This window comes from Bacillus sp. 2D03, assembly GCF_003946765.1.
GTDB lineage: Bacteria > Bacillota > Bacilli > Bacillales > Bacillaceae_G > Bacillus_A > Bacillus_A cereus.
Genome location: NZ_RPSJ01000002.1, coordinates 173,015 through 288,357 on the forward strand (window position 1 = coordinate 173,015; position 115,343 = coordinate 288,357).

Consider the following 115,343-nt stretch of genomic DNA (forward strand, 5'->3'; position numbering starts at 1 on the left):
GCTAAATTTGTACTTTATAATTACAAAACGCCGTTATTAAGAGCGGGGCAAGAACTTGCCTCTGATCCGAGCACGAATCCTTCTACAGTTCAACAACTTTATGGTTTAGCTGTTGTCCCTTTAAAGGCATATCAACAAATTTTAGATGAAGGTATAAAAAGTGGTGAGTTTTATATGAAAAATGTTGAGGGTTCATGCCTTTTATTAGGTTCATGGCTAGGTGGATTATGTCAATTCATTCATTCAATTGAAATGGAGAAATTAGAAGTTTTATTTGAAGAAGCTATTAAAATTTTTTTACTCTCTATTTCAAACAAATATATGTAGCGTGACACGCGAATTAGAACGATTGTTCAAATCCTTACACTCGTCCGTTTTCATTATTTGTATAAACAACAGGAGGTTATTTATATGGATGAGCAAAGAGTCGCAATTATAACTGGCGGCGCTTCTGGTATTGGTAAAGCTTTAGCCATTCAATTAGCAAATAAAGATATATTTGTAATTATCGCTGATATTAATGAAGCCTGTGGCCAAAACCTTGTGAATAATATAAAAAATAATAATCAACTAGCTAGGTTCGAATATTTAGATGTTACTAACGCTGGATCCGTAGAAGAACTTATTATAAAAATAGTTAATGAGTTTGGTAGAATAGATTATATGTTTAATAATGCAGGAATTGCTATGTATGGAGAAGTATACGATATGTCTTTGGATGATTGGAAACATATTATTGAAATAAATTTATTAGGAGTAATTTACGGAACACAATTGGCTTACCAATTCATGAAAAAACAAGGATTTGGTCATATCATTAATACTGCTTCTGCAACTGGTTTAGGACCAGCTCCCCTTTGTACCGCGTATGCAACAACCAAACATGCTATCGTAGGTTTAACAACTTCATTACATTATGAGGCGGAAGAATACGGTGTAAATGTAAGTGTGCTTTGTCCAACTTTTGTAGATACACCCATATTTAAAAAATCAATTGCAATTAATATGAATAAGAATCACATTATAAAACAACTAAAAACAAATAAGCCAATTTCAGCTGACAAGTTTGCTGAAATTGCACTGAAAGCTATTCATAAAAATAAATTAGTAATTTGTCCAATGCCATTAAAAAAAACGATGGACGTATTCTTTACTTTATTTCCTTATCTTCATAAAAAGCTAATGCGTTTCGTATGTCGAATTGGTCGTAAAGCAAAAATGACGGAAATATAAATATCTGATTATTTTTTATTTACAGTTAAAAATAATTGTGATAATATGGGAAAAATCAAATGCAGTGAAGAGAAGAGTAAATAAAATGAATTTTTCACAGAGAGCTCCATTTAGCTGAAAAGGAGTAAAAATTCTTTATTGAACCAAGCCTCTGAGCAGCGCATCGGAACCTATTATTAGGGGATGGTGTGACGGGAGCTCCCGTTATAGAGCTATGGTATAAGCATGAGTTAGAATGCAGTACCTGATAAGGTTAATATGGTGACATATTAACAAACTAGGGTGGCACCGCGATGATAAATCTCGTCCCTAAGATTAAAAGTCTTGGGGGTGGGATTTTTTTATTGTTTTAAAACAATTTGGAAAGCGGGGGCCAAAAATGAAAAACTTTCTTAAAGATTGGAAATATCCTTTATTACTACTGTCCGGTGTTGGTATTGCGAATTTAGGAGCATGGATTTACTTAATAGCATTGAATGTACTTGTCTATCATATGGGCGGATCAGCCTTAGCTGTTGCTGCTTTATATGTAATAAAACCATTAGCCACTTTATTTACAAACGCTTGGTCTGGGAGTATGATTGATCGTTTAAATAAACGGAAATTAATGATTCACCTCGATATATATCGTGCGTTATTTATCGCTATTTTACCTTTACTTCCGTCACTTTGGATTGTTTATGTATTTGTATTCTTTATAAGTATGGCCAGTGCAATTTATGAGCCAACTGCTATGACGTATATGACGAAATTAATTCCAGTAGAACAAAGACAACGTTTCAACTCATTACGTAGTTTAATAGGATCTGGTGCATTTTTAATTGGTCCAGCGATAGCAGGGGTTTTATTAATTGCGAGTACACCAGAGATTGCTATATATATAAATGCTATAGCATTTCTGTTATCAGGATTCACTACATTACTTTTACCTAATCTTGATAAGAAAGAAGCTTCGGATACAACAAGTAATACATTATCTCTTACAGTATTAAAAAAAGATTGGAACACTGTTATAAATTTTAGTAGAAAACATGTGTATGTCGTATGCGTGTACTTCTTATTTCAAAGTATGTTCGTATTAGCAACCGCTACTGATTCACTTGAACTATCGTTTGCGAAAGAGGTATTACTACTAACAGATAGTGAATATGGTTTTCTAGTTAGTATAGCTGGTGCAGGATTTATTTTAGGTGCCATAACAAATACAATTTTGTCAAAGAAATTAGCACCTTCACTTCTAATTGGAATAGGATCATTATTCATTACAATTGGTTATTTAATTTATGCTTTTTCAAATGTATTTTTAATAGCTGCTATTGGATTCTTTATTTTATCTTTCTCTATGGCGTATGCAAACACAGGATTTTATACCTTTTATCAAAATAATGTCCCTGTCCATATCATGGGACGGATTGGGAGTATATATGGGCTTGTGATTGCTGGCATCACCATTTTAATTACGATTTTGTTCGGAGTTGCAACTCAATTTATTTCTATACAACTTGTGGTTATTGTAGGCTCATTGGTAATGCTGCTTATAACTATCATATTGTGTGTATTTACTTTATTGCCCTCACATTCTAAAGTGCATTCCTCTGAGTCAATCAATTCAAAATAGTAATCTTGGTTTTGATTTACGGTATTCAATTGGAGGGTTTACCCTCCTATATATGGAAATATAAGAAGGGTGAACAATATTGATAAACGAGGGTGGTTTTTGTAATGAAAACAAAAGATCAAATAGACAGCATTGTAAAAGAAATGCATCAGCATATAGATTTCTCTGGGATAATTTTAGTAAAAGAAGAAAAAGGCTTAGTCTATGAAGAGGCGTTTGGTTACGCAAATCGCAATGAATGTATAAATAATACGCTACAAACAAGGTTCGGAATTGCCTCCGGTTGTAAAATATTCACTGCTATCGGTATCTGTCAACTTGTTGAGAAGGGGATAATTACTTTTCAAACAAAGTTAAAAGAGTGTTTACGTATAAACTTTCCAAACTTCAATGAAGATATTACAATACATCACCTTTTGACGCATAGTTCGGGTATTCCAGATTATTTTGATGAAAGTATTATGGATAACTTCGAAGATCTTTGGGAACAAACTCCTATGTATCTATTAAAAAATTTAAAAGACTTCTTACCATTATTCCAAAGCAGAAATATGATGTTTGCACCTGGAAGTAAGTTTCACTACAATAATGCAGGTTTTATCATACTGGGATTAATAATCGAAGAACAGACAGGATTTGAATTTACGGAATATATAGAAAAAAACATATTCAATCCAATTGGTATGAATGATTCTGGCTATTTTTCTTTAGATAGTTTACCAAGACACACAGCTTTAGGATATATAAAAGACGAAATTAACCAAAATTGGAGAACAAACGCCTACTCTATACCAATAAAAGGTGGTTCTGATGGTGGTGCTTTTATTACTGCGCCAGACATGCTGAAATTCTGGGAAGCGTTATTTAACTATGAAATCATAAGCCGAGAATATACAAACATGCTTTTAACTCCTCATATGCAAGTAAATAATAATCAGTCTTACGGCTATGGAATATGGATTGAAACAAGAGAAAACAAGATATTCAAATATCATGTAATGGGATATGATCCAGGAGTCAGTTTTCGCTCAGCCGTATATCCAGGCTTAGGTATTACAGTAGTTATTCCGTCAAATAAAGGAGCGGGTCCTGAAAAGATAATGAAAGAATTAGAAAACTCTTTTTCATAAGGTTAAAAGAGTTTATGAACGCATTAATAAATGCAAAAAAGACGTACTATTTATTTGTACGTCTTTTTTGCATAAACAATGCTTAAAACTGATGGGAAATCACATTCTATATTTTATAATTTTTATTAGCTAGTATATTTAAAGTATGGAATGAAAAGAAGCGAATATAATTTTCAAATGTAAACAAGTAAATAGGAGGACTCTAAATGGATATTCTATTTGTTATTCTACTTGTTGTTTTTATAATGATATTAATGCAAGGTAAAGAATATAAAGTGAATATTAATCGTATTTGGTTCATTCCGACTTTGCTGTGCTTTGCGACAATCCAGTCTATTATTCATATGGGACAATTAACTATATTGAAAGTATTACTATTCGTTGTAATGCTGGGGATTGGATTGGGTCTTGGAATGATTAGGGGAAAAGTTTTAACATTTCGATTAGATAGTGAAACAGGTCATGTATTACGAAAAGGAAATTGGTTAAGTACAACTATTCTACTTGCCATTCTAGGTACGAAGGTTTTGATTAAACAAAGTATGTTTTCTAGCAGTACTCACTATACATTAATGGTTGTAACAAATACCTTTTTATGTATCACATTAGGTACTGTAATTAGTAAACGATATTATATTTGGAAAAAATATAATGAATTAATACAAAAAACATGAAAGTATTCATCCATTGTTTAACAGCGCCGTGAACGGTAATACTAAATAACATTGAACTTTTACAACAAGGGATGATAATATGATATTCATTTATACAGATTTTGGCGGAACACATTCAACTTCACTTGCTGCAGCTTATCATTTAAATAAATTACCAACGGATCGCAAGTTAACGAAAGAAGAAATTTTGAATGTAGATTACTTTAATAAATTGAAAACAGAAGATATGGGCAAAATCATTTTTCATGGAATAGACGAAAATGGTAATCCGGTTTATACAATTGGATGTGGTGCATCAAAAGTCGTTGTACCTGCGATGAAACATTTAGGAGAGATTTTGCAAAAACATTATCAAAGTCATGAAAAGATTATTTTTTCTAATACATCACCAACAGTGCCTTTACCAATGACTTTCGGTGGTCTGTTTTCTAGAAGATTTCACATCGACTTCATCGGCGTACCGTTACTCGTATGGGGAGCGAAACTTTGCTGTGATAACGTACAAAGACTTGTTAGTTATACGAAAGAAGCTGGTCGATTGACAAATGATTATGTTGTAATTTTAGATAATGAAACCTTTAAATAATGTATAAAAAGAAGAAAATCGGGCAAATACTTCGGTTTTCTTCTTTTTTTCGTGAAAATGACAAAAAATATTCACATTTAATATCCATCTACTATAGCCAAAACAATAAAGTCCTGTTACCATTACAGGGATATTCTCTTTTCGTAACATAAATATATAGAAAAGTCAGAAAAGAGGAATTGAATTAAGGGAGGAACAACATGAAGCGTGTTGCTTGGATTACTGATAGTACAACTGCGAGTTTTACAACAGAAGGAGATAACTTTGTTATCCCAATTGAAGTTATTATTGATGGTGTGTCGTACAAAGATTGTGAAGAAGGTGTGCGTGAGCGCGTCTATAATGCGTTAAACGAAGGTAAAACTGTCACTACATCACAGCCTAACATAGGGGAAATGGTAGAGTTATTTTCGAAATGCAAAGAAGAATATGAAGAGGGATTTGCAGTTGCTATTAGCGGAAAAGTAAGTGGAACTTATCAAAACATGAAGTTAGCTGCAGACATGGCAGGTTTCCCATTAACGGTATTGGATAGTGAAACAACAAGTTATCCAATGGATGAACTAATTAGAAAAGCGAAATCGTTATACAATGATGGTATGACGTTACAAGATATACACAAAACATTAGTAGATGAAAAAAGAAGACCTTTCCACGTATTCCCGAAAAGTTTAAAAGGCCTTTACGCAAGTGGACGTGTAAAGGGAGTTCAATTTTTACTTGGAAGTTTATTAAGTGTCAACTTAATATTAGAAGTAAAAGGTGGAGAGCTTTTACTTGAAAAGAAAGTTCGCAAAATCCAAAAATGTCGAGAATACATTAAAAATGAACTCGAAAAAGAATTACCAAAAGTACTTCATATGTTCCATGCTAACGATAAAGATGGAGCTGAAGAATGGATTTCAGATATTAGAAAAGCATTCCCTGAAATGGACTTTAAACTATATCCATTACCAATTTCATTTGCGGTTCATGCAGGTGAAGGTACAATAGCAATTAGTTATTAAGAGGAAAACCCGTGAATAATTCACGGGTTTTTTATTTAATTGAATTGAAATTGGAGGCATATCATGTCGCCATCAAACAAAAAGGCTCATTTTATCGTTTTAAGGAGCAACCAATCCCTCAACTTGATTTGAAATTAAAAATATAAGCCTTTGCCTACTGGCTGAACAGTTTCTAGAACAGTATCGACCATTTCTTCATTGATTAGGGTTCTTATAATCCAGGCTGAGAGATCTTGAGCAGCAAAACAGCCTGCAGCAGTCGAGATATTTCCTTCGTTTACGAAACTTTGTTCAATAACGTCTACATCAAATTCTTTAAGCTGTTCTACTACGGACGGATATGTAGTGGCTTTCTTACCTGTTAGTAATTTTTTAGCTCCTAGTAGTAATGAACCAGAACACATAGATCCTATTAATTGTCTTTGAGGATCTACATGAATGCTATTCAGATACTCTTGATTTTTATATAAATTTTGTACACCCTTACCACTTGCAAATATTACAGCGTCAGCAGACGGAATATCAGATATGCTTCCTGTCATGGGAATACGTAAGCCAGACATGGATATATGAGTTTTTCCCGTTCCTAATAGTTGAACGTCCCAATCAGAAATACCGCCAACTAAACGTACACGATTTAATAAATCCCATGGTAGAAAAACATCTATATCAGTAAAGTTATCAAAACAGACTATTGCAATTTTCATTTTCTAATCCCTCATTCCGTATGTATGTCCCCTAATTTAGAATATAAACTGCTCCTTTTTATGTTCTATATTAAGTTGTAAATTCCTGTATATTCTATGCGATGGAAATTTAATTAAATAAAAGGATTATACACCTATAAAATATGTGGCATTCAAATATCCCATACATAACGTAAATAATGTTGTTTCGAAAGTTTAAAGGGTTTTTAAATATAAAAATAGAAATCTATATAAAAAAATATATAAATGGTAGTGATGCTATGAAAATAGGTAAATTTGGAGAATTAAATAACATAAGTATTGATACAATTAGACATTATATGGACCTGGGTCTCATTATTCCTGAAAAAAGGGGAGGGCATTATTTTTTTGATGAGTATTGTCAAATATATTTAGAACTTATATTACATTACAAAGATCTAGGATTTAGCTTGAATGAAATTAAAGAACTATTTTTTTATAAAAATTTAGCGAAATCTATGAATTACGAAAATGATACTTTTTACCAATCTTTATTTAAATTGAAATATGACAAGATGGAACAGGAAATAGAGCTTTTGGGGAAGAGGCGGGATAAATTAAAGGAAGTGTTACAAGATTTATTATTAACAAATGAAACTTCAAATTCAATTATAGGGATAGATTTAAGCGTACTTCATTTACTTACATGTTCTAAGTGTAGCGAAAAACTAATTCTTCAAAATGGAATTATTACTAACAATCAAATTACTGAGGGGAAGCTAATTTGTAATTGTGGTGAAGAATATATTATTACTTCAGGAATTATAACTGCGGGTAAATTATTTAAAGTAAATGAGCAAACGTCACTTGAAGATACTATTTCGGATTATATTCATGAAACTGATAATGCGTATTTGGAAAATATGCATAGGGAAGGGGAATGGGCGAAAAAGAAACTAGTACATTTAAATTTAAATAACAAATTAATACTGGATTTAGGATCGGGACTTGGATTCTTTTTGAGAAACATTTATGAAGAACTGCCTGAAAATTGCCTATATATTGCAGTGGATCGAGATTTAAATAAACTTTTATTTTTAAAAGATGTATTAGCGAGAAGAAATCCGAAAAGAAACATTCTCTTTATCTGTGCTGATTTTTTGAATATCCCTATTCAGAATCAGTCAGTTGATATAGTAATTGATCATTCTGGTACGAGCAATTATAGTTTTGAGCATGAGGATTTTTTACTTCACGAATTAAATCCACTTTTTAAAACGGATTGTTATTTAGTAAGTTTATTTATTTTATTTAAAAATTTCAGCTCAAATAGCCAAATTACAAATAACTTTCGAGAAAATTTTACACTTTCAAAAGTAACGAAAGAAATCCAAAATCTACACTTTCAATCCATTGATGAAAGTACTTCAAATTATTTGACACGAGGAGGAAAGTACGAGGATTTCTTTGTTCAAGGAGAAGAAATTTATACATATTCATTTTTCGGAAAAAGATAAGGGCAATCCCGTCAAAAAAAGTCCGGTTTTATAACTGGACTTTTTTTGACGATTTATATTTATACTCTTTGCGATTAAAAGACAAAGAGTATGTTAATCTACATGTTTAGCACTCACATGACACTCTCTTGTCGATGTATGTCTAGTAAGAGAAAAGATAGCCAAACCTAAAGACAATAGAACTAGAGATCCACCAACCCAGGCCATATGAGCGACATTATGTACTTGTTTTAAGGCTATACCTCCAACTGCAGAGCCGAGCGAAATTCCTATTTGTAGAGCTGAATTATTAAAACTTTGCTGTATATCTGACGTTTCTGGAGCAGTTTGAATTAAATAAGTTTGTAGAGGTGGTGCAAGTCCCCAACTCAATGTAGCCCAAACTATCATAACGGGAATAAATAGGCTAATAGAAACTGTCGTGAATGGTAATATAAATAAGATTAGAGCAAATAAAGTAATAACTATCACTATACTTTTTGGAGCGCCTATTTTATCTGATAATCCACCGCCGAACGCTCCGCCACTTACTGCAGCTATACCAAACATTAAATAAAATATGCTAATCCAATAAGGGCTTAGTTGAAACTTTTCTTCTAAAAAAGGAGTAAAATAAGCATATAAAGTATAGTGTCCTGCTAACATAAACATGGTGGCTAGATGAGCAGCACCTAGTTTTGGACTACATACGGCTTTTAATTGGATAGATAAAGGAGTTCGGTTTTCCTCTCCAGGTATTTTCTCTAAAAATAATGAAATTAAGATAATAGATCCCAATGATAAAATAGCTATACATAAAAAAATAACTCTCCAGCCAAATGTGTTCGAAATTAATATGCCTAGTGGAACTCCTAAAACAAGTGAAGAGCTAATACCCATATAAATTAATCCTAATGCTTTTGCTTGGTAAGAGGGATTAACAATCTTAGCTGCAATTGTAAGGGAAAGTACGACAACTAAAGCAGTACTCATAGCAGTTAATATTCGTGCTATCATCATAAAAGTAAAGTTCGGACTAAAATAAGTAAGTATATTTCCAATTAGAAAAGTGTAAAGTGAAATAATATACAATTTTTTTCGTTCCACTTTACTTGTGAAAATCAATAATACAGGACCTGCTATAGCATAAGTAAAGGCGAAAATTGTAATTAATTGACCAGCGGAACTTAATGAAACATTAAAATCTTTAGCGATGTCTGGCAATATTCCTCCAACAATAAGCTCTACAAGACCTACTGCTATTGTTGCTAAAGCTAATATAAATACTTTGAAATTCATTTTTTTGTAATCCCTTCTCGTCATTATTTACCTTAGAACAAAAAAATTCCTGACTACAAACGCTATAATACGCATTTTGTAGTCAGGAGTTATTGGTTCCTGGTAGAGACCCCCAAGCCATATTCTTGGAGTTATACATGATTCTCATATGTAATTAATCAATGTAATAGAAGATACCATATTAATTTTTATATTTCAATAAAAAATTAGCATTCGTATATAAAAACCTAAGTCTTTTATAGCAATCATTTTATTTCTATTAGTGCAGAGAGACGTAAAAACCCACAGTTGATAAAAGATGGGGTTAGCCCCATCTTTTATTTATTTCTCCTTAAAACTTTTCAAATTGTACATATTGATATTGGGTTAACCCGAGACCTTACACTATATGTAATACGAAGAAAAGCGAGGGAAATGTTATGGGAAGTTTACGATTACATATAGTAAATAAAAAAAGCAACCAAGAACTTAGAAACATTTTTTTATATTCAATTGCAAAAACAGTATCAATATTTGGTAGCTCTATGTATAGTTTCGCGCTAGGATTATATGTTTTACAAATAACTGGATCTGCATTAAATTTCGCGATTACGCTCATATTAGGAACGATTCCAATGATTATTTTGAATCCCTTTGCTGGTGTAATTGCTGATAAGGTTGATAAAAAGAAACTAGTTATTTGTATGGATTTACTAAGTGGCTGCTTATTAATAGCTGTTTATATATTAAGCAGCTATTATGGATTAAACTTATTCATCATTTATACTACAACCTTTCTTATGACAGTGTTTACAACCTTTTTTGGAATAGGATTAGAGGCTGCAAAACCAAATATCGTCTCTAAAGAGAGGCTTATGAGTATTAATTCTATAAGTAAAATTATCGATTCTGTATCTTTAATTCTCGGCCCTATGTTAGGTGGTATCGTTTTTTCAGTATTTAATATTAAGACTTTTATCATTATAAACGGTATTTCTTTTATTCTTTCAGGGATAGCATTACTATTTATTCATTTTAAACTATTCGAGTACAACATAAATGAGGGAAATTCAAAAAGTGGAGTTAATTTTATTAAAGATATAAAAGAGGGGTTTTCTTATTTACTTGAAAAGGAAAGCTTAAAGAATACGTTTCATATTTTAATTTCGTTTAATTTCTTCTTAGGCTTTGCTGTAACTGTTCCATTGCCATACATTATTAACACAGTACTCAATCTTGGTTCTAAGCAATTTGGTATCATTCAAGGGACTTTTCCAGTAGGGATGATAATTGGTGCAATTGTAGTAAAAAAGATAACTGATCGTTTTTCTTACTCTTATCTTTTGAAAAAACTAAGTTCTATGTTGTCAGTTTTTATGATTATTTTAGGAATTCCAGTTTTATTCAAAAGTTTTGAAGTGAATGATTTAGTATTCGTTATTACGTATTGTGTTGTTATGATCTTTTTAGGGTTTATTATAGCGCTAATTGATATTCCTTTAATTTATTTCATGCAAAATGAGATTCCCGATGAATACAGGGGAAGGGTTCTCAGCATTGGATTAAGTATAGGTAAAATGATGCTCCCTATAGCAATGGCACTATCCGGTCTATTATTAAATTATATCCCAGCGTACACCATTCCAATTGTAGGGGGATTCTTATATTTCATAGTAATTAAAGTTTCATCAAATCGTTTCATATTAGAGGTTCATTCGAAAGATTATAGTGCTTAGTAGATTCTTAGATTATTTTTAGAATGGATACCGCTACCTCTTTCAAGCTAAGAAAAGCAAATACTATAAAACGAAATTTATAGTTTGTTAATTCCTATAGGCCTATTCTTTGTATTTGTTTTTGACTATATTCCGCAATCTGATGATTACTTACAGAATAAATACGGTGAACAATTTACAGTGTATAAACAGAAAACAAAAAAACTAATACCGTTTATTTGGTAAATCAGTTTCATAAATTATAAAAAGCGCAGGATCATCATCCTGCGCTTTTCTAGCGTAATTCAGCTGTTTTTCTAATAACAATCTTATCAATTTCATCTTCTTCATCACCAATAAATAATCCTCGTTCTTTTAAATATGCTTCAAAATATAAATCTGCTTCAGCGCGTTCGTCATATGGCTTTACAGAGAGAACGAAACCTAATTTGTTTTGTTCTTCTAAATGAGAAGTGGAGATGTAAGCCGGTACATTATGGCGTAAAAAGAGTTCTTTAACCGGAATAATCATATCTTTCATTAATTTCGTTAGCATACCCATTTCAAACTCGAAATTAAAGCGATCTATACTAGATAAATCAGCGAATACTACACCGATAAAACCTGTATTAAATACTTCTTGATATTCTACATCTTCGTCATGGCCGCCGTAAAAATTCTTTTCGATTAAATAATTTACAAAATAAGCAACGCCATCACTTTGTTCAAATGGTTTCGTTGAAAGAACAAAGCCAATTTTCTTTTGTTTATGTAAATACACACATGACATGTATGCTGAAATGTTATGTTCTTTAAATAAAGCACTTGTTGCTCCAGAGAGACCATCTAATACGTGATGAACAATTTGAAGTTTTTTACGAGCGAAATAATAGGATTTCTTTTGTAACTCCAATGTATCAATAAAGACAGAGCCGATAAAGCCTGTATTTGAAATAATAGGTGCTTGCTTTTTTCTTCCTCTGCGCTTTAATGGAGCCATTGTTAAAATCATCCCTTCATGTACGTTTAAAATAAAAAAGAACGTTTGTTCGTATATTTATATTTTACTATTAAAACGCTATAAAGTAAAGGATTTTTGATGAAAATATAACAAAAAAGACACCTTATAAAAGGTGCCTTAAACGCTGTAGGGAATAGGGTTTACCCTAACTATTTATATTATGATACAGAAACAATCTCTTCTGTATCTTCTACATCTAAATGACAGTCCATAGTACGAACATCTTGATCTTCATGACTTCCGAAATAAATAGTAATTTTCATATGTATCGCTCCTTTATTCTAGGAATACCTAAAATAATTACTAGTAATGTTAATATTTATTATATACCACTTTTTTCATTCCGACAACGTTATATCATTTTTAATTATTTTAAACTATAGAGCACAATTTAAAGAGGTACTTTTTATAGAAAAAGGTAAATTTCTTCTATATTATATTTAATATAGAAGAATTCGAGGATTACTTTTTATGAAAAGGAGAACTATTGATGAATTATAAACAACTATTAATAGATAACTTTACATTTAAAACTTCATATGTTGCGCAATTTGTGCCCGGAATGAATATAAAAGAAACGAAAGATTATATTGCTGTTGATTGCGGATTACCTGCAGATACATTCAATGTCATCACTCTATTAAACAATAATTTAACGGTAGGGATAGAGAAATTATATAAGGAGGTAGACTACTATAATCAAAAGAATTTTCCAATGAGTGTTTGGTTATGGGATGAGGAGCAAGAGCGGGATATAAAAAGCAAGTTAATTAAAATTGGTTTAAAAGAAGCGGAACAGAATATTGCGATGGTAGCAGACTTAAAAACAATTTTTCCAACAATAAACATGCCAGTAAGTTTTACAATTCAACAGGCATCTTCACCTGCACAAATAAAAAAATTTGGAGAAATGTTAGCTAATCTATTCGGCACATCAGAAGAAGGTATACATGTACAAGCATTCTATAATCAAATTTCTAATCTTGATTTATGGAACAGTGAAAATATGAAACTATTTTTAGGATTTTATGAAGGGGAAGTCGTAACTGTTGGTTCATTGATATGTTCAAAAGATAGTATTGGTATTTATGATATCGCAACTAAAGAGGAAATGAGAGGACGAGGATTCGGATCTACTATGTTCAATTTCCTTCTGCAAGAAGCACAAAAATTAAAAAATATGTATTGTGTGTTACAAGCTTCACCCGATGGAATCAACATTTATAAAAACTCGGGATTTCAAGCTATCGGCAAAATGACTGTATTGGAAAATCGACATTTAATTGAGTAAATCATTCAAGTTAAATCGTCTTTATATAGGAGCTTATAAATCGTTATGAAAAAGATATATCTCGTTACAATAATTTGTGCCTTTATAGTAATAAGTATCTTTGTTTTTCAGAAAATAAATGAACATAAGTATACTAAAGCTATTAATCAATCAAATCATATAAAAAATATCGCACATAGAGGTGCTTCTGCGTATGCACCTGAACATACAATAGCAGCATATCAATTAGGCCAACAAATGAATGGAGATTATATAGAAATTGATCTTCAAATGACAAAAGATGGACATTTAGTGGCTATGCATGATGAAACATTAAACCGTACAACGAATGGTACTGGGCTGGTAAAAGAGCATACATTAGAAGAAATAAAGCAACTAAATGCTGGCTCTCTTTTCAATGAAAAATATCCGAACTTAGCAAAGAAAGACTTTGAAGATGCTAAAGTTCCAACACTAGAAGAAATTATTGAAACGTTCGGGAATGGTGCAAACTATTATATTGAAACAAAATCACCAGATGAATACGCTGGTATGGAAGAGAAGCTATTAGAAATTATAAAGCACTACGAAATAAGTGATAACGTTATTATTCAATCATTTAGTGAAGAAAGTCTGCAAAAAATTCATAGTTTAGATGTTACTTTACCGCTAGTACAATTACTACCTTACAAAAAGGCAGTTCAATTAACTGAATTAGAGATAAAAAAGTATAAAACATACTGCATCGCTCTTGGGATGAACTATAAATATATTGATTCCGCTTATGTAAAGAGAATAAAGAAACACGGATTAGAAGTTCATCCATTTACTGTAGATAATGAAAAAGATATGAAAAAGTTACTTTTATGGGGCGTTGATGGGATGTTTACTAATGATCCGGATCGTTTACATTCAATATTATTGGATTTGAAAAGTCATGAATAAGAAGTGTTATTCATAAAGGAAAAATTTACACAACCTGTATATTAGGATTATCAATGCAAGAAGGCATGTAGCATATAAAAAGAAAATACCAAAAACCGCAACTGGAAGACTTAAGTTGTGGTTTTTTTATTGCTTCGATTTCAACTTACAAAGTTTGAAGCTAGAAGTGAAAACCTTTTTAGCTGAATTGGCTTCCTATGTATTTGTACTTCGTATCGTTGTAGGTATATGTACAACCCGTGAGACGAGTTTTGCATAGGATAATAGAAAAGGAGATGTTGCATATTGAAATACCACAATAGAAATGTAAGTAATCTGAATAAATTAGCGGATAATACGAAAGCTGCAGCTTTTAAGTGGTATCAGTACTGTATCGACAATGGAATTGAAGTATTAATTTATGAAACAATCCGAACGGTCGAGCAACAACGTGAATATGTTCGTAAAGGAGCATCACAAACGATGCGCTCATATCACTTAGTAGGACAGGCATTAGATTTTGTTCCAATTCAGTCGAATGGTACAGAAGATTGGAATGGCTATAATAAAGAACCGTGGGCATCAGCAATTCGTTATGCTAAACAAATTGGTTTTGAATGGGGCGGTGACTGGAAAGGATTTGTAGATAGCCCGCATTTGCAATATAACTACAAAGGATATGGAACGGATACTTTTGGAAAAGGTGCTCAAAACGTAGTGGCTCCTCCCACGTCGAATGATAGTGTAGGGATTGCTTATATTAACGGTAGTAATGTAAATTTACGAAAAGGACCTGGTACTGGATATGGCGTTATTCGTCAATTAGGGAAAGGAGAGTCCTACAAAGTATTTGGGCAATCAAATGGCTGGTTAAATCTCGGTGGCGATCAGTGGATTTTTAACGATCCATCATATATTCGTTATACGGGAGGAAATGTGCCAACACCTTCACAATCATCAAATGAGGGTATAGGTGTAGTTACTATAATCGCTGATGTATTACGTGTTCGTACCGGCCCAGGAACAAATTACGGCATTGTGAAAAACGTGTATCAAGGTGAAAAATATCAATCATTTGGATATAAAGATGGTTGGTATAATGTTGGTGGAAATCAATGGGTTTCTGGTGAATATGTTACGTTTGTAAAGTAAAAATAAGAGCCGTCCTGTTGGGCGGCATTTTATTTTAAATATTCATAGGGCGAGCACTCATGATATCATTCGTGATACATAGATTATAATTTTTCATTCTAATAATCAGAAAGTAATCAAAATGTAATTAATTTCAACTACGCTTTTTATATTTTTTTGATACACTGGCTACGAGGGGGATACCAATTAAGGTGGGTAAAAACCAAAACCATATTGGCGGAAGTAAATTTATAATGGGAATATGGATGCCGACATTTACTAAAAGTGCGGTGACTGCACCTATATAAGAACCTAACATACCTCTAATGTGGTGATGGAGCCAATTTTTCCAACGTTTTTTTCGTGCAAGGTATCCATAAATCGCAAATGAATAAGAGAAGATTGCTACATAAAATAAATATGCGATTTTATCCCAGTTTATAATGGATAATATAATGGCAGTAACGGTGATAACGACATAGGATGCGTGATATATTTCACCCCATTCCGTATGTTTACCTTTCTTCTTTTGAGCAACCATCGCTATTATCCCAGTTATTAAACATATCATTCCAAATAATATGTGGATGGTTAAAAGAATGTTGAAAATGCTCATCATAATTCCTCCCTTTTTATTTTTATAGTATTGCAGCATAGGAGAAAAGTTGAAACATATTGTTTATTCACTTTAATATATTGAAGTAAAGGTACTTCAAGAACAAGTTTAAACGGACAAATTTTTCTTGAGTTTAGTGAGACACGTATTACGTGAAATGAAGGAGAGACTTCCATGTTTACATCTATTACATATTTACAATCAGGGAATGACAAGCAACAAAAAGTATATGATGTTTTGAACAAACTAAATATTATGGAGGATTTAGCTTTATATAATCCCGTTCTTTGCGGGACAATCCCTATAAGAATTGATACTCCTCAATCTGACTTAGATATTGTAATGGAAGTATATAACTTTGATGTTTTTGAGCAGGAAATGAGATCTTTATATGGTTCTTATAGAGGGTTCAATATAAAAAAGAAAAAAATGAAAGGTACTGAATCGATAAAGGTGAATTTTGAATTCGAAGGTTTTGAATTTGAATTATTTGCTCAACCTAAGCCAGTGCGTAATCAAAATGCATATAGACATATGATAGTGGAGCACATGTTATTAATGCAGCATCCCCATATAAGGGAAGAAGTTATTCACTTAAAGGAACAAGGTTTAAAAACAGAACCTGCTTTTGCTCAAGTATTAAATATTGACGGAGATCCTTATGAAGAACTTATTTTATTAGGGCAGGAAATGAAATTGTGGTAAATAAGATACGTAAAAAAATCCTCCAAAAACAAAAGAGGATTTTTTTATGCTGTTAACTTCCGAATTAATTCACTGAGCAATTTAACCCCGTAAGTCATTTGTTCTGGAGAAGCATATCCATACGATAAACGAATGTACTGATCTGATTCTTCTTCATAAATACGTCCCGGGTTTAAAAGAATTCCTTTTGATAGTGCCTCTGAAAATAGTTTTTTCATCGGAATGTTATGTACAACCTTTAGCCATATAAAAACTCCACCACTAGGAATATCCCACGATGCAATATCTGCACAATATTTATTTAAAGCTCGTATCATTATTTGTCTTTGTTCTTTCAGGTGCATTCTTACGTTTGCTACATGTTCTTCATAAAAACCTTCATTTATCCATTCAGCAGCTACTCTTTGAGATAAAGAACTCGATCCATAGTCTGTTTGCATTTTTATATCTGACAATCTATCAATAACAGGTTCTGGTCCGATTATCCATCCAATTCTAAGTCCTGGGCTAAGTGTTTTAGAGAGACTACCAATATATAATACATGTTCATGTTTATCCATCGACTTTAAAGGAGCTGGAGGTGATTCATCAAGCCATAACTCTCGGTAAATATCATCCTCGATGATAGGCAATTTCTCTTTTTCACATATTTTTAATATTTCTTTTCTTCGCTCTTTGGACATCAATATCCCCGTTGGATTTTGAAAACAAGGGATTGAATATAAAATATTATTCTTTTGACTATATTTAATTCGTTTTAATAAGTCGTTAGGTAAAATACCGTGATAATCCATTGATATACCGGATAAATTTATATTTGCTGATTGAAAAACATGAAGTGAATATAAGTAAGAAGGTTGTTCAAGTAAAACAGTTGATTTTCTATGTAAAAGACCAATTGATATTAAATGTAATGCTTGGAGTGCACCAGACACTATTAATATAGAACCCGGTGATGCATGTATTCCAAATGATCTTACATATTTGCTTATTGCTTCACGTAACGGATAAAAACCTTTTTGTTCTTCGTATCCGAAATAATCTAATTCCTCACTGACGTTTTTTATTATAGATTGCATAGTTTCGAGCGGGAAAAGATGAGGTGCAAGTTCACCTTTACTAAGATGGATAAGCGTTTTATTTGCTTCTGCTGCATTTATTTTTCGCACCATTAACTTACTTGGTTTATGAATACCTGTCTTTACATATTCACTCCAATCAGGCGGGGGATTAGTTGCTAATAATGACCATGTATTATTTGTTACAATTGTTCCTGCTCCGATTTGTCCTTGAATTAAACCATCTGCCATAAGTTCATCTAGCGCAGTTATTACAGTACTTCGATTTACATGAAATAATTTTGCTAACTGCCGCTGACTAGGGATTTTACTTCCAATTGGCCATTCTCCGTTTTCAATTTTTTCTTTCATATAGTCTATTATCTGCCGATATTTGGGCACTTTTTTATCGTTTGTCATATAAAAAACTCCCTCGTTTATTTAAAAGATTCAAAGTGGTTGGTTTTTCCGATAAATAACTGGTTGAAGACATTGTATCAACTATTAAATATGATGAAAAGAAATAATTGGTAATTTAAAAATGGTTGGTTTATTAGGGAGGGAGAGAAAACATGCATAATAAAAAATGGGATTTACGCATTATATGTGCTCACGCTTTTACAATTCTTATATGGGGAACTGCTTTTCCAGCAATTCGTATGGGGCTTGAATCTTATACGCCGGAACACCTTACTTTACTACGCTTATTAATCGCTTCATTTATACTTTTGTTATTTTCATTTATATACAAACTACGACTACCGGATTTAAAGGATATCCCAGCAATTTTTATATTTGGTGCTTTAGGGTTTACTATTTATCACATCGCATTAAATTACGGCGAAAAAACAGTCAATGCTGGATCTGCAAGTTTAATAATTTCAGTCACTCCAATAGTGACGGCAATTCTTGCTTTTGTTTTTTTGAATGAAAAAATGAAATTAAATGGCTGGATCGGTGGTGTAATGAGTTTTGCAGGAATTGCCTTAATTTCATTTAGCCAAGGCGACGCTATTCAATTAAATAGCGGGGGGGTATTTATATTATTAGCGGCGATTTCAGAAAGTCTATTTTTCGTTTTCCAAACATCTTACTTAAAAAAATACGGCTTCTTACCATTTACCATATATACAATTTTGTCTAGTACTATATGTATGCTTATTTTCTTACCCGGAGTTTATCAAGAAATACTAGCAGCTCCTCTTGAAGTTAACTTGAGCGTTATATATTTAGGTGTCTTTCCAACAGTACTCCCGTATATTGCATTGGCCTATATTATATCTCGTGCTGGTGCTTCTGAAGCAACAAGTTCTCTATATTTAACGCCAATAACTGCGTGTTTCATTGCTTGGATATGGTTAGGAGAAGTGCCAACTTTAGTTTCGATAATTGGCGGAGTGATTACTATACTTGGAATTGTGATTGCTCATATACCAGTATTAAGAAAAGAAAAACATGGGAATTTAGCAAATAATCAATCCGTATAATGTAATTCAATAATGACTTTAAGATACTTTTTTATATAGTTTCTTTCTTATGTTGATAAATATAATATTTTGTATTTCAGTTAAATATTGTATGTTACATTTTATGTAGTAAGCATTTTAAAAGGAGCTGACAACATAATGAATGGAAAAAGAAAAATTTTCACATGTATTTCTATTGTAGGAATCGGACTAGCTAGTTTTTCTAATTCTAGTTTCGCAGCAAGTGTAACGGACAATTCAGTACAAAATTCTATTCCCGTAGTTAATCAACAAGTAGCTGCTGCAAAGGAAATGAAACCATTTCCGCAGCAAGTTAATTATGCAGGTGTTATAAAACCGAATCATGTTACACAGGAAAGTTTAAATGCTTCTGTAAGAAGTTACTACGATAATTGGAAAAAGAAATATTTGAAAAATGATTTATCTTCTTTACCTGGTGGTTATTATGTAAAAGGAGAGATTACAGGTGATGCAGATGGGTTTAAGCCACTTGGAACTTCAGAAGGTCAAGGGTATGGGATGATAATTACAGTATTAATGGCTGGTTATGATTCGAATGCTCAAAAAATCTATGACGGTTTATTTAAAACAGCAAGAACTTTTAAAAGTTCTCAAAATCCTAATTTAATGGGATGGGTTGTCGCAGATAGTAAAAAAGCACAAGGTCATTTTGATTCTGCTACTGATGGAGATTTAGATATTGCGTATTCTCTTCTTCTTGCTCATAAGCAGTGGGGATCTAATGGAACAGTTAATTATTTGAAAGAAGCACAAGACATGATTACAAAAGGTATTAAAGCTAGTAATGTTACAAATAATAACCGACTAAATTTAGGAGATTGGGATTCTAAAAGTTCACTTGATACGAGACCATCTGATTGGATGATGTCACACCTTAGAGCATTTTATGAATTTACAGGTGATAAAACTTGGCTTACTGTTATTAATAATTTGTACGATGTTTATACGCAATTTAGTAATAAGTACTCTCCAAATACAGGACTTATTTCAGATTTCGTTGTAAAAAACCCACCACAACCCGCACCTAAAGACTTCTTAGAGGAGTCAGAATATACAAATGCATATTATTACAATGCTAGTCGGGTACCATTGAGAATTGTAATGGACTATGCGATGTACGGCGAGAAAAGAAGTAAAGTCATTTCTGATAAAGTTTCTTCGTGGATTCAAAATAAAACGAATGGAAATCCTTCTAAAATTGTGGATGGTTATCAATTAAATGGATCTAATATTGGTAGTTATTCAACTGCTGTATTTGTTTCACCGTTTATTGCTGCAAGTATAACAAGTAGCAATAATCAAAAGTGGGTAAATAGCGGTTGGGATTGGATGAAGAATAAGAGAGAAAGTTATTTTAGTGATAGTTATAATTTATTAACTATGTTATTCATTACAGGAAATTGGTGGAAACCTATACCTGATGATACAAAAATACAAAATCAAATAAATGATGCAATTTATGAAGGATACGATAATTAATTAAATTTGAGAATGGTTACTCAAGAAAGGAATTAGCATACGCTAGTTCCTTTTTAATATTTTGTAAAACATTATCCATTCTAAAATTTGCATAGATATACATGCTTTTTTCATATACATAGTTACTAATGACTCGATTTTTTCGTGAGAGGAGCGTATTTCTTGGAAAAAGTATTATTTTTCGGAGACCCAGGTATTGATGACTCATTTGCCATTATGTATGGCTTACTGCATCCCGAAATTGAAATTGTCGGTATTGTAACTGGATACGGAAATGTTGAGCATATACATGCTGCACATAATGCAGCGTATATTTTACAGTTAGCAAATAGACAAGACATTCCTGTCATTAGTGGTGCAACAAAACCACTTACAGAAGAAATTACTACGTACTACCCTGAAATTCACGGAGCAGAAGGATTAGGTACCATCCATGTTCCAGAAAGCGTATTATCTATTCCAATATACAATTTTGGCAGTATTGCTGCGATTCTTATAAATTACGGAAAAGATTTAACGATTGTTGATGTAGGAAGATCTACCTCGTTAGCAATTGCTTTTAATTTGTGGAATGATTTAATGCTAAATGTAAAAGGAATCTATTTCATGGGTGGTGTTTTTTTAGAAGTAGGAAACGTTACGCCGTTAGCAGAGGCAAATGTGTATGGAGATCCTATAGCAAGTAAAATTGTTTTCCATCAAGCAAAGAATTTATTAATATTCCCTTTAAATGTAACAAACAAAGCTGTGTTAACACCAAATGTGTTTGACTATATTCAAGCTAATTCAAAGAATCCATTCCATACGATAATGAAACCAATGTATGATTACTATTTTTCTGCATACCAAAAACTTAATCCATCTATCGAAGGGCCATTGCTTCATGATGTGGTTGCTATAAGTGGATTAGTAAATCCAAACTTTTTTGAATTTATACATCGTACAGTGAATGTTGATACATACGGAGATACGAAAGGACAAACATTTGCTGATTTTCGCCTTAGCTCTATATCTGAAGGAGCCCATATAGCATTAGAAATAGATGAACAAAAATTCATTCAAGATTTTATAAAAATTATGTTATAAGTTGTTGTCGAAAAAGGGAATTATTTCAATGCGTTGAATATAAACATACATCCTCTATATAAGGGAGCTTACAATATTGAATATCCAGTTAAAGGTTGTTACGAGAGAAAATTGGGAAGAAGCATTAAAACTACAAGTTAAAGAAAATCAGTTGAAATTTGTTCCACCCGTAGCAGTTTCGCTTGCTAAAGTATATATAAAACCAGATGGTGACAATGTAGAGTACATACCATTCGCTATATACCATGGTGACCTTATGGTTGGTTTTGTTATGCATGCTGTTGTAAGAGAGACATCGGATATGTATTGGATTAACGGATTTATTATTGATCAATCGCAGCAAGGTAATGGTTATGGAAAAGCAGCATTACGAGAAAGTATTAATATAATAAAAAATACTTTTAAATCGTGTAAAGAAATAAGATTAACAGTACATAAAGATAATCTCTCTGCAAAGAAATTATATGAACGATATGGTTTCATATCATTAGGACAAGAGTATGATGGTGAGCAAGTATATCGTTTATTTGTTTAACTATTAGGAAGTAAAGGCATGAAATGAAATATGCAATTTACTGAAGTGAAAATTGAAGTGTTCATTCCTGAAGAATATATTGAAACATTAAGGGATGAATTAAATAAAATTGGAGCATGTAAAACGGGCGAATATGACCATTGCCTTTCCTATAGTTCAGTGAAAGGATATTGGAGACCTTTAGACGAGGCATCTCCTTTTAATGGAGAAATTGGGCGAATATGCGAAGGGCAAGAATGTAAAGTTGAAATAAAGTGTAAACGAGAAATTGTAAAAGATGCTCTTGAAGTTATTAATGATATTCATCCGTATGAAACACCTATGATTTATATTATACCAATACTAAATGACTATTTTGAGCAACTATACATTGAATAACTAGGAGGGATATCAATTGAAAAGTAAATTCCATCATATTGTACGAGCAGTCATGATAAAAAATGAAAAAATATTAGTTGCTGAATATATTGGCCATCATTATTTTTTACCTGGTGGCCATATTGAAATTGGAGAATCAGCAGAGAATGCATTAATAAGAGAGCTAAGGGAAGAACTTGGAGTAAACTGTAGTATACAACAATTTTTAGGAGTCATAGAAAATCAATGGCAAGATAAAGAAGTGCTTCATCATGAAATTAACCACATTTTTGAAGTAGAGTCACAAGATTTACATACGGACTTAACACCGAAATCTAGCGAGTCTCATTTAGCATTTCACTGGATAGATTATAATAAAGAAGCCTTAAATCATTATGAAATCATGCCAATGCCATTAGTGAAGGAATTACTAGAAAGAAAGTTAAGTGATGAACTACTAAATTGTTGGATAAGTAATTTTTAAATCACTCTATTTATAGTAAATAGGTCCATCGCAAGGATATAAAGAAAATAGGCTAAAAAACAAGGTACATCACCTAGTGTAAGTTCATATTTTGTTGATGTACGCATTTAGTCTATAGTCTTGTTTCTATTTTGTTTACAAAAATATATAAACTTTAACGTTTGGGCGAAATTTATATTTATAAATGGAGGGGTTCGTAATGAATCAGTTTCAACATGAATTACAAACATTAAACCTTAATGATTATCAAACTGGTAATGTTGTGTATTGGGATCAACAACAAAGTCAATATCCATATTATTACATCCAAGGCGATGCACGTCGTTGTGGCGGATGCGGAGGTTGTGGTGGACGCTGTGGCGGTTGTGGCGGCGGCAGATGTGGTGGTTGCGTAGGTTGTGCCGGATGTTTTGGTTGCTTTAATTGCTGGAACTGGTGGATCATTTAAGTATAGAAGATCAAAACTATTTTACATGAAAGAAAGGTGTAAATACTGTTTATACTTTTCTTTCATGCTGTAATTTTGTATTAGGATTAAGGAGGATTTATTTGTATACATACGAAAAGTTGACTTCTTGGGTAGAGAATATAAAAGAAAAAAATCATAGTTCTGCTACAGCACTTTGTATTATAAAAAATAATAAAGTCGTATTAGATCATTATAGCGGTTATCACTCAAATACAGCGACTAATAAAAAAGTAACTGCATCTTCGCAATTCAACGTTGCTTCTGCTAGAAAAAGTTATTTAGGATTAATGATAGCGTATGCGCTTTACGAGGGGAAAATAAACTCTATTGATGATGAAGCGATAAAATATTTTAAAGACTTTGATCCTGCATTGCTTGGTAAAACAACGATAAGACATTTAGTAACACATTCACACGGATTAGAAGAAATGAATGACGGGACAATTTTTCGTGAATTTGAACCGGGACAAGCATGGGCATATAGAGATATTAATGTAAGAATGATGACACGTCTTATTTATCAGCTATATAACAAAAGTTTTCCTGAATTGTTAAAGGAGCGTGTTTTTAAGCCTGCTAATTTTCAAGAAACAGGTTGGAGAGTTCAGCGAGATGAAAATTTAGTTGGCGTTGTTAATAATCCAAATGAAGACGCAATTAGTGAAATTGGTACGGTAGATGACGGTACTGAAAAAAATCTGTTTGTCTCAGCTAGAGAATTTGCTTATTGGGGCAATCTTCATTTAAATCAAGGTGTGATAAACGGTAAGCAAATTGTTCCAAAAGAAGTTATAAAAATCGCTACGAGTTTGCAGAGTCCAACATATGTAAATAAAGAGCTACCACAAAATGGCTTGTTTTGGTTCGTTCAAAATGAATCTGCACAATTAAGCGAACTTGGTGAACGTGTTCCAAAAGGGTCATATCAAATATTAGGGATTACTGGACCGACTATTTTAGTAATACCTGAATATAATGTAGTTGTTGCAAAAATGTATAACAAAAGATATAACTACGGCGGTGATAATTACTTATATTATTTACGTGAATTTAGTAATTTAGTCGCTGATACATTTAGTAACGGTAATAGGGCATAATTACTCCTATAACAAAAAGGAGTGATTGTAAGTGAAAGATAAAGTGAACAAAAATAAAAAACAAAATATAAAAGATGTAAATACAGAGCAAAATGCAATTTATAGCGATCCTAAAGATGCAGCTAATATGCAAACTGTACCGCAGCCGAAGGATTTTGATGAAATCGAATATTAATTTTTCATCCGACTATATGATGAATGAAAAATACGTCTTAAGTCTCATCACATATAAGAAATTATTTGATAACATATATACATAAGCATTTGAAAATGGCTTATCTTAACAAAGCTTTCTTTAGAAACATCTGATATAACCTGCAAAAGACACTTCTTTATGAAGTGTCTTTTTGTGTATATGAACTTAATTACCATTTTCCGTACAGTATCTTGCAATTTACGATGGATATACTAACTGTGAAAATCCATGTCAAGATAAAAGAAGGGGACAGTTAGTATGAAACAAACTTCTATAAATCCATTACTAATTGTTCTAGGTACAATCATTGTTCAAATTGGCCTTGGAACAATTTATACATGGAGTTTATTTAATCAACCCCTTGTAAGTAAGTTTGGATGGAATCTTAATTCAGTAGCGATAACTTTCTCTATAACAAGTTTTTCTTTATCATTCTCAACTTTATTTGCAGCAAAATTGCAGAAAAAATTAGGACTTCGGAAACTTATTGCTACTGCAGGAATTGTTTTAGGACTCGGCTTAATACTTAGTTCACAAGTTTCTTCCTTACCACTATTATATTTATTAGCTGGTGTTGTTGTTGGTTATGCGGATGGAACAGCTTATATTACATCACTATCTAATTTAATTAAATGGTTTCCAAATCGGAAAGGGCTTATTTCAGGTATATCTGTATCAGCGTATGGAATGGGCAGCTTAATCTTTAGATATATAAACGGAAATCTTATCGATAACCTTGGTGTATCACAAGCATTCTTATATTGGGGTATTATCGTGTTACTTTTAGTGTTAATCGGATCGTGCTTCTTACGTGAGGCAATTGTAAGTAATGCTGTAACTGAAACATTGCACAATGACTATACTCCGCGTGAAATGATGCGAACGAAACAAGTATATCTGCTATTTTTTATGTTATTCACCTCGTGTATGGGGGGTTTGTATTTAATCAGTATGGTAAAAGATATCGGTGTACAACTCGTTGGACTTAGCGCAGCAACCGCTGCAAACGCCGTTGCTATGATTGCAATTTTTAATACAGTAGGTAGAATTATTCTTGGGACGTTATCAGATAAAATCGGCCGAATGAAAATTGTCTCTGCAACGTTTATTATTATAGGATTGTCAGTCTTTACTTTAAGTTTTATTCCGCTAAATTACGGAATCTATTTTGCCTGTGTAGCAAGTGTCGCCTTTTGCTTCGGCGGTAATATAACTATATTCCCAGCTATTGTCGGAGATTTCTTTGGATTAAAAAACCATAGTACAAATTACGGGATTGTCTACCAAGGTTTCGGATTTGGTGCGCTTGCAGGATCATTTATTGGAGCGATACTCGGGGGATTTCAACCAACTTTCATTATAATCGGTGTTTTAAGTGTTATTTCCTTCATTATTTCAATATTAATCCGCCCACCAAATGTAGAAAAGAAAAAGGAACTAAAACATTTACATCGGAAAGTAGCTTGATACTAAAAAGAGTCCTAATATAGGGCTCTTTTTTATGTAGAGAGAATAGAGTTATTTAATTTAAAATGAAATGATTTGAGAAGCAATAAAGTTGTTTATTTCTTGATGAACTAAGTAGCAGATACGTAGAATATTCATATTGTTTTATAAAGGAACTAACATGTTGTTAAAAAACATTTAGAAAATTACAGTTAACCAACTTTGTGATGGAACGTTCACTTCATTCATAGATCATTATTTTCTTATAAGTTTACAATGAAAGTAGTTGGCTTATATTGATTACAACCATAATTTCTTCTGTTGTGGCATTCGCTACAACAAATATTGATGACATTTTTATACTGCTTGTTTTATTTTCACAAGTAAGAACAGAAGTAATTAGGAAAGAAGGAAGAGCTGTCCGCGAAAAAGCTATGAGAAAAAAGCTTTATATTGTTATTGGACAATATGTAGGGTTTAGTATGATAATTTTTCTAAGTATCGTTGGGTCTTTAAGCTCTTTTTTCATTCCTGTTTCGTGGATTGGGTTATTAGGATTCGTGCCAATTTATATGGGGGTTAAAGGACTATTCTCGCTTCGTTCTAACAAAAGTAATGAAGTTATTGATAACACTTCCGATTCATTATTTAAAGTATCTGCGATTACATTAGCCAATGGAGCTGACAATATCTCAATTTATATACCAATGTTTGCTAGTCAAACTCTTGAAGCAAATATCGTTACATTAGTTATCTTTTTTTCCATGATAGCGATATGGTGTTTTATTAGCTACAAATTGATAAGAGCTCCTATTCTAGCTAAAGCACTTGAGAACAATTGTCATATTATTGTTCCAATTGTTCTAATTGGTTTAGGAATGTTCATTCTTTTTCGCAGTGATACAATTGGACTATTTCATTATTATTTAGAAAAACGGTTAAAAAGTATATAGAATTTGTTAACATTAGTATTTGGAATACAAATGCAATAAGGGCGAGGTTATTATTAATTTCAGTATTAATTGAATCAATTTTTATACTAAAACTGCAAGAACGTACTTTGGATAATCTGCCTAAGGTACGTTCTTTTTTATATCAGTAGCCTATTCTTATTAACTCCACCAATAGCGGTAAAGGCAAGACTTAACTAACTTATATATATTAAAAGGAGTTAATGGTAGAATGAATAGAAGACAGAAAATTCCTTTTATTTAAAATAGAGGAGGTACATATGAAAAAAGTTAATGTTACATACGCGATTTTGTACGATAAAACTAATGAAAAGATCTTAATGGTAAAAAACAAAGGGGAAAATGGTTCTTATTATACATTACCAGGTGGCGCAGTTAAACTAGGAGAAACATTAGAAGAAGCAGTAATTCGAGAAGTAAAAGAAGAAACAGGGTTACATATAAACGTAAACGGGATTTTTTCTATCAGCGAAGCCTTTTTCGAGGAAAGAGATCATCATGCCATTTTCTTTAATTTTCTAGGCGAAATAATCGGCGGGGAGACATATATATCAAGGCCAAAAGAAATCGAAGAGATTACTTGGATGGAATTACATAAAGCAGCACCGTATTTACGCATACCAGAACATTTACTATATTTATTACAAAAGAAAGAAACAGTACCTTATTTTTTTAATGGAACAATCGTTCATCAATCTTCATAAAAATATTATCTCATGTAAGGCGGGGAAAACATGGAGTTTATCGTTAATCACAAACAATTCACTCAAGCACTTTCAGAAGTCAACAAAGCAATATCAACAAAATCTTTAATCCCTATATTATCTGGTATAAAAATAACTGCAGATCAATCTGGAATTACTTTAATTGCAAGTAACTCGAATATTTTTATTGAAAAATTCATTCCTGTTTTAATTGAAGACGAAAAGATTGCAACTATTTTAAAGGCAGGAACTATTGTTGTACCTGCAAAGTATTTCATTGAAATAATAAAGAAAATGCCAAGTGATATAGCAATAAAAAGTAAGAATGAGCAAATTATTAAGATACAATCAGAAGAAATCACATTAAGTTTAAATGGATTTCCTGCAGATGAGTTTCCGAATGTACCGCTTATAGACAATCATGCAGAAATCAAAGTAGAGACAGAGCAATTGATTGAAGTATTTAAACAAACAGTCTTTGCGGTAGCAAAAAATGAATCTAGACCTGTTCTTACTGGGGTGCATATAGAGTTATCTAATAATAAGTTAATTTGTGCTGCAACTGACTCACATAGACTAGCGATACGCGAAACATTACTTTCCTCAGATGTAAAAGCAAATTGTATTGTACCAAGCGCAACCATTAGTGAACTTCTAAAATTAATGAACAGCAATTCGGAATTCGTATATATCTACCTTTCAGAGAGTCATATTATATTTACGCTCGGAACAACTACATTATATTCAAGACTAATTGAAGGGAAATATCCTAATATTTCTAACCTTATTCCAAATGATTTTAAAACGATTATTAACGTAGATAGAAAAAAGATATTACAAGGTGTAGACCGATCAAGTTTATTAGCAAGTGAATGGGCCAATAACAATGTTAACTTAGAAATCATAAACGAATCCACAATTAAAATTTCTTCAAACGCTTCTCAAATTGGGCAAATATCCGAAACGCAACAAATAGATGCAATTCAAGGTGAAAAACAATTAAATATATCTTTCGATGGGCGTTTTATGGTTGATGCTTTAAGAGCAATAAAAGAAGAAACGATTACTTTAAGCTTTGGCGGTTCTATGAGACCGATATTGATTGAAGCAGGAGAGCAATCTGCAGCAGTACATCTTATATCGCCAGTAAGAGCTTATTAAGGATAGAGGAAGGGATTAATAGACAAAGCAGCAATGGTAATCTGAAATACAAAGCAAAATAATAATAACCTGAAGATAAAAGCCATAGATTAATCGATATGGGGTGAGTACGATGAAGAAAATAATTGTTTTACTCATGGGTATAGTTTTAATTATTTTTGCTTTTTATCAATACAACAAAAAAGACTATGCAGCTAAAAGTACTAACTTGTATGTAGAAAACTTTAAAGGGGAAAATGATTCAATAAAAATACAATCTGCTATTAATAAAGCAGAGTCTAGTAAAATTAAAACTGTATTGCTTGATGATAAAAAGTATAAAATCACGTCACCAATCATTGTTAAAAAAGGTGTGAAATTATTATTTGGTTACGGATCCCAATTTGTAGTTGAGGGAAACTTTAGAGTTTTAGAACTAGAGAAAAACGCATCCATTGAAGGAGCGTATATAACTATTGACGATCCTAAATTTAACTCTGAAGTTATTTATTTAGACGGTAAAAATAAATATTATAACACTTGGAACAAAACACAAATAAAAGATATAAATATTATCAATTGGACGGAAACGAATAAAGGTACCGGAATTTCTTTATACTCTGCTGGAAAAGAAAATGAAATTTCGTTTGTTAACTTCGAAAATATTAAAGTTGTAGGAATGGAAACTGGACTGAAATTAGTAGCGAAAAAACCGAGCACCGGACAAGCTTGGATAAATGCCAATCGTTTTATGAACTTTTCTTTAGAAGACTGTGTAAATATGATTTATATGGATAGTCAAGTAACTACGCCAAATGAAATTAGTGGGAATCAATTTACAAACCTTCAAATACAGCCTTCAAATAAAACAAAAAGCATTATACAGGTAAGTGGTCAACACAATGAATTTCATGGGATGGTGTGGGATTTAAATAAAATAAAACATGAAAACGAACTCATTGAACTGACTGATAAGAGTATGAATACAGTGGTTGAAATATCCAGTGTACCAGCAAATAGAGTATTAGATAGTGGGAGATCCAATATAGTGAAATAAGTTTAAATACAGAAAAAAGAGCGAATTCTTTATAAGAGGATTCGCTCTTTTTATATTTTAAAATTAAATTTTCTTCCACCAAGCGGATAAAGGATAGTCTGTAGATTTTAACGTAATAGATTCGCCAATTTGTGGCGTTGTAATTTTAACTCCTAAACGGTTAGCTTCTTTCGTAACACGTTCTATCGGCTCACTCCATTCGTGTAATGCTAACGTAAAAGCACCCCAATGAATCGGAAGAAGTAATTCTCCTTTAACATCAATATGAGCTTGTACCGTTTCTTCAGGCAACATATGAATAGCAGACCACCTCGGATCATATTGCCCGCATTCCATTAATGTAAGATCGAATGGACCGTATTTATCACCAATTTCCTTAAAGTGAGGGGCATAACCGCTATCACCACTAAAGAAAATTTTAGTCTCTTGACCAAGAATAAGCCATGAACACCATAATGAACGATCTCTATCTGTCATACCACGTCCAGAGAAATGCCTTGCAGGCGCACATACTAACTTAATATTATCAAACGTAATTTCGTCCCACCAATTATGCTCACTAATTTTACTAGGTGAAACACCCCATTTAATAAGATATTGTGCAACTCCAGTTGGAACATAAAAGTGTTTTGCGCGATTTTTTAACTGCATAATACTTTTGTAATTCAAATGATCATAGTGATTATGAGAAATGACAATCGCATCAATTTCTTGAAGGTCATCACGTTCTAAAGAAAAAGCACCACTATAGCGTTTACTATTAAACAAAGGAAATGGGGAAGAGGCATCTCCAAACATCGGGTCTAATAACAGTTTTTTACCTTCTATTTTCAAAAGAGAAGCAGAATGGCCAAACCATGTAACACTCTCTAACGCTTCATTATCTTTATTTGATAAAACAACAGGCAAATCCTTTATAGGACGCAGCTTTGATTTCATTTTAAAGTAATCCGTCATTAAACTTATAATATCTTTCGGTTTAAAACTCATATCAGTATGAATTTGATTTGTATATTTCTTATTCATTCGTTCTCCTTTTTATGATTAACAATATACGTATGTTGTTATTGTAGCTATTTGTAGTTTAAACGAAATCATTTTACCTTTCACCTTAAATGCAGTACATTTCATAAATTTGTTAAATTCATTATTCTTATATGCAAAATAAAAACCATGTAGCAGCAGATAAAATCAATATTAAGTAGATGTAAATTGTTTTAATTTAGTAAATTTCTTCTTATAAGCAACAAAGAACGTATGTTTCGTTATATGTTATAGAAGAAGATAAGTCTCAAATTATTAAAAGGAAGGAGAGGATGTAAGTGCAAATAGAGCGAAAAAAGAAATCAAAATGTAAACTATCAAAAGCTGAAATCATTCATATGTATGCAGAAGGGGAAAGTACTTCAGAAATCGCCATGCTTGCTAATGTGTCTGCAAGATATATTCGTATGGTTCTATCAGACAGCAACGTTCCAAGGCGCGCTATAGGGAGCTGGAAGAGAAAGTATGACATAACAGAAAATTATTTTAAAACGTGGTCAAATAATATGGCTTATATTTTAGGATTTATAGCAGCTGATGGTGCTATACCAAAAGAAAATCAATGCGTCAGTATATCACAAAAAGAAAGTTATATTTTAGAAGATATAAAAAAAGAACTAAAAACAAATCAGCCGCTATACCAAAACAAAAAAACAGGTGTATATATGCTAAATATTAATAGCAAAACAATAAAAGACGATCTTATGAACATACATGGAATCAGGCCGTGTAAATCATTTAACATCGAATTTCCTTTTGTACCAGAAGAATATTTGCATCACTTTGTTCGTGGGTATTTCGATGGGGATGGTCATGTTAATTCTCATAAATACTTTGTTAGCTTTGTTGGAGGATCATATAATTTTATGAATTCTTTTAAAGATATCCTTGAGAATAATAAATTCCAATTAAGTTTTGTTGACAAAGAAAAACAATATCGTATTTACCTAAGTGGTAAAAATAATGTTAATAAATTTTCACAGTGGATTTATAAAAATAAAGGTTTGCATTTAAAGCGTAAATACAATATTTTTCAAGAAAAAGAATAATTGTAATGATGATCGAATAATTCACAAACAAGTTCAATTATAAAATTAAAATTCACGATGAATTATTAATTAAAATCAAAGTAATTCCTAAAGCAAACAAATTATAAATATAGTTTAGTCAATTTCAAAGCAACTTGTTTAATTATTAAATTTAAACAAGTTGCTTTTTATTATGTTTTATTAATTATTATTTATACTAATCCAGCATCAACGAACTATTCACTAATAAATAAAGAAAAGGGAAGTATACCAAACTAAGCTAACTTATAATAAGTTTATTATTTTTTACTAGTAGACATAATATATATTATAGGCAGTTATAGAAACAAAGCGATATCGGGTATCAAAACCCAAGTAAACTATACTTAATGAGACGAAACAGAGATTTTTAGTGAGATTCACATGAAATCTTATATAAACAAATTTCTTCAGTTTTTATCGTTTTTATTTGTTATAAATTCATCACAGCAAATCTTAATCAATAATCGCTTAAGATTTAACGAATTAAAAACATTTTTGATCGGCAAGAAATTTTTTATACAGAAAAATTATTTCTATACAAAATATAAATTAATAATTATATTTTATGTTTTACTTTATGAATTTATTGCTATTTGCACACGTTTTACAACTTCACATTATTTGTTGTTATTTCTGTTATTTAGGCTTGACTTTCATTAAACTCATTGTTTTTTTATTCTAGTTAACATAACACTTATTTTTAAAATAAAAAAATCCTCCTCACCTTCAGGAAGATTTTTTATTTGCTATTATTTTATTTATATCTTCTAGTAACAATCCCAATTGTAAATGACATTGGAAAAATCTAGATTTAACAGCTCTTCCTTACGTATAAAGAAATTAGCAACCCCAGAATCGCCCCACATAATATTTAATGAATCGTCTGTATCAATTTGCAGCAATAATATGTCATGTTGCTGGTATTTTTCTTCCCATTCTCTCGGATCTGTCTGTGTGAAAAATGGATATCCACCAATTTTATGTCCTTGATCTTTACATAAATCATCATACAGTTCGCCTAATTCTGTATTATTTTCTTCATCAACAATTTCTTCCCAATCAATTTTATCACTAAAAATCATTTCAAATCGATAATCTCTTGGTGTTACTGGCTGATATGCCAACTCAAACTTTAGTTTTGCTGCTTCGGGTATGATAAAATTCTCTAAATCTAAAGTGTTTAAATAACTAAAATCAGTAATCACCTTAGTTAAATCCGCTGTGATTGTAGAATGATAAACAATTCGAAAGTCTTTTTGGCTTGTGGGATGATCAAAATCTGCTCCAAAAAGATCTTCTTCAGCACTTATGAAAAACTGTAACATTCCATGTTGAGGCATATGTTCAATGTTAGGTATTTCTTCAAGGTTTAACTGCGCAAGTAGCATCATAGGTTGTCCGTTTGAGTCTTTAGGATGCTCTTGATCTATAGGTAAATACGGATATCCACCAAATTTACTTTCAAAAAGCGTTGTCTCTGCTTGCGTTCCAGACACTTTAATATACGGTTTCACACTTTTTTCTAAAATACTACGATACTGTTCTAGTTCTTTCGGAATTTGAAGTTGATACGTATTCTTCACTACATTTGCCTCCCTTTAGTAATGAATTGAAAATGCCTTACTTAATTATATAGCAAGAAATAGCTTCGTGAAAAATTGTTAAAAGTCCGTTTTCACCCTCGTTTTTTGCGCACTTGGTGGACAAAGTAAATTGTGTTCTAAAACCTTTTTATTAATAGTTCGAATTAAATCCGCTGCTTCTGCCGTATTTGTATTTTCTTTTAGTCTTTCTTTTAAATCATCAATTTCTTTTGAAAGCTCAATCCACCTAGGTAAAACATGATTATTTGCTAAAGTTCTATAAAGTTGCTTTTCAGGATTGTACGAAAGATCTTTATCAAGATTAAGAGGTTTCCCTTTACCAGGTAAATTATCAAAAGCTCCTTTCTGTTCTGCTTGTTTAACGATAGAACTAATATGATCCTCATACGTATACGACCAAACTTTCTCATCTTTTACTAAAATCTCTTGTTTTTTTAGTTTTTTATCTAGTTCTTCTTGATTCATAGCTTCTCTCTCCTTTTTATTTTTTAGTGTCGTTTTTGTAAATTCCAATGCCCTTAATCCTTCGAATAGCTTTTCTCGCCACCACACGCTATCATGATCGCCTTGAAACTCTTCATAAGTAATTTGGTATTCCTTTTCTTTTAAAGCTTCATACAGACGTCTATTAGCCGTTAAAAGAGGTTTGTTTTCAAGTTCTCCTACTGCTATGTAAGAATAGAGATGAGTCGCATTAGAATCTATTGATTAAATTTGATTTTCAATCCAAGGAATTGCATTTTCATAATCATCTTTTTTCCAATGTACGGATCCAGACATTGACAACACATTTCCGAAAACATGTGGATTTTGAAGTGTTGCATAACAAGCTGCTAAGCCACCAAGACTGAAACCAGCAATTGTTGTATGTTTTGCTTCTTAATGCACACGATACTTCGCCTGAATCCACGGAAGTAATTCCTCCTTGAAAAATGCATTCATTTTATCGTTATAAGTTAGCTCTTCTAATCGATCGACAGGATCTATAGCAACAGCAATACAAGATGGGATTTCATTTTTGTAAATTAAATAATTAAGTGTTTTTGCGATTGGAAGGTTATGAATGAATGAATTCTCATCAAATACAATGAGAAGTTCTTGAAGATGTGAAGTGTGAGAATAATCATGAGGCGTATAAATATGAATTTTACGTGTGTTATTTAAAATCGAACTATAAAAAGAATATGTTTCAATCTTTCCGGATGGATAATCATTTGAAGGAAAACGACTGCTATACTGCACGTCCATACCTATTTTTAACACAAACTAAAAATTGTATTAAGATGTTAGGTATCTAGTTAAGTTATTTATTAGAAAGTTTATTAATTGCTTGAATAGAAAGTTCCAACGCTTTTATTCTTCTTGTTAAAAGTGTTCTTTGCGGACTACCAGCTTTAGATTTATCATAGGCTCTCTCAATTGATGGAAGCAAGCCAGTAAGGACGTTACGAGCTTCTTCTAACTCTTCTTGGCTATACATATGATTTTCTTGATTCCAAACGTTTTTTAGCACTGCTAATCCTAAGCAAACAGCTTTAAGTCGTTTTTTCACTAGTGTAGTATTTGCACCTTTTTGAGTCATCTGAGATAGTGCATTTTCAAGTTTACGGATTGTTGACTGTAAAGACTGTATAGATTCTACTTTATCTACATTTGATACGTTTTCCATATTAAACCTGTCCCTTCTTCGTTTCTAAATTAGTTTTCTTGATATTTGATAATACCATTTAGAAGCGAATTTTACTCGAAATATTTGAGTTGGACATGAATTGAAAGGAAAACAGCTAACAAGCTTCTATCTCCTCCCTCTTACATATTCTATATGTACTTCTTTTTTCTCGTTAAAATACCTACATGGACAAGGTGTTAATATTGTATATTTTATGAACAAAAAACGTACAAGCAGCATCACTTGTACGTTTTAATTTTTATTCAGTAAGATAATAAAGTAATAGCTTACGGGTCTTTTCATAATTTATGAAATCTCTATATAAAATGGGATAATTCATAATCTCCTGTTCATTATTATTAAGCACGTAACTTAAAGTACCTGCTGTATGCATCCAATAATAATTTAAATCAGCGCTTATACAATCATCTTCTGTAAACGTATTATTAAAATCTTTTCTTATTTTTCGAATGTCACAATTCGGAAACGGTTTATACAGTGGACTAGGCATGTTCTGCAATTCATTAAAAATAACCTTTTTACCTACCCCCCTTTATTTCTCTAGCCAATTTAATAAGTTTTCATAATGATATTGAGCATCGATATACCCAAGATTATATAAATTAACGAGCTTTTCCTTATTTCTTTCTATTCCGCTTATAGGAAGCTGTACACTTGGTTGAATTACATAAAAATTATCTTTTTGTTCTTCTTGATTCATATAAGATATCGTCTCGTTATAAAAACGATAATGGTCTACTAAATTCTCTGCGATTTTCGGATATTTTCTATATAGAATTTTAGCTAGACCAGAAAATTTATTTCGCTGCTTCTCGTATCCTTCTGGCTTTGTCATAATTACAACGTTCTTTTCATAACCATCAGTTTGAGCTTTTAAAACTGGTATAGGATCTATAATTCCTCCATCTAGTAATTTTCGATTATTATATTCTACAGCAGGTGCTATAAACGGCACAGAGCTGGATGCACGGATGATTTTTAAAATATCATTTCCATGTTCTTTTTTATTATAATAAACAGCTTGTCCTGATTCGCAATCAGTCGTCCCTATAACAAATTGTTCATTACAGTTTAAGAAAGTTTGAAAATCAAATGGAACAATTTTATTAGGTACTTCATCAAATAAAAAGTCCATTCCAAATAATTCACGTTTTCGAATTAAATTTCGATAAGATATATACCTGTAATCTGATACTAGCTCTGTATTTACTTTCTTATTTCTCCCTTGTTGACGCGACAAATAGGTTGCTCCCATACAGGCTCCAGCTGATACGCCGACTACATACGGAAAGAATAAGTTCTTTTCCATGAAATATTCGAGTACACCTGCAGTATATAAACCTTTCATTCCTCCGCCCTCTAATACTAAACCGATATTCTTCATTCTATATCCCTCTGCTTCTTTTTTCTTAATTTCATATTAGCATAAGATTTTAAGATGAGGTTATATAAACTAATTACAACAATAACCAGAAACTACTAAAGTAATGTGATAATATCTTTGTGAGTAACATGTTACAATATAAGTAATTCATTCCACATATATTAAAGGAGGAATTTAATATGGGTTTATTTAGCGGTATTTTAGGAAATGCATCAAATACGAGTTCTGAAAGTGTAGAACGTGATTTAGAGAAGATTATGCTAGACGATGAAAAAGTAGAGCATGCTTATAAATTAATTCGTGATCTAATCGTATTTACAAATCGTCGTCTTATATTAGTAGATAAACAAGGAGTAACTGGCAAAAAAACAGAATACCATTCTATTCCTTATAAAAGTATTACACAATATAGCATCGAAACGGCTGGGCATTTTGATTTAGATGCAGAACTTAAAATTTGGGTGTCTAGTATGGAGGAACCAATTACGAAAGAATTTAAAGGTGACGATAGTATTTTAAGCATTCAAAAAGCGCTAGTAACCTTTACGACAAAGTAGTGGTTTTTGTATCTTTATTCATTTTCAAAATTACTAACCCGAGTATTTTGGAAGAACATACATTATTTTTGTATATTTAATCTAAAATAACATAAAAAGGTAAAGCGTATTTTAAATGCTTTACCTTTCTTTTTTGTAATAAACAAGTGTAGTTTTATCATTTAATTTCTTTATTACTTCTGTTCTTTTATACCCCATTTTCTCGTATAGAAAACAATTTCTTTCTTCTTCTAAAATCGTAGCAAGTTCAAAACTTCGTGCTTCTGGAAACATTTCTTCGATTAAAATAAGTACCTTCTGAGCAATTCCTTTCCCTTGATAGATTGGATGAATAAACATTGGACTAATCCAAAATTTATAAGGTAGTTCTTTTTGGGATATACATATCGCTCCAACAAGTTTCGAATCTATTATCATCTTATAAAAATTACTGCTGGGATTATTTATTCTAAAAATAGTTTTTTCAATAGATTCATTTGCTGGATTTGTTTCATAGTCTTTATATTTATGTAATAAAGAGCTAAATGAGTCTATTTGCATTTGAAATATAACTTCTGCATCAGTTTCTGTCGCCTTCTCTAATATAATCTCCATGTTACCAATTTAGACGCTTTCTTAAAGAAGTAATATGAGCTGTATGGTGACGACCATGCCATGCGTATAGTCCTATTGCAACAGCAAGTTTTGTTTCACCAGTTTCAGGATGGTTAAATGTCTTTTCTAAATCTTCAATTTCTAGAGAATATAAAAGATTAACCCATCTTTTATGTAATGAATCTAGCATTACTAGTGAAACATCTACCGGTAATTTTGAATCAGGTAACTCTGCCCACTTCTCTTCTTTATACGGCTTAATAGTTGGATTCTTTTCTGTCAGTGCTAATTTAAAGCGTATGTAGCTATTCATATGGCTATCAACGACGTGATGAACTACTTGACGTACAGTCCAACCTCCAACGCGATATGGTGTATCTAACTGCTTCTGATCTAAATCTTTAATTGCCCTTGTTAGTTCATTAGGTAAATCTTCAATTTCTTGAATCCATGTATCAATCATTTCTTCAGTTATAGGACGTTTGTATGTAAATTGGCCAATTGGATAACGTAAATCATTCATGAATAAGTCCTCCTTATTATAAGTGTGAAGTATTTCTCCAAATATAGTGCACAAACTTCACATGTTCTCCATTTAATTCTACAGATGTTATATCTGATTCGTTTTGATAAGAAGAAAATCCGCTTTTTTCTAGTACAATTTGTGATGCGAGATTATTAGTCGTTGTTTTAGCATAAACTTCAGTAATTTCATTATTTTTCGCTACATCTAAAATTAATTTTACGGCTGCTGTTGCAACTCCTTTTTTAGTAAATTTTTCTCCGACACGATACCCGAGCGAACTAATTCGAGTTTCCGTATCTATATCTACTAAATTGATTCGCCCTACAATTTCTTTTTCTTCATTACGAATTAAATAAAAATAAGAATCTCCATCTGCCTGTTCTATTAATAAATCGTCTAGTAGTTTTTGGAAATATTCAAATTCAAAATATTTCGAGCCACGATTTGGTACCATTGTTTCAAAAAAAGATTTATTTATAAGTTCAAACGTAAATAAATCCTTAGCATCTTGTTTCTTTAGTTGCTCTATGTATATTTCCATTCCGTATTCTCCTTCTTGATTTACTAACTGTTATACATTCTTTTTTAATCAATTATATTCCTGCTATTTCTTTCGATTAAGTAATACAGATAGTAGCACTTTCGGATGAAAGAGATGAAATGGACTACGAATTAAATTCATCACTCGTACTAACCGAATATAAACATCAGAATTACTTACGGATAGTCGATATATTTGCTTCGTATACCATAGTTGAAATTTTTGTTTTGTAGTTAATTCTCTCTTTAGTTGCGGGTGACGTGATATTTCTGTTGTTGTCATATCCCAAGGGGTTTCTATTATAGTAGCTGCCTTTTTATAAAATTGTTGTGTAAATGTTTTATCAAGTTGTTTTCTATCTTGCAAAAGTAATTGCAATTGGTGAGCCTCCATAGCAGCAACTGATACGCCTTGGCCGAAAACGGGATCAAAACGACATTGCGCATCTCCAACAACTAATAATCCTTCTGGTACATTATTCACTAAATCAAATCGCCGGCGTACTTGATAAGGAATTTTGTATGTCTTTATATCAGTAATTCCCTCAGCCTTATTTAAGAAGTCTGTAACATTAGAAATTGATAGATTTTCAGCAAAATCATAAAACTCATCATCTGTTTGTGGTGCTTTCTCATTTGCGTATCCACTAAAAGTAACAAAATAACGATTATCTTCTATCGTTTGAATAAGAACGCCATAAGGGTTATCAGGGAAACTAGGAGACATTAGCATATTACAACAGTCTAACTCCTCATTTTCTTTAAGTTTGAACATTTTCGTTGCGTAAAATAAATCAATACGAACTTTCTCTTCTTGTACTTTAATTTCGTATTCTCGTAGCCACTCTATACTTTTCGAGCCAAATCCACTCGCATCAACTACAAGATCCGCATGAACTTCTTCTTGTGTGTTTGTCTCTAAATATTTAACTTTTACTCCACACACTTTGTTAAGCTTTGCATCTACCAATACCCCTTTAACCAATGTTTCATATTTAATAGTAATATTTGAAATTTGATGTATTCGTTTTTGAATATGCCATTCTAGCAAAGGACGACTTTGTTGAATCATATGTACTTCCCCTATGAACGGTTGTTTCCATAGACCGAATTGATGCCATTTCAAATCACGCGTAAAGTTGTTTATAATACTACCCGCTTCTATTAATTCGTTCGTAATATTAGGAAACAATTCTTCAATTGCGTTTTCTCCACCTTTTAATAACACGTGAGGATGATTACTTTGTGGAACTCTTTTTCTCGAAGACTTTCCATCCCATCTTTCACCAGCTTCTATAATGATTACTTCTTTAAAAGAAGTTGATAATGCTTTTGCTGCAAACTTTCCTGCCATACTTCCACCAATAACGATAGCCTTATTAAACATATTTTCCCCCTTAATAAAAAGAGATCCTGCCTTGTATGAATGAAACAGGATCTTAAACTAATTAACTTCTTTATCATTATACTTAAAATACATCAGTAAATTGCAACATTAAAATTAAAATACCTAATCCCCATACGTAATACGCGAATACTTTTAAGGAGTGACGTTTTAAATATTGAATCATCCATGAAACGGCTATGTATCCAAAAAACGCTGCTGATAACGTTCCGACAATTAAAGATGTGCTAGAAATAGATTCTGCTTTCCCTTGAAAAACGTCTACAAATTGCAAAATGATAGCTCCAACGATGGCTGGTGTCGATAGTAAAAAAGAAAAGTAAGCAGCAGTTTCACGGTCTAATTTTCTCCATAATGCAGCGACAATTGTCATTCCAGAACGGGAAATGGCTGGAAAAATAGCAGCAGCTTGAAATGAACCGATAATTAATGCGTCTTTATATGTTATGTCATCCATTTTTTTACGACCATTCTTTTGTTTATCTGCCATGTAGAGAAAGAATCCGGTCACTAAAAACTCCCAACCGATCGTGATTCCTGTTTTTGAAATATCTTCAAAGAAGTCTTTAAACAATAAACCAATTACAACTGCGGGTATTGTCCCAACGATAAGTAATAACATGAGCTTTGAAAATGGGTTTTTAATTAAATATATAAATTCTTTTTTGTAATAAATAAAAACCGCAAGTAAAGTCCCAATATGCAGCATCGTATCTAAAAATAAGCCAGCCTCATCTAATCGGAACAAATGCCTTCCTAAATAAAGATGTCCGGTACTACTGATTGGTAAAAATTCTGTTAAACCTTGAATTATACCTAGTATGAAAGCTTCTAACCAATTCATGATGGTCTCCTTTCTCTTTTGCTTGTACCAATATATGAGGGTTAAATTTTCGATATGAAAAAAACTATATTTCTCTATGAATTTACTTTTTATTTATGGATATATATGTAAAGAGGGGTAAGGAGGGTTATTATGTGGAAGCACACAAAATTCGGTAATGTATTACTTTGGGTGGGCCCTATCCTTGTATTTTTAGGACTATGTATGACAAATGTTATTTCAGATATTCCTTTCTTTGAGGGAAAACATAAAACGGTTGGTATTGTACTTATATTTATAGGTGTAATCTGTTTTGTTGCTGCTAATCATTTGAAAAAAGGAGAAAGATATGAAGAATAAATCTAAATAAAAAACAATCCTTGCATATTAGCTAGGATTGTTTTTTATTAATGTTGATTATTTGTAGAATACTTTATCAACGTTATATTTCGCTTTGTATTCATTAATGATATATGTTTCGTAAATTTCTCTTTCTGTTGGATCTTCTACGATACATGCATCAATGCGGTATACTTCATCACGGTGATTTTTAATTGGTGAAACATTATCTTCAAAATGCTTCTTAATACGTTGTCTAATTTTACGAGCTTTACCTACGAAAAGAAGTTCGTCATTAATATTGTAAAACATAAAAATGCCGCCTTTATCTCTAGGGAACAAGTGGAAATCGATAAATCCATTAATTGGAGTAATGATTGGCTCGTCTCCTTTAATAACTTGTTTACGTTCAGTAATTGAAACATCAGCTTCAGGAATATTAATTTTAATCAAGTTCATTCACGTCCTCTTTTATTATAAAGATAAATAATAGCATACATAAGTAAGAAAAGCTATGTTCAGAGGCATATTTCATTTTATAATTCAAATATTATAGGTGTATCATGTAAACTTTTCTTCCAAATCATATGATCACTGGATTCTCCCCAGTAATCTTTCAATACATAGTTAGGTTTTCCAAACTTTTTCGTCCATATACTTTGCGCATTTTTATATCCACTATCTAAACAATATTCTGTTATCCCTCTGCTAAGTAATGTAAGAAACATTGTATGTAGTAATAAACTCCCTATTCCCTTTCTTTGATACTCCGGAAGTATGAATACAGTTCCTATTTCATACAAATTTTTAAGTACACCACCTGTACAACTATTAATCAATGTACTTGCTGGACCGATTTCGATTGTTCCAATGATTTTATTGTTACTTGTATCAATTGCTAATAAAAAGTAACGACTTTCTCCGTTACTATCAAAATCACTTTTCAAATACTGCTTTTTTGAGTTAATTTCATTTTCTATGTCATCCAATAATTGTGACAGTCCTTCATTTTTGTATGTATTTGTAATAACTATACGGAAAAATAAATATAGTTCATCTACATCATTCAAATTCGGTCGTCTAACTGCAACGTTAGTCATGAATTCAATCTCCAATCCTCATTATGCCATTGTCAATACAACACTTTATATAATCTATTCATCATTATTCTGCAAAAACCTGCATAAATCCAACAGTATAGAAAGCTCATTATAAATATTGATAAAATAATTTTTATATCCATAGTTGTATGAACAGCAGGACCAAGTACCGGAAAGTGGAAAACATCGAGAACGATCATAATACCTATAAGTAGACAAGTTGCTGAAAAAGAAACAATCCATATTCTCCTCTTTAATTTTAAAAAGGATACTCCTAAGGCTAGACCTAATAAGCCTGTAGTAAAAGGAAAGACAATTAGTTCACTGGGCTCAATAATAAATAATAGAAAAATAGTAAGAATATAAGAAAGTATTCCCTCACGAATAGAATAGAAAATAGCAAAAAAAATCGGTAATGTCGAAAATGGACTAATGAGCAAACCTATACCAGGAACTAAGTTCCCAGCTGCTTGAAACATGGTGGCCAATGCACTCATCAAAGCTGTAAGTACTAACTTATTCGCAAGGGACAATTTTCTTTTATGAACAAAGCTCGTATCATGTTCTATCATCAGTTGATACCAATAACGTACAAACCAATTCATTAAAATACCCCCTAAAGATACCACATTCATTACTTTCTATATTATTCATACACTTATGGTTTATGAGTTGCTTTCTATTTGTTATGAATTACTATATAATAAAAGACTTTTAGGGGGATAAATTGTGCGTGTTGAAACAAAATGAATTCCTTGGATTATTAAACTGCGAGTATATATCGTATCAAGGAATAATTTCAAAAATGGTACCTTTGTTAAAATCAGTTACTTTCATAGAACTGTAAACTCCTAAATATAATTTAGTTTGATCCGAATTTGTTCCTAAACTCATATAATAAGCTGCTTGCGTACCAAAATCATAATTGGTTTCAATAGCATAAAAGTCAGCATGTTTACCGTCTGTACCTGCTCTAGTATAGGCTAAAACACCCTTAACTGGAGACTGAGATTCTCCTTTCTTGGCAAGGTCAGTAAAAACAACGCTACCTGTTAAATTTGGAATTGCATTTCCCATATATGGCTGAACTCCTGTAAGTGAAGTTCCTCCAAACTTATCTGTTCTAGAATCTTTATGAAAATAACTAAGTAGAGGCAGAATACGCTTCACTGAAGTTTGTATTGTTTCATCATAATAAACCATTGTTCTCTCATCTGAAGTCTGATTCTCAGAACAATGTCGTATAAAAGAAGTAGGTAAATCCCCTTCCCATCCTCGCCACCCAAAATTGATAAACCCATCTTGATTGGGAGTTAACCTCATAAAATGCATTTGAACAAGTTCTGTTACCAGTATAGGTTTATATTGAACAAATGAAAAAATAGACTCTACAATATCTTGTCCGACATTTCCGGCGTATTTGATATATTGATTATAAAACCTTTGAAATGAAATGCCGGTTATATTACGTACTCCTTTTGCAATTACTGTAAGTGTTTCTTGTATAGATAAAGGAAGTTCATTAAAGCGTGTAACTACAGGAGGGTTATTTATAAATGTATTTTTACTTACATCGATTTCAATTATTTTTCCTGCTATTTCTAAATCATCTTGGCTTAAATTAAATGGATCATAACCTGATCCGCCATCTCCATTTGTAAAAACAAGTTTTCCAGTCTCAGGTGAAAAGTTTAAACTATTGACTCCGTTATGATTAAAAAATGGTCTTCTTACATTCAGTAATGTTCGTCGTTTTTGAGCTTGACCATTAGATTGTAAAGTCCATTCTTCCACTGTATCAATGTGATCATATTGCGTATTTCTATTAACCCACTTTAAATTTAACGTTTTAGGGTCACAAGGATTCGGTTTAAATTGTTCAGAAAGTGCACCTGGTCCTTGAGTTCCGGCTACTGAATAATGAAGATAAAATAACCCATTTTGATAAAATTGTGGATGGAACGCAAGTCCTAGCAATCCGCGTTCATCATAACCGCTACTAGAAACACCTTCTTCAAATGTACCTAATTTAATAATTAGGTGACGAATATCTAAAAATGTCTTTATAACTCCGTCCCCTATGTAAAAAATCTCTCCTAATTGAGTTGCGATAAATAGTCTTTCGGTCGATTCACCTGGAAGTATCGTTGTTTTCAATACAGTTGGTAAATTTACGTTATGAACAATGGGTCGTAAACTAACTTTAACTTTTGTCAATTAACTGTACACCCCTTTTTCTTCTTTTTTATAGAAGAATATGATTAGAGTAGTTCTGTTAGTATCAAATAAGTTTTATTCCTTTTTATTACAATTTTGTATATAATATAATTATAAATAATCTGGGGGACGAACTATGATAATCGTACTACAAATCATCTTACCACTAATTTTCGCAGTCTATTTATTTACCCTCTATCGTAAAGGGACGTATGGATCAGCTTCATTCCTTTTAGCAGTCATGATAGGAATTTTCGGTTTAGAGAATATTTTTCAGCATGCTAGTCTAACAGATCATGCTATTTATCCATATTGGGGCAGTTTGAAGGCTGTTGTTATCGTTTTAACAGTCGTATTTCTATTTAAAAAAGGTGGTTTAACAGGAAAATATTGATTTTTAATGCGTTACATATTTTCTTGTTAAATTGCTTTTATTTTATAAAAGAAGAAATATTTATGTGAAAACAAGAAGGGATGTGTTACATATGTCTATAAATATTATTTCAATAGTTTCTATCATAATATGGATTGTGTTAATTACAGAACTTATAAAACCTTCAAAAGAACAGAATGGACGAAAAATAGTAACTTTAGTAACTGCTGGTTCCGCATCAACACTTATTTTGACGGTTTCATTTATTCAAAATATCCCGTTTTGGAATTGATAGTGATATAACTAACAAAAATATGTATAAATAAAAAGATTAGGGTTCACTCCTAATCTTTTTATATTTTGAGGTAGCACCACATGCCCGGCAAGCTAAGGTCTTGAAGTAGCCCCTAAACAAAATTTAAAATTTTTCTAAAGTTATTTATGTGAATTTAACTCGTTTTCAGGAACATATGTGGTCCTTTTATAATTTGAAGTTCTTTTTAAGCTTCTTATATTTTCTATACGAACGTCTAACAATGTTTAACATAAAATACGGTATTTTAACAGAGAAAGGCAATTTATAAATGAAAGGAAAATAAAAGGTGAAATATGCCTTTTCTAGATCCCTCCACTTACTATCTTCTTTTGTTTTTAAGAAATCAGATACATCGACTACATATCCCCTTCCTTTTTCCATCATCACATTTTTCCCGTGAACATCACAAGGAGTTAATCCTTGTTCCCTCGCATACTCTAAAGCTTTATTTATATCAAGGATCACCTGCTTAGGAATTTTAATCCCCTTATGAAGGGCATCGTATAAGGTAATTTCTTTTAAACGTTTCAATACTATGAAATTTTCCCCTTTATATATAAGCTTTGAATAAGAAGGATGATCTCCAATTCTTCGGTATACTTCTGATTCTTTTTCAATTCCTTCTCCTTCTCGCACGTAAACTTTCACTACCCAATCTTTGTATTCTCTGTGCATGAATACTGCGGCATAATTACCTGTTCCTAAACACTTCCAAAGTCTAGGAATATCTTTAACTACTACAGGCTCGAATTCATCATCACTTCTTATACTTACCTCTTTTAATAATTCGTCATTTATCAATCCCACAAAACTATTTATACTCATCATTCCCACTCCGGTTTTGCTAAAAGGGGCCCACCCACATTTTAACGAAAATATACACTAAGCGAATTTTAGCATAACATGCCAAATCTATATTACTCTATTTTATAATCTAAAACATTGTTTAGAAATGTAGCAAGGGTTTGTTAATGGTTCAATTCTTCTTTCACTACTATTTTTGTTAGCTAACACTTTTATTGTTTTAATAATCTTTTGTTTAATTCCCACAATGCTGTTTTGTTGCTATCCCATTTCAAAAACGTTACTGCTTCCTCAAAGCATAACCATTTATAATTAAAGTGTTCTTTAGATAATGATATGTTTTTTGTAGGAACTTTAACTCCAAAAGAAAATTCTTTTATTACATAAACCTCTTCTCCCCAAAGGAATCCTCCAACTACATCCTCTACTGGTAGTGAAGACACAGAATCTAATTGTATATATGGACATTCTCTTGTAATACCAGCCTCTTCAAACGCTTCCCGTTTTGCTGATTCAATAGGAATCTCACCGTCTTCTCCGCCACCAGCTATTCCTTGCCAATAACTATAATCACTTCTTTTGAAAATAGCATATTGAATGGAATTAGCAGTTTTTATATAAGGAAATATCAATACTTGATATGGCGCTCTCATTGCTTAAGCTCCTCTCGAAAATAAGTTTTAAATAAATATAAACAAAGAGCCGACATCACAATTCTACATTATTAATGCAGGTTTATAATGTCGGCCTTCTATTTTTAAAGAATTTTATTTTTCATAACCAGGTTTACTCTTAACAGAGGAAAAACTGCTTATTCCCTGTCGAATGTGTTTAGCATGGTTTTTCCTAAATGTTAGCAGTACCCTATATTATTCAATTGCGCCAGCAACATCATAATCATTTAAATCTAATTCAATCGGTTGTCCGAGCGCTAGTTTAGCAAGTTCCGCTCCTAGATATGGACCAGCTGTTAAACCCGAAGCCCCTAATCCATTCGCAACGAGAATTCCTTCAAAGTTAGGTAGTGGTCCGATAACAGGTAAGAATCCTGGTGTAAATGGTCTGAATCCAACTCTCGTTTCAAGCATTGTAGCATTTTCTAAGCCAGGTGCAATTGCTAATGCCTTATGGAATACTTCATGTAAACCACCTGCTGTTACACGATGATCGAAACCAGTATCATTCTCATGTGTTGCACCAATTACGACATGCCCATTGTCAAACGTTAAAATATATTGATCGTTCGGTGGCATAACAACTGGCATATTTTCTGTTGCTGTATTCTCGATTTGCAGATGAACAATTTGTCCTTTTTGGAATGTAACTAAGAAATTAATTCCTAATGGATTCAAGATTTCGTTCGCCCATGCGCCTGCAGTTACAATAACCTTTTCCGCTAAAATTGTTTCATCGTTTACTGTAACTCCCGTAATATGATTTCCTTCACGGACTAATATAGCATCGCCTTTTATTAAAGTTGCACCATGTTTTTTCGCAGCACTTATTAATGCATTGCGTAATAATCTTCCATTTACTCGTGCAGCACCACTAATATGAACAGAACTATATTCGTCTGATAATGCTGGGAATAATTTTTTTGTTTCTTCAGCTGATAAGCGAGTGATTTCACCAATCTCTGGGGCATCTTCACGTCGTTTATAAGCTCGCTCTTCCATTTGATCTAACTTTTTCTCGTCAGTATGTAAACTAATTGCACCTACACGATTATATCCTGTGTCAGTTTCACCGTCTTCTTCTAATTGCTGAATTAACGAAGAATAGTAACGTGCACCGCCTTTAACAATTTTATACCATGCTTTATTACGACGCTGCGATAGCCATGGACATACAATACCTGCTCCTGCATCAGTTGCTTGCCCTAATTGTTGGCGATCCACGATAGTAACATTCGCACCTGCCTTAGCAAGATGATAAGCAGTAGACGCTCCTAAAATTCCAGATCCAACTACAATATACGATTTCATCTCAAACACCTTTTCTCTTTTGCTAATTATATAAATATAAGAACATTCCTTAGTATAATAGAAGGAATGCTTTTTTCAATGTACTCATCACAATTAATTGTTGCAGCATTGTGACTTTCTTAATCATTATTTTTTCTTCTTACGGAATAATTCAATTGTTTTATAGCCTTGTGAAAGGATCTCTATCATTTTCTCTAGACGTTTTTCACGTGTTTTTTCTTGTTTTACAGAAAAAAGATTACGTGCCCAATCTTTCTGATATCCAGGCGTTAAACTTTGATAAAACTTAAGTTCATTCGGATGATTAGCTAATAATGCTTCAACATCTTTAATTCGATCTGCATAATCGGCAACACATTGACTCATAGCAGATGTTTTCGTTGTTTTTTTCTTCTCGCGTTTTAAACCTACAACAGTAAAGACTTCATCCATACTTACCATTCGTGCAAATTTAATATCACTTTCTCCCACATAACCATCTTCTCCAACATTTAATGCCGGAAACATCTCATCACGGTGAATAAACGTACTATAACGAGCATTACCTTTTTTCGGATATGCGAAGAATACGTAACCTTTTTCAATTAGTAATTCTTCATTACTTATAATAAAATTCGTTTGTTTCACCATTTCATCAAGCGTTTCTACAAATATAAAGATAGCATCGTGTTCTTTTGAGAATGCAGTTTCTTTACCTGTAAAAATGTCATAATCACTTGGTTCGTTAATAACGACCATATTTGTATACTTATTAAGTTTCAATTTATCAATAACTGACATATTAATCTTCCTTTACATTCAAAATTCATTGTACATACTTTTGCGTACTGTTCTAGTGTATTATATGTATTAAGAAAATCAACTTTAAATCGTATTATTCTGCTGCAAAAGAATATAATTCTTTACTAGATGGGGTGGTTTTATGCCATATGTAATCCGAGATGAAGGGCTAGTTTTACAAGGGGATGATGGAAAAGAACCAATTTTTCATACATATGAAGAAGCGGAGGAAACATTAAAAACATTAACTATACCGCAGTTTCCGAAACATATTAGAAGAAAACCATTTACACCAAAAATAATAAAGATAGCCGCTTCTGAATAAGAACCGGCTATCTTTATTATTCATAACTTAATAGCAAATAAAGTATATAAAAACTCTTTATATTGATCTTCTGTAATTTTACGCTTAGTTTTTTCCCCATGAATAATTTCGGTTAAACTTGTATTCGTTAATGAAATATGGCCAGAGTTCGTCAACTTTACTGCAATTGGTCCTTTATTAAAAATAGACTTCTCATCTTCTATCACTCTTCTTTGAACATCGTTTACTACTATCTCATTAATATTAGGTTTATAAAAAGCATGACAAACTTTCCATTCTCCATCAGTATCTATTCTTTCTAAAACATAAATTCCTTTACTTGTATCTTTTCGTCTCACTCGGTACGAACCATTTTTTGAAGAAACAGACTCGCCAGTAAAAGGTACAGGAACAAGAGGTACTAACGAAGCTATACCTACATCAATTAAATACTGTAGATTATCATAAGTTAAAATAATTGTTATATGACCATCCTCCAGTGCCCATGCATTTATATCATTTTTATACACCGTACCTAATGCCAGTTGTACATCATAGCCACAGTCTTTTAAGAAATAGTAAAAAAGAGTATTTAATTCGTAGCAAAGTCCACCACGGGAACTAGTTAAAATTTTCTCTCGTAAGTTTTCCAGAGAGATTTGATTCGTATTTCGTGCTATAACATCTAAATTCTCAAATGGTATAGTGTGTGCAAACGAAAAGAGTATGGTAGGTAATTCTTCAAACGTTACATCATTACATTTTTTAAGATTTAATCTTGTGAAAAGCTGATCTTGTAAACTTGTCATATTTAGCACCCCTTAAAAATTTATAAGTTTAAATAATATATGCTGATTGTAAATTTTAAGGGGCACTGTAACAACGTACATTTCATTTAACTGTACCGGTACAAAAATTACGATTCACGAGGTAAATTAATAGAAGGCGTCATTACAAATGCCTTTTCTGTAATTACTTCTTTTTGGAGTAGATCAAAAGCTACGAATATAAATTTAATAGTTTATCTATAGGCAAATTATTAATATCACTTAAATCAACAAAATATTGAAGTTGCCACATTTGACTCTTTTTAGCTTGATTGCTAACAGTGGTATCCCAAACAGGATAAATTCTCATTGCCATTTTCCCTGTTTGACTTTGTGTTCTCAATATTTTTTCTTTAAGAAGAATCTCTTTAGGAAAAATAAATTGTCCTAGTTTATTATCAGCAATACAAGTGATTACTAATAAATCAGGAGCAGCTTCATAAGAGAAAGCTCTATTTCGCATATTTTCATCTTTCTCCCAAAAAGAAACAAATTGACCAATTTTATTAGGTGTAACTTTTGATTTTCTAAAACGAATAGTTTTGTTATTTAAATGGAATAAACATCCTGCATATTCTGCGTTTTGCTTTTCTTCTTTTAGATTCGTAATCATTAAGTTGTTAGGTTTGTAAACTATATTATTTAAATTTTGGATTATATTATTAAAATTGTTCAAGAAAACTCCCCCTTTATTCATCTCTTAGTTTACCACAAACATCAGTTCTTCTATATCGTATATAATCATGAACTAAGTGAAATGGGGGAATTTAGCGGGATATAATTATTACTTTAATGTACTTAGTTTTTCAATTGCTTGTTGTTCAGTTGCTAAGTAAAAAATGTCATTCCCTTTATTACATTCATAAATAAAATCCTTTAAGCTTTTACTAGTATACATAGAGAAATCTCCAACAATAGCAATCTTTACCTTGTAGTTTATAAACTTTTGAAGGATATCGCCCGCAAGCCGTGTTTTTAGATCAAAGAAATCTTCACTTATTAAAGATTTATGGATAATAATATGTTTCGCATCTACCTCATATTGAACTGTTGCCATAGTATCTAATGCAGACTGAACATCCGATATTAATACCTTATCGTTTCTAATGACCGCAATATTGATTCCATCGATTACTACTTTCTTTATTTCCATAGTCCCACCCCTTTATAATTTACAGAGTATGAGTAAAATTGTTTTACAAAACTTCGTATTAATCAATCATAGATTAAATTAGCCGCAGCTATTAAAATTGCCTATATTTTTTGTTGTAAATATATATTTTTTTATTACTAATACGGTCAATGAAATTAATGATAGTTTCTCTTTTTTATATTTTTGAATGTATATATATGAAATTGCTTTTACTTGTTATAAAAATATTGTGGAGTAACATAACTTAACAAACTATCCAAAGTGTTAATCTCGGCATATGGTTGTATTTTGGTCGTATTCTTGATTTTTTGAGGGTTAAACCACACACCTTTTATATTTGCATTTTGAGGACCAACAATATCCTTTTCTAAGTCATCCCCAACAAATAAAGTATTTTCCGGCTGTAAATTTAGCTTATTTAATGCTAGTTCGAATATACGTTTATCAGGTTTACTAAATCCCACTTCTTCAGAAATAATGATTGTTTCAAAATACCTATTTAAATTCGTATTAAATATTTTAGCTTTTTGCCTCTGAGTTGAGCCATTTGTTATAATTCCAACTTTAAAGTGCTTCTTTATTTGATTTAAGAAATGAATAGTATTTTGGTCTATTGAAAAACATCTAGGGAAATTTTCATTCCAAAAATCTTGGATATAATTGTGTGGCAATCTATATTTCGGCGCGAATTCATCAAATAATGATTCTAAAACTATCGTTTTATCACTAATGCCGTATTCCCTTTTATCGTATTCTTTGAATTTCTGTAACATATTGTTTTTGACTGTATCACTAACATCCTCATAACATTTTTCTAAAACTAATAAAAACAAGTTATCTACTGCCTTATCCCTATCAATTAACGTATCATCTAAATCAAACAGCATCGCTTTATAACCCATCAAATAATTTCACAACCTTTCTCACATGATTTAAATAATCCTTAGTTCAACTTTAAGCGTTTACTAAATTAGCAAAAAAACTCTAAAGTTTGTGAAGTACACTCTATAATTTCGCTAACTTTTTTTATATTGAAATTCATTTCCGTTTCCCCTTTTAGTAAGTAGCGCAAGTATATGTTCACACAGTTTAAGAAATCACATGCAGTTCCCAATATTATACATTGGTTTTTTAGAAATATAAATCGTTCAGCTTTTCATACGATAAGTTTTTTCAAGCATACAATTATTTTTTCATAAAAAGGAATATGGCTAATCATATTTTTTGGAGAATACACATTCTTGAAAATGAAGCTAATACGTTAAACGTCCTATGAAGTTCCTATTGTATCTCCACATAAACTCCAGATAGTACGGCTATAATGACTACCAGAGGTGATATTATGAAAAACTATCATATTCTCGTGGTAGAGGACGATCAAGAAATTCAGGAATTAATTAAACAATTTTTAATGACACAGCATTATACAGTGGTAGTCGCTTCAGATGGACTAGAGGGTATGACACAATTTAATAAGCAATCATTTGATTTAATTCTTCTAGATGTCATGATGCCCAATCTTAATGGATTTGAAGTTTCTAAAATGATTCGAAGTCAGTCAAACGTACCAATTATTATGCTAACTGCGTTGGAAGAAGAGGAAGATCAAATGAAAGGATTCGACCTTGGGATCGATGACTATATAACAAAGCCCTTTTCATTTCATGTTTTGATTAGACGAGTCGAAGCTGTACTTAGAAGAAGTTATGATAAAAATGTAAATAATCATTTGATATTTAAAGAAGTGCGTATTGATGTGGATGCATATAGAGTATATGTAAATGACGTTGAAATTATATTAACGACAAAAGAGTTTGAAATTCTACAACTACTATTTCAAAATGAGAGAAAAGTACTCACAAGAGAAAATATCGTTGAAAAGGTTTGGGGTTATGATTATTTTGGAGAAACACGAATAATTGATACACATATTAAAAACCTACGCAAAAAATTAGCTATCCCTTATATTAAAACAATAAAGGGTATTGGATATAAAATTGATGAATAGTATTGTGAAACTCATGAAAATGAAGCAAATTACTTATAAACTCTTTATGACTACATCTCTCATTTTATTATCCTTTGCAGTATTGATTTATTTAACTTTATACTTCTTTCTCCCTACGTTTTATGAGCAATATAAAACAGATCAACTTCAAACAGGGATAAACGAAATCATTGATAAGTCTAAAAATCTTACGTTTCAAGATGCGATACCACTTTTTGATGAATACGCCAAAAAAAATAATGCGATGCTTTATCTTCAAAATAAAGAAGGAGTAATTATTTACTCTCCTTCTTTTTCTTTTATTCAAAGTGGTACCCAAAAAACAGTAGTTACTAAAGCAACACGATTCGAGAATGCAAGTACCCTTAGCAATTCATATAACGTTACGAAACCAATTCAATTTCAAGATGGTAGTTTAACGCTTGTAGTGTTTGCTACATTTCAACCGATTGATGAAGCTTCACAGGTTTTAGTACGCTTTCTCCCCTATATTAGTATCATTGTGCTTGTTATTGGTATAGGAAGTGCTTATTTTTATTCCAGGTTTATTACAAAGCCACTTATTTATATTAATGAAGGTGCACAAAAGATGGCAAATTTAGATTTCTCCGAAAAAATTGAGGTTCGCTCTACAGATGAGTTAGGAGAATTATCTAATAGTTTGAATGACATGTCTATTAACTTGCAACAAGCTATGTTTGATTTGAAAAAAGCAAATGAACAATTAAAAAATGATATTGAAAAAGAAAGAGAAATAGAAACAAAACGCAGAGAGTTTTTTGCGATTGTAGCACATGAATTAAAGTCCCCTCTTACTGTAATGAAAGGATACTTAGAAGGAATGATATACAATATTGGCCCTTATCAAAATCGCGATCAATATTTAAAGAAAAATCATCAAATTATTGAAAGTATGGAACAATTAGTTCGTGAAATTTTAAGCGTATCGAAATTAGAACAACACACCTTCAAACTAAAAGTAGAGGAAGTTAATCTTTCAAAGTTAATAGGTGCAATCACAAAAGATCTCGAATTTTTTGCTTCTCAAAAAAGCATTGAAATAATAAAAGAAATTGATTCTGACCTTTCTATTTATACCGATTGTGCTCTTTTAGAAAAAGCATGTAAAAATATTATTCACAATGCGGTTATGTATTCACCACATAATGAAAAAGTCTATATAAAGTTAAGTGAGGATTCGAAACAAGGTCAAATCGAAATGCAAATTATAAATACAGGTGTCAATATTAAAGATGAAGATTTACAACAAATTTTCAAACCATTTTATCGAATTGAAAAATCAAGAAATCGAAATACTGGAGGAAATGGTTTAGGGCTATATATTGTTAAGCAAATTCTTGAAACGCTAGATATAAAGTATTCAATAAAAAATATGGAACATAGTGTGCAATTTTACATGAGTATTCCATTATCTAAACATAAAAACAAACAAACTCTCCTTTAAATAGGACGAGTTTGTTTGTTTTTGTAGTAAGTATAAATTTATTAACAGGTTTTTCACTTAATGGACAAATGCTGCTTCTTAAATGGCGATTATCATAAGTAGTGACAAACTGTATTCAATTTACATATTTATCTTCTACTATAATAGTAAAAAAACGAAATTCCGCTTAACAGCAAATTAGATTCTCTTATTCGAGATGCATTTCATCTATGAAGATGAAAAGGAAGATGAAAAATGCATATTTCCCTCCATTTTTCAGATTAATTTAGAATTCTTTTATGATAAGCTATATGTAAAGATTAAATATAAAACATAAAGGATGATTCATATGCAAATAAGACCAGAGGTAAGTGAATATAACTCCTATTATGCAACGTATACCAACTTGGTATCAGACGGAAATATCATACATATTCTAGAACAACAAATGAAGGAAACAAATCTTTTATTAAAGGGAATTTCTGATAGTGAGGGACTTTTCCGGTATGCTCCTACTAAATGGAGTATAAAAGAAGTAATCGGTCATATAGCAGATACAGAACGGATTATGGCGTATCGATTGCTATCAATCGCTCGAGGCGAGACAGCAGAACTTCCAGGCTATAATGATGATATGTATGTTCTTAGAGCTGGTTTTGATAAGCAATCTATGCAAAATCTTCTTGAGAATTTAATAGTTGTTCGCCAATCTACCTTGTATTTACTTAGAAGCTTAGATAAAGAAGCTTGGTCACAAAGAGGAAATGCGAATAATTCTGAAGTTACAGTTCGTGCATTAGCATACATCATTGCTGGTCATGAGCTTCATCACCTTCAAATTATAAAAGAACGTTACCTTGGTTCTGATTTATATCCAGCAACTTAATATTTGAAGAAAAAGAGTCCTATTTATGTAGTGCTCTTTTTCAGTATTTATAACGGATTAGCGCTTAGAACCATGGCAATTAAATGCATTTATTTATAAAATTCACCACATAATATTTATGCTATCCCCTCTTATTCTGTACATAATTTTCTTTAGGCTGATATACTATAAACGCAATAGTTCTGGAAAGGTGATGATAGTATGTATGAACAACAAAATAATAGAGATAGAGATCAAAAAATGATGTTTTCTATGCAGGGAGTTCCCTCAAATAAAATTAACATGAATCAATTACCTAAATGGATTAGAATTTTTGGCTATTGTGCGTTTGGTTGGATAATAGTATTTAGTTTAATTATGATTGTAGGTTTAATTCTGCAATAACTATACAGAGTAGGTAAACGGGACGATATTTAGGTCATACATCTAGGTAATGTCCCGTTTTTTATGTGTGATTATCCCATGATATAGGCAACCAATTATAATAAAAAGAACCTGTAGAATATCCTACAAGTTCTTTTTATTATATTATTAAAACGGGAACAACAAACTATTTTAACATTCAGTACAGGGAGACCATTTTGATTATGGCTTGATTTTATTATAAATCAAATATAAGCTTTTGAAAGGTCTAGATTTTGAAAATTATGTGAATTGAAAAGCTACGATGTTTATATTAGATTTCATTTACGACCAACTTCTTCTTACTTAAATACACTGCACGATCTGATTTTTTAGCAACCTCCTGTGAGTGCGTCACAACAATAATGCATTTATTCTCTTTATGTGCAAGTTCTTGAAATAGTTCTATTATATCCATTGCAGTTTCCTCGTCGAGGTTTCCTGTCGGCTCATCTGCAATCAGTAAATCAACATTACAAGATAGTGCTCGAGCAATTGCTACACGCTGTTGTTGTCCACCGCTTAGTTGCAGGACGTTTCGTTTCGCTTCAACTTCTGTGAGTCCTACCCTTTCTAACAATTCTAATGCTCTTGCTGTTTTATTTTGCACTTTAACACCTGTAATTTCCATTGCTGTTAAGACATTTTGAAGAGCTGTCATATAGGTTATTAAGTTATAAGATTGGAAAATTACAGATACATTTTGATTACGGTATCGATCCAAACCAATTTTTCTAATATCTTTGCCATTATACAGTACATAACCATTTTTAGGGACATCTAGTCCACAACCTAAGCTTAGAGTTGTGGTTTTACCAGATCCAGATGGTCCTAAAATCGTGTAGAAATGTCCTTTTTGAAAAGAAAAGTTAACATTTTCTAGTATCGCTACATTTTTTCCATTACTTTCATAATAATAATCCAAATTTTTAAACTGTAAAATTGTCTCCATATCGAGCCTCCTCATTCATCTTTTAAAAGAATTTGTTTTGGGTTTAAACGTAGAATAGATAATGCCGGAAGAAGCGTTGCTATTATAGCAATAGCTAGTCCAATTCCACCCATTTTCCCTACATCTTCTCCTGTTACACTTACATCAATTTTATCAATTGGATCTTCTTTTTGATTTTGTAGAGTACCACCAGGTCCAGCCATCATTACAGTACCATGTTGCGAGGTATCTGTTTCTTCGCTTGCAGTAGCAATTTCATTCGAAAGTAAATTATCCCCGATATATTGAGAAACTTTAGCTCCTGTTGTTATAGATAATCCAAATGCTAAAATAGCGACACATACTACTTCTACTACGAACTGTGCCATCAGTTTCCACTTTTTCTCTCCAATGGACAATAGAATCCCCATTTCCTTACGACGTCCTTTAATTGATAGCATAATAATTAATCCTAAAATAATCGCACCTGCAATCGATACAATATAAATAATCATTTGAGAAGTCGAAGAGATATTTTCGATAGGACCAATCATTTGCTTGTACAATGAATCATGCGCATCTAATTTATAATAATTAAAATCAATATTAGATTTTTTTGCTTCTTTTTTAAATGCATCAATATATTGTGGATCATTCAAGAAATACACGACTTGAACACTATTTATACCTTGGTCTACTTCTAATTTTTTCATAGTTGAATGCGGCATATATAGTTTATTAGCTGGATCCATAATAGGAGGAGCCTGTTGACCCATTGCTTGCTCATTTGTTTCGTAAATACCGATAATTTCAACTTCAAGGGTTTCCTTCTTATCCCCTGATTGCACTTTAACTTTGTCTCCTAATTTCAAATTGTTTAATTCCGCTAATCGTTTTTCCATTAAAGCTACATTCTGATCCTTCATTTGCTCTGTTATTGGTTTTCCATCAATGATTTTACTTTTTCCGTTTTTAAAGCTTTCTTGTAATGCAGTCTTGCGAACTCCCTCAATCATAAAAGAAGCATTCATATCTATTTCTGTACCAGAGCTTGAACCGCCTCGCGCAGCCGTCATTCCCACTTTACCTTTTCCTTCTTCTTCTCCTTCTGAAGCTCCTACTAGTTTAAGCCCATCAGAAATACCGAAAGTGTTAGCTATGTAATTATAATCTTTTACATACTTGGACTTCGCTAATTGATCTGTTTCTTTTGCATCGAGCTGCGGCGGATTTGGCATTTCTCCAGTTTCCTTAGCTTTTTGACCTATTTTGTCGAAATCAAGACCTAAAGTAACATCTGCACCAAGTTTTTTTCTTGCAGCATCCTCTGCTTTTTTTGATGCATTTTGGATTGTGAAACCTGAAAGAACCAAATTTGTAACAATCAGAAAAACTGCCATCAAAATTAATGATGTTCCTATCCTTTTTTTCATACTGAGAATCGCTCGTTTCATAAAATTCATTTTTCTTACCTCCTTGATAACTTGTATTCTATATAGGTTATCTAGAGTTTATATGGAGCTAATCGGTAGTTTAACTAGAGATATAAGGAGTTTATGTGTAGTTATTCATTTACCTGTTCAAGAAAAACTAGAACACAAATTCAAAAATGCAGTCGTTTTTGAATATTGGTAAGGAGTTAGTCAATTTAAGAGATTTATAGAAAAGAGAGGTTAAGCTTAATTTAATGTATATAATATAAAAAATATATTTATTGTATAATTTCTATACAATAAATATAGAGAAGCTATTTGTGAATATCTAGATGGGAATTGTTAAGTTCCTCATAGAAATTACATCTTTTAATAAGAAAAGAAACAAGTTAACATTCTTCTTAAATTTTAATATAAATTATTTATAGTTTTATTTTATTGCAAGATTTATAATATAATATACAAATTTATCACCTATTTTTATAATTCAAGCACCTACTATTAGGAAAAGAGAATATTTCCCAATTAATTTAAAACATAAATTTTGTCTATGTTTTAAACAATATGTATTTTGGAGGAGGTTAATTTGATTTTTTCAAAACTCATTGATCGGTACGCCTTATATGATTTACACAAAAAAAGAAGTGTAGCGTTTCAGTTTACTTCCCTTTCTAACACTTCATTAAATATAAAGAACATAGAATCTTTTTATAAAGTAAAACCATCACATTTTCATTTTGACATTAAGCATTCAAAGCAGGAAAATGAATACATGGTTGGGCAATTCAACTATAAAAGTTCGGTTCAATCCGGTGATTCACACAACGACTCTGTAACTGGGGAATTATTCTTACATAAAAATGAAAATGCACCTCATGTTATCTTTGTTCACGGTTGGAGAATGGATTCTAACGAACGTGTGAAAAAAATATTCCACGATCATATGACCAGCCTGAAGTGGAATATGTATTATTTCACTCTACCCTATCATTTTGAAAGAAAACCCGATCAATCCTTATTCAGTGGAGAGTATATGGTAAGTGCAAATATTGAACGAACATTACAAGCAACTAGACAAGCGGTAGCTGATTTACGAGCTTTGATTAAATGGATTAAAGCAAATAAAAAGGGGACCCTGATTCTAATAGGAATTAGTTTAGGCGGATTTATTACTAACTTAACCTCTCTTGTTGAAGAAGAGATTGATGTGTTAGCATCCATTTTCTATGCAAATCGACTTTCTTATTCTATTTGGAATACAACTCCAGGTAAATTTATTAGAGAAGACTTGGAACATCATGGTGTTACGTATGATGATTTAATAGATTATTGGAAAATCACTGAACCGAGTCAAGCATTACCAAAAGTACAAAAAGAAAATATTTTATTAATTTCAGGTAAGCACGATCTATATGTGCATTCTGAGGATACAGACTACTTGTGGGAAGCTTGGGAAAAACCTACACGATATATTTATACATGCGGGCATGCCGGGATCGTTCTTAAACGTAAAAAAATTGCAACTGATACTATCAATTTTATTCAAAATCGATTGAACGCCCCGCACTTATCCAATGCCATGCCTTAAATCGCGAGATTACTAAGTACAAAATCTTATACTTATATTGTTATATTTTTTACTAGTCACCTTTGTAAATCTTAGCCCCAAGCCTTACACGATTGAAAATGAAATAAAGTAAATAACTAAAGAACTAATTTACCATATGGAAAAACATTGCTCAGCATTTTCACCAGTGGTCCCTGTATATGCAATATTACATACAAAAATATTTATTTATTACGTTATTTATTTAAAAATAAATTATTCATCCATTAATCTATACCATCCTTATTTACATTTATGGATACCCTAATTACATATGAAAAAGAGAGAAGAACATTGGTTAGTTCTTCTCTTTTTGTTTATTTTTAAGGTAACTATCTATAAAATTTTGCTTTTCATAATTCTTCATGAGTCTAGAAAATAAATTTTTCTAATGTACATAATTACAACGACATTAAAACACTTTGCTCTTAAATCCGCTACTTGTATTATTAATTGCATGAAACTCCTTCTTGAGAAAGGCTTTAATTTCCGAATATTCTGTTGACCGTTATAACATATCCAATTTACAATTTAATTGTGGTGTTCTTTCACAATTAAACTACTTAGAATACACTTCATTTATTTGAAAACAATTACAAATAGAGGTGCTAAAATGAAAACTAGAGTAAATCCAGAATTATTACAAGGGTTAGAGATGTTTCCGGATCTCGATTTACGCCCAGAAAATTTGCAATCAATCAGAGAAGGAATAGCTCAAATGAGACCACCTACCGTTGTTGATGACTCCCTTTCTTTAACAGATAAAGTCATTGTTGGGCCTGATGATAATCCGTTACCATTACGAATTTATCGTCCAAAATCAAATCATGAATCTTTACCTGTCTTATTATGGATACATGGTGGAGGTTATATCTTAGGGTCTATAGATGATAACGATGATACTTGTATGAGGTTTGCAAAAGAAGCTAGCTGTGTGGTCGTGTCTGTAGACTACCGCTTAGCACCTGAACACCCTTACCCAGCACCAATTGAGGATTGTTATTCAGCTTTAAAATGGATTGCTGATAATGCAAAGTCATTAAACATTGATTCGAATCGAATTGGGGTTGCAGGAGTAAGCGCTGGCGGTGGACTAACAGCAGCATTATCATTATTAGCCCGAGATCGAAAATATCCTTCAATTTGTTTACAAATGCCACTATATCCAATGATTGATGACAGAAATGATACACCTTCAGCGAATGAAATTAAAGAGGGATTTGTTTGGAACCAAAAGGCAAATGAAGCTGGTTGGAAAATGTATTTAGGAGAAATGTATGGAACGGATCAAATCCCTGCCTATGCAGCACCTTCTCGAGCTGAGGATTATAGTGACTTACCGTATACTTACACATTTGTTGGTCAATTAGATCCATTCCGCAGCGAAACATTAACCTATGTAAGCAAACTAGCACAAGCTGGTGTTGATGTGGAGTTTCATTTATATCCAAATGCCTATCACTGGTTTGAAGGGTTAAATCCAAATGCCGATGTATCTATTTATGCTGTGAACGAAATAGTACAAGCAATAAAGACTGGTTTCAAACGAGTATCCAAGGTTGAGGCTTAATCCCATTACAAGAGAAACACTTATAAATAGTATATATGTATTTATCGTTTAAATATAATAGCCGATTCTAAATAAGAATCGGCTATTAATATGTAAAATCCGCCTAATATATCAAGGTTGAGAAACAGATATAAGATGTTTAGGCGATGTGTTTATTTCTTCTGCTAATGCTTTTATGTTCATCATGATTTGAAGTATTTCTTCTTTTGTTGTTCTTGGGTTGATAGAGCAAAGTCGAATTACTACTTTTTCTTTTAATTTAGTCGTACTTAGCATAGCAAATCCTCTTTGATTAATTTCTTCCACCAATTTTTTGTTTATTTCATGAATTGTATCTGTAGATGTTAGCTCACATGGAATATAACGAAAAGTAACAATTCCTAATTGGGCAGGTGTTACTACTTCCCAATCTTTTTCTTTCCTTAAAAACTCTTCAACTTGTTCAGCTAGCATAATGCCATGATCAATTGCCTCACGAAAAGCTGTAACTCCGAATGCTTTAAAAGAAAGCCATACCTTTAATGCTCTAAATCTACGAGAAAGTTCAATTCCACGCTCCCCAAAATTCACTTTTTCTTCTATATTAGTTTCTGTATCCTTAATATACTCTGGGATCATACGGAATGTTTCACTTAAATATTGGCTATTTCGAATAAGTACACAACCAACATCATAAGGCTGAAAAAGCCATTTATGCGGGTCTAACGTTAAAGAATCGGCACGATGAATTCCACTTAATAACTCCCTTCCTTTTTCACTGAGAATTGCTGCAGCCCCATAAGCTCCATCCACGTGTAGCCATATATCTTCATCACCACATACATCAGCCAATTCATCGAGGGAGTCCACCGCTCCGCAATTCGTTGTCCCTGCATTAGCAATAACACAGAATGGTTTTTTCCCTTTTAATCGATCTTCTTTTATTTGTTTTCTTAAAGTACTAACTGAAATTTTTAAATCTTCATCTGTCTCAATTCGGCAAATTTGATGCTGTTTAAAACCTAATACTTTAAGTGCTCGATCTACAGAAAAATGAGTTTGGTTAGAAAAATAAACAATCGTATTTTCTATGTCATTATTCAGCTTGACCTGTCTCGCTACAGTAAGTGCAGTCAAATTAGCCATGGAACCACCACTGACAAATAGTCCTTCAGCTGAATCAGGGAATCCTAGCATTGATTTTAACCAGTTAATTGTCGTTAATTCAATTTGTTCGGCACCTGCACCTACTATCCAAGCTGTAGGAAATACATTAAACCCACTTGCTAAAAAATCTGCTAATACACTAACATAATTATTAGGACCTGGCACAAAAGCCATAAAATGAGGATGATCCACATGAGTAATTTGATTAAACACATTGTTATTAAGAAAATGAAGTAATTCCTTTGGATTAGATCCGTTTTCCGGAATCGTTTCAATTAGCTTTTCTCTAAAAATATTACTATCAATCGTTTCTGAAACTGGTTTACTTTTTAAATGATTCATATGATCAACAATCAAGTCAACCGCTTGATATCCTAACTGACGCATCTCTTCGGCTGATAACTGCAAGTTTTTTGTCATTTGATTTACTCCTATTCTATTTAAAAAGGCGAGTTCTTGCTCGCCTTTTCATTTTTTATAATTTGTAATCACCAATTGCTTGTATTGGATTTTGAAGAATCATGTTGATTAATCCATGGATGTGATTTAATATTTCCTGTATTTTCTCTGCTTCATATACCGTTTGATCAAATCCAAACTTTATTGTAAGTTTTTCTTCAGGGAAGCACATAATTCCATACTTTACATGTGGCTCATCAACAACTTCGTAATCCGTGATAGCAAAATGTCTGTTCTCATTTGAAGAAAAGATTGCTGGATTAGTTGGATAGTTTTCAAAAACCCAAAGATGGTCAGTCAACTCAGTTTTTAATTCACTTTGCTTTTGTATATCAACAAATGAATAGTATGCATACTCATTACATTTCAATGTCTCTAGTTGTACCTTTTGCAGAAAATCCACAAAAGATTGCGTTTCTGTCCATGCTAATCGGATAGCCAAAACATTTGTGAACAGACCGAACATATTTTCAATTCCTTCTACTTCGGGAGGTCTGACTGATACTAGATTAGGCAATACTACTTCTCTCGTTCCGTTAAATTTGCCAAGCAATATTCCCCATACAGCTAGTAATGCCGTATTCATAGTTATATTATTTTTAGTTACAAATGTCTGTAACTGATTAGTCAAATCCTTGTCTAATGTTAAATCCATAAAAGTGAAGTTTAACCCTTCACTTTTAGATGGGACTTTCTTTTTAGGAATACTAATTTTCTGATTGTATCCTGATAAATAATCTCGCCAAAAATGACGTGCTTTCTCATGATCTTGTGCCAAAGTCCAATCTATGAATGTTTCAAAAGGTTTTACCATAGGTAACTCCGCCGTAGTTCCCGCATTTGTATTTTCGTAGAGCTGGAATAATTCGTCTATCAAAATGCTGACGCTCCAACCATCACATAATAGATGATGGGAACTCCAAATTACCTTATGCTCGTTATTACCTAGTTGGAATATACAGAGACGGGTCATAAGTTCACCATTTTTAAATCCTTGACTTAAATTTTCATTCATCCACTGATCTAGGAATTCTTGCTGTTCTTGTTTCGTCATCTCAATTAAGTTTTTTATTTCTGAATTTATTTGAACATCATATAGAACAGCTTGCCAAGGTTTTGCTTGTTCATCTTGCACAATTATTGTTCTTAAAGAATCATGACGATCAACTAATTGTTGGAAACACTGAATAAAGAGTTTAATATCCAGCTCCCCCTCAAGTGCCCAAATTGTTTGTTCAAAATATGCATTTGTATCAGGTTCATTCGTAGCGTGCTCATAAATAACTTCCTGGAAAGGTGCTAACGGATAAATACGTTCTATTTTTATATCCGGCATTTTTTCTTGTATTTTGGTAAGTGTATGTTGATTAAGTTGTTTATCTTTAACATTTAGTAATATAGCTTTATTATCGTTCATTATATTTACATCATTTGTTTGTGAACTTGAAAACTGGTCTAGCTTTTTAACAAATTGAACCATGTCCCTTAATATAGGAAATGAAAATAGATTTTTTGGTTCAAGCTCGAATCCTTGTCGATACAGTCTAACGGACACTTGAATCGCTTTTATCGAATCTCCACCTAAGGCGAAGAAATGATCATTTACTCCAACTTGATCTATTTTGAGTACTTCTTGCCAAATACTAGTTAATATTTTTTCCATTTCAGTTTTTGGGGCAATAAATACTTCATTTTTTTGTTTCTCCGGAGTAGGAAGCGCTTTTCTATCTAATTTCCCGTTTGGAGTCAGGGGTAATTGTTCCAAATAAACAAAATAAGAAGGAATCATATAATCTGGCAAGTGATCTCGCAAATGCTTTCGTAGTTCTGTTGTACTAATATTTTGCTCAGTTACCACATATGCAACTAAAAATTTTATTCCGTTCTCATCTGTTTGATCAATTACGACAGCATGTTCGACTTGTTTATAAGTTAGAAGACAATGAGAGATTTCTTCTAACTCTACTCGATATCCCTGAATTTTCACTTGGTAATCTTGGCGGCCTAAAAATTCAATATATCCCTCAGAATGCATTTTTCCACAATCTCCTGTTTTATATATAAGACCAAAATCAGGATGTGACACAAACGCTTCATTTGTTTTCTTTTCATCATTTAAATATCCTTTAGCAAGGCCCACTCCCCCGATATATAAATCTCCAATTACACCAACAGGGCACATTTTCTTTTCATAGTTCAACACATAATACGTTTGGTTTGCCAAGGGCATCCCGTATGGAATACTATTCCAATGTGATTCCACCTGTTTGACCGGATAATAAATTGACCAAATCGATGCTTCTGTTGCCCCTCCTAGTGAAACTACTTCTGCAATCGGAAAATGTCTTTTTATTTTTTCTGGTAAAGAAAGCGGAATCCAATCTCCACTATGTAAAACTAAACGTAAAGAAGGATATTCAAAATGAGAACCTACTTGATCCAATGCCAAATCCATGATTGCAGGCACTGTATTCCAAATTGTAATCCCTCTACGTTCAACAGTGCGGATTAATTCTTGCATGTCTCTCGGATCACGAATCATTACTAACATTGCACCTGTGCTTAAAGCTCCGAAAATATCGTATACAGATAGGTCAAAACACATGGAAGAGATACCAATAATACGATCATCTTCATTCACCTCATATTTTTGATTTATGTCTTGAATAGTATTTGTAACCGCTTGGTGAGTAATAATTACTCCTTTTGGTTTTCCTGTACTTCCTGAAGTGTATATAATATAGGCAATATCTTCTGAACCAGCAATAGCGGGCATATCTTCTGTTGTATAAAATGACAAATGATTTTCTTCATAAAGACTAGGTTCTAATAAAAGCTTGCATGAGCTATTTTTTAAAATATATGTTTGGCGATCTAAAGGATGATCGGGATCAATCGGAACATAAGCGGCACCTGATTTTAAAATACCTAACATATTAACAATTGTGTCAACTCGCCTTTTTGCTAAAAGACCCACTTTGTCACCTAGACCAATACCTTGCTCTTTTAAGAAGTGGGCAATTTGATTAGAACGTTTATGAAGTTCCGAGTATGTTAACCATTCTTGTTCAAATACCACTGCTACTTCATCCGGCGTACGTTTTACTTGGTCTGTAAATAATTGATACAGGGTAGTTGAAGGTATTTTTTCTATTGTTTCATTGTATTGCTTAATTAGAGTTTGATCCGATTCTTTCATCTGCAAAGATGTTATATCGCTTTGTTTCACCAATTGTTCCAATAAGTCAACAAATTGGGAAAACATTGCTTCTATTACATCAACATCAAACAACTCTTCAACGTAGTTCCAGCTAATTAATAACTCTCCATTTTTTTCAATTACTACATTATCCAAATACACTTGTGGAGTCCGAGCATGAATATAGCGAAGAGAACCAAGTTGTTCCCAAGAGAAAGCACCTGCACCTGCTAACATCGAGGTGAAAACGATTGGCATAACTGCTTTTGGCGTCATTTGATGATATCGAGTAAAATCTCGAATAAAGTTAACTCCATCGTAATGACGATGTTCAAGGCCATCTAATAAAGTAGCTTGCGTTTCTTTTACTCTAGTAAAGAAAGTTTGCTCTGATTTTACATCAACATCCAATAAAATAAGTGATGTGAAATCTCCAACAATCTGTTCTACTTCATCATGAACAGGATAACGGTTAAATACAGTCAAGTTAATTGCTAATCGACGTTGATTACTCCAATATGCCAACACATCACCATATATTGTACAAAGTAGAGCGGAAGGCGTTACCTCTTTCTCTTGTGCTAACTTTCGTAGCTTTGTCCATTTTTTATTATCCAGGATTTTTGTAAGTGATTGGAATTTAGGAGTAGCAATCTCTGCTGGATCCTTTTTTAACAGCAAAGAAGGTGCAAAAGGAAAGTCAGGAAGCTTGCTTGTCCAATAATCTTTTGCTGTTTTATATTCTTCGCTTTGTTCCATTTCATCATAGATAAACATATAATCTTGAAAATCAAAAGATAAAGATTCTAATTTTTGATTTGGTTTATAATAATAATGCAACAAATCCTGTCCAACAATGTTCATGCTTGCTCCGTCCATTAATAAAGCATCGTATCGAAAACATAATAAATACGTGTCTTCTTTTAAAAGAAAAGCTTTCAATTCAAACAAAGGCCATTGCCCCAAAGGGAATACATGGTTAGTCATTCGAGAACGCTCTTCTTGTAAGCGAGCATTTTGATTCCTATCATCTAAATCTATGAGACTCACTATTTCAATCTCGTAATCAGGAACGCTTTGTAATATTTGCTGTTTTCCCTCTGGTAAAATTACAGCTCGCAACATTGGATGACGATGAATTACCTTTTGAAAACTTTTTGAAAGACGATTGATATCCAATGCTGTTTCATATTCAAAATATGTTTGAGGTGAAATACCGCTTAATTCAAACTGTGAATTCCGTCCTATCATATACGCTGTCTGAACTTCTGTTAAGGAAAATGGCTTAGACAAATCTTTAACATGAGTTGGTCTACTTTCAAGGTTTTCCTCTTTATGCTCTAACTTTACACAAGAACTCAATTGAGCGATTGTGGGGTGCTTAAAAAAATCTGTTGTACTTATTTTTAAGCCGTCTTTTCTTAATAAATTAATTACCTGAAGTGCTTTAATAGATTCTCCTTTTAATGCAAAAAAATTATCATGAATACCGATTCCCTCAATCTCCATAACTTTTTCCCATGCACGCACTAATTTTTGTTCAATTTCATTGCGCGGAGCAACGTATGGAATTGATACATAATCCGTTTGTGTTATATCCAACAATCTTTTTCTATCTACTTTTCCATTTGGATTCAATGGAATCTCTTCTACCTGAATCATTTTTTCAGGAATCATAAACTCAGGTAGTTTATCACTTAAATATTTTCTGATTTCACCAAAAGACACCTTGTTATCCGATACATAGTAGGCAGCTAATAATTTCCTATTTCCATACACTTGATCAACAACGATAGCCTGGTTTATTTCTGGATATTCCCTTAATCGAGTTTCGATTTCTCTTAATTCAATCCGATACCCCCGAATTTTCACTTGATGATCCATTCGACCTAAATATTCAAGTTCTCCATTAGGCAACCAACGAACGAGATCACCTGTATGATACATCATTTCCCCTGCCGCAAAAGGACTCGGTACAAACTTTTCATCTGTCAGTTTATTTTTACCAAGATACCCTCGTGCTACCGCTACGCCAGCAATGCAGAGTTCACCGGGAATTCCAAATGGTTTTAATTGGCCATACTTATTCAATATATAGGAATGATAATTCGGGTTAGGTTTGCCAATCGTAACTTCTTTGGAAGTGCTCAAGTCTTTTACTGTTGCGCAAATGGTTGTTTCTGTGGGACCATAAATATTTAAAATTGTTGCTTCACTGATACAACGAATTTTTTCAACTAAATCAATGGAAAATGATTCTCCTGCTAATAAAATAGATTTTAAATCTTTTAGAAAATTTGCCCCTTCTGGATCACTCAAAATCACTTCCATTCGCGATGGCGTTGATTCCCATAAATCCACCTTATGTTTTTTGACTAAAAGAGCCAATTCTTTTGTTGCAAACTGGTCCTCTGTAGCAATTACTACTTTTGAACCTTGCGTTAAAGGAAGACATATTTCTAACAAGGAAATATCAAAAGATACACTAGCAAGAAACAAGAATGATTGATTAGCCTTTACTTTTTCTCTCATTACATTTAAAAAATGAACTAGCGATTTTTGTTCGATCATTACCCCTTTTGGATTTCCTGTCGATCCTGATGTGTAAATAACATAAGCCAAATCATTAGGATTATGTTCTCGTACTAAATTACTTTCTTCATCTTGGAAAAGATATTCTTTATCAAGATACAGTACTTCACCCGCAAATTGCGGCAATACTTCCTCTGTTCGCTTACTAAGTAAATATTTTGCTTGACTATCTTGTAACATATATTCAATTCGTTCAGTTGGGTAGTTAGGGTCGATTGGTAAATACGCTGCTCCTGCTTTTAAAATCCCCATCATACCAATAATCATTTCTAATGACCGATCTACCATAACGCCAATAATACTTTCTTTTGAAACACCTTTACTTTGAAGAATAGAAGCCAATTGATTCGCTTTCTTATTCAATTCTCTATATGTCAAAGATTGATCATTACAAACAACAGCAATTTGATCTGGAGTTTTTAATACTTGCGCTTCAAACAAATCTTGAAATGATTGAAACAAATCTATGCCCGTTTGAAAAGTATTCAATCCTTCTAACAACTCTTTTTCTTCTTCTGCAATAATACAAATATCTTTCAATGCCAAATTCGGATTTTGTGAAACTTGCTTTAAAACATAACAATACGAATTGGCAAACTGTTGCAAAGAAGAGAATGAACGGGACTTGCAAGAAATTTGAAATTCAAATTCATTATGTATTTCATTCCATTTTCTTCGTATCCATAGGACTAAATTATTCTCTGCGTATTCTTCTAGCGAATTTTCATTATGTAATCCTTCCATCCCGATTACAATTTGAAAAGGAGTTAAATTGTGTTTAACTAATAATTCAGAGAGCGGATACTCCTGATTTTCATACCCGATTAAAGTCGTTTGTTCAATCTCATTTACTAATTGTTTAAAGGTGTGATGCGGATGGATTTCACTTCCTAAAGGAATCAACTTATTAAGATTCTCACTTTGTTCAAGATTCTTTTCAATTATAGGAATACCAATAGTAATTCTTTCTTGATCTGTATAATGTGCCAAACAAACCCTTAAAGCGGCTTGAAACCAGCTAAATAATAATAAATCTTGAGACTTACTTATTTTTTGTATACTTTTACTAAATTCTACATTCACTATGACTTGAACGTACTCACAAGGTATTTCTTTATTTAGTTGGTAATCGCTATTAAATTTAAATACAGAAAAATCGAGAATCTCGGAAGATAATTGCTCCTTCCAAAACGCTTCTACTTCTTTACTTTCATGAATCGAACTTCGATCTTTAATGTGCATTTTTATCTTTATCCCCCTAATATTCATTTCTTCTACTCGTTAATTTTTAAGCCAACTTCAAGCCCATGGAGAAACACTTGATGATTATCCAAACATAAAAATTGCTGAATATCTTCAAATTTCATATGACCAACTGAACAAACCCCTAAATTTAATGTCTCAGCAACCATATTTAAGGTAGCAGTGATAATGCCTGACTCAATACAAGCAAATAAATATCCATCTGAACCGTATTTCGGGATGGAAGCGTTCGCATTATAAACCAAATAAACTGAGAAGGCAGATTGAGTAAATAAATCCTGATTAATTAACTCATGATCACTTTTGATTACTTGATCAATGCTATTTACAATCACAAGACTATTTTTTGATGGGTTATAATAATAAAATCCAGCTTTCATACCCTCTATACGTTTTGGTTTTACATAAACAAAGATATCAATGGGATAGAGCCCGCCTGCACTTGCGTAATGATAGTATATTTTTTCTTCCCTAACCTGTTTTAGAGTTGATAAGAATCGGGAAAATTCCGAAAAACTAATATGTTTTTCCATATCAAATTGACGACAAGATCTACGTTCCTTGATTATAGTAGGTAGCTCATTTGTTGTTTCAAGTTGAATTTCGGTCGACCGTGCAGCAACGTGCGTGCGATTTAATTGTTCACTCATATACTTATCTAACTTTTCTTTAGAAAAGCGAATCTGGTTGCTATATAGATTTGAAAAAATCTTTTCTTGTGAAGAAAATACTTCTCTTGGGTGTAATATGTTACTTACTAACACACGATTTTTTATCATGAGCTCTATGTTTTTGTGTGTCTCTTCTACATTTCCTAATGAAAAGCGCTCTACTAGTTCACTGATTTTCACACCTTTTTGAGCCATAAAATAAAAATCAGGAAACCACTCAGACAGAATACCTGTAAATCTCATTTCCCCGATTAAAACTTCATTATGCAACTTCTCCCAATGCTTAATCGGAGACCAGTAATAAATTTTCTCGCTCATATAACCCTCCATAAACGTTTAACTTATTTTTGAAATGCAATTTTCTAATCTACAAAATTTTTTTTAGATTCTGCTCCTTGTCTCATAGTGATTATAAATACATGCACTTTAACGAAACTTGAAAATAATGAAATAACTTTTTCTTCATTAAAATTTTTTATTTCATCATAAAAAATGATTTTTTTTTGGATATTTCACATCCTTTCCCATAGTAATCCTATAAGGTATAAACCATTTATAACATTGAGAATATTCATGTATTTCCAATGTGAAATTATTGTAATGGATTGGAGAGCGGTTGAATATAGTTATTAAATCAAATAATGTTGAGAAAGTTTTATTTATTATATCGATAAAATTTTATGATGTAATTTATTACAAATAGATTAAGAAAAGAGTTTTAAATTTTTCTTAATCAGTTAGTGTGAAAATATCACATACTATTACATACAATCGAGTTACTTACATTTCATATTCAAAATAGAGAAAAGACACCTTGAATGGTGTCTTTTCTCTATTTTAATTCCATATACTTTTTACGCCTTTGTTATTTTTAAACGATTTGTAGGAATTAATACAACTCGAACATCTAGTTCGTTATATGTTCGAATATATAATAAACATTATCTGAATTACGAATGTATTTCAGATAATTTTATAAATAAACTCAAAGATATCTTCTTCTCCTACTGCCATAAAAGAAATAATCTATTGCTTATTTCTTTTATTAAATTGTAATATAATTACAGTATGTGAAATTATATTACATTAACTTTAAAAGCGAAGTGAGAATAATCTTCACTTCGCTTTTTTCATTTGCAATCCTTGTTAAATTTGCTCAATACAGTATTTATTTCCACATTCTTCGCATTTATTTAATCGGTTTCTCTGTTTTTAAGACAAATGAACTTAATGCAGGAACTTTAATTTTATTGTCATGGACAACATAAAGTGGTTTACTTCCCGCCTGCTTGCTGTCTACTAGTACTTTCCAAGGCCCTTTCGATGGAAGTGTTATTTCAACAGCTTCTCTATTTGCATTGTGAGCCACTGTAAAGTATTCATTTTTATTCCCCTCTATTGTATAAGCTACAGTATTTTTCGGAGCATCAATAAATGATACGTGTGTTTTTATTTGCTCTGCAGATGTCATTCGAAAAGCTGAGTACTTTTTGCGTAATTCTATTAAACCCTTCATATAATCTACTTCATTATTAAACGTTGCACGGCGCAGCCAATCCATCTGGTTAATTGAGTCTGGAGATTTGTAACTATTATGATCACCGTATTTCGTCCGCATAAACTCTTGCCCTGCATGTAAAAATGGAATTCCTTGTGATGTTAATAAAATCGAAGAAGACAATTTGTGCATTTGTGTTCGCGCTTCATCGCTGTCACCTGGATTAGTTAACTCAAGTTTATCCCATAATGTATGATTGTCATGTGCTTCCACATAAGTTAATACCTGTTCCGGATCTTGATAGGTAGACGAATTTGTATCATAGTCAATACCTGCCGTAATACCTTTTTTAATACGATTTTCCATGTTTTCCTTTCCATTTATAAAGCCATTTTCTTTTTCCTCAAATACACTACCTTTCAACCCATCACGTATATTATCGTTAAAATGAGCAATCCCTTTCATTTTCTCTGCATTTTTTTGATTTGCTTTCAGCTCAGCTGCAAGAGGTGTATTTAAATCCCATCCTTCTCCGTGTAGTATAATAGAAGGGTCAATTTGATTAACAGCTTTACGTATTTCATTCATCGTTTCATAATCATGAATACCCATTAAATCAAAACGGAATCCATCTAAATTGTATTCTTTTGCCCAATATGTGACGGAATCTATCATAAATTTCCTCATCATTTTTCTTTCTGAAGCAGTATCATTTCCTACTCCAGTTCCATTTGCAAATGTTCCATCTTCATTGTAACGATAATAATAACCTGGAACTAACTTATGAAAATTAGATTCAGCAGCATTATACATATGGTTATATACTACATCCATCACTACTCGAAGATTATTACCATGTAGTGTTTGAACCATTTGCTTTAATTCAGTTATTCGCACAGTCGGCTCATAAGGATTTGTAGAATAGGAGCCTTCTGGAACGTTGAAATTTTTAGGATCATATCCCCAGTTATATTGCGGTTCATTTAAAGTCTCTTCATTTACTGAAGCATAATCAAATATCGGTAAAAACTGAACGTGAGTAACACCAAGGTCCTTTATATGATCAAGTCCTGTTTTTACACCTCCTGGCCCTTTTGTTCCTTTTTCTGTTACACCTAAATACTTCCCTTTCTGTTTAATACCACTTTCAGGTTGAATGGAAAGATCGCGTACATGTAACTCATAAATAATAGCATCTTCCGGATTTTTAAATTTTGGCTTTTTGTTTGCTTTCCATTTTTTCGGATTTGTTTCTTCTAAATTAACGACTGCACCTTTATCCCCATTTACAGAAGCAGCACGCACATATGGATCAACCGCTTCAGTCCACTTATCACCAATTTTGACCTTATACGTATAAAAGAGCCCTTTTTGGTTCCCCTTTAGTTCTGCTGTCCAAGTTCCCTTTTCACCTTGTTGCATGTTTATTTCAGCACCTATTTTATCGTTCCAGTTTTTATATGTAACTAACTTCGCTTCGCTTGCAGTAGGAGCCCATAAACGGAACTTTGTATGTTGCGGAGTATATGTATTTCCTAAATCGTTGCCACCATAATAAAATAAATTATCAAATTCTTCGCTACGAATGACTTTACCAATTTCAGTATTCGTATCAGCTAAGTTTTCAATTTTAACTTTGTATGTTTGTTTTAAATCAATTTTCTGTTCCGTAATTATTTTAACCTTATTAGTAATATCTCCACTGTTTGTATCATAAGGAGTAATATTTTTAATTTTAATGCCTTCAATTTCAATTTTCTTTTCCTTAATATGAAACGGGACATTAGTCGTTACAGTAATTTCATTGAAACTATCAATAGTTGCTTTTTGAATTGAGAGATCCGATGAAGGCTTAGAGTTATATACTTTTTCATCACCCGAAAGAATCCATACTTCAGCACGACCGTCCTTTATATTTTCAATCCAACGATCCCCACCATCTTTTTCCCATTCATTTGTTCGAACTATAAATCCTACACGATTATAGTCACCGTCTATTTTTATCTTAGCGTATTTTCCAAATTCATCTTCACCAGTAAATTCATAAGATGTACCATTTGCATTTTCTCCCCATAACCAAAGATTCCAGTCTTTTGTATTTCCAAGCTTTTCTTTGTAATGAATGATAATTTCAGTTGTTTTAGAATTTGAAACTGCCTTCACACTCTGAAAGGAGAAAACAGATGATAACATAACGATTAAAGTAAGTAATAAAACTGTTTTATTAATTAATCTTTTTGTAATTTGCACCACATACACCCTTTCTTCAAATATTACTAACGATTTATTATGCTTTCACTGAATAAAACTGCTTAAATTTATCTAGAAATCTCTTTAACTTCACCTCCATATTGGCTATTTTCACGTATGTATTTCAATGACCTTTTAATACGAAAGCGTTTGCATTAATGATTAAAAAAATAGATTTGTTTATGCCTTCATATATTTGTAAATACTAAAAGATCAGGGAAATCATTTTAAAGCAATCGTTTGTTATCGCTTTCATTTTATAGACTTTCTATCAAGAGGTCAATATATTATTAATTTTCTGTTTTTATACACTTTAAACCTTATTGATTTGTCACTACTTCTTAAAGAGAAAACGCCTCATTATTGCTTAGTCAGTTTATTTTCAATAATACATTGCTATGAAAAAAACAGCTAATATCCTTAAAATGACATTAGCTGTTTTTCATAATGTATTAATATATGAATGAGAAATATATTTCTAAATTACTTAATTTTTGCTGCATCAAATGCTTTTTGAACTGCTTGAACTTCAGCTGTATTCGCACCATATTTATTAGTTGCCACTCGAATACATGCTGATCTCAATTCTTTGAAATTAGAAGTCATGTTTAACTCATCTGTATTTGCATAATAGAAAATATCAAACATTTTATCTTCACCAATTCCTTTAACAGTTACTCCGTTATGAGTTCCGCCTTTTGCAATGAGATACGCAACTTTATTAATAATACTTGAATTAAAATGAACACCGCCTTGATCCCATCCATTAAAATCGTTAAATTCACTGTAATCATCTGGATAAGGTACTCCTAGTGAAGATGGAACAGAAGCTGGGTTTTCCATATCACGGAAAACAGATCCTGTTTGTTCTCCCATTGTCCAGTTAAAGTTTCCATTATTTACGTATTTCTCAATAGATGTTCCCATAATATCAGATAATGCCTCATTAATCGCACCGGATTCCCCGTAATATTCAAGATTAGATTCGCTAGAAGTAACAGCATGTGTAAATTCATGTCCAGCTACGTCATATGCTTTAACAATAGGATCGCCATATACAAGCATACTTCCATTATTAGCACTTAATGCATTCTGCCAATTTTTCGGATCATTCGTCTCTTCAGAATCCCAAGCGTGTACAACTGAAACTACTTTTTGTCCCTTATTATCAAAGCTATTACGCTTGTATTTATCTTTATAAAAATCAAATACTTTTGTTGCTAAGTAATGAGCGCTTACTGCTTTTGGATCGTTAAATGTTGCCGAAGTACTAGTCGCTAATGTACCAGGATAATAGCTTTCTTCTTTAGTAATATCTCTGTAATTCACATCATATGTTTCAATGCCTTGCCCTCTTGTATAATCAGCAAGAGCATATTTGCCATTACTTTGTTTAGAGATACCAAATGAACGAGAAATACCTAAATCATCTTTTCCTGTTCCAGTTAATGATGTAAGACTGCTTTGTTTACTTTTCTTTAAAGCTCCAACTAGTTTGTCACTGGCTTTTAAGTTAGATTCTTGTACCATATTTTTTAACATATCACCATTTTGTGCATTTATTAAATAAGTACCAGAAACATAGGTTGGTGTTGCAGCTTCAAAGGTAACTTGGTATGCATTTTTAGCTTGTCCATTATTTTCATCAACAAAAATAACCTCTTTAACTTCTGGCTCAGAAATAAACTTGATATCGTTCCCGTACTTCGTATAAATAAATTGTTTTGCTTCATCTTTTGATAGATTAATAGGTTTTTTCAATTCTTCTTGTTTTAAATTTTGCGCGCTATCACCTGAAACACTTTTAATAACACCCTTATTATCTACGTGTGCAGTTAATTGATGGCCATATACTTCTTTTCCTTCGTATGTTTGCTGCATACGCACAAGTGTAGTTCCATCATACGAACCACGTTTTTGAAGGACTTTATAATCTACCCCTGCTTCTCCATTGACTTGTTTTTGGGACAGAGCTTGCTCTGTTTTCTCCTTAAGTGCATCCTTTACTACATTTTCTGGTGCCTTTTGTGACGGCTGTGTAAGTTCACCCGAACGGAACGATTCCTCTTGAATTTGAACTTGTAGTTGATCTGTTTCCTCTGCATGACCTACGCCATATGGTGCCACAGCTGTTAAAGCTAATCCTGTTGTTAATGCTACCTTAGTTAATGTCTTTTTGTTTTTCATTATTTCACCTCGTATAATTTTTGAAATAGAAAGCTTGTACAAAGTATACTGTCTATTCCTGTCGGAAAAAAGAGAAAATACGAAATTTATGTAACATTATGCAAAATTACATAAATTGTGGTCAATATTATAAATAATGAACGGAACACATATGTACATTATTTTGAATAAAAGAGAATCCTTATAGACACTCATCCAATTGGTTAGTTATTAATTATCTATATTCATTCTAATAAAAGTATACTTGCATCTAAATAACAACATAAAAACCCACTCTTTACTATTGTAAGAGTGGGTTTCATACTATTAAAATAACAATTACTATAAGAAACCTTATAATTTATATTTTTTTAGTAATCCTATTAAGTTTTTTATAAAATTCACCTTTTGTCTTTGCATGATTAAACTCATTTGGATTAATATTTGCTTTTTGTGCGAGTGCTACAATCTCTTCTTTTGAAATTGAGTCTTTCGTATTTATAGATGCTATATTTGTGTATTTTCCGTCTTCTGTTTTTGGAATTTCTAAAATCCCTTTATTCACAAGATCAACTACAGCCTTATGCTCTGAAGAATGTAAATCTACACCAGTAATTTTCCAATTACGCATAACTTTTGGTGTGTATACACCGTTCTTTACCTCTTTTAAATATGTAATAGCAAGGTTACGAATGGTTCCACCAGTTTCTCCAAATGCATTCTCTTGTTTAGATGACCAAATTTGTTCAAACTTACGCCCCTCTAAAGCTCCCCCTTTTGCCTGAAGAGCCTCCATTCTATATGCATTCATTCCCAGCGTCATAACATCGCTCGTTTTGATTGGTTTGTTTGTACGAATAGAGCGTAAATTTGTAATTCTACTTCCATATGGTTTTGTTAAGTCAATTTCGTATTTTACGCCTCCAAAGAAATCGTTCGTACTGTATTTAGATGCACGGCGGGTTTTATCAAAGCTAACGGTTACATCTCCGGCACGAGATGAGTTAAAATATCCTGCTGCCCATTCCATATAGTCTTTTAAATCTTTTCCAGAAATCTTATATACTGTAATTTCTCCCAAGGCATATTGGTAATTGTACGCAATATCTTTTTTCTTAATAGGACCTATATCCAAACGGGCATAATCATTATCAATTTGATGGGCTACTACATCCGCTTTACTGTAGTAGAGCATGACTTCATGAAAGAAATCTGATAAAGGTGTTTCTTGAATCTGAACACTTGGAATACCTTTTATTTCATTTTCAGGAACAAGATTTCTCCCCTTTAATTGAGCGACTACAACATTTGCATCTCCTCTCGCATATTCGTGAAAAGGTGTTAATGTTTCTTCAAGTGTAGGATCAGATAATATCGTTGTTCCATCAGCATTTTTTACAGGTATAGCGGTAGCAGTTTTATCTTTTAAAACCAATTTCCCATCTTGCTTTGTAAAAGTAAGGTCAATACGTGAAATATGTGTTCCATATTTATCTGGTTCTGTAATAATTACGCCATTTACAACTTCTTTTTTTACAAGTTTATGCATATGAGCCGCAAAAATAGCGCTTAGTTCCGGACAAGCATTTGCAATATCTTGAACACCAGTACCAGGGATACCATTCTCATTTTCTAATCCCATATGCATAACTCCTACCATTACATCTACTTTACCTTCTAATTCCTTAATTGCCTTTTTCGTCTCTTCTACCGGATTTTTCACCACTAAACCATCTAAGTGATCTGTCCCTTTTTCAAAATCACTAATCATTGGTGTATTCATACCAATAATCCCAACTTTAATTCCACCTTTTTCTACAATTGTATATGCAGGAAGAAAGCGCTCTCCATTTTCCTTATAAATATTTCCTGCTAACGTTTTTCCCTTATATTGCTCACTAACTTTTTTCAATGTATCTAATCCAAAATTGAATTCATGATTTCCAAATGCCCAGGCGTCATATCCCATTGTATTCATCGCTACCATCATTGGCGATTGTGGTTTATCGTTGAATAATTCTACTGAGTTTCCTTGAATTGTATCCCCAGCATCTACTAATATGGTATTTGGATTTTCTTGACGGACCTTCTTTATAACCGTATAAAGCTGCGTCAAACTTCCACTCATATTTGCTCCATCAAGCGCATAATCCCAAGGCATAAATCTACCATGAATATCTGCAGTACCTAACAATGTGATATTAACTTCAGATTCCTCAGCCTTAGAGATAGGTGGTTTGACTATTACTGCTGTTCCAAGCAGTAATAGAATTACAAAGTAACATACATAGTTCTTCCATTTCATTTTTTGCATAATAATAATATTTCTCCCCTTTTTGTACTTTCATAAAGTTGCTTGAACTTTAAAAATGTAACTTATTATTCAGGAAACTTCAACTACAAAAGATAATTTTGAAGGTGGTTCTGTTGCAAAATAAAGAGAATAAATTGCATACATCCCCTAACAGAATTGTATTTTATCGTTTCCTGACAGAATACCCCTTCCTTAAGCGTGTGAAGAGTACTTTCAAAATACGGACATATCATTCATCATCATAAAATCATTATTTCAATTTACTAAAATTCGCATATAAAATATGTTATGATGATTAATTTTTTGAATTTCATTGTCGAAGTATTTCCTTCTCAATGAAAATACTTCCAAAAAAATAACCCCGCTCTTCATTTAAGACGGGGTTACACTTATACAGAAAATCGGATAGTTTCATATTTTCTTAAGCTTATTTGTCACTTTCAACTAATTTCATTCTATTTTTTTCTTCTGAATCAATATGAATCAACCGTTTCCCCTGTTTATAATACGCATCAATAAATAGGGAATGATTTTTACTCTTCAATTTCACAAAGCAATTTTATCTCTTTGATTTGTTCTATATGACGCTGTTCATGCAAATAGATCAGTTCTATCCACTGATCAAGGGATAATTCTCCAAGAGCTGGATGCATCACTGCTTTTTTCGCTAATACAGACTCATCTTCTATTGTACTCAGGAAACGCATCAATTCTTTTCTTGATTCGTTTAGCATATTGAGCATTTGCTGCACTTCAAATGGTTCTATACTTGGTTCAATCATTTCTGGGGCTATAAACTTTTTCGTTCTATCTAATAAAATAGTGTGAATTTCTTTACGCTCATTTTGGGTACTATCTAACTTTTTTAATCCTGATGAAATAACTGTTATAACTCTCTCATCTAATAAAACTAAATGATGACAAACTTGTGCAATACTCCATTTATCCTTATCTGGTTTCCTATTAAATTGAGCATCACTCAACAAAGAAATTTCCTCAACTAATTGTTTTCTCGTTTCATAAAACTTGTCATTTACAAATGTATCCATGTGGATTCTCCTTTCATTGCAACCTACATACTTAAATTCCTACGCTAGAAATATTATCTTTGAAAAAAGATTTTCTTTCACTACTATTCCAATTTCATTTTAAAACCACAAATGAAGTTATTTGTTTTTTATATCTTTTTAATTGGCACAAATAAATCAACCTTTAACTTTCCTTCTAGATCTTCAGCAACATTATTTAAGCAAAACTCTAAATTATCTCTATCATAATCTGCATCATACTCACTATTTGGTAGCCACTCTGCATACATGTATTGATACGCTGCACTTAATTTATGAGGTTCATCATAGAACTGGCATAGACCATATATACCTCCATCTAATCTTTTAAATTGCACATCATGATACTTTTCTTTATCGAAGTTTTCAGGAATCGTAACACATGCATCATGCCGGCACTTATGACTTGCAACAAGTTCAGGATTATCTAATGATATTCCGATAAATGATTGCTCTGGTGGATAAAGTTTATTTTCAATTGACCAATTTAGTAACTTTCCCCAGTGATCTTGTGGTTCAAAGTAGCTACCAGTTCGTCTTATATATGCTACTTCTAATGGTGGTAATTTTTTTATAAAAACTTTCATTTACATCTTCTCCCCTATAAATATGTACACTGTTTATTTAGCTTTCTTTAAATATTTATTCCTTCTTAAATAAAAAGAATCCTCTAATCACATGAATTTTAATTGAAATACAATTGATTACTATTACTACTACTAAAGTAGTATGTACTTTCATACTTTTATTTGATTTTAAAGTCTTTTTAAATCGATATATTGATTGTAAGAAAATAAAAAGGTGGAGGATTTTAATTGATTAAAGGAATATACGAAGCGCATTTACCAGTATAATGTCCTATCAATTTATCATTAAATAAATGTAAAAAAACGACCCTATTTATTCATTTTTAATGCGTATGTATGTACATTTGTTAATTTATTCGATATATTATGGGTATTGAATGATTACGTAAAGTGTATAGGTCGCTTATATAACACCTTATATTTTTATATCCGTGAAAACTACAAAGTGTATGAAAATCCATTTGTCAAATGAATTTAGTGTGGAAGGAGGTTTGTGGTTACTTCATAGGGTATAATAATCAGTTTTTTACTGATAAAAATATAGGAGGCGACATAATGTTTCGTACGATTTCAAATTTCATGAGAGTAGCTGAGATAAGAAGGAAAATCCTTTTTACACTAGCGATGTTAATCGTTTTTCGAATTGGCACGTTTATTCCAGTTCCTCATACTAACGCAGAGGTATTAAAAGTACAAGATCAAGCTAACGTTCTAGGTATGTTAAACGTATTTGGCGGAGGAGCATTGCAACACTTCTCAATCTTTGCTGTAGGTATTACACCATATATTACAGCTTCCATCATAGTACAATTACTACAAATGGATGTTATACCTAAGTTTTCGGAATGGGCAAAGCAAGGAGAAATGGGCCGTAAGAAATCAGCTCAATTCACTCGATACTTTACAATCATTCTCGCATTCATACAGGCCATCGGAATGTCTTATGGCTTTAATAATATAGCAGGTGGACAATTAATAACAGATCAAAGCTGGACTACATACTTATTTATTGCGACAGTTTTAACTGCAGGTACTGCATTTTTACTTTGGTTAGGCGAACAAATTACCGCTAACGGAGTTGGTAATGGTATTTCGATGATTATCTTCGCAGGTCTCGTTGCTGCGATTCCAAATGTTGCAAATCAAATTTATTTACAACAATTCCAAAATGCTGGAGATCAGCTATTCATGCACATAATAAAAATTGTTTTAATTGGACTCGTAATTTTAGCGATAGTTGTTGGCGTTATTTACATTCAACAAGCTGTACGTAAAATACCGATCCAATATGCAAAAGCTGTTTCAGGAAACAATCCATATCAAGGAGCAAAAAACACTCATTTACCTCTTAAAGTAAATAGTGCTGGTGTTATACCAGTTATCTTTGCTTCTGCATTTTTAATGACGCCACGTACAATTGCGCAGCTCTTCCCTGATTCAAGCGTATCAAAATGGTTAGTTGCAAATCTTGATTTCGCACATCCAATTGGAATGACACTTTATGTCGGTCTTATCGTTGCTTTCACATACTTCTACGCATTTATTCAAGTAAATCCTGAACAAATGGCTGAGAATTTGAAAAAGCAAAATGGATATGTTCCTGGTATTCGTCCTGGTAAAGCAACTGAACAATATGTAACTAAAATTCTATACCGTTTAACATTTATCGGTGCAATTTTCTTAGGTGCTATTTCTATATTACCGCTCGTATTCACGAAAATTGCTACGTTACCACCTTCTGCTCAAATTGGTGGTACAAGCTTACTTATCATTGTCGGTGTAGCACTAGAAACTATGAAGACGTTAGAAAGCCAGCTTGTAAAACGTCATTATAAAGGCTTTATTAAAAAAGTGAATTAATTATAAAAAACACAGTTGGTTATTTTTCCAACTGTGTTTTTTATTTTATCAGTCCTGTAATATACAGGGCTGTTGCTTTATGGAACTACATCTCCTTCTCTAATAACCGCCCTTTTTTGAAATAAGTCCGTAGTGTTGAACGATTGGCCAAAAATACACCAATCAATATAAGACAAGCCCCCATTCCCATTGTAGGATTTAAAGGTTCTCCTAAAATGATATATCCCACAATTATTGCAATTAATGGTGATACATATAACCACGTCGATGGAAATACTGGATTTGTTTTTGATAAGAGCCAGTAATATAATCCGTGTCCACCAATCGATCCGATAAATATGAGATATAAAATAGGCCATTGCACACTCCATGAAGTTAATACGGTTACATTTGGTTGTTCTACAATAATAGATGCGATTAGTAGTAAAATCCCTCCATAAAACATTTGAATACCGTTAATAAGAAATGGTGATACATTTGATAAATCTGACAGTATTTCTTTCGAACGAATAGAGCCTATTCCGTAAAATAACTCCCCTATAACTAACACAATACAAGCAATACTCCATATGAAACTTACTTGTTGATGCATTCCTGGTAAAGAAACAAATATAACACCTGCTAGTGCAATAACTAAAGCAACGAGTTGTTCCTTTTGTAATTTCTCCCTATTCCTCTTTGCTTGTATTAATAAAATCATCATTGGTCCCGTAGCAGAAAGAACAGCAGCTAATCCCGAAGAAATATATTGTTCTGACCAATATAAACTTGCGAATGTCATAAATGTTAAACAAAATCCAGCATACATAATGCGTTTTGAAAATATATGTGGCATAATTTCTTTTCGCTTTAATTTAAAAATAATCATAAGGATTATGCCCGCTAAAAAGAAGCGAATTCCTGCTGAAAACAACGGTGGCGCCCCTGCTTCAATTCCAATTTTTATCGTTAAAAATGTTGTCCCGAAAATAATACATACTAAAATGTAATTAAAAATGACCATTTTGCTTCCTCCTTTTTACTCTTAGAATGAGTATAGAGGCTATGGTGTATAACAGTGTATCGGTACATATAACAGTTACTTCAAGTTGTAGTTGATTCCCTATATATTTTTCGCTTTAATTAAGTTAAAAAGAAAAATAGGTGAACCTATGAAAATTGTATTGCGTAAAGAAACAAACATACCGTATTACAAGCAAATATATATGCAAATTGTTGACAGAATACAAAGTGGTATGCTTTCACATGGTGAATCTCTTCCTTCTTTACGTTGTATGGCCACAGATTTACAAATCAATGTATTAACAGTTCGTAAAGCGTATAAACAGTTAGAAACGAAAGGGTATATACGCATCGAACAAGGAAAAGGTGCTTACATATATAAACGGGTAAAGAAAGATTTCAAACCAATTCCGTATAAATGGCAACAAACGAAAACGATTAATGTTATGCGTTCTCAATATGCAATGAATAAGCACCGTAAATATTATAATTTTTCACAAGCAATTCTGTATCCTCGTCTGTTACCAAATCCATTTTTGGCAGATGAAATGCATAAATTGCTGGATAAAAATCCGATGTTGTTAGCAACTTATGGGCCAGTTCAAGGCGATTATGAATTGCGAGTTGAAATAGCAAATTACTTAAATGAACACCAGAAATTAGTGACAGACCCATCTCAATTATTAATTACAAGCGGAGCACAACAAGGAATTGATTTAATTGCTCAAACATTATTAAAACCTGGAGATATTGTATTAGTAGAAAGTCCATGTTACAGTGCTGCGCTTGATGTTTTCATCAATAAAGGTGTTCAAATCATTCCCGTTTCTCTTGATAATCATGGAGTTCGCTCCGACTTAATTGATGATATTTGTCAAAGTAAAAATCCCGTTTTATTGTATACAAATCCAACCTTCCAGAATCCGACAGGTACAGTAATGAGTAAAGAACGAAGAATGGAACTTATAGAACTAGCGGAGCTATATCAATTTTTTATTATTGAAGATGATTCTTTCGGAGAAATATATTTTGAGGATGCTATAATCCCGCCCCCAATCAAAAGTTTTGATAAAGATGGCCACGTAATATATATAAAAGGATTTAGTAAAACGTTAGCACCAGGACTGCGTATCGCAGCACTTATTGCCGATGGCCCTATTTTTGAATGGCTATATGCAGTAAAAGGTTCGATGGATATCGGTAGTCCTTTATTAACACAGAAGGCACTTCTACCATTTTTACGTGCAGAACGTATGAAAAACCATTTAGAAAAATTACGTACAGCTTTACAAATGAGACGTGATTTAACAATTGATATATTGTCGCCATTAAAAGAACTAAACTTTGAAATACCAAATGGAGGTTTTAATTTATGGGTGACACTGCCTGATTCGATAGATCCCTTTACCTTATTACAAAAAGCAAATGAAGTAGATGTCTCTTTTTTACCAGGAACGGCTTGTCTATTAAATTACGAAACAAATGATAACCAATTAAGAATTAGCTATTCAATGTTAAACGAGAAAGATATGGAAATTGGATTAGAAAAATTACACGATACAATACGAAACAGTATTTGTTAGAAGTAATATCACAATAGCTAACAATAAATAATACCCGCAAATGAAAATGTATAGTATAGGATATTATTTATTGTTGAGCTTTTTCGTTATTCTGAACAACCGGTTTTAAAACTTGCCTTTCTTTTAATTCTTCAACACTACCATATTGATCAATAACAATTGCTTTCATTTCCTCTCCTCCTTGCTGTTTATTTTAATAACATACAATTATTTCTCAAAATTTTTTTCCTTGAATTAACATATAATTATTTTTGGGGGTAATTATGCAAGAAGCATTATAAAGTGAAACTTTAATCAACCCTCGCCAATTGGGCTTTTTCGGGCAGTTGGTCCCCTCCCAACCTCTTTACTTTCCCTGAATTTTGAGACGGGACTCTTACTGACCAGCAAATAGCGGGATGAATTCCAATACGAATCTTACACACATCTTAGAATCATCCAAAACTGTTTTATTAATTAAATTCAAAAGAAATGGGGCTAACTATATGAGTGAAAAGATATTTAAAATAAACGAAATTGATATATGTACAGAAAGCTTTGGAAACCCTAAGAACCCTGCTATTTTATTAATTATGGGTGCTACATGTTCCATGGTTTATTGGGATGAAGAGTTTTGTGAGCTGTTGGCTAGTACGGGGAAGTTTGTTATTCGCTTTGATAACCGTGATGTTGGACGCTCTGTTGCCTATGAACCTAGAACTTCCAATTATACAGTAACAGATATGGCTGAAGATGCAATTGGAGTACTAGATGCTTATCATATTGATAAAGCTCACCTATTTGGTATGTCATTAGGTGGTATGATTGCTCAAATTGCCGCTGTAAAACATCCCGAAAGAATTTTGACGCTAACTTTACTAGCGACTAGTGTAATAGGATCTGATGACAATACTCGCGATTTACCTCCAATGGATGAAAGGATTTTAACACATCATGTAAATGGCACAAGTATAGATTGGACAAATAAAAATGATGTGGCAGAGTATTTAGTTTCAGGATCTCGTCTATTATGTGGATCAGAACGAATATTTGATGAAAATAGAGTTTATAAACAAGTAAAACAAGAAATAGAACGCGCAAACAATTTATTAAGTATGTTTAATCACGCTTTACTTCAAGGTGATGATGCATATGAGGGTGTACTTCACTCCATACAAGCACCTACATTGGTTATTCACGGAACAGACGATACAGCACTCCCATTTGAACATGGCCTCGCACTAATTGATGAAATTCCAAACTCAGTGCTATTAACTCTTAAAGGGGCAGGCCATGAAAACCATCCAGATGACTGGGAAAGCATAATTAATGCTGTTTCTAAACATACATCTAAAATTTAGATAAATAACTAATGGAAGGGGCACAAATTGTATTGTGCCCCCTTCTATTTACAAACAAAACCCCATCACTGTATTCGTATGTATAGTGATGGGGACTTCTTATATTTTTCTATGTTTAAAAAAATGGACAATCTAATTGATCAACAGATTCCCATAATTTTTTTTTTGCATTTTCGGTGGATGTATTTGTGTCTAGTGTCATGTTTTTAAAAGGGTTTACCTCGACTTTTAATAAGGATGAAGGCTCCACATATAATGAGAAAACATGGCTGCTTGGTAAAGCTTTAGAAACGTCAATATCTCCTACTTGTTTAAATAGTTGCTGCGCAGCAAAGAAGAAGAAATTAGTTGGATTTGATTGTTTATTCAGCCACGCAAGCATTTCAGGTGATACCGATTTATGAATATTGATTTTTACTCGATCACCACGTTTATATCGCCTAGATCGCATACTTCCACCAACTAACTTATCGTTAAGTTTGTAAATCCTAACTCTTTTTGCTTATGCTCTCTATATTTTGGCGAACAAGTATAGACTAATAATCCTCGTGCATTTGTAAATAACGGATTATCTACAAAGATTACATTTTTGAGTCGTCCTTTTTGCTTTAAAATCATTTTTAAACTGTTTTTAATAATTACTGCACCCCCGCCATAAATAAACACGTATGGATCGTCTTTCATATCATCAATTTTATTTATAATATCTGTTGCAACACGTGCTGCTAAACCTAATAGTGCTGGCTGTGATTCCTCAACTAATAATGTATTTCTCGGATGCTTATCATTTAAATAAATTTGATTGAATTCTGTAATACTATCAATCGTTTTAGTTGGATACTTCCGGTTCCATCTCGTAATGATTTGTAGTAACGTCTCTTTTACACCATAAGATAAACCTTTACTTAGTTGCGGACGGAAATTCACCCCTAATGAAACGACTTCTTCTGTCGTCCCTGCGCCAATATCAAAAGAGAGTAGAGTTTTATCTACAAAATCAATTTCAGAAACTTGATTTTGCTCACATTCTATTTTATGTTTCACAACATTTCCTTCTTCATCGTATACAATGCCCCACGTCCCAGAAGCACCCTCAGGCAGGCATTTACAATACTCAATTGAAACATTAATTGTCACATCGCGTCCGTTCGGATAATGGAAAATAACCTTATGATTTCCCATATAACGTTTTGCATTTTCAGCAGCTATTTCTTGTGTAATAAGTTGCATAGGAAGAGCGACAGATAAATCATAACGAATATTAATATGGCTAGAAGTTGGACTTTGACGCATAGCGCTTACCGCCAAACCTGATAGTATTGTAATAACCATTAACTCATCCGTTGACTTATTTGATTTCTTCTCTACCTCAGTACCTTTTAATTGATCTTGAATGACTTTTTCTCCAACGATGTATCGTACATTATTTAGCATTAACGATGGCGAACTTATAGTCACATCAATGTGGTTTTCTAATTCAGATAATGAAACATCTACCTCATCTAAGAGTCCTGTAGGCTCACCTATATATAAAGAATAAATACTCGGAATAAAAATAGGGTCTTGCCCTTTCACCATTAACTTCAAACCGTTGTTTCCTGCATCTGCACCAGCTTTTAAAAGTATAGACATAACTACCCCCTAAATTAATCTGACATCCCTTCCAAATATATGCGAGCCCATTCTTTTACATTCAAATGTATTGTAATTTTTTATTTATCATAGAACTAAAATATTACATACTTACATATTTCATGTAAAAAGTATTTGACATGATACTTTTCCAATTTTATACTTATATTTGTAAAGAGTTTTTTACAATCGAGGGGGCAATTATTTATTGAATACTAAAAAAACTATTTTTATAATCATTGTTTTAGCATTAATTGCAATACTAGTACATGGCACATATAAATACATAACTGAAGGTTCTATTTTGGGCGGTACGATTTTTGCTATTTCGTTAATACTTAGTAATTTAATTAATTACATTACTTGGGGAGATCCCCACGGTGTATCAGAAGAAAGTCAAGATGAAATGGGACAACAAATTACATATAAAAGCTTTAAAATTGCATATTTTGTGCTTGTAGTTGTAATGTTCCTTATATTAATCTTCTCTGAAGGATTTTCTATGGGGGCTAATTTAGATGGAGTAAAAAACCTCCCTCTGTTCATCGCAATTTGCTCTTCATTCTTTATTTATCCTATTGTCGAACTCGTAGTTGCAAAACAATATAAATAAAAAGATGAGGTTTTCTACATGTAGAAAACCTCATCTTTTTATATTTACATACCCTCTACAATTGCTTTTAATTTGTTCACAGTCCGCCAATTCCTAACTGTAGCTGGTGTATGTAACTTCTGAAACTGGTTCATTAATTTAGAATTTCGAATGCTATTTTTGAAAAACAAATAAACGACCTTCTCATCTATATAGCAATCTTCAAGTTCACTTTTAAATATAAGCAATTGACTACTCTCTTCTTCAGAAAGTACATTAGCTAAAAAAGCAATATGAACACTTTCTCCTTCTAACAATGAATGAACTTCATACGGACATTGCTTAATAATATTTATAAATTCATCATGTGTTCTTAGCATGACTGGAACATTGAAATCAAATTCATTTTTTATTTCCATTTGTATTCGGTCTTTTAGAAAGTTTATATCTTCCTCAGATTCGAACACTATATTACCACTTTGTATATACGTTTTCACTTGTTTTAACCCTATTGATTCAAACACTCGTTTTAACTCAGCCATTTTGATTACTTTATGTCCACCGACATTGATTCCTCTTAGTAATGCAATATAAAGTGTCATACTATTCCCCCCACAATAAAATGAACTTATCAATTGAATCGATTTTCCCACTCATATTTCTCGGATATTTGTTTTAATTCTTCTAACATATCATGAATAGATAATACCTCAAATAAAATAATATACTCACTTGAAAAATGGTGATGATAATGATTTGGTTTATAATCTTTTAAATCATTTTTATAACTCCAAGTTGAGATATTAAAAAATTCACAAACTAACACTGTAAGAAAAACTGCAATCCCAGTTTTAATCACTCTTCCCCCAACGATATTCCATTTTCTATCTTGATTCATTTTTTATATCCTTCATTTCTATTTCATTTTATATACATATATTATATATTGTTAAAATAAAAAAACCTACTACATGAATATTCAAGAGTAAGTTTTCTATCTCATTATTTCATTATAGACAAATGCATTATTATTTGTTGGCCTATTGGTCCCATTCTTCTAAAACCTTTATCTTGGAAGCCGACTTTTGCATATAAATCTTGTGCAGGAATATTTCTTTCATTCACAGCAAGTACAACTTCATTTTTTATTGGAAAATAACGTTTTACAAACTCGTCTAATAATAACAATGACTTTTTGGCGTATCCTTTTCTTTGTCTATTGTGATTTATAGAAAATGAGGTTAAAAGTAAAGCGTTTTTATTGTCTGTAAATTCCTGTACTCTATCGCCTGTTTGCAATGAGAAAAGACCCACCGGTACCCCATTGTAATCTAAAATAACAATCACATTTTTTGTACGATCACTTTTTGCTTTCTCCAGTAATGCGCTTGGATCTGATGTAAACTGAACTTGTTCACTTGGTAAAGTAAATGTTTGTATAACTTCTTTATATTTCTCCTTATACGGAACTAATTGAATTTCCCCTGTGTGTATGTTCATGCTAAACTCTCCCATTTTTTAGCTTATTAACCTATACCTTGCTGTGCTTTTGAATGCACTCTTCCATCTAAAAAGGTAATTTCAACAAATGAATTTGGATTGTTTCCTTTCCAAGCAAAAATTTGTTTAATTTGTGTAGAATGTTCTACCCCTTCTTCTATAAGTAAATCTCCTTCAAAACCAATTAAATCTTTCACTTCTGTATAAGTCATCCCTTCATTTATACTCGAGAAATGATTTATATTGATAGACTCTTTCTGTTGCTTTTCCATCACAGTAGAAGAAGTTGCTGTTTGATTTTTCACTTCTTTTCTCTGTTCACACGCTGTCATACTGAAACCTAAGCATAAACTAAACAATATACATGCGCTTTTTTTCATCATAACAGTTGTCCCTCCCATCATAATTAAACCATATTTTCCCTTAAAAATAAACTGAATATTTAATATTATATTTAAAAACCTCGTACAATTAAGTACGAGGCTAATTTCATTTATTCAAATGATTATTTGATTGATCATTCTGTTCTTTTCTTAACTCTTGTTCTTCATCTTTTGGTAATTGTTTATCATTATCTTTAATTGGATTCGTTTCTCTATTTTCTATCATATCATTTGGAACTTGTGGCATTACTCGGCCCACAATAGCGGCTAATTCATCTAGTATACCTTCACCTGTTTTTCCTTTTTTAATTTGCTTTCCAATTTGTTTGAGGCGTTCATACGTATCAACATCTGCTACAACGACTGCATTAGCACCGTCAGGGTCATTTTTTAAACTTTCTGCAACAGAGTATTTAATTGATTCAACTCGAGTTCGATCAAGTTTTGCTTTTACATCAATACCTACAATAGCATATTTTCCAACAACGACCGCGGTTGCATCATTCACACCTGGCACACTTGCCGCTAAAGATGCTAAATGATCTGCTGCTTTTTCATTTGGCTTATTTGATTTATTCGTATAATTAACATTTTTCATTGAAACATTTTTTTGTTCCGTTTTTTCGTTTGGATTGTCTTTTTTTCCAATACTGCATCCAGTTATAACAAAGCAAAGCATCAATATATATATTAGAGTTTTCATTATTTTCACCACTTCACTATTAAGGTTTAATCATAAATTTTTTCAACAGCTTGCATTTTCTTTACCTTTTCCTCGGCCCCGCTATTAGCATTAATGAATATTTGGTACGTATCTTTTCCTAAAGTGCCTACAAATTCATAGCAAAGTACTTCATTATGCAAATCATTGACTACTAAAGCTTTACGTTCTTCCATGACTTTTACATCCGGATTGATTTTCTTTCTTGCTTCTGCTGCAGTTAGCTTTGCCGATGGAACTGTTCGCTTTTGATGTGATGCTAAATATTCTTTTGCGGAGAACCCAACAATAGAACCATCATCTAAAGCAATTTTCATTTGGATTGCTTCTGGATAAATTCGTACTCCATTTTCATTTACTACATACGTAAATACACCAACATTATCATATTGAGAGCTATCATAAAGCTCCATATTATTAAACTTATGGTCCTTTAAAAATTTCAAACCTTTACTACCTGCATCGTTTAAACTAACTTTCTGTTCTTTAATTTCGCGGTTATTCATAACCCAAATTGGATATCCGCCTTTTCCGGTAATATCCATATAGAACTCATTGTTCGTTGCTTCATCTTTAATTTTCACACTATAGAAGGATTCTTTCGCACCTTTTCCGCTTTTCTCAACATCTACTTTTTCATTTCCTTTTAAATTCAAAAACGATTTGGCAATTTTCGCCGCTTCATCTTTAGAAATTGCCTTTCCTTCCGCTTCAAATCCGCCTTTTTTATTTTTTTGCGCACTTGTAAAGGTCGGTCCGAAGTTTGTAGAAGAATATGATGTTACGTTTTTCTCTACAGTTTTCAATCCATCAATAATTGTGTTATCTGCTGGATCGCGATTTGATGCAAGTGCCATTTCTACATCCATCCAGCGTAAATTATTTTTCAAAACAAGATGTTGTACTTTTCTTAGTTCATCTTGTATATTTCCTGCATTTGAATATAAAGTTTGCAACGTTTTATATTCTTGCTCATTTAACGGTTCTTTTTCTAAATCACGAATGGCTGCACGGTAACTAAAATCACCGATATTCGCTAAAAATTCTTCCGTTTTATTAAATGGCATTAATGTTAAAGGAAGTTGTCCTACATCTGAGCGAGCTTCAGATGTTAAACGCCATACATCTGCTAATGCAGGTGATAAAGATGATCGTGAATTCATCGCAAGTGTTGTGCCAATTTTATCGTGTAATAAATCGACTTCGTATGCTAAATCATGGAATGCACGTTGATAGCTATTTTCCGCTCGAATTAAAACCGCATTTTTCTCTTGGTGCTCTTTATAGCCCCAATATCCTGTTCCTACTACACCGACTGTTAATAATACAATAATAATACCTCGTAACATTGTCCCACCTCCGCTCTATTTACAGAAAATATGTTTACCGATTTTTTTAATTTGTGGACGAGTCCAAATCCATTTACTAGTCGCAGTATCTGGATTGAAATAATATAAAGCATTTCCTGTTGGATCCCATCCGTTAATCGCATCTAAAACTGCTTTTTTTGCTGTTTCATTTGGCGTTAAATATATTTGTCCATCGGCTACCGCTGTAAATGCTCTAGGCTCAAAGATTACACCTGAAACAGTATTTGGGAATGATGCACTTGTAACACGGTTCAAAATGACAGCAGCTACTGCAACTTGTCCTAAATATGGTTCACCGCGTGATTCTCCGTATACTGCGTTTGCCATAAGCTGAATATCATTTTGAGAATAACCGTTCGGAACATTTGTCCCTTTATTTTGAGGTGGTTTATTCTCTTGTGCAGTGCCACCACTATTTCCTTTATTCGTTGTCGTCCCTTTATTAGCAGTTGACTTGTCATACTTTGTTGCTTTCACGAGCATTTGCTTCGTTTTAGCTCCAGCTAAACCATCAACGGGTAATCCGAATTTCTCTTGAAAATTCCGAAGTGCCCAATATGTACCCCATCCGAAAACACCATCCACTTTTCCCGTATAAAATCCGTTATATTTCAAACGAGATTGCAGTTCAATGACATCTTCGCCAGATGCCCCTCTTTGAATGACTTGATTAGAAAAAGCTTCTACATTCTTTAGTTGTATACTACTGACCATTAAAGACAGTCCTATGAACGCAAGTAAAACTGCTATTTTAAAAATAGCCTTTTGGCGCATAATTTTCCCTCCTTAATTACGGAAATGATTTCTTGGTTATGTTTTGTAAAAGCCTCGCTTTTATGTAAAGAAGACAAAAAAATCCAAACTCATATCGTTGAAAAAATATGTAAACAATATACAAAAAAGATAAAAGGAGTTCATCATGAAGAAATTGTTAAAGCGTGTCGCACTTGTCATTCTGTTCCTAACAACATGTTCAAATATATATACAGGCTCATCAATTGTTCATGCGCAGCCGCCGTATGCCAAATGGGGTAAGCTTGCCGTAGAAAAGACGAAAGAACAATACCCAAAAGCAGAAATTATTGACTATCTTCATATAGGTAGAAAACCAAAAACAGTTCAAATAACTGTTGAAAAATTTAAATTGTGGTTACGTGAAGATGGAAAAGAATACGGTGTTTTTGTTGATGTAGAATTTGAAACGAAGACGGAGAAATTTATAAAGTTGTCGTTTCAGAAGACGAGTAGATAAAGTGAAACCTTAATCAGTGGGGGTTTTGTTCATCTCCCACTAATCATCAGCCCTCACCAATCGGACTTTTACGGGCAGCCCGACAAATAGCTGGATAAAGTGAAACCCCCACTGTTAAAAACAGACACAGTGGGGTTCTTGCATTTCTAAAATTCTTTTCTAAAGTTTCGATTCCCTAAAAATCTTACCAATATACAAATAGCACCGATTACAACTGCTATCCCTATACTGTATAAAAGTACTTTACCATACCCACCTATTCTTGGATCTAAAAACGGATATGGATACCAATTCACGATTGGGCCACGTATTAAGCTATATACAACGTAAAAACACGGGAATAAGAGCCAACTTGCAGATTGTTTCCAAGTGATTTTCTTAATAGGTGGATTTAAAATCCAATCTAAAAGCATTGCAATCGGCATGATATAATGTAGCACAGTATTTACCCATGGTATTGCCGTTTGAAGTGACTCTTCTAACCCTCTTAGTAACAAAAAATAAACGAGTCCTGTCGTAAGTATGTATACCGTTGCCGCACCACGAAGTATACTAAACTGTTCTGAGCGACCAAATGTAGCTGTTCCGATACTGCTTAAAAGGAGAATACATGCAACTAAAATGTTACTTTCGATAGTAAAGAAACTAAAAAAGTTAACTGGATTGAACGGTTTCACTTGTGCCCTGATTATGAATTGCGTAATAATGGCGCTACATACTAGAAGACTTAAACAGAATCTAAATAAAGATAAAATTTTTTCATCCTTCATACATTCCCTCCTTTTCTTATATATAATTAGAAATTCCCTGTACATGCTCAATAAATAGTTTTAATGGAACGAGCCCACGTTTTGGCATATGACTACTTATAATAGCTACTACTTCTAACTGAGGAATGATAACGATGTATTGTCCGCCGTATCCCATAGCGAAATATATACAATACGGTATGTGAAATCTTTCGGTATGTAATACCCACCAGTGATATCCATATGCGCCGACATGTTCATATGTTTCAAAATGCGCCCTACTTGACTCTTCTAACCATTTCGCTGATACAATTTCTTTTTCATTCCAATATCCATTTTGCAAACATAATTTTCCTAATTTTAATAAATCGGTAGATTTCATTTTCATACCGAAGCCGCCGACATATATACCCTGCGGATCTTGTTGCCACTCGTATTCGTTAATTTCTAATGGATTAAATAAATATTTCTTTGCAAACCGCTCTGTCGACATTCCAGTAGCTTCTTGAATAATATAGCTCAGTAAATGAGAAGAACCTGAATTATAATTCATTTTTGTAGCAGGTTCTTCAATTATTGGCTTTTCTAATATGTACTGTACCCAGTTCTCTGATTCTACAAAGTCATTTGGGAATACTACTCCATTCCCAAACTCTTTCCAGTCCTCACCAGTAGTCATTGTTAATAAGTGATATAGTGTTAAATTATGTTTTCCCCTAGGTACATTTTCAATCCACTCTGTGATCGGTGTATGTATATCATTTATATAGCCCTTATCAACTGCAATACCAATTAATAAAGATACGATACTTTTTGTAATCGAATTTATTTTATATAAGTTATTTGCACATTCGGGTGTTTTATAATACTCAGTTGTTAATTGTCCTTTTTGATAAACAAGAAATGTATTCACTTTTTTCTTTTCGAATTTATTTTCTAGTTGCTTGAAATCCAAAACTTTACCTCCATTTAAATAGTTAATCCATTTATTATATCTTGTTCCTTCATTTTAAACATAATTGTGCTCAAATAAAAATAAACCTGTCAGCCATAATGAACTGACAGGTTTATTTTTATAATTTCGTACGAACATTCCAAAGCTCTGGGAAGAATTGTTGATCAAGTACTCGCTTTAAATAAGAAACACCGGAGGATCCACCTGTACCCATTTTATGTCCAATAATTCTTTCTACTGTTTTCATATGACGGAAACGCCATTGTTGTAGCCAGTCTTCAATATCAATCAATTTTTCAGCAAGCTGATATAAGTTCCAATATTTTTTCACATCCGCATACACTTCTAACCATGCTGCTTCTACTGTTGCATCTTCTTCATAAGGCTGCGTAATATCACGGTTTAACACATCTTTATGAATAAGGAATCCTTCTTTTACTAATGCTTGAATCGCGACATCATATAGACTTGGTGCATGTAGCGCTTTATGAAGTCGTGCATGTAATTCTGGATCCTTTTCATAAATTTTTAATGCATGTGGCGTTTTATAGCCAAGTGCATACTCAATCATACGATATTGATACGATTGAAAACCTGAAGCTTGACCGAGTGAATCACGAAACTCAATATATTCTGATGGTGTTAATGTCGCAAGAATATCCCAAGATTGAATAATTTGAGACTGAATTTTTGATACACGTGCTAACATTTTAAAAGCTGGTTGTAATTTATCTTGTTTAATAGATTCAATCGCCGCATTTAGCTCATGTAAAATGAGCTTCATCCAAAGCTCACTTGCTTGATGAATAACGATAAATAACATTTCATCATGATGGTCTGATAATCTTTTTTGAGAAGATAGTAAACTATCTAATTGTAAATATTCCCCATACGTCATATTCTCTTTAAAATCCGTATGAATCCCTTTTTCCATAATTACTTTTTCATTTTCTTTCATATTAGCCAAACGCCCCTTTTATATGATTCTACTTATATTGGTCTAATAACGGCTCGAACTGGACTTCCATCTGCATCAGTTAATGCAAGTGGTAATGCAATCAATTCATAATCACCGTCTGCTACATGATCTAGTACGACATTTTCTAAAATATGAATTCCATGTTTAAATAATTGATGATGCGCTGCTAATTCTTTATCATCTAGCGGATCAACTGATGGTACATCTACTCCGATTAAACGAATACCTTTCTCCGAAAGAAAAGGTGCTATGTCTGCACGTAAATGAGGGATCACATCTGGAAATTCTTCAGCTTTTCCATGTGAAGATGTACGTAATAATAATCGTTCTACACCTTCTAAATGAAAGCTTTCTAATTCCTTTTCCCCGATGCTTTCAAGATTAGAAACGTCAATAATCCGTGCTGGGCCAACATAAACTTGAACATCTAAATCCAATACTTTCTTTCCATCATTATCAAAATGAAATGGTGCATCAATATGAGTGCCTGTATGAATACTCATCGTTAACTTTCCAACATTTACCGAGCCACTTTCTTCTTTTGACCATGAAACTTCATATGAGAACGGTGTGTCTCCTGGCCACGTTGCAATATCATTATTTAGCGGTTGTGAAATATCAATCCACTCTGATGTTTTCATGCTTATGCCACAACCTCTCGCTTATTTTCAAACTGTTTATACTCTTCTTCTTTCATAATTTTCTTTAATATTTGTACAGATTTCCACACTTCTTCATATGTGTTATATAAAGCGACCGGCGCCAGTCTTACTCCATTAGGTGCTCGGAAATCAGGGATAACTCCATTTGCTTTTAGCGCTTTACAAATACGTGCTGCTTCTGCATGTTCTAAATATATGTGCCCGCCACGTTTTTCATCCTCTAATGGATTTCCAATTGTAAATCCGAAATCTTTTAATTCGTGATCAATTAAATTCAGCATATATCTTGTAATATGTAAAGATTTTTCGCGTAAACGTTCAATACCAGCATCTTTAAACATTTCAAGAGAACCAATTAAAGGTGCTGTACTTAATACGTGCGGTGTACCAATTTGATAAGCACCTGCATGATCGGCAGCTGTTAATGTATGCTCCATATCAAACTGCTTATCTTTTCTAGAACTAAACCATCCAGACAACCCTGGCAGTCTATTAAAATGTTTACTATTTACATAAATTCCTGCAACGCCACCCGGTCCTGCATTTAAATATTTATAATTGCACCAAACAGCAAAATCGACATCCCAATCTTTGAAATGATGCGGAATAGATCCTATTGAATGGCATAAATCAAATCCAATATGAATACCGCGTTTATGAGCTTCCGTTGTTAAACGTTTCATATCAAGAATTTGACCACTTCTATATAAAACAGAAGGTAATAAAATTAAAGCGATATCATCTTCCATCGCATGGATAATATCTTCTTCAGAAAGTGTTCTACCATCTCTGCTTTTCACTCTTACTAAATGTTCATCTGGATCTAATCCTTTTAAACGAATTTGACTTTGAAGTGCATATATATCTGACGGGAATGTTAATTCATCCGCAAGAATTTTTGTACGTATTCCTTTCGGCTCATAAAATGTGGCAATCACTTGGTGTATATTTGTCGTTGTGGAACCGGTTACAATAGTTTCTTCTGGTAAAGCTCCAATAAGAGGTGCAGTCAACTCACCTAATTTCTCCGAGAGGAAAAACCACGGATGCTCACCCTCTGTCCAGCCGTCAATGCCATACTCTTTCCATGAATCTAGCAAAGTAAGTAACGATTTCTCTGCTCTTTTTGAAAGTAGTCCTAATGAGTTTCCATCTAAATATATCGTTCCTTCTTTTTTATAGAATTCAGTTTGAAAATCTTTCAGTTCATCATGTTTATCACATTCAAGCGCATATTCATAATTCGGTTGAAATGGTTCTTTATACATGGTGTCACCTTCTCTTAATTTTCTTTTTATTCTAACTAATTGAAATATATCACCTCAATTGATACGACGTCAATGATATTATGTCAGTTGACTTTATATATGAATTTCTTTTACAATACAGTTATATTTTCAGATATTTCAGTATAAAGAGGTGATTCTTTGAAAAACAGTACCCTTTCATCAAGAAAACACCGCTCCTTAGAAACCAAGAAGAAACTATTACACTCTGGTTACACTATTTTTATACGTAACGGATTTCAAAAAACGACAATTACACAAATTATTAAACATGCAGAAACCGGATATGGTACAGCATATGTATACTTTAAAAACAAAGATAATCTCCTTATCGTTTTAATGGAAGATGTTATGAATCAATTTTATGATATTACCAAGCGCTCCTTTTTGCCTCAAACGAAGGAAGAAGCACATAAAATGATTCAAAATCAAGTTAGAGCATTTCTACAACTAGCAAAGAAAGAACGAGCTATTTTACAAGTTGTAGAAGAAGCAATCGGATTATCAAAAGAGATACGTCAAAACTGGGACGAGATACGGGAACGCTTCATAAACAATATTACGCAGGATATTACATACTCTCAAGAAAGTGGATTAGCACAGCCTGAATTAAATAAAGAAATTGTAGCACGTGCTTGGTTCGCAATGAATGAGATGTTTCTTTGGACGATTGTGAAAAATGATAAAAAATTAGAGTTAGAAGAGATAATACATACATTGACGGAAATGTATACGACGGGGTTATATAAATAGCACACCTGTAATAAATACGGTGTGCTATTTTACATTTATAAAAATATTTTATCTGGGTATGGCAATGCTAAAAGGGGCTTTTCAGATAAAGGGAAATATTTTAGTTTTAACGATTCGTCATCTATCGATCTTAACTCGCCACTAGTAACTTCACACTCAAACACAACAACAATATATTCTACTTCATCACCATTCGGATATATATGGCGGTACTTTTCTCCTCCAAATACTCCTTTTTGTTTTTTTACTTGTACTTCCAATCCTGTTTCTTCCCAAACTTCCCGAATTACTGCTTCTTCTGGAGTTTCCCCAAGTTCAATTGCTCCAGCTGGCAAACTCCAGTATTCCCCGCCAGGATATTGAAACAAAATATCTCCCTGCCCATTTTTTATAACAGCAGCTACACTTGGCATGAATATTAGTTCATCTCCTAATTGCTCACGGATTTTTTTATAATATAGCGACATAGACATAAAATTCTCCCCCACTTCATTAGTAAATACCTTTATTTCCTGACATCTATTGTATAATAATACCAATAACAATTCCTATATAGAAAGGACAAGAAAATGTCTCAAGAACAACTAGTAAATAGTTTTCTATCATTTTTAGGTGCTACAAAACAGCATACTAGCTTAAAGTTTTTAAATGAACTTATTAAAGCTCATCAAGAAAAAGTAAAGTGGGAAACTCTTACTAAAATAATTGACTGGGAAAAAGGTAATAAAACAGGTCATTTTTTTCCTTCCATTGAGACATACATATGAGACATACATATACCGTATTTTCCAAGGTAAGAAAAGAGAACATAACCTTACCTCTTCTGAACTTACTTATTGGATAACAAAGAGATTTTGTATTGATAAAGAAATATAAAAAAGAGCTTTTAAGATTTCCAATGAAAAATCTTAAAATAATAAAAACGTTACTCAATCCTTTGAGTAACGTTTTCCCCTTAATATTTCTTTAATATTAATTTTCTTTATTATAAGCAGTTTCTACACATTCTGCTAGACGCTCCATTTGTTCCATAGTTATACCTCGTGATATCCAGCCTGTTAACTTATACATAATTTTATAATAAAAATTACTAGGTTCATATTCTGAAATTACTGTTAGTGCTGTACCTTCCTCATCTTCTTCTAACATATAAGTCATTGCTGAATATCCTTGCTTCATTTCACTACCAAGTGAAATAATATGCGGTGCATCGTATTCAAGGATTTCTACTTCAGCCTCGAATATTTTCTTACCGACTTTTTGAACAGTAATATATTTATCTCCTACACGTGGATTCTCTTTATCCATATTTGAAGGATAGCGATTTTCTATTATAAACGTATTCCATTCTTTTATTTTTTCATCTTCTATTATGTAGTCACATACAACATCCAATGGTGCTTTTATTACTATTTCAATTGCAAAACTCATTATACTGCCCCTCTCAAATACCCTATCCATTTCTATTTTAACTAAATCATTATGCCATATTTTATATAGTGAAATACAAGTAGAATTTCAACTTTTTATTGTGAGGGGGATTCAATAAATAATCATTTTTTATTAATTTAAAAACTTATTCATATAAAATATTTTATTAAAGATACAACAATTAAAAACAAAGCCACGAGTAGTAAAGCAATTCCTATACTTCTATTTTCTTTTCGGTTATTTTTTAAATTTTGCACGCCTAAGCTAACTAACATAAACCCTAAAAGCGTTTGTAAAATTAGCATACTCAGTTCCGAAGTATCATTCCAACTATAAATGGAATACCCCATTATAATAATTGCAAGTAAAACAGTTACGATCCTATTCATACGCAAACCCTCCCTTTTTAAAAAGAAACCGCTAAGTTTTCTTAGCGATTTTATTAACAATTTATATTTAGTAAATGTGCTTTTCATGAATTTGATATAAGTCAAAAGAATTTCCTGTCCAATATAACTACGCATGTTAGCCCACTTTTTCTTTATTCAGTCTACTTACAATTCCAACAATAAATTTATATTCAACCCTTCTCTTCTTATCTTTCTTAAAACCCTCTTTCGTATCAAAAATAAAACAAGTTTTCCGAAACCAAATACGTACGTATAATGACTCAAAATAAATAGGTTTTATAATACCTCGTTCTTCAAATTCAGTCCCATCTTTATTTTCAGTTTCCGTTCGAACAAACCACCTATTCCCGATTCCAATTTCAATGTACTTCACACACTAACCTCCATTAGGAAATTTCCCTTCTAACAATTCTATTATTTCCCCGGTAAGCGCACATTCCGACAGAACATGAGCCCACAAAGAAAAAGTAGATTACAAAAATCTACTTTATAACTTATATTTTTGCATTCGCTTATAAAATGTACTACGGGGTACATTTAATAGTTTTGCAGCTAACGAAACATTTCCATTTGTCTTTTGTAATGCTTCAATCATGCTATCACGCTGTATTTTTTCGCGAAAATGTAATGTATGTTCTGTTTTATTTTCAACTTGTAACTCAAGTTGTTGTTGATTTCCCCTCATTGTTTGTAACAAAAAAACTACTTGTTTTTCGCATATTTCCCGTCCTTGCGACAAAATGTAAATGCGTTCTAATACATTTACTAGTTCCCGAATATTTCCGGGCCATGTATGTTGTAAAAATTGATTGTATATACTCTTTGGAAATACAACATTCCAATTCTTCCGTTCGCAAAAGTGTTGTATAAAATATGGGATATCCTCTTTTCTTTCTATTAACGATGGAACATATAACGGATAAACGTGCAAACGATAATATAAATCTTGACGGAATTTCCCTTCTTCTACTAACCGTAGTAAATCTTTATGTGTGGCAGTAATAATACGAATATTTACTGGTACCGATTTTGAACTCCCAATTGGAGTTATTGTGCGTTCTTGTAAAACACGCAATAATGCTACTTGCATCTCTGGTGGTACTTCACCAATTTCATCTAAAAATAATGTTCCTCCGTTTGCTTGTTCAAATTTCCCTTTATATCCTTGACGTCGCGCACCTGTAAATGCACCTTCAGCATAACCGAACAATTCACTTTCCATTAATTCTTTAGGCAAAGAACCGCAGTTAACAGCTATAAAGGGCCCGTCTTTTCTTGGACTATTTTCATGAATCGCTCTCGCAACATATTCCTTTCCTACTCCTGTCTCACCACATACATACACACTAGCATCAGTCGGTGAAACAAGCTTAATTTCTTCTAGTGTGTGTTGAAATGCTCTGCTTGTCCCGGTAACTCCTGAAAAAGTAATCCCTTTTATAAATGTGAGAGCAGAATATGTATTCATTTGTTTATTTTCCTTTAAATACATACATTTCCCAATCATTCTTTCATTACTATATACTGGTATCTCTAATTTAGTTTCCAATCCATGGTGCATTAACTCTTCAAGTTTCATTCTTGACCAATTATTTATTCGTTCACGAACGCTCTTACTCGCAGAAACGATAACATCACGATGATTACAAATAACTACTTGTTCATCACTATCAATGACATCTAAAAAACGATGGATTAAGTGTAATTCATTTTGATGAACTCTTATGCTACATTCACGTTCTATTGCATGTGCCATTGAAGTTACCATACCGAGCATATATGGATGCGAAAATTCAATTGGACATGAGAAATTTAGAACACCAATTAATTTCCCGTCATCGTTATGAATGGGAGCGGCCGCACAACTCCAGCTATGAGATACCACGGAGTAATGTTCAGTACCACTTATCATAATAGCTTCTTCAATTTCTAGCGCTGTTCCAATTGCATTTGTGCCAACAGCTGCTTCCGTCCATTTTACACCTTCAATAAAATTAATATGTTTCGCTCGCTTTAACGTTTGTTTATTTCCACTTAACGATAGAACATAACCATCTGGATCGATTAATAATGCCATCATTTGTAGTTCATCAATGGTTTTTCTCATATTTTGTATTTGAGGTAATGCTATATCAAGGAAAATTTCACTCTTTTTCTTTTGTTCTTGAAAAAAAACAGAAGACAAAATTTTCTGACCTTTACTCATATGAGGATTCACATTTGCTTGTTTACATCGGTACCATGATTCTGAAATTCTTTCGTTTATACGGTTCGAATCAAGGACTCCTTCATCAATAAACTTTTTCCATGTATGTAAGTAAAACGGTGAAGCTAACATTGTATCATCTCCCTTTTAATTGTTTTGGAGATTTATAAAACATACTTTTATTATAAAACTGAATAAAAGCGTTTTCAATAAAACTAGCAAGACGACACAAATATGTTAATAATTTGAATATCCTAATGCATTTCTTTATTCTTTTTTAGTAGCACTATATTTTGTATAATGGACGCAAAGAAAATACATAACCAAAACCACTTTTGTGGATTACCATTTATAAAGAAAACAATCACGGCTATCGCAAATAAAATAGTGGATGCTAAACTAAAATATAATTTTGTTCTAATTTCTATTATCCCTCACCCCTCTGTTACTTTACAGTACATACTAACTCTTCATTTTTCATCTCTACTATGTACTCCTGTAAAACATATTCTTTCCCGCCATGGTTTTCATACCATTCATGTATTCTTTTAATATGCCTCTCGTCACTTCTAATTTTCGATTCTATTTCTTTATACTGTTCATAACTATCATATTCCCATATGGCAAATACTTCATACGTACCATTCTTATTATCTTTCATCCAGCGTCCTATTAGCCTAGAACCATGCTTTAACTGATTAGGTAAGTTTGTGTGATTGAAATGATCATTAAATACTTCTATGAATTCATTTTTCACTACATAGTACTTCCTTCTGTAAAACATACTTCTTCACCTCTTTCATGAAAAGTATTAGTAAATCTTCCCATCACTACCGTATTATAATACTTTCCATCCGATAGTCTTTTGTCATTTTTCAAAATGCCTTCTACTTCAAAACCTAATTTTTTATAAAGATGAATAGCTTTCTCGTTTGTCTCTAATACTTGTAAAGATATTTTATTTACTGCATTTTCGTCAGCCCATTTAATAGATTGTTGTAATAGGCTCTTCCCCATTCTATATCCCCAAAACTCTTTTAAAATGCAAACACCAAACTCCACTTTATGAGATAATCTCTTAAAATTTGATCCTTCACACCTTGAAAATCCAACGATTCGATTGTGCACTTCTGCAACTAAAAAGAGATTCTTCGTTTCTTCACTATCTGTTTTTATTATTTTTTGAAACCCTAGGTCATCTATAAATCCCTCTCCAGCATCTCTATCCATATTTTCAGTTTCTCCATCAATCTGAACTCTAATTTTTGATAACTGCTCAGCATCTTTCTCAGCTGCAGAACGAATTGTATAAGTTAATCCATTTATATGAAACTCTTGCTCTTTTACAATCATGTCAAACTCCTTTCAAATCAATATAATGGCGCTATTACAACTTGTTTACCTTGTTTCTCAAAGTCCTGAACAGTTTCTTTACTCGCCTGTTCGTCAGTTATAATAATGTCAATTTCTTTTAAAGACTCTCCTCTTATAAAACAATCTATTCCAAGTTTATTATGCGGAGCTAAACAAATATTTCTTCTAGCAATTTCACTTACTCTTTTACTAAAATAAGCAACTTCAGGTGTTGCAGTACTAATACCTTGTAATGAAATGCCTCCACCTGTAGAGAAATAAAGATCAATAGAAAATCTACTTATCAATTCAGAGGCAAGTGTATCAGTAATATTCCCTGAAGGTTTTACTTTTCCGCCAATTAAATACGTATCAATATTCTTATATTCTCGTAGATAACCAGCTATTTCTATAGAATTCGTAATAACCGTAAATGATACTTCCGGTAAATATTTCAGCATCGCATTATGAGTGGAAGCCCCGCCAATAAAAATTGAATCACCTTCTTGTATATAAGATACCGCAACTCTTGCAATTGTGTCCTCATATATTGAGCTATCACTATAACGTTTAGCTGGTTCCGCGGCTAAATTTCTCACTCGCGTAAGTTCAATTGCACCTCCGTGCGTTCTTTTTAATAAACCATCCTTTTCCATAATAGACAAATCTCTTCTTATAGAATCAATAGACATATCAAATCTTTCCGCAAGATCCTTTGCGATTACTCTTCCATCTGTATTAAGTAGTTCTAAAATTTTCTCTCGACGCTCTTCAGTAAACATGTTATCACCACCGTTATTGAAGATTCAGAAACTTAAACTTTATTTTAATTATATGCATGCCTCTTCTGTTTTACAATATTTTCAATTCTTATTTATTCCGTTTTATACAGTCTTCTCCCTCTTTCTATCCTGTTAACTTGACAACTAAATAAATGTATATCTGTATATTACGCAAAAATACTTCCATTCACCTTCCTATTGATGTAAAATTATTCCTATATTTTACTTTTTAACACAGAAAGGGATTACTATGAAATCATTAATCAAAACGACATGTACAGCATTATTATTTACTGGAATATTGACAGGATGTAATAGCAATACTACATCAAAACAAGAAAAGAGCGCTCTCGAAAAGAATGCAATGCACTATGGAGAAATAGTTAAAAACGAATACTATAGAGCGACAGTTGAAAATGCAAAGTTTGAAAAAATAGACAAAGAGCGGCGCCTTACTACTCGTGTTATGATTAATAATGTTCGGGACGATGGACAAACTATTGATCTTTCGGAAATAAAATATTTCATACAAGATGAAAAAACTGGTCAGAAATATGAAGGTGAAGCTCATCCGATAGATGACGAGCACTATAAAAATGTTCCACACGAATTCTCTTTAACTACTGACGTTGTGTTTGAACTGAAAACTTCACCAAAAGATTTAAATAATATGTATTTATACATAGATAGCAAAGCTGCGCCGTTAACAGATACATATTGGAAGCTTGATAATTTAGTATCTAAATAGAAAGACCAGTCTTACATGACTGGTCTTTTTACATTCATACATTTACCTTTCATTAACACTTATATTCATTTTCTAATAACAACTTGAATAACATCAGCTAAACCAGTGTGCCCTTTCCCTTCAACTCGCTCTTGTTCTCCATTAAAGAAATGAATTACCTTATGTTCTTCACACCAAGTAAGAATATCAATTGGATCATACAGCATATCAACATCTTTTGGTCCACCAGTACTATAGTTTATTTGTTTTTTTGAGTAAACCTCAAACATAATTAAACCACCAGGCTTTATCGTTTGTATCATTTTACCTAATATCATTTTTTTATAATCATCATGAAAATGTCCAAATACCATAATTGCTGCATCATATTCATTTTCTGGCAAACTATCAGCTAATAAATCTACTTTTTTTGTATGCACGTTTACATTATGCTTCTCTGCCAATTTTTTTGTCTTCTCTAATCCATCTTCCGAATAATCAATAGCTGTTACTTCGTTCCCTTGTCTTGCTAGAAATACAGCATTTCTACCTTCTCCCTCCGCGAAAGCTATTACTTTATTGTGATTTGCTAAACGAAATGCTTGTTCTTTAATAAATGTATTAGGTTCTTCCCCGTAAAAATATTCATCTGATTTATATCGATCATTCCAAAATTTAGTCATCATCTTCTCTCCTTCTTCATATCATTTTCTAACTACAATTAAAGATATCAAAGAGTCTTTTTATCCTTAATTAATTTAAAAATAAAAGCAGATTAAAAATCCACTTTTATTTTTTTCGCAAGATCTACGATTTTTTGATTTCGTAACTCTTCTTCCATTTTCTCTTCTGCTGCAAGCATTACTTCATTAATTAAACATCCAGGTTTGTCATGTAAACAACATTCAAACAATGATGTTTTACCTTCAATTGCATGTATAATATCTAAAAATGAAATATCTTCCCAATTCTTACTAAGCGAGTAACCGCCCTTTGGACCAGATGATGAATGTATCATCCCTTCCTTCGTCAACTTAGTTAGTATTTTAGACAAGTACGTTGGTGAAACATTTTGCATTTCTGCTAATTGGTGAACACTAACTAACTTATTTGGTGTAGCCTTTGCCAGAAAAAGTATTGTATGAAGAGCATAATTTGTAGCTTTAGAATATTTCATAGTACAGCCCCTATTGTAGACTTCATGTCTCTACAATAACTTTATTTTTTTATTATGTCAAACGTTTGTAATGCTCCATAAAAAGTTATTTCTTCACAAGTAATGCATCTGCCGCGCAAATCGTCACTTCTCTAAATGGACAGTCAAATAAAACACCTAGTTCAAAACCATCTTCAGTAAGAGCTATTTCATGATATAACCACCAAGCATCTTCAAAGTTTTCCGGCATAGAACACTTTGTTACTCCTATAAAGTGAAACTTTAATCAGCGGGGGTTTTGTTCATCCCCCACTGATTATTAGCTCTAACCAATCGGGCTTTACGGGCAGTTGATCCCCACCTAACTTCTTTGTTTTCGCTGCATTTTGAGGTGGGTGTCTTACTGCCCGTTAATGCGGGATAAAGGTTACTTCAAGTTTATCAAATTCACTAAAAGTACCACTGCAATCTAATATGATAGACAAAGTATCTTCTGACTTTCTCTTTACTACTTTAATTACACTATCGTGTAGTGATGTCTTGTGTAACTGAGCGACATTTGACGGAAGTTTTTTCTCAATGGAATTAAAATATTCTACGTATAATTGATCTAATTGTGCCACTCTTTTCTCATAATCTGCTGTCCACTTTTGCATACGTTTTTTCAGTTCACCTGATGGGTATTTTGAATTAGTTGTGATGTTTTGTATAATTGAGTATATCGATTCAGGAAGGAATTTTAATAAATCTATTTTCCTTTTCTCCATTTCCGACCATTCTTTTATAGAATCTATAAAACTTACAAATTCTAAAACTTGCATTTCTTTATACCAATCTCTTGTAAAATATTTCAATGACACCTCTCCTAAAACATCTTTACATCCAGTAAAAACAATATATCCACTTATTGTATCATTCCAATAACCATTCTTTCTAAAGAAAAAATGTAAAACTATAAATATTCCGCCTATTATTTCTAAAACTTCAGAATATTTACAAAAGTATAAAATTAGAATACATTTTAGCTGTACAAGATTCACCTGTACAAAAATTCAAACAAAAAGGGATGGTTATATGTTGAAGAAATTAGTAGCAGGGACATTAGTAGCGGGTTTTGCACTAACTGGAGGACTAGGTGCGGTAAGTGCTGAAGAAAAAAGTAACACAATTAAGTCATTTGATTATTTAAAAGTGGATGAACAAAATGTTAATTCATTTGCAAAATTAAGTGATCAGGATAAGAAAGATATCCAAATTACTATGGTATTACCAGAGCAAAATGAAAATGGAGATTGGCTAGCTTATGGTTTTACTAGCCGTGAAACATTAGATGCGTATATTGAAAAGGATAAAAAAGCAATTAAAAATAAAATTAATCCTTTAGGTAGCGGTGCTGGTAGTACTGATTTTTATGAACATAAAGATAAAGGTGGCCAATATATTTACTGGAGTAGCGGCTTTAAAAACTTACCATCTAGCTGGAATGACAGAATTTCTTCTGTAAGTACAGCGTCACCTTCTGCAAGTTATTCAACGACACTTTGGGAGCACACTTCAACACAAGGATATGGAAAAGGCGTTTTATTTAAACATGCTGATTGGTACGGTAAAACTGCTAATTTAGCTGCTGATTGGAACGATATTACTTCAGCGATTGAAATTAAATAGTAATAAGGTATTATTAAAAGTCAAACCACTATTCTCTTATTTATTTAGAGAATAGTGGTTTATTATATTTCCCTCTAAGCATGTACAGCATGTCCTACCGCTTGCATTAACGCTTCATGAATCGCCTCAGATAAAGTTGGATGTGCTGCAATATAATCTCTCATTATATCAGCGGTAACTTCTGTATGAATCATTACGGTTCCTTGACCAATAAGTTCAGTTGCATAAGGACCGATAATAGAAATCCCTACAATTTCTTGGTATTTAGGTTCCACAATGACTTTTACTTTCCCTACTTGTTCTCCTAAAATAAGAGCTTTTCCGTTCGCTGTAAAAGGAAATTCTCCGATGAGAATATCACCATATTGTTCTCTTGCACCTTTTTCACTTAACCCGACACTAGCTATTTCTGGAGCTGTGTATATACATCGAGGCACAGCGTGATAATTTACTTTCACGTCTTCTCCACTTGCGTGTAATGCTGCTTTCGTTCCTTCATGGAAGGCAACGTGAGCAAGCTGAATTCCACCGATCACATCACCAGCTGCGTAAATATGTGATACGTTCGTTTGCATATGTTCGTTCACAGCAATCCCTTTATTTGAAAACTGAACCCCTGCTTTTTCTAAATCTAATTGTTGTACACGTGGTTTTCGGCCGACAGAAATGAGAACATATTCCGGGTTAGCTTCTTGGATACTACCTTCATATTCAAATGAAGCTTGCTTCTTATAATTATTTAATCCTTTTAAAGCAGCTCCTGTAAATATTTCTACGCCATCACTTTCTAATTTCTCTCTTAAAATATGTGCGATATCTTCATCTTCACCTGGTAATAATTGCGGTGCCATTTCAACAATCGTAACTTTTGTCCCAAGGCGACTATAAATACTTGCAAACTCACATCCTATTACACCACCGCCAACGATTAACAATGAAGATGGTACACCCTTAAGAGACATCGCATGGCTACTATTTAAAATCCATTGTCCATCAAACGGAGCGAATGGTAATTCTGTAGGTTCGGAACCAGCTGCGATAATAAAGCTCTCTCCATCAACTACTTCTTCTTTATTTCCTTGTACAACTCGCACACGATGATCCGTTTCGAATTTCGCTTTTCCTTTTACAACTTTAATTTTATTTTTCTTCATTAAATATTGTATTCCTTGGACGAGTTGCATTACGATTTGTGATTTCCTCGCCTGTATTTGATCCCAATCAATTGATATACTTCCTGTATTAAGCGTAACCCCATAATCATTCGCTTTTCTCACAATGTCATGTACTTCAGCACTTTCTAACAGTGATTTCGTCGGCATACACCCAACATTTAAACACGTTCCGCCAAGGTCAGCTTCATCAATAAGAGTGACCTCTTTTCCATTTTGAGCCGCGGTAATTGCCGCTACATATCCAGCTGGTCCGCCTCCAATTACAACTAGTTTACTCATTCTCTCACCTCCTCTTTATAAAAGAATTGTTATAGGTTCTTCTAAATAATGTTTAATTGTGCGTAAAAATGCTGCTGCTGGTGCACCGTCTAGTACACGATGATCGAATGTTAAACTTAAAGGTAACATACTACCTTTTTTAATTTTTTTCCCTTTATATACAGGAACATGTTCAATTGCGCCAATACCTAAAATACCAGTCTCAGGTGTATTTAATACAGGTGTGAAATATTCAATACCAAAGCTACCTAAATTACTAATTGTAAATGTCGTTCCATGCATATCATCACTACTTAAGCTACCTGCTCGCGCCTTTTGTGCCATATCCTTAATCTCTTTAGACAACTCTACTAAAGATAAATTATTTGCAAAGCGAATAGCTGGAACGACTAATCCTTTTTCTAATGCGACTGCCATGCCTAAATGCACAGGTTCAAATTGATGAATGGCATCATCTATATAAGCGCTGTTCATTTCTTTATGCTCTCTAAGTGCTAATACAACAGCACGAGAAACGAAATCCGTAATGGTTAGTTTGTTTTCGTATCGTTTTTGCACAACTTCCGCTATGTCTTTATGTAATGCAACTAAATCTGTAACATCTACTTTCATCGTTAACGTTAATTGCGCACTATTTTGTAAGCTTGCATGCATACGACTCGCAATTGCTTTTCTCATACCAGTAACAGGAACGACTGTACTTTCTTCTTGTTCAGGTACTTCTGGATTTGCTACTCTTTCTTCTAGCGCCTTTAATACATCTGCCTTTGTAATCCTTCCGCCAGGACCTGTACCAACTAATGCCTTGATATCCAGATTTTCAGACTTTGCAATTTTCTTCGCTACAGGTGAAATTTTAATTCTTTGCTTCGCTACTTCTTTCCCATTTGGTTCTTGATTTTGTACTTCTATATTAGATGTTTTTTCTTCTACCACATGTGTGCTTTCCTGCATTTCTACTTTTTCATTTGGTTTACCGATGTAGCAAATTACAGTACCAGGCGGCACTCCTTCATCTTCACTTACAGCTATATCAAGTACCGTACCATCAGCTGGCGCTTCAATTTCCGTTTCAATTTTTTCTGAATTAATACTAGCAATTAGTTCTCCTTTTGCTACATTATCGCCTGCTTTAATATTCCAGCTCGTAATAATACCTTCTTTCATCGCCATACCTAACTTCGGCATTACAACTTCTACAGCCATGTGTCTCTCTCCCTTCTCATCGTTTTATTACACATGTAATAAAGATTGGTCTCCAATCATTTCTGATACAGTTTCAATTACTTTTTCTGGTGTTGGCAAATACAACTTTTCAAGTGGTGGTGAGAACGGAACAGGTGTATGTGGTGCTGTAATTCGTTTAATAGGTGCATCTAACAAATCAAAACCTTTATCCGCTACAATTGCCGCAATATCTGTTGCGATACTACATCTTGGATTCGCTTCGTCAATAACGATAAGACGATTTGTTTTTTCAACAGATGATAAAATAGTATCTTCATCAAGCGGTGATAAAGATCGTGGATCAATTACTTCTACTTCAAGCCCCTTTTTCGATAATTGCTTTGCAGCTGCAAGTGCTGTATGAACTTGTTTTCCGATTGCGACAATTGTTACATCAGAACCTTCTCGTTTAATATCTGCTTTTCCTAAAGAAATTGTATAATACCCTTCCGGCACTTCACCTTTCATATTGTAAAGTGTTTTATCTTCAAAGAAGATTACCGGGTCGTCATCTTCAATTGCCGCTAATAATAAGCCTTTTGCGTCATATGGAGTAGAAGGAACGACAACTTTTATACCTGGAATGCTCGTAAATAAGGCATACAAACTTTGTGAATGTTGTGCAGCTGCGCTAAAACCTGCACCGTGCATCGTACGTACCGTAACTGGCACTTTCGCTTTACCACCAAACATATAGCGGAATTTTGCACCTTGGTTTAATACTTGATCAAGACAACTACCGATAAAATCATTAAACATTAATTCAGCTATCGGACGTAACCCAGTTGCAGCAGCTGCCATCGCAGCTCCCATATAACCCGCTTCAGAAATTGGTGTATCCAATATACGATTTCGGCCAAACTCTTGTACAAGTCCTTTCGTAACACCAAGAACACCACCCCAAGCTTCATCATCTTGCAGATGATCAACTTGTGCACCGCCTGCAACGTCTTCACCTATTAAAATTACATTTTCATCACGACGCATTGAGATTTTCATTGCTTCATTAATTGCAGTTGACATACTTACTGTTCTAGTCATATTTTTTCACCCTCCTCTTATTTGTAAGAAACGTATACATCTTTTAATAATTCTTCATCGTCTGGGTATGGACTATTTTCACTAAATTCAATGGATCTTTGTACTGCATCATCTACTGCTTTTTCCATATCAACAAGTTCAGATTCCGTTAATAAACCTTCATGAATTAAATGCTTACGGAAATTCACAATCGCATCTTTTTCATTTAAATGTTCTTCTTTTTCTTCTGATGTTTTATATGTTTGCGCTTCACCTTCAAAATGACCGTAATTACGATATGTCATACATTCAATAATTGTTGGACCATCACCATTACGCGCACGTTCCACTGCTTCTGCAGCAGCTTTATATACAGCTAGAAGATCTTTTCCATCTACTTGAACGCCTGGAATATTATAAGCTTTTGCACGATCCGCAATAGAATCACAACTTGAAGCATATTCAAATGTAGTTGCTTCACCGTAACCGTTATTTTCTGCAATAAAAATAACTGGTAACTTCCAAATCGCCGCTAAATTAACCCCTTCATGGAATGTTCCTTCATTATTTGCTCCGTCACCGAAGAAACAAACACTTACATCTTTTGTTCCTTTATATTTAGCTGTCAATGCTGAACCGCAAGCAAGTGGGAACCCCCCGCCTACAATGCCATTAGCACCAAGCATTCCTTTATCTAAATCCGCAATATGCATGGAACCGCCTTTACCTTTACATAATCCTGTCGCTTTCCCGAAAAGTTCAGCCATCATACCATTTAAATCACAACCTTTTGCGATACAATGTCCATGACCTCTATGTGTACTTGTAATACTGTCACTATCCGTTAAGTGGGCACATACACCAACTGCTACCGCTTCTTCACCTGCGTATAAATGAACGAAACCTGGCAAAACGCCTTGCGCGAACAATTCATGCACCTTATCTTCAAACTTACGAATCTCTAACATTTTTTCGTACATCCAACAAGCTTGTTCTTTCGTAATTTCATTCTCTTTACTTTCAGTTGTTTTTAACATATCCAGCCCTCCTATTTTCTTGATCATCTTTTATATTGCAAGTACCGTGCCAAATTCTAATCCTTGATTTAATAGGTTTTCTCTTTTCTTTCATAATAAAAAAGTGGACAAAATGAGACATCTGTCTCGTTTTGTCCACTTTTGTTCACCTAATTTGAGAACTATTATTTTATTCATTATCAAAGCTCTGCTGTAATTTTCGGATGTAAATAATTTGGCCAATATGATATGCATTATGAGTTGTTACATTCGCTAACACTTCCCACCACTTTACAGAAACAGGAAATCCTACTACATCACTTTCAACCTTTTCTTCATTTATAAGATTTTGCCATTGTAACAGTTTTTCTAATAGTTTTTCCCGTAATTCATCGAAAGTTTGATTATCTGAAAGCATAAAACTTTTGTTATTATCTCCAATAGCGGGTACTGCATTCACATTTGATTCTTTATACCTAGTTTGCCACGTTGAGTTCCAATACAGTAAATGTTGTACAATTTCAGCTATACTATTACTCTCTTCATTCGGTTTCCAGAAAGCTTCTCTCTCAGATAGATCTTTCACTGCATCTGAAAATGGAATATACCAACTGGGATCGTTTGCATTCGCCAACAATTGATCTGCTAATACATCCTTCACATGGACCATTTTTCTTCCCTCATTTCA

General features: G+C 32.7%; 114 protein-coding genes, 6 pseudogenes, 1 riboswitch and 1 other annotated feature (1 of these 122 cut by a window edge). Of the genes and pseudogenes, 49 read left to right on the forward strand and 71 right to left on the reverse strand.

The window, feature by feature from the left end; translation table 11 throughout:
• The 7 genes from EBQ15_RS05875 to EBQ15_RS05905 all read left to right on the forward strand — a co-directional run.
• A protein-coding gene (locus EBQ15_RS05875; RefSeq protein WP_001042683.1) for a TetR/AcrR family transcriptional regulator crosses the window boundary here: on the forward strand, nucleotides 1-327 show its 3' portion. It extends 270 nt beyond the left edge of the window; only the last 327 of its 597 coding nucleotides appear in the window; the start codon falls outside the window, past its left edge; it ends in the stop codon at nucleotides 325-327.
• 84 nt (nucleotides 328-411) lie between these two features.
• On the forward strand, nucleotides 412-1,233 hold the full coding sequence (locus EBQ15_RS05880) for an SDR family NAD(P)-dependent oxidoreductase (RefSeq protein WP_000344372.1): 822 nt from the start codon (nucleotides 412-414) through the stop codon (nucleotides 1,231-1,233).
• A gap of 55 nt (nucleotides 1,234-1,288) precedes the next feature.
• Nucleotides 1,289-1,547, forward strand: a binding site (T-box leader).
• Between the two features lie 65 nt (nucleotides 1,548-1,612).
• Nucleotides 1,613-2,851, forward strand: a complete 1,239-nt coding sequence (locus EBQ15_RS05885; RefSeq protein WP_000787863.1) for an MFS transporter — start codon at nucleotides 1,613-1,615, stop codon at nucleotides 2,849-2,851.
• A 104-nt stretch (nucleotides 2,852-2,955) separates the two neighbouring features.
• Complete coding sequence (locus EBQ15_RS05890) at nucleotides 2,956-3,981, forward strand: serine hydrolase domain-containing protein (RefSeq protein WP_000849938.1); 1,026 nt, start codon at nucleotides 2,956-2,958, stop codon at nucleotides 3,979-3,981.
• Nucleotides 3,982-4,187: 206 nt separating this feature from the next.
• A complete protein-coding gene (locus tag EBQ15_RS05895; protein ID WP_000353195.1) occupies nucleotides 4,188-4,655 on the forward strand; it encodes a DUF1453 family protein in 468 nt (155 codons plus the stop codon).
• 79 nt (nucleotides 4,656-4,734) lie between these two features.
• Nucleotides 4,735-5,241 carry a DUF3189 family protein gene (locus EBQ15_RS05900; RefSeq protein ID WP_000576339.1) on the forward strand — a complete coding sequence of 169 codons (507 nt, stop codon included), beginning with the start codon at nucleotides 4,735-4,737 and terminating at the stop codon, nucleotides 5,239-5,241.
• Between the two features lie 200 nt (nucleotides 5,242-5,441).
• Nucleotides 5,442-6,248, forward strand: coding sequence for a DegV family protein (locus tag EBQ15_RS05905; protein ID WP_000831941.1), 807 nt, complete (start codon nucleotides 5,442-5,444; stop codon nucleotides 6,246-6,248).
• 134 nt (nucleotides 6,249-6,382) lie between these two features.
• On the opposite strand, the gene EBQ15_RS05910 is transcribed toward EBQ15_RS05905, so the two are convergent.
• Nucleotides 6,383-6,955, reverse strand: coding sequence for a DJ-1/PfpI family protein (locus tag EBQ15_RS05910; protein WP_000684442.1), 573 nt, complete (start codon nucleotides 6,953-6,955; stop codon nucleotides 6,383-6,385).
• Nucleotides 6,956-7,215: 260 nt separating this feature from the next.
• Between EBQ15_RS05910 and EBQ15_RS05915 the strand changes: the two genes are divergently transcribed.
• Nucleotides 7,216-8,433, forward strand: a complete 1,218-nt coding sequence (locus tag EBQ15_RS05915; RefSeq protein ID WP_033682838.1) for a methyltransferase domain-containing protein — start codon at nucleotides 7,216-7,218, stop codon at nucleotides 8,431-8,433.
• Between the two features lie 93 nt (nucleotides 8,434-8,526).
• On the opposite strand, the gene EBQ15_RS05920 is transcribed toward EBQ15_RS05915, so the two are convergent.
• Complete coding sequence (locus EBQ15_RS05920; protein WP_001009829.1) at nucleotides 8,527-9,711, reverse strand: MFS transporter; 1,185 nt, start codon at nucleotides 9,709-9,711, stop codon at nucleotides 8,527-8,529.
• Between the two features lie 59 nt (nucleotides 9,712-9,770).
• Nucleotides 9,771-9,870: riboswitch (purine riboswitch) on the reverse strand.
• 260 nt (nucleotides 9,871-10,130) lie between these two features.
• Between EBQ15_RS05920 and EBQ15_RS05930 the strand changes: the two genes are divergently transcribed.
• Nucleotides 10,131-11,426, forward strand: a complete 1,296-nt coding sequence (locus tag EBQ15_RS05930) for an MFS transporter (RefSeq protein WP_000535187.1) — start codon at nucleotides 10,131-10,133, stop codon at nucleotides 11,424-11,426.
• 69 nt (nucleotides 11,427-11,495) lie between these two features.
• Nucleotides 11,496-11,651, forward strand: a pseudogene (locus EBQ15_RS31970) (methyltransferase family protein); the annotation flags it as partial.
• A 49-nt stretch (nucleotides 11,652-11,700) separates the two neighbouring features.
• On the opposite strand, the gene EBQ15_RS05935 reads toward EBQ15_RS31970, so the two are convergent.
• Nucleotides 11,701-12,405 carry a hypothetical protein gene (locus EBQ15_RS05935; RefSeq protein ID WP_000035356.1) on the reverse strand — a complete coding sequence of 235 codons (705 nt, stop codon included), beginning with the start codon at nucleotides 12,403-12,405 and terminating at the stop codon, nucleotides 11,701-11,703.
• 511 nt (nucleotides 12,406-12,916) lie between these two features.
• Here EBQ15_RS05935 and EBQ15_RS05940 point away from each other — a divergent pair.
• From EBQ15_RS05940 to EBQ15_RS05950, 3 genes are all read left to right on the forward strand, one after another.
• Nucleotides 12,917-13,717 carry a GNAT family N-acetyltransferase gene (locus tag EBQ15_RS05940; RefSeq protein ID WP_001107072.1) on the forward strand — a complete coding sequence of 267 codons (801 nt, stop codon included), beginning with the start codon at nucleotides 12,917-12,919 and terminating at the stop codon, nucleotides 13,715-13,717.
• 45 nt (nucleotides 13,718-13,762) lie between these two features.
• The gene (locus tag EBQ15_RS05945; protein ID WP_000725657.1) at nucleotides 13,763-14,641 is read left to right on the forward strand and encodes a glycerophosphodiester phosphodiesterase; all 879 of its coding nucleotides are present in this window, start codon (nucleotides 13,763-13,765) and stop codon (nucleotides 14,639-14,641) included.
• A 285-nt stretch (nucleotides 14,642-14,926) separates the two neighbouring features.
• Nucleotides 14,927-15,772, forward strand: coding sequence for an SH3 domain-containing protein (locus EBQ15_RS05950; RefSeq protein ID WP_000873734.1), 846 nt, complete (start codon nucleotides 14,927-14,929; stop codon nucleotides 15,770-15,772).
• Between the two features lie 133 nt (nucleotides 15,773-15,905).
• Here the strand turns inward: EBQ15_RS05950 and EBQ15_RS05955 are convergent, their stop codons facing one another.
• Nucleotides 15,906-16,367 carry a hypothetical protein gene (locus EBQ15_RS05955; protein WP_000021726.1) on the reverse strand — a complete coding sequence of 154 codons (462 nt, stop codon included), beginning with the start codon at nucleotides 16,365-16,367 and terminating at the stop codon, nucleotides 15,906-15,908.
• Nucleotides 16,368-16,541: 174 nt separating this feature from the next.
• Between EBQ15_RS05955 and EBQ15_RS05960 the strand changes: the two genes are divergently transcribed.
• On the forward strand, nucleotides 16,542-17,072 hold the full coding sequence (locus EBQ15_RS05960; RefSeq protein ID WP_000495176.1) for a DUF4269 domain-containing protein: 531 nt from the start codon (nucleotides 16,542-16,544) through the stop codon (nucleotides 17,070-17,072).
• Between the two features lie 44 nt (nucleotides 17,073-17,116).
• Here the strand turns inward: EBQ15_RS05960 and pdxR (EBQ15_RS05965) are convergent, their stop codons facing one another.
• The gene (gene pdxR / locus EBQ15_RS05965) at nucleotides 17,117-18,550 is read right to left on the reverse strand and encodes a MocR-like pyridoxine biosynthesis transcription factor PdxR (RefSeq protein WP_000180306.1); all 1,434 of its coding nucleotides are present in this window, start codon (nucleotides 18,548-18,550) and stop codon (nucleotides 17,117-17,119) included.
• Between the two features lie 152 nt (nucleotides 18,551-18,702).
• Between pdxR (EBQ15_RS05965) and EBQ15_RS05970 the strand changes: the two genes are divergently transcribed.
• From EBQ15_RS05970 to EBQ15_RS06030, 14 genes are all read left to right on the forward strand, one after another.
• Complete coding sequence (locus tag EBQ15_RS05970; RefSeq protein WP_000551618.1) at nucleotides 18,703-19,617, forward strand: DMT family transporter; 915 nt, start codon at nucleotides 18,703-18,705, stop codon at nucleotides 19,615-19,617.
• A 138-nt stretch (nucleotides 19,618-19,755) separates the two neighbouring features.
• A complete protein-coding gene (locus tag EBQ15_RS05975) occupies nucleotides 19,756-21,117 on the forward strand; it encodes a family 8 glycosyl hydrolase (RefSeq protein WP_001013599.1) in 1,362 nt (453 codons plus the stop codon).
• 162 nt (nucleotides 21,118-21,279) lie between these two features.
• Nucleotides 21,280-22,203 carry a nucleoside hydrolase gene (locus tag EBQ15_RS05980; protein ID WP_000416789.1) on the forward strand — a complete coding sequence of 308 codons (924 nt, stop codon included), beginning with the start codon at nucleotides 21,280-21,282 and terminating at the stop codon, nucleotides 22,201-22,203.
• Nucleotides 22,204-22,279: 76 nt separating this feature from the next.
• A complete protein-coding gene (locus tag EBQ15_RS05985) occupies nucleotides 22,280-22,738 on the forward strand; it encodes a GNAT family N-acetyltransferase (RefSeq protein ID WP_001025613.1) in 459 nt (152 codons plus the stop codon).
• A 30-nt stretch (nucleotides 22,739-22,768) separates the two neighbouring features.
• Complete coding sequence (cutA, locus tag EBQ15_RS05990; protein ID WP_001160788.1) at nucleotides 22,769-23,116, forward strand: divalent cation tolerance protein CutA; 348 nt, start codon at nucleotides 22,769-22,771, stop codon at nucleotides 23,114-23,116.
• Nucleotides 23,117-23,132: 16 nt separating this feature from the next.
• Complete coding sequence (locus EBQ15_RS05995) at nucleotides 23,133-23,579, forward strand: NUDIX domain-containing protein (RefSeq protein WP_000836840.1); 447 nt, start codon at nucleotides 23,133-23,135, stop codon at nucleotides 23,577-23,579.
• 199 nt (nucleotides 23,580-23,778) lie between these two features.
• A complete protein-coding gene (locus EBQ15_RS06000) occupies nucleotides 23,779-24,027 on the forward strand; it encodes a heterocycloanthracin/sonorensin family bacteriocin (protein WP_001071345.1) in 249 nt (82 codons plus the stop codon).
• Nucleotides 24,028-24,128: 101 nt separating this feature from the next.
• Nucleotides 24,129-25,145, forward strand: coding sequence for a serine hydrolase domain-containing protein (locus tag EBQ15_RS06005; protein ID WP_000288928.1), 1,017 nt, complete (start codon nucleotides 24,129-24,131; stop codon nucleotides 25,143-25,145).
• Nucleotides 25,146-25,176: 31 nt separating this feature from the next.
• Nucleotides 25,177-25,320: a hypothetical protein gene (locus tag EBQ15_RS31060; protein ID WP_000653680.1), complete on the forward strand. Its 144-nt coding sequence runs from the start codon at nucleotides 25,177-25,179 to the stop codon at nucleotides 25,318-25,320.
• A gap of 279 nt (nucleotides 25,321-25,599) precedes the next feature.
• On the forward strand, nucleotides 25,600-26,808 hold the full coding sequence (locus EBQ15_RS06010; protein ID WP_000815127.1) for an L-lactate MFS transporter: 1,209 nt from the start codon (nucleotides 25,600-25,602) through the stop codon (nucleotides 26,806-26,808).
• A gap of 275 nt (nucleotides 26,809-27,083) precedes the next feature.
• A complete protein-coding gene (locus tag EBQ15_RS06015; RefSeq protein ID WP_000633408.1) occupies nucleotides 27,084-27,740 on the forward strand; it encodes a cadmium resistance transporter in 657 nt (218 codons plus the stop codon).
• Between the two features lie 278 nt (nucleotides 27,741-28,018).
• Entirely contained in the window at nucleotides 28,019-28,462 is a 444-nt protein-coding gene (locus tag EBQ15_RS06020) for an NUDIX hydrolase (RefSeq protein WP_000757611.1), read from the forward strand.
• A 30-nt stretch (nucleotides 28,463-28,492) separates the two neighbouring features.
• On the forward strand, nucleotides 28,493-29,623 hold the full coding sequence (dnaN, locus tag EBQ15_RS06025) for a DNA polymerase III subunit beta (protein ID WP_000394473.1): 1,131 nt from the start codon (nucleotides 28,493-28,495) through the stop codon (nucleotides 29,621-29,623).
• A gap of 112 nt (nucleotides 29,624-29,735) precedes the next feature.
• Nucleotides 29,736-30,659, forward strand: a complete 924-nt coding sequence (locus EBQ15_RS06030) for a hypothetical protein (RefSeq protein WP_000721088.1) — start codon at nucleotides 29,736-29,738, stop codon at nucleotides 30,657-30,659.
• A gap of 63 nt (nucleotides 30,660-30,722) precedes the next feature.
• Here EBQ15_RS06030 and EBQ15_RS06035 read toward each other — a convergent pair whose 3' ends face one another.
• Nucleotides 30,723-31,685: an MBL fold metallo-hydrolase gene (locus tag EBQ15_RS06035; RefSeq protein ID WP_001037079.1), complete on the reverse strand. Its 963-nt coding sequence runs from the start codon at nucleotides 31,683-31,685 to the stop codon at nucleotides 30,723-30,725.
• A gap of 296 nt (nucleotides 31,686-31,981) precedes the next feature.
• Here EBQ15_RS06035 and EBQ15_RS06040 point away from each other — a divergent pair, with 296 nt between their 5' ends.
• The gene (locus EBQ15_RS06040) at nucleotides 31,982-32,752 is read left to right on the forward strand and encodes an LAGLIDADG family homing endonuclease (RefSeq protein ID WP_001165383.1); all 771 of its coding nucleotides are present in this window, start codon (nucleotides 31,982-31,984) and stop codon (nucleotides 32,750-32,752) included.
• 788 nt (nucleotides 32,753-33,540) lie between these two features.
• On the opposite strand, the gene EBQ15_RS06045 is transcribed toward EBQ15_RS06040, so the two are convergent.
• The 6 genes and pseudogenes from EBQ15_RS06045 to EBQ15_RS06065 form a co-directional block, all read right to left on the reverse strand.
• Nucleotides 33,541-34,356, reverse strand: coding sequence for a YwqG family protein (locus EBQ15_RS06045; protein ID WP_000799812.1), 816 nt, complete (start codon nucleotides 34,354-34,356; stop codon nucleotides 33,541-33,543).
• Nucleotides 34,357-34,434: 78 nt separating this feature from the next.
• Complete coding sequence (locus EBQ15_RS31435) at nucleotides 34,435-34,842, reverse strand: DnaJ family domain-containing protein (RefSeq protein ID WP_033683881.1); 408 nt, start codon at nucleotides 34,840-34,842, stop codon at nucleotides 34,435-34,437.
• A gap of 126 nt (nucleotides 34,843-34,968) precedes the next feature.
• Nucleotides 34,969-35,640: pseudogene (locus EBQ15_RS31440) on the reverse strand (alpha/beta hydrolase); the annotation flags it as partial.
• Between the two features lie 40 nt (nucleotides 35,641-35,680).
• A complete protein-coding gene (locus EBQ15_RS06055; RefSeq protein ID WP_000432686.1) occupies nucleotides 35,681-36,046 on the reverse strand; it encodes a hypothetical protein in 366 nt (121 codons plus the stop codon).
• A 259-nt stretch (nucleotides 36,047-36,305) separates the two neighbouring features.
• Nucleotides 36,306-36,578: a YxiJ family protein gene (locus EBQ15_RS06060; RefSeq protein ID WP_033682840.1), complete on the reverse strand. Its 273-nt coding sequence runs from the start codon at nucleotides 36,576-36,578 to the stop codon at nucleotides 36,306-36,308.
• Nucleotides 36,579-36,599: 21 nt separating this feature from the next.
• Nucleotides 36,600-37,451 (reverse strand): patatin-like phospholipase family protein, encoded by an 852-nt coding sequence (locus EBQ15_RS06065; RefSeq protein ID WP_000789288.1) that lies wholly within the window; start codon nucleotides 37,449-37,451, stop codon nucleotides 36,600-36,602.
• Between the two features lie 179 nt (nucleotides 37,452-37,630).
• On the opposite strand from EBQ15_RS06065, the gene EBQ15_RS06070 reads away from it, so the two are divergent.
• Entirely contained in the window at nucleotides 37,631-38,008 is a 378-nt protein-coding gene (locus EBQ15_RS06070; RefSeq protein WP_000522476.1) for a PH domain-containing protein, read from the forward strand.
• Nucleotides 38,009-38,128: 120 nt separating this feature from the next.
• Here EBQ15_RS06070 and EBQ15_RS06075 read toward each other — a convergent pair whose 3' ends face one another.
• From EBQ15_RS06075 to EBQ15_RS06095, 5 genes are all read right to left on the reverse strand, one after another.
• Nucleotides 38,129-38,602 (reverse strand): GNAT family N-acetyltransferase, encoded by a 474-nt coding sequence (locus tag EBQ15_RS06075; RefSeq protein ID WP_000402627.1) that lies wholly within the window; start codon nucleotides 38,600-38,602, stop codon nucleotides 38,129-38,131.
• Nucleotide 38,603: 1 nt separating this feature from the next.
• Complete coding sequence (locus EBQ15_RS06080) at nucleotides 38,604-39,125, reverse strand: YfiT family bacillithiol transferase (RefSeq protein ID WP_000999082.1); 522 nt, start codon at nucleotides 39,123-39,125, stop codon at nucleotides 38,604-38,606.
• A 16-nt stretch (nucleotides 39,126-39,141) separates the two neighbouring features.
• Entirely contained in the window at nucleotides 39,142-39,669 is a 528-nt protein-coding gene (locus EBQ15_RS06085) for a GNAT family N-acetyltransferase (protein ID WP_000409232.1), read from the reverse strand.
• Between the two features lie 63 nt (nucleotides 39,670-39,732).
• Nucleotides 39,733-41,055: an FAD-dependent oxidoreductase gene (locus tag EBQ15_RS06090; RefSeq protein WP_000482054.1), complete on the reverse strand. Its 1,323-nt coding sequence runs from the start codon at nucleotides 41,053-41,055 to the stop codon at nucleotides 39,733-39,735.
• A gap of 82 nt (nucleotides 41,056-41,137) precedes the next feature.
• Nucleotides 41,138-41,917 (reverse strand): undecaprenyl-diphosphate phosphatase, encoded by a 780-nt coding sequence (locus tag EBQ15_RS06095; protein WP_001104298.1) that lies wholly within the window; start codon nucleotides 41,915-41,917, stop codon nucleotides 41,138-41,140.
• A gap of 132 nt (nucleotides 41,918-42,049) precedes the next feature.
• On the opposite strand from EBQ15_RS06095, the gene EBQ15_RS06100 reads away from it, so the two are divergent.
• Nucleotides 42,050-42,256 carry a hypothetical protein gene (locus EBQ15_RS06100; RefSeq protein ID WP_000265477.1) on the forward strand — a complete coding sequence of 69 codons (207 nt, stop codon included), beginning with the start codon at nucleotides 42,050-42,052 and terminating at the stop codon, nucleotides 42,254-42,256.
• Between the two features lie 57 nt (nucleotides 42,257-42,313).
• Here EBQ15_RS06100 and EBQ15_RS06105 read toward each other — a convergent pair whose 3' ends face one another.
• From EBQ15_RS06105 to EBQ15_RS06120, 4 genes are all read right to left on the reverse strand, one after another.
• Nucleotides 42,314-42,694: a nucleotide excision repair endonuclease gene (locus tag EBQ15_RS06105; protein ID WP_001048941.1), complete on the reverse strand. Its 381-nt coding sequence runs from the start codon at nucleotides 42,692-42,694 to the stop codon at nucleotides 42,314-42,316.
• 77 nt (nucleotides 42,695-42,771) lie between these two features.
• Nucleotides 42,772-43,335, reverse strand: coding sequence for a GNAT family N-acetyltransferase (locus EBQ15_RS06110; RefSeq protein ID WP_000185963.1), 564 nt, complete (start codon nucleotides 43,333-43,335; stop codon nucleotides 42,772-42,774).
• A gap of 32 nt (nucleotides 43,336-43,367) precedes the next feature.
• The gene (locus tag EBQ15_RS06115; RefSeq protein ID WP_001103993.1) at nucleotides 43,368-43,940 is read right to left on the reverse strand and encodes a YybS family protein; all 573 of its coding nucleotides are present in this window, start codon (nucleotides 43,938-43,940) and stop codon (nucleotides 43,368-43,370) included.
• 181 nt (nucleotides 43,941-44,121) lie between these two features.
• Nucleotides 44,122-45,552: a PQQ-dependent sugar dehydrogenase gene (locus EBQ15_RS06120; protein WP_000170005.1), complete on the reverse strand. Its 1,431-nt coding sequence runs from the start codon at nucleotides 45,550-45,552 to the stop codon at nucleotides 44,122-44,124.
• A 136-nt stretch (nucleotides 45,553-45,688) separates the two neighbouring features.
• Between EBQ15_RS06120 and EBQ15_RS06125 the strand changes: the two genes are divergently transcribed.
• Complete coding sequence (locus tag EBQ15_RS06125) at nucleotides 45,689-45,946, forward strand: hypothetical protein (RefSeq protein WP_000587705.1); 258 nt, start codon at nucleotides 45,689-45,691, stop codon at nucleotides 45,944-45,946.
• A gap of 91 nt (nucleotides 45,947-46,037) precedes the next feature.
• Nucleotides 46,038-46,217 carry a hypothetical protein gene (locus EBQ15_RS06130; protein WP_000026325.1) on the forward strand — a complete coding sequence of 60 codons (180 nt, stop codon included), beginning with the start codon at nucleotides 46,038-46,040 and terminating at the stop codon, nucleotides 46,215-46,217.
• Nucleotides 46,218-46,406: 189 nt separating this feature from the next.
• Here EBQ15_RS06130 and EBQ15_RS06135 read toward each other — a convergent pair whose 3' ends face one another.
• The 4 genes from EBQ15_RS06135 to EBQ15_RS06150 form a co-directional block, all read right to left on the reverse strand.
• Nucleotides 46,407-47,066, reverse strand: coding sequence for a protein kinase family protein (locus tag EBQ15_RS06135; protein WP_000026530.1), 660 nt, complete (start codon nucleotides 47,064-47,066; stop codon nucleotides 46,407-46,409).
• A gap of 191 nt (nucleotides 47,067-47,257) precedes the next feature.
• Complete coding sequence (locus EBQ15_RS06140; protein ID WP_001202591.1) at nucleotides 47,258-47,698, reverse strand: NUDIX hydrolase; 441 nt, start codon at nucleotides 47,696-47,698, stop codon at nucleotides 47,258-47,260.
• Nucleotides 47,699-47,914: 216 nt separating this feature from the next.
• The gene (locus EBQ15_RS06145) at nucleotides 47,915-49,030 is read right to left on the reverse strand and encodes an NAD(P)/FAD-dependent oxidoreductase (RefSeq protein ID WP_000844388.1); all 1,116 of its coding nucleotides are present in this window, start codon (nucleotides 49,028-49,030) and stop codon (nucleotides 47,915-47,917) included.
• A gap of 126 nt (nucleotides 49,031-49,156) precedes the next feature.
• Nucleotides 49,157-49,810: a YdeI/OmpD-associated family protein gene (locus EBQ15_RS06150; RefSeq protein ID WP_000110844.1), complete on the reverse strand. Its 654-nt coding sequence runs from the start codon at nucleotides 49,808-49,810 to the stop codon at nucleotides 49,157-49,159.
• A gap of 142 nt (nucleotides 49,811-49,952) precedes the next feature.
• On the opposite strand from EBQ15_RS06150, the gene EBQ15_RS06155 reads away from it, so the two are divergent.
• Nucleotides 49,953-50,135, forward strand: a complete 183-nt coding sequence (locus tag EBQ15_RS06155; RefSeq protein ID WP_001147158.1) for a hypothetical protein — start codon at nucleotides 49,953-49,955, stop codon at nucleotides 50,133-50,135.
• A 20-nt stretch (nucleotides 50,136-50,155) separates the two neighbouring features.
• Here EBQ15_RS06155 and EBQ15_RS06160 read toward each other — a convergent pair whose 3' ends face one another.
• From EBQ15_RS06160 to EBQ15_RS06175, 4 genes are all read right to left on the reverse strand, one after another.
• Complete coding sequence (locus tag EBQ15_RS06160; RefSeq protein ID WP_000202743.1) at nucleotides 50,156-50,923, reverse strand: arylamine N-acetyltransferase family protein; 768 nt, start codon at nucleotides 50,921-50,923, stop codon at nucleotides 50,156-50,158.
• Nucleotides 50,924-51,113: 190 nt separating this feature from the next.
• On the reverse strand, nucleotides 51,114-51,638 hold the full coding sequence (locus EBQ15_RS06165) for a MepB family protein (protein ID WP_080451570.1): 525 nt from the start codon (nucleotides 51,636-51,638) through the stop codon (nucleotides 51,114-51,116).
• Between the two features lie 87 nt (nucleotides 51,639-51,725).
• The gene (locus tag EBQ15_RS06170) at nucleotides 51,726-52,094 is read right to left on the reverse strand and encodes a DUF4180 domain-containing protein (protein ID WP_000403464.1); all 369 of its coding nucleotides are present in this window, start codon (nucleotides 52,092-52,094) and stop codon (nucleotides 51,726-51,728) included.
• A 209-nt stretch (nucleotides 52,095-52,303) separates the two neighbouring features.
• A complete protein-coding gene (locus EBQ15_RS06175) occupies nucleotides 52,304-52,996 on the reverse strand; it encodes an HAD family hydrolase (RefSeq protein ID WP_000540702.1) in 693 nt (230 codons plus the stop codon).
• A gap of 440 nt (nucleotides 52,997-53,436) precedes the next feature.
• Between EBQ15_RS06175 and EBQ15_RS06180 the strand changes: the two genes are divergently transcribed.
• The 4 genes from EBQ15_RS06180 (at nucleotide 53,437) to EBQ15_RS06195 (ending at nucleotide 56,816) form a co-directional block, all read left to right on the forward strand.
• Nucleotides 53,437-54,102, forward strand: a complete 666-nt coding sequence (locus EBQ15_RS06180; RefSeq protein WP_000800727.1) for a response regulator transcription factor — start codon at nucleotides 53,437-53,439, stop codon at nucleotides 54,100-54,102.
• Nucleotides 54,095-55,567 carry a sensor histidine kinase gene (locus EBQ15_RS06185; RefSeq protein ID WP_001084901.1) on the forward strand — a complete coding sequence of 491 codons (1,473 nt, stop codon included), beginning with the start codon at nucleotides 54,095-54,097 and terminating at the stop codon, nucleotides 55,565-55,567. The genes EBQ15_RS06180 and EBQ15_RS06185 overlap by 8 nt, the downstream gene beginning before the upstream one ends.
• A gap of 328 nt (nucleotides 55,568-55,895) precedes the next feature.
• Nucleotides 55,896-56,432: a DinB family protein gene (locus EBQ15_RS06190; RefSeq protein ID WP_001167106.1), complete on the forward strand. Its 537-nt coding sequence runs from the start codon at nucleotides 55,896-55,898 to the stop codon at nucleotides 56,430-56,432.
• Nucleotides 56,433-56,633: 201 nt separating this feature from the next.
• Nucleotides 56,634-56,816, forward strand: coding sequence for a hypothetical protein (locus tag EBQ15_RS06195; RefSeq protein WP_000273229.1), 183 nt, complete (start codon nucleotides 56,634-56,636; stop codon nucleotides 56,814-56,816).
• Nucleotides 56,817-57,108: 292 nt separating this feature from the next.
• Here the strand turns inward: EBQ15_RS06195 and EBQ15_RS06200 are convergent, their stop codons facing one another.
• Entirely contained in the window at nucleotides 57,109-57,786 is a 678-nt protein-coding gene (locus tag EBQ15_RS06200; RefSeq protein ID WP_000447863.1) for an ABC transporter ATP-binding protein, read from the reverse strand.
• An 11-nt stretch (nucleotides 57,787-57,797) separates the two neighbouring features.
• A complete protein-coding gene (locus EBQ15_RS06205; protein WP_001010231.1) occupies nucleotides 57,798-59,228 on the reverse strand; it encodes an ABC transporter permease in 1,431 nt (476 codons plus the stop codon).
• Between the two features lie 556 nt (nucleotides 59,229-59,784).
• On the opposite strand from EBQ15_RS06205, the gene EBQ15_RS06210 reads away from it, so the two are divergent.
• Both EBQ15_RS06210 and EBQ15_RS06215 read left to right on the forward strand, forming a co-directional pair.
• On the forward strand, nucleotides 59,785-60,786 hold the full coding sequence (locus EBQ15_RS06210; RefSeq protein ID WP_000577704.1) for an alpha/beta hydrolase: 1,002 nt from the start codon (nucleotides 59,785-59,787) through the stop codon (nucleotides 60,784-60,786).
• Between the two features lie 631 nt (nucleotides 60,787-61,417).
• On the forward strand, nucleotides 61,418-62,374 hold the full coding sequence (locus tag EBQ15_RS06215) for an alpha/beta hydrolase (RefSeq protein WP_000857943.1): 957 nt from the start codon (nucleotides 61,418-61,420) through the stop codon (nucleotides 62,372-62,374).
• A 111-nt stretch (nucleotides 62,375-62,485) separates the two neighbouring features.
• On the opposite strand, the gene EBQ15_RS06220 is transcribed toward EBQ15_RS06215, so the two are convergent.
• The 8 genes from EBQ15_RS06220 to EBQ15_RS06255 all read right to left on the reverse strand — a co-directional run bounded on the left by EBQ15_RS06220 (nucleotide 62,486) and on the right by EBQ15_RS06255 (nucleotide 81,586).
• Nucleotides 62,486-63,940, reverse strand: coding sequence for a pyridoxal phosphate-dependent decarboxylase family protein (locus EBQ15_RS06220; protein ID WP_000164822.1), 1,455 nt, complete (start codon nucleotides 63,938-63,940; stop codon nucleotides 62,486-62,488).
• 55 nt (nucleotides 63,941-63,995) lie between these two features.
• The gene (locus EBQ15_RS06225) at nucleotides 63,996-71,012 is read right to left on the reverse strand and encodes a non-ribosomal peptide synthetase (RefSeq protein WP_000547631.1); all 7,017 of its coding nucleotides are present in this window, start codon (nucleotides 71,010-71,012) and stop codon (nucleotides 63,996-63,998) included.
• Between the two features lie 32 nt (nucleotides 71,013-71,044).
• Nucleotides 71,045-72,022 (reverse strand): SagB/ThcOx family dehydrogenase, encoded by a 978-nt coding sequence (locus EBQ15_RS06230; RefSeq protein WP_033682839.1) that lies wholly within the window; start codon nucleotides 72,020-72,022, stop codon nucleotides 71,045-71,047.
• An 871-nt stretch (nucleotides 72,023-72,893) separates the two neighbouring features.
• On the reverse strand, nucleotides 72,894-75,452 hold the full coding sequence (gene pulA / locus EBQ15_RS06235) for a type I pullulanase (RefSeq protein ID WP_001167512.1): 2,559 nt from the start codon (nucleotides 75,450-75,452) through the stop codon (nucleotides 72,894-72,896).
• A gap of 483 nt (nucleotides 75,453-75,935) precedes the next feature.
• Nucleotides 75,936-77,639, reverse strand: coding sequence for a M4 family metallopeptidase (locus EBQ15_RS06240; RefSeq protein ID WP_000791444.1), 1,704 nt, complete (start codon nucleotides 77,637-77,639; stop codon nucleotides 75,936-75,938).
• A gap of 340 nt (nucleotides 77,640-77,979) precedes the next feature.
• The gene (locus EBQ15_RS06245) at nucleotides 77,980-79,932 is read right to left on the reverse strand and encodes a bifunctional metallophosphatase/5'-nucleotidase (RefSeq protein ID WP_001171078.1); all 1,953 of its coding nucleotides are present in this window, start codon (nucleotides 79,930-79,932) and stop codon (nucleotides 77,980-77,982) included.
• A gap of 533 nt (nucleotides 79,933-80,465) precedes the next feature.
• A complete protein-coding gene (locus EBQ15_RS06250; protein WP_000379372.1) occupies nucleotides 80,466-80,981 on the reverse strand; it encodes a DinB family protein in 516 nt (171 codons plus the stop codon).
• Between the two features lie 128 nt (nucleotides 80,982-81,109).
• Nucleotides 81,110-81,586, reverse strand: a complete 477-nt coding sequence (locus EBQ15_RS06255; RefSeq protein ID WP_000862356.1) for an AraC family transcriptional regulator — start codon at nucleotides 81,584-81,586, stop codon at nucleotides 81,110-81,112.
• Between the two features lie 555 nt (nucleotides 81,587-82,141).
• On the opposite strand from EBQ15_RS06255, the gene secY reads away from it, so the two are divergent.
• The gene (gene secY, locus EBQ15_RS06265; RefSeq protein ID WP_000490131.1) at nucleotides 82,142-83,446 is read left to right on the forward strand and encodes a preprotein translocase subunit SecY; all 1,305 of its coding nucleotides are present in this window, start codon (nucleotides 82,142-82,144) and stop codon (nucleotides 83,444-83,446) included.
• Between the two features lie 85 nt (nucleotides 83,447-83,531).
• Here the strand turns inward: secY and EBQ15_RS06270 are convergent, their stop codons facing one another.
• Nucleotides 83,532-84,449: a DMT family transporter gene (locus EBQ15_RS06270; RefSeq protein WP_000234333.1), complete on the reverse strand. Its 918-nt coding sequence runs from the start codon at nucleotides 84,447-84,449 to the stop codon at nucleotides 83,532-83,534.
• A gap of 148 nt (nucleotides 84,450-84,597) precedes the next feature.
• Between EBQ15_RS06270 and pdxR (EBQ15_RS06275) the strand changes: the two genes are divergently transcribed.
• Together pdxR (EBQ15_RS06275) and mleBCA are read left to right on the forward strand one after the other, a co-directional pair.
• Nucleotides 84,598-86,031, forward strand: coding sequence for a MocR-like pyridoxine biosynthesis transcription factor PdxR (pdxR, locus tag EBQ15_RS06275; RefSeq protein ID WP_000706799.1), 1,434 nt, complete (start codon nucleotides 84,598-84,600; stop codon nucleotides 86,029-86,031).
• A 485-nt stretch (nucleotides 86,032-86,516) separates the two neighbouring features.
• Entirely contained in the window at nucleotides 86,517-87,371 is an 855-nt protein-coding gene (gene mleBCA / locus EBQ15_RS06280) for a BCA family alpha/beta fold macrolide esterase (RefSeq protein ID WP_001290766.1), read from the forward strand.
• Between the two features lie 115 nt (nucleotides 87,372-87,486).
• Here mleBCA and EBQ15_RS06285 read toward each other — a convergent pair whose 3' ends face one another.
• The gene (locus EBQ15_RS06285; RefSeq protein WP_001257760.1) at nucleotides 87,487-87,822 is read right to left on the reverse strand and encodes a hypothetical protein; all 336 of its coding nucleotides are present in this window, start codon (nucleotides 87,820-87,822) and stop codon (nucleotides 87,487-87,489) included.
• A gap of 11 nt (nucleotides 87,823-87,833) precedes the next feature.
• Nucleotides 87,834-89,003 carry a ParM/StbA family protein gene (locus EBQ15_RS06290; protein WP_000025622.1) on the reverse strand — a complete coding sequence of 390 codons (1,170 nt, stop codon included), beginning with the start codon at nucleotides 89,001-89,003 and terminating at the stop codon, nucleotides 87,834-87,836.
• Between the two features lie 208 nt (nucleotides 89,004-89,211).
• Here EBQ15_RS06290 and EBQ15_RS06295 point away from each other — a divergent pair, with 208 nt between their 5' ends.
• The gene (locus EBQ15_RS06295) at nucleotides 89,212-89,616 is read left to right on the forward strand and encodes a hypothetical protein (RefSeq protein ID WP_001093144.1); all 405 of its coding nucleotides are present in this window, start codon (nucleotides 89,212-89,214) and stop codon (nucleotides 89,614-89,616) included.
• Between the two features lie 44 nt (nucleotides 89,617-89,660).
• Here EBQ15_RS06295 and EBQ15_RS06300 read toward each other — a convergent pair whose 3' ends face one another.
• The 7 genes and pseudogenes from EBQ15_RS06300 to sleB form a co-directional block, all read right to left on the reverse strand.
• A complete protein-coding gene (locus EBQ15_RS06300) occupies nucleotides 89,661-90,197 on the reverse strand; it encodes a DUF1697 domain-containing protein (protein WP_000177392.1) in 537 nt (178 codons plus the stop codon).
• 224 nt (nucleotides 90,198-90,421) lie between these two features.
• Nucleotides 90,422-90,493: pseudogene (locus EBQ15_RS31975) on the reverse strand (hypothetical protein); the annotation flags it as partial.
• 104 nt (nucleotides 90,494-90,597) lie between these two features.
• Nucleotides 90,598-91,110 (reverse strand): GNAT family N-acetyltransferase, encoded by a 513-nt coding sequence (locus EBQ15_RS06310; RefSeq protein WP_001999922.1) that lies wholly within the window; start codon nucleotides 91,108-91,110, stop codon nucleotides 90,598-90,600.
• Nucleotides 91,111-91,121: 11 nt separating this feature from the next.
• Nucleotides 91,122-91,478, reverse strand: a complete 357-nt coding sequence (locus EBQ15_RS06315; protein WP_000976442.1) for a hypothetical protein — start codon at nucleotides 91,476-91,478, stop codon at nucleotides 91,122-91,124.
• Nucleotides 91,479-91,584: 106 nt separating this feature from the next.
• Complete coding sequence (locus tag EBQ15_RS06320) at nucleotides 91,585-92,181, reverse strand: YhcN/YlaJ family sporulation lipoprotein (RefSeq protein WP_000854059.1); 597 nt, start codon at nucleotides 92,179-92,181, stop codon at nucleotides 91,585-91,587.
• Nucleotides 92,182-92,207: 26 nt separating this feature from the next.
• Entirely contained in the window at nucleotides 92,208-93,548 is a 1,341-nt protein-coding gene (ypeB, locus tag EBQ15_RS06325; protein ID WP_000943727.1) for a germination protein YpeB, read from the reverse strand.
• A gap of 15 nt (nucleotides 93,549-93,563) precedes the next feature.
• Nucleotides 93,564-94,343, reverse strand: a complete 780-nt coding sequence (sleB, locus tag EBQ15_RS06330) for a spore cortex-lytic enzyme (protein WP_001249053.1) — start codon at nucleotides 94,341-94,343, stop codon at nucleotides 93,564-93,566.
• A gap of 145 nt (nucleotides 94,344-94,488) precedes the next feature.
• Here sleB and EBQ15_RS06340 point away from each other — a divergent pair, with 145 nt between their 5' ends.
• Nucleotides 94,489-94,821 carry a DUF3889 domain-containing protein gene (locus EBQ15_RS06340; RefSeq protein WP_000734901.1) on the forward strand — a complete coding sequence of 111 codons (333 nt, stop codon included), beginning with the start codon at nucleotides 94,489-94,491 and terminating at the stop codon, nucleotides 94,819-94,821.
• Between the two features lie 146 nt (nucleotides 94,822-94,967).
• On the opposite strand, the gene EBQ15_RS06345 is transcribed toward EBQ15_RS06340, so the two are convergent.
• The 5 genes from EBQ15_RS06345 to kynU form a co-directional block, all read right to left on the reverse strand.
• Nucleotides 94,968-95,591 (reverse strand): Pr6Pr family membrane protein, encoded by a 624-nt coding sequence (locus EBQ15_RS06345; protein WP_000650949.1) that lies wholly within the window; start codon nucleotides 95,589-95,591, stop codon nucleotides 94,968-94,970.
• 16 nt (nucleotides 95,592-95,607) lie between these two features.
• Nucleotides 95,608-96,525, reverse strand: coding sequence for a serine hydrolase domain-containing protein (locus EBQ15_RS06350; protein ID WP_000346264.1), 918 nt, complete (start codon nucleotides 96,523-96,525; stop codon nucleotides 95,608-95,610).
• A gap of 118 nt (nucleotides 96,526-96,643) precedes the next feature.
• Nucleotides 96,644-97,483, reverse strand: coding sequence for a tryptophan 2,3-dioxygenase (gene kynA / locus EBQ15_RS06355; RefSeq protein WP_000661953.1), 840 nt, complete (start codon nucleotides 97,481-97,483; stop codon nucleotides 96,644-96,646).
• 32 nt (nucleotides 97,484-97,515) lie between these two features.
• Nucleotides 97,516-98,145 carry an arylformamidase gene (gene kynB / locus EBQ15_RS06360; RefSeq protein WP_000858060.1) on the reverse strand — a complete coding sequence of 210 codons (630 nt, stop codon included), beginning with the start codon at nucleotides 98,143-98,145 and terminating at the stop codon, nucleotides 97,516-97,518.
• A gap of 2 nt (nucleotides 98,146-98,147) precedes the next feature.
• Nucleotides 98,148-99,434, reverse strand: a complete 1,287-nt coding sequence (kynU, locus tag EBQ15_RS06365; protein WP_000276259.1) for a kynureninase — start codon at nucleotides 99,432-99,434, stop codon at nucleotides 98,148-98,150.
• A gap of 159 nt (nucleotides 99,435-99,593) precedes the next feature.
• Here kynU and EBQ15_RS06370 point away from each other — a divergent pair, with 159 nt between their 5' ends.
• Nucleotides 99,594-100,205: a TetR/AcrR family transcriptional regulator gene (locus EBQ15_RS06370; RefSeq protein ID WP_000798556.1), complete on the forward strand. Its 612-nt coding sequence runs from the start codon at nucleotides 99,594-99,596 to the stop codon at nucleotides 100,203-100,205.
• Nucleotides 100,206-100,240: 35 nt separating this feature from the next.
• Here EBQ15_RS06370 and EBQ15_RS06375 read toward each other — a convergent pair whose 3' ends face one another.
• Entirely contained in the window at nucleotides 100,241-100,678 is a 438-nt protein-coding gene (locus EBQ15_RS06375) for an NUDIX domain-containing protein (protein WP_000062914.1), read from the reverse strand.
• A 96-nt stretch (nucleotides 100,679-100,774) separates the two neighbouring features.
• Here EBQ15_RS06375 and EBQ15_RS31980 point away from each other — a divergent pair.
• Nucleotides 100,775-100,969 (forward strand): annotated as a pseudogene (locus EBQ15_RS31980) (hypothetical protein); the annotation flags it as partial.
• 208 nt (nucleotides 100,970-101,177) lie between these two features.
• On the opposite strand, the gene EBQ15_RS06390 reads toward EBQ15_RS31980, so the two are convergent.
• The 7 genes from EBQ15_RS06390 to EBQ15_RS06420 form a co-directional block, all read right to left on the reverse strand.
• The gene (locus EBQ15_RS06390) at nucleotides 101,178-101,636 is read right to left on the reverse strand and encodes an SRPBCC family protein (protein WP_000006409.1); all 459 of its coding nucleotides are present in this window, start codon (nucleotides 101,634-101,636) and stop codon (nucleotides 101,178-101,180) included.
• Between the two features lie 149 nt (nucleotides 101,637-101,785).
• On the reverse strand, nucleotides 101,786-102,025 hold the full coding sequence (locus EBQ15_RS06395) for a DUF3953 domain-containing protein (RefSeq protein ID WP_001080076.1): 240 nt from the start codon (nucleotides 102,023-102,025) through the stop codon (nucleotides 101,786-101,788).
• A 136-nt stretch (nucleotides 102,026-102,161) separates the two neighbouring features.
• On the reverse strand, nucleotides 102,162-102,419 hold the full coding sequence (locus EBQ15_RS06400; RefSeq protein ID WP_000873842.1) for a DUF3977 family protein: 258 nt from the start codon (nucleotides 102,417-102,419) through the stop codon (nucleotides 102,162-102,164).
• A gap of 114 nt (nucleotides 102,420-102,533) precedes the next feature.
• Entirely contained in the window at nucleotides 102,534-104,384 is a 1,851-nt protein-coding gene (locus tag EBQ15_RS06405; RefSeq protein WP_000881383.1) for a sigma-54-dependent Fis family transcriptional regulator, read from the reverse strand.
• A 313-nt stretch (nucleotides 104,385-104,697) separates the two neighbouring features.
• Complete coding sequence (locus EBQ15_RS06410; RefSeq protein ID WP_000499985.1) at nucleotides 104,698-105,036, reverse strand: NIPSNAP family protein; 339 nt, start codon at nucleotides 105,034-105,036, stop codon at nucleotides 104,698-104,700.
• Nucleotides 105,009-105,605, reverse strand: a complete 597-nt coding sequence (locus EBQ15_RS06415) for a GNAT family N-acetyltransferase (RefSeq protein ID WP_000635675.1) — start codon at nucleotides 105,603-105,605, stop codon at nucleotides 105,009-105,011. Before EBQ15_RS06415 ends, EBQ15_RS06410 begins: the two co-directional genes overlap by 28 nt.
• 17 nt (nucleotides 105,606-105,622) lie before the next feature.
• A complete protein-coding gene (locus tag EBQ15_RS06420; protein WP_000493640.1) occupies nucleotides 105,623-106,387 on the reverse strand; it encodes a DeoR/GlpR family DNA-binding transcription regulator in 765 nt (254 codons plus the stop codon).
• A 250-nt stretch (nucleotides 106,388-106,637) separates the two neighbouring features.
• Between EBQ15_RS06420 and EBQ15_RS06425 the strand changes: the two genes are divergently transcribed.
• On the forward strand, nucleotides 106,638-107,135 hold the full coding sequence (locus EBQ15_RS06425; RefSeq protein ID WP_000838469.1) for a hypothetical protein: 498 nt from the start codon (nucleotides 106,638-106,640) through the stop codon (nucleotides 107,133-107,135).
• Nucleotides 107,136-107,200: 65 nt separating this feature from the next.
• Here the strand turns inward: EBQ15_RS06425 and EBQ15_RS06430 are convergent, their stop codons facing one another.
• From EBQ15_RS06430 to EBQ15_RS06445, 4 genes and pseudogenes are all read right to left on the reverse strand, one after another.
• Complete coding sequence (locus EBQ15_RS06430; protein ID WP_001999933.1) at nucleotides 107,201-107,800, reverse strand: class I SAM-dependent methyltransferase; 600 nt, start codon at nucleotides 107,798-107,800, stop codon at nucleotides 107,201-107,203.
• Nucleotides 107,801-107,889: 89 nt separating this feature from the next.
• Complete coding sequence (locus EBQ15_RS06435) at nucleotides 107,890-108,291, reverse strand: Rrf2 family transcriptional regulator (RefSeq protein WP_000877642.1); 402 nt, start codon at nucleotides 108,289-108,291, stop codon at nucleotides 107,890-107,892.
• An 85-nt stretch (nucleotides 108,292-108,376) separates the two neighbouring features.
• Nucleotides 108,377-108,544 (reverse strand): annotated as a pseudogene (locus tag EBQ15_RS06440) (DUF4085 family protein); the annotation flags it as partial.
• Nucleotides 108,545-108,695: 151 nt separating this feature from the next.
• Nucleotides 108,696-109,124: pseudogene (locus EBQ15_RS06445) on the reverse strand (DUF4085 family protein); the annotation flags it as partial.
• Between the two features lie 220 nt (nucleotides 109,125-109,344).
• Here EBQ15_RS06445 and EBQ15_RS06450 point away from each other — a divergent pair.
• Complete coding sequence (locus EBQ15_RS06450; protein ID WP_000914434.1) at nucleotides 109,345-109,938, forward strand: hypothetical protein; 594 nt, start codon at nucleotides 109,345-109,347, stop codon at nucleotides 109,936-109,938.
• Nucleotides 109,939-110,012: 74 nt separating this feature from the next.
• Here the strand turns inward: EBQ15_RS06450 and lpdA are convergent, their stop codons facing one another.
• The 5 genes from lpdA to EBQ15_RS06475 form a co-directional block, all read right to left on the reverse strand.
• Nucleotides 110,013-111,392, reverse strand: a complete 1,380-nt coding sequence (gene lpdA, locus EBQ15_RS06455; protein WP_000041214.1) for a dihydrolipoyl dehydrogenase — start codon at nucleotides 111,390-111,392, stop codon at nucleotides 110,013-110,015.
• A 15-nt stretch (nucleotides 111,393-111,407) separates the two neighbouring features.
• A complete protein-coding gene (locus EBQ15_RS06460) occupies nucleotides 111,408-112,598 on the reverse strand; it encodes a dihydrolipoamide acetyltransferase family protein (protein ID WP_000257769.1) in 1,191 nt (396 codons plus the stop codon).
• 27 nt (nucleotides 112,599-112,625) lie between these two features.
• Complete coding sequence (acoB, locus tag EBQ15_RS06465) at nucleotides 112,626-113,660, reverse strand: acetoin:2,6-dichlorophenolindophenol oxidoreductase subunit beta (protein WP_000198907.1); 1,035 nt, start codon at nucleotides 113,658-113,660, stop codon at nucleotides 112,626-112,628.
• 17 nt (nucleotides 113,661-113,677) lie between these two features.
• Nucleotides 113,678-114,676 (reverse strand): acetoin:2,6-dichlorophenolindophenol oxidoreductase subunit alpha, encoded by a 999-nt coding sequence (gene acoA, locus EBQ15_RS06470; protein WP_000921259.1) that lies wholly within the window; start codon nucleotides 114,674-114,676, stop codon nucleotides 113,678-113,680.
• Nucleotides 114,677-114,845: 169 nt separating this feature from the next.
• Nucleotides 114,846-115,325, reverse strand: a complete 480-nt coding sequence (locus tag EBQ15_RS06475; RefSeq protein ID WP_000233783.1) for a DinB family protein — start codon at nucleotides 115,323-115,325, stop codon at nucleotides 114,846-114,848.
• Between the last annotated feature and the right edge of the window lie 18 nt (nucleotides 115,326-115,343).

Excerpts from the sequence above, each read along its gene's own strand:
- EBQ15_RS05880 (WP_000344372.1), top strand. The coding sequence starts at position 412 with ATGGATGAGCAAAGAGTCGCAATTATAACTGGCGGCGCTTCTGGTATT.
- EBQ15_RS05885 (WP_000787863.1), top strand. The coding sequence starts at position 1,613 with ATGAAAAACTTTCTTAAAGATTGGAAATATCCTTTATTACTACTGTCC.
- EBQ15_RS05890 (WP_000849938.1), top strand. The coding sequence starts at position 2,956 with ATGAAAACAAAAGATCAAATAGACAGCATTGTAAAAGAAATGCATCAG.
- EBQ15_RS05895 (WP_000353195.1), top strand. The coding sequence starts at position 4,188 with ATGGATATTCTATTTGTTATTCTACTTGTTGTTTTTATAATGATATTA.
- EBQ15_RS05900 (WP_000576339.1), top strand. The coding sequence starts at position 4,735 with ATGATATTCATTTATACAGATTTTGGCGGAACACATTCAACTTCACTT.
- EBQ15_RS05905 (WP_000831941.1), top strand. The coding sequence starts at position 5,442 with ATGAAGCGTGTTGCTTGGATTACTGATAGTACAACTGCGAGTTTTACA.
- EBQ15_RS05910 (WP_000684442.1), bottom strand. The coding sequence starts at position 6,955 with ATGAAAATTGCAATAGTCTGTTTTGATAACTTTACTGATATAGATGTT.
- EBQ15_RS05915 (WP_033682838.1), top strand. The coding sequence starts at position 7,216 with ATGAAAATAGGTAAATTTGGAGAATTAAATAACATAAGTATTGATACA.
- EBQ15_RS05920 (WP_001009829.1), bottom strand. The coding sequence starts at position 9,711 with ATGAATTTCAAAGTATTTATATTAGCTTTAGCAACAATAGCAGTAGGT.
- EBQ15_RS05930 (WP_000535187.1), top strand. The coding sequence starts at position 10,131 with ATGGGAAGTTTACGATTACATATAGTAAATAAAAAAAGCAACCAAGAA.
- EBQ15_RS05935 (WP_000035356.1), bottom strand. The coding sequence starts at position 12,405 with ATGGCTCCATTAAAGCGCAGAGGAAGAAAAAAGCAAGCACCTATTATT.
- EBQ15_RS05940 (WP_001107072.1), top strand. The coding sequence starts at position 12,917 with ATGAATTATAAACAACTATTAATAGATAACTTTACATTTAAAACTTCA.
- EBQ15_RS05945 (WP_000725657.1), top strand. The coding sequence starts at position 13,763 with ATGAAAAAGATATATCTCGTTACAATAATTTGTGCCTTTATAGTAATA.
- EBQ15_RS05955 (WP_000021726.1), bottom strand. The coding sequence starts at position 16,367 with ATGAGCATTTTCAACATTCTTTTAACCATCCACATATTATTTGGAATG.
- EBQ15_RS05960 (WP_000495176.1), top strand. The coding sequence starts at position 16,542 with ATGTTTACATCTATTACATATTTACAATCAGGGAATGACAAGCAACAA.
- pdxR (WP_000180306.1), bottom strand. The coding sequence starts at position 18,550 with ATGACAAACGATAAAAAAGTGCCCAAATATCGGCAGATAATAGACTAT.
- EBQ15_RS05970 (WP_000551618.1), top strand. The coding sequence starts at position 18,703 with ATGCATAATAAAAAATGGGATTTACGCATTATATGTGCTCACGCTTTT.
- EBQ15_RS05975 (WP_001013599.1), top strand. The coding sequence starts at position 19,756 with ATGAATGGAAAAAGAAAAATTTTCACATGTATTTCTATTGTAGGAATC.
- cutA (WP_001160788.1), top strand. The coding sequence starts at position 22,769 with ATGCAATTTACTGAAGTGAAAATTGAAGTGTTCATTCCTGAAGAATAT.
- EBQ15_RS06000 (WP_001071345.1), top strand. The coding sequence starts at position 23,779 with ATGAATCAGTTTCAACATGAATTACAAACATTAAACCTTAATGATTAT.
- EBQ15_RS06010 (WP_000815127.1), top strand. The coding sequence starts at position 25,600 with ATGAAACAAACTTCTATAAATCCATTACTAATTGTTCTAGGTACAATC.
- EBQ15_RS06020 (WP_000757611.1), top strand. The coding sequence starts at position 28,019 with ATGAAAAAAGTTAATGTTACATACGCGATTTTGTACGATAAAACTAAT.
- dnaN (WP_000394473.1), top strand. The coding sequence starts at position 28,493 with ATGGAGTTTATCGTTAATCACAAACAATTCACTCAAGCACTTTCAGAA.
- EBQ15_RS06030 (WP_000721088.1), top strand. The coding sequence starts at position 29,736 with ATGAAGAAAATAATTGTTTTACTCATGGGTATAGTTTTAATTATTTTT.
- EBQ15_RS06035 (WP_001037079.1), bottom strand. The coding sequence starts at position 31,685 with ATGAATAAGAAATATACAAATCAAATTCATACTGATATGAGTTTTAAA.
- EBQ15_RS31435 (WP_033683881.1), bottom strand. The coding sequence starts at position 34,842 with ATGAATCAAGAAGAACTAGATAAAAAACTAAAAAAACAAGAGATTTTA.
- EBQ15_RS06055 (WP_000432686.1), bottom strand. The coding sequence starts at position 36,046 with ATGGAAAACGTATCAAATGTAGATAAAGTAGAATCTATACAGTCTTTA.
- EBQ15_RS06065 (WP_000789288.1), bottom strand. The coding sequence starts at position 37,451 with ATGAAGAATATCGGTTTAGTATTAGAGGGCGGAGGAATGAAAGGTTTA.
- EBQ15_RS06070 (WP_000522476.1), top strand. The coding sequence starts at position 37,631 with ATGGGTTTATTTAGCGGTATTTTAGGAAATGCATCAAATACGAGTTCT.
- EBQ15_RS06075 (WP_000402627.1), bottom strand. The coding sequence starts at position 38,602 with ATGGAGATTATATTAGAGAAGGCGACAGAAACTGATGCAGAAGTTATA.
- EBQ15_RS06080 (WP_000999082.1), bottom strand. The coding sequence starts at position 39,125 with ATGAATGATTTACGTTATCCAATTGGCCAATTTACATACAAACGTCCT.
- EBQ15_RS06085 (WP_000409232.1), bottom strand. The coding sequence starts at position 39,669 with ATGGAAATATACATAGAGCAACTAAAGAAACAAGATGCTAAGGATTTA.
- EBQ15_RS06090 (WP_000482054.1), bottom strand. The coding sequence starts at position 41,055 with ATGTTTAATAAGGCTATCGTTATTGGTGGAAGTATGGCAGGAAAGTTT.
- EBQ15_RS06095 (WP_001104298.1), bottom strand. The coding sequence starts at position 41,917 with ATGAATTGGTTAGAAGCTTTCATACTAGGTATAATTCAAGGTTTAACA.
- EBQ15_RS06100 (WP_000265477.1), top strand. The coding sequence starts at position 42,050 with ATGTGGAAGCACACAAAATTCGGTAATGTATTACTTTGGGTGGGCCCT.
- EBQ15_RS06105 (WP_001048941.1), bottom strand. The coding sequence starts at position 42,694 with ATGAACTTGATTAAAATTAATATTCCTGAAGCTGATGTTTCAATTACT.
- EBQ15_RS06110 (WP_000185963.1), bottom strand. The coding sequence starts at position 43,335 with ATGACTAACGTTGCAGTTAGACGACCGAATTTGAATGATGTAGATGAA.
- EBQ15_RS06115 (WP_001103993.1), bottom strand. The coding sequence starts at position 43,940 with ATGAATTGGTTTGTACGTTATTGGTATCAACTGATGATAGAACATGAT.
- EBQ15_RS06125 (WP_000587705.1), top strand. The coding sequence starts at position 45,689 with ATGATAATCGTACTACAAATCATCTTACCACTAATTTTCGCAGTCTAT.
- EBQ15_RS06130 (WP_000026325.1), top strand. The coding sequence starts at position 46,038 with ATGTCTATAAATATTATTTCAATAGTTTCTATCATAATATGGATTGTG.
- EBQ15_RS06135 (WP_000026530.1), bottom strand. The coding sequence starts at position 47,066 with ATGAGTATAAATAGTTTTGTGGGATTGATAAATGACGAATTATTAAAA.
- EBQ15_RS06140 (WP_001202591.1), bottom strand. The coding sequence starts at position 47,698 with ATGAGAGCGCCATATCAAGTATTGATATTTCCTTATATAAAAACTGCT.
- EBQ15_RS06145 (WP_000844388.1), bottom strand. The coding sequence starts at position 49,030 with ATGAAATCGTATATTGTAGTTGGATCTGGAATTTTAGGAGCGTCTACT.
- EBQ15_RS06150 (WP_000110844.1), bottom strand. The coding sequence starts at position 49,810 with ATGTCAGTTATTGATAAATTGAAACTTAATAAGTATACAAATATGGTC.
- EBQ15_RS06155 (WP_001147158.1), top strand. The coding sequence starts at position 49,953 with ATGCCATATGTAATCCGAGATGAAGGGCTAGTTTTACAAGGGGATGAT.
- EBQ15_RS06160 (WP_000202743.1), bottom strand. The coding sequence starts at position 50,923 with ATGACAAGTTTACAAGATCAGCTTTTCACAAGATTAAATCTTAAAAAA.
- EBQ15_RS06165 (WP_080451570.1), bottom strand. The coding sequence starts at position 51,638 with ATGAATAAAGGGGGAGTTTTCTTGAACAATTTTAATAATATAATCCAA.
- EBQ15_RS06170 (WP_000403464.1), bottom strand. The coding sequence starts at position 52,094 with ATGGAAATAAAGAAAGTAGTAATCGATGGAATCAATATTGCGGTCATT.
- EBQ15_RS06175 (WP_000540702.1), bottom strand. The coding sequence starts at position 52,996 with ATGGGTTATAAAGCGATGCTGTTTGATTTAGATGATACGTTAATTGAT.
- EBQ15_RS06180 (WP_000800727.1), top strand. The coding sequence starts at position 53,437 with ATGAAAAACTATCATATTCTCGTGGTAGAGGACGATCAAGAAATTCAG.
- EBQ15_RS06185 (WP_001084901.1), top strand. The coding sequence starts at position 54,095 with ATGAATAGTATTGTGAAACTCATGAAAATGAAGCAAATTACTTATAAA.
- EBQ15_RS06190 (WP_001167106.1), top strand. The coding sequence starts at position 55,896 with ATGCAAATAAGACCAGAGGTAAGTGAATATAACTCCTATTATGCAACG.
- EBQ15_RS06195 (WP_000273229.1), top strand. The coding sequence starts at position 56,634 with ATGTATGAACAACAAAATAATAGAGATAGAGATCAAAAAATGATGTTT.
- EBQ15_RS06200 (WP_000447863.1), bottom strand. The coding sequence starts at position 57,786 with ATGGAGACAATTTTACAGTTTAAAAATTTGGATTATTATTATGAAAGT.
- EBQ15_RS06205 (WP_001010231.1), bottom strand. The coding sequence starts at position 59,228 with ATGAATTTTATGAAACGAGCGATTCTCAGTATGAAAAAAAGGATAGGA.
- EBQ15_RS06215 (WP_000857943.1), top strand. The coding sequence starts at position 61,418 with ATGAAAACTAGAGTAAATCCAGAATTATTACAAGGGTTAGAGATGTTT.
- EBQ15_RS06220 (WP_000164822.1), bottom strand. The coding sequence starts at position 63,940 with ATGACAAAAAACTTGCAGTTATCAGCCGAAGAGATGCGTCAGTTAGGA.
- EBQ15_RS06225 (WP_000547631.1), bottom strand. The coding sequence starts at position 71,012 with ATGCACATTAAAGATCGAAGTTCGATTCATGAAAGTAAAGAAGTAGAA.
- EBQ15_RS06230 (WP_033682839.1), bottom strand. The coding sequence starts at position 72,022 with ATGAGCGAGAAAATTTATTACTGGTCTCCGATTAAGCATTGGGAGAAG.
- EBQ15_RS06240 (WP_000791444.1), bottom strand. The coding sequence starts at position 77,639 with ATGAAAAACAAAAAGACATTAACTAAGGTAGCATTAACAACAGGATTA.
- EBQ15_RS06245 (WP_001171078.1), bottom strand. The coding sequence starts at position 79,932 with ATGCAAAAAATGAAATGGAAGAACTATGTATGTTACTTTGTAATTCTA.
- EBQ15_RS06250 (WP_000379372.1), bottom strand. The coding sequence starts at position 80,981 with ATGGATACATTTGTAAATGACAAGTTTTATGAAACGAGAAAACAATTA.
- EBQ15_RS06255 (WP_000862356.1), bottom strand. The coding sequence starts at position 81,586 with ATGAAAGTTTTTATAAAAAAATTACCACCATTAGAAGTAGCATATATA.
- secY (WP_000490131.1), top strand. The coding sequence starts at position 82,142 with ATGTTTCGTACGATTTCAAATTTCATGAGAGTAGCTGAGATAAGAAGG.
- EBQ15_RS06270 (WP_000234333.1), bottom strand. The coding sequence starts at position 84,449 with ATGGTCATTTTTAATTACATTTTAGTATGTATTATTTTCGGGACAACA.
- pdxR (WP_000706799.1), top strand. The coding sequence starts at position 84,598 with ATGAAAATTGTATTGCGTAAAGAAACAAACATACCGTATTACAAGCAA.
- mleBCA (WP_001290766.1), top strand. The coding sequence starts at position 86,517 with ATGAGTGAAAAGATATTTAAAATAAACGAAATTGATATATGTACAGAA.
- EBQ15_RS06285 (WP_001257760.1), bottom strand. The coding sequence starts at position 87,822 with ATGCGATCTAGGCGATATAAACGTGGTGATCGAGTAAAAATCAATATT.
- EBQ15_RS06290 (WP_000025622.1), bottom strand. The coding sequence starts at position 89,003 with ATGTCTATACTTTTAAAAGCTGGTGCAGATGCAGGAAACAACGGTTTG.
- EBQ15_RS06300 (WP_000177392.1), bottom strand. The coding sequence starts at position 90,197 with ATGACACTTTATATTGCATTACTAAGAGGAATCAATGTCGGTGGACAT.
- EBQ15_RS06310 (WP_001999922.1), bottom strand. The coding sequence starts at position 91,110 with ATGGGAGAGTTTAGCATGAACATACACACAGGGGAAATTCAATTAGTT.
- EBQ15_RS06315 (WP_000976442.1), bottom strand. The coding sequence starts at position 91,478 with ATGATGAAAAAAAGCGCATGTATATTGTTTAGTTTATGCTTAGGTTTC.
- EBQ15_RS06320 (WP_000854059.1), bottom strand. The coding sequence starts at position 92,181 with ATGAAAACTCTAATATATATATTGATGCTTTGCTTTGTTATAACTGGA.
- ypeB (WP_000943727.1), bottom strand. The coding sequence starts at position 93,548 with ATGTTACGAGGTATTATTATTGTATTATTAACAGTCGGTGTAGTAGGA.
- sleB (WP_001249053.1), bottom strand. The coding sequence starts at position 94,343 with ATGCGCCAAAAGGCTATTTTTAAAATAGCAGTTTTACTTGCGTTCATA.
- EBQ15_RS06340 (WP_000734901.1), top strand. The coding sequence starts at position 94,489 with ATGAAGAAATTGTTAAAGCGTGTCGCACTTGTCATTCTGTTCCTAACA.
- EBQ15_RS06345 (WP_000650949.1), bottom strand. The coding sequence starts at position 95,591 with ATGAAGGATGAAAAAATTTTATCTTTATTTAGATTCTGTTTAAGTCTT.
- kynA (WP_000661953.1), bottom strand. The coding sequence starts at position 97,483 with ATGAAAGAAAATGAAAAAGTAATTATGGAAAAAGGGATTCATACGGAT.
- kynB (WP_000858060.1), bottom strand. The coding sequence starts at position 98,145 with ATGAAAACATCAGAGTGGATTGATATTTCACAACCGCTAAATAATGAT.
- kynU (WP_000276259.1), bottom strand. The coding sequence starts at position 99,434 with ATGTATAAAGAACCATTTCAACCGAATTATGAATATGCGCTTGAATGT.
- EBQ15_RS06375 (WP_000062914.1), bottom strand. The coding sequence starts at position 100,678 with ATGTCTATGTCGCTATATTATAAAAAAATCCGTGAGCAATTAGGAGAT.
- EBQ15_RS06390 (WP_000006409.1), bottom strand. The coding sequence starts at position 101,636 with ATGAGTTTTGCAATTGAAATAGTAATAAAAGCACCATTGGATGTTGTA.
- EBQ15_RS06395 (WP_001080076.1), bottom strand. The coding sequence starts at position 102,025 with ATGAATAGGATCGTAACTGTTTTACTTGCAATTATTATAATGGGGTAT.
- EBQ15_RS06405 (WP_000881383.1), bottom strand. The coding sequence starts at position 104,384 with ATGTTAGCTTCACCGTTTTACTTACATACATGGAAAAAGTTTATTGAT.
- EBQ15_RS06410 (WP_000499985.1), bottom strand. The coding sequence starts at position 105,036 with ATGTTTTACAGAAGGAAGTACTATGTAGTGAAAAATGAATTCATAGAA.
- EBQ15_RS06415 (WP_000635675.1), bottom strand. The coding sequence starts at position 105,605 with ATGATTGTAAAAGAGCAAGAGTTTCATATAAATGGATTAACTTATACA.
- EBQ15_RS06420 (WP_000493640.1), bottom strand. The coding sequence starts at position 106,387 with ATGTTTACTGAAGAGCGTCGAGAGAAAATTTTAGAACTACTTAATACA.
- EBQ15_RS06425 (WP_000838469.1), top strand. The coding sequence starts at position 106,638 with ATGAAATCATTAATCAAAACGACATGTACAGCATTATTATTTACTGGA.
- EBQ15_RS06430 (WP_001999933.1), bottom strand. The coding sequence starts at position 107,800 with ATGATGACTAAATTTTGGAATGATCGATATAAATCAGATGAATATTTT.
- EBQ15_RS06435 (WP_000877642.1), bottom strand. The coding sequence starts at position 108,291 with ATGAAATATTCTAAAGCTACAAATTATGCTCTTCATACAATACTTTTT.
- EBQ15_RS06450 (WP_000914434.1), top strand. The coding sequence starts at position 109,345 with ATGTTGAAGAAATTAGTAGCAGGGACATTAGTAGCGGGTTTTGCACTA.
- lpdA (WP_000041214.1), bottom strand. The coding sequence starts at position 111,392 with ATGAGTAAACTAGTTGTAATTGGAGGCGGACCAGCTGGATATGTAGCG.
- EBQ15_RS06460 (WP_000257769.1), bottom strand. The coding sequence starts at position 112,598 with ATGGCTGTAGAAGTTGTAATGCCGAAGTTAGGTATGGCGATGAAAGAA.
- acoB (WP_000198907.1), bottom strand. The coding sequence starts at position 113,660 with ATGACTAGAACAGTAAGTATGTCAACTGCAATTAATGAAGCAATGAAA.
- acoA (WP_000921259.1), bottom strand. The coding sequence starts at position 114,676 with ATGTTAAAAACAACTGAAAGTAAAGAGAATGAAATTACGAAAGAACAA.
- EBQ15_RS06475 (WP_000233783.1), bottom strand. The coding sequence starts at position 115,325 with ATGGTCCATGTGAAGGATGTATTAGCAGATCAATTGTTGGCGAATGCA.